Raw genomic sequence first — 113486 nt, 5'->3', positions numbered from 1 at the left:
TCCTCGACGGCTCGTCGAGCCGTCTCGCCGCCGCCGAATGGGCGGCCGAGATGCAGGAAAACATCGAGAGCGAGGATGCCGAGGCGGTCGATCCCCAGATGTGGCATTTGCTGCGCCTGGCCGCGACCCTCGATGTGCAATCCGGCGACAAATATCTCCACAGCGATAACGACATCCGCGAATGGATCGAAGGCCGCAAGTGAGCATTGAATTCGATACCGGCAAGGTCGCCGATCTTCTCCGCCGGATCGCCGAGGTCGAGATCCTGCCGCGCTTCCGCAATCTGAAGGAAGGCGACACACGCCAGAAATCGCCCGGCGATTACGTCACCATCGCCGATGAAACCGCCGAACTGGCGATTACGCCGGAACTGATGAAATTGCTGCCCGGTTCGGTCGTCGTCGGCGAAGAGGCGACGGCCGAGAATCCGAATATCATGCAGGCTCTGGCCGAGCCGGCACCGGTCTGGGTGGTCGACCCGATCGACGGCACCGGCAATTTCGCCAGTGGGCAGGAGGGTTTCGTCTCCATGCTGGCTTTGGTCCTGGCGGACGACATCTTGGCCAGTTGGATCTATCACCCGGTGAGCGGCGAGATGACCATTGCCCGCAAGGGTGCGGGGGTTACCATCAACGGCCAACCTGTCGCCCGCTTCACACCGCCAACCACCGAGGCAAAGGGCATCCTTGCCTATGGCCAACGCGGTGCGCCCGGTATCGCTCAAATGGTGGATCGCCGCCGCGCCTCGGTGACCCAGGTGAAAAGTGCGCGCGCCGCCGGCATTGATTATGTGCGCATGGCCAAGGGCGAGATCGATTTCGCTTTCTTCAGTGGCATCATGCCCTGGGATCACGCACCCGGTGCCATGATCGTGCGCGAGCTCGGCGGCCATATCGGCTATATTCGTGCTGACGAAAGCTATCGTCCCAGCCTGGCTTTGACCAGCACCGGCATCCTCTCTGCCACCAGCCGAAACATCTGGCGCGACATTCATGACCGGCTGTTCCGGGACGAGTAGACTTAAATGCAGCGTCATGCGCGGGCTTGACCCGGGCATCCACTGATAGACGTCAAAGAGTGGATTGCCGGGTCAAGCCCGGCAATGACGAAAAAGGAAATGAAGGGAGACGTGACGATGAAAGTGACATTCCTGGGCCTCGGCGTGATGGGCTTCCCCATGGCGGGCCATCTGAAGCGGGCAGGGCACGACGTCACGGTCTATAACCGCACCTCGTCGCGCGCTGCCAAATGGGTCGAAACCTATGGCGGCACCGCGGCGCTGACACCGGCCACCGCCGCCAAAGGCGCCGAGATCGTCTTTGCCTGCGTCGGCAACGATGACGATCTGCGCTCGGTCGTCTATGGCCCGGACGGCGCGCTCGCCGGGATGAGTGTCGGGGCGCTCTTTGTCGATCACACGACCGCCTCGGCCGAAGTCGCCCGCGAGATCGACGCAGCGGCGCGCGAGGCCGGCCTGGGATTTCTGGATGCACCTGTCTCCGGCGGCCAGGCGGGTGCCGAGAACGGTAAGCTCACCGTGATGGTGGGCGGTGTCGAGAAAGATTTCGACCGCGCCAAGCCCGTGATCGATGCCTATGCCCGCGCCTGCGTCCTGCTGGGTACAGCGGGTTCGGGCCAGCTCGCCAAGATGGTCAACCAGATCTGCATCGCCGGGCTGGTTCAGGCCCTCGCCGAGGGCATGCACTTTGCGCAGCAAGCCGGGCTCGACGGCGCCAAGCTGGTCGAGGTGATCTCAAAGGGCGCCGCGCAATCCTGGCAAATGGAGAACCGCGCCAACACGATGCTCGACGGCAAGTTCGACTTCGGCTTCGCCGTCGATTGGATGCGCAAGGATCTCGGCATCTGCCTCGCCGAAGCCAAGCGCAACGGCGCTCAGCTTCCGGTGACGGCTTTGGTCGATCAGTTTTACGCCCGCGTCCAGAAGCGCGGTGGCGGCCGCTGGGACACCTCGTCCCTCATGCACCCGCTCACCAATCCCTGAACGATCGCATTGGCCGATTACAGCGCGAAGTCTAGGCCGTTGCTCCTATCTCTGGCCGGTTTCGTTTGAATCGGGGCTTGGTGGCCCTATATCTTCACGAGGGGATTCCAAGGGATTCGCCGTTCTTCCTGCAACGTTTGCCGATTGGCTCGACAGACGATGCTTTCGTATTTTTTGGAGCGAGTGATGGCACTGTCTTTCCCGAAATCCCTCCCGAAAGACGCCATTCCCGGTCTGGTGCTGGTGGCCTGCGCGGCGACGGCGCTCATTATTGCCAACTCGCCGCTCGGCCCGGATTACGAATATCTGCTGAAGACCAAGGGAATCGTCGCCTTCGGCGCCGGCAGCATCGAAATGCCGCTCGCCTATTGGGTCAAGAACGCCCTGATGGCGATCTTCTTCTTCTTTGCCGGGCTCGAGCTGAAGCGCGAATTGCTCGAGGGCCAGTTGGCCAATCTCCGCGCCGCTTCCTTGCCCATCGCTGGTGCCGCCGGCGGCATGATCGTGCCGGCCCTGATCTATCTGGCGCTTGCCGGCACAGGCGAATATGTGGCCGGCTGGGCCATTCCCTCGGCCACCGACATCGCCTTTGCTTTGGGGGTTCTCTCGCTCCTCGGCAATCGCGTCCCGGCGCCGCTCAAGGCCTTTCTCCTCGCCGTTGCCGTGGTGGACGATCTCGGTGCCATTCTGATCGTTGCCTTCGTCTATACGAGCGGCCTGCAGGTCGAATGGCTGGGCTGGGCAGCCGGTTGGTTCGCGCTCATGATGGTCCTCAATCGCTTGAAGGTCCGCAATATCGGCGCTTATGCCATGCTGGCCTTGCCGCTCTGGGTCTCGATGCAGAATTCGGGCGTCAATCCGACCATCGCCGGCGTTCTGGCCGCCGCGTCCATTCCCCTTCGCGACAGGGATGGCGGGTCGCCGCTCCATGATGCCGAGCACATGTTGCGACCCTGGGTGCTCTATGGCGTCATGCCGGTCTTCGCCCTCTCGGCCGCGGGCGTCTCTTTCGCGGCCGGCTTCGTCGACGTCCTGTTGCATCCCGTGGCCCTCGGGGCGGGGATCGGGCTTGCGCTGGGCAAACCCATCGGCATCACCCTGATGACCTATATCGCTGCGAAGCTGCTCCGCGCCCGCATCCCGGGCGACCTCCCGGACATGATCGGCCTGGGCTTCGTCGCCGGCATCGGCTTCACCATGAGCCTCTTCATCGGCGCACTCGCCTTCAGCGATCCGGCGCTGGCAGCGCCGGTCCGTGTCGGCGTCTATGCCGGCTCGATCGTGGCCGCGGTGGCCGGCCTCGTGATCCTCGCCAACTCTCTGGGGCGCGCCAGCAGAACCCGGGGCAGGGACCAAACCCACCCCTTCATCGGCCCCGAACCCGAATACGAAAAGCGGGTGGGCCGAAATTCCCCTGGAAGCGCCGATTAGCCTCCTATTTCAGGACCGGGATGCCGGGGCGTAATCTGCCGGTCGTACCGGGCGGGTGACCGGATCGTCACATGACTCTCGAAAGGAGGGCATCATGAGACTTGCATCGGCTGCCTGGCTGCTCGTTTTTGCAGCGGCAATGCTCTTGGAGGCCTGTGCGCCGAAACCGATCGAATGGGCTGACCGGAACGGGTTCAGAGCGCGCGATGGCCGTGTTTCAGAGCAGGTAGACTAGCGCTTTCTTGCTCTGCCACGCTCCGCTTGCGCCCGCATTGGGGTGCGAGCAGAGCGTGGTATTTTCTTCTTCTACTACCTAATTACATTAATAAAACAATATATCTAATTGATAAATATAATTTTACTGGTCATCCAAATCTCTTTTTGACATATGCATGCATCACGCATATAATGTTTGAACTTCGTGGATCAGGGAGTTCAGCATGTCTTCCCCCAAGCCATTCACCCTTATCGGCGCCCCGATTGATTCCGTAGGTGGCGCGGGCGGGACCGAGCTCAGCCCGGGCATCCTGCGCGCCATGGCGGATTGGCGGCGGGTGAGCGGCGAGGATCGCGGCGATGTGCCCGACATGATCCGTGACCGCCGGCGGGACGGTGAAACCGGGATCATCGGCAGCGACGAGGTCATCGCCGTTACCCGGACATTGCGGCGCGAGATCGCCGACCTCTATGGCAAGGGCCGGCGGCCGATCCTGCTGGGCGGCTGCTGCACCCAGGTGGTGGGCGCGCTCGCCGGCATGCGCGACGCCCTGGGTTGCATTGGTGTCGCCTATCTCGATGGCCATCTCGATCTTTATGACGGTGAGACGTCGCCGACGGGCGAGGGGGCGGACATGCCGCTTGCGACCGCGCTCGGCAAGGGCCCGGCGGCCTGGATGGCGGCGGCGGGCGGTGCCAGTTTGCGGCCCGAGGACGTAGCCCTCATCGGCCCGCGCGATCACGACGACGCAGCCAGCCGCGGCTCGGTCCTGCCGGCTGATTTCACCCCGGCGGTGGCGATGTGGACTCACGACGATATTCACGTGGATGGCGGTTCTCATGTTGCGCAACACGTGCGCAGCAAATTCGAGGCGGCGGCGCGGCCCTTCTGGCTGGCGATCGATGTCGACATTCTTGATCCGGAGATCTTTCCAGCCACCGATTACCTGCAGCCGGATGGCCTCTCCTGGGAGAATTTCGCGAATCTGGTCAAAGGCTTGGCAGCATCGCCCCAGCTCATGGGCCTCTCCGTCGCCTGCTACAACCCGGAGAAGGATCCGGGCTATCATGCCGGGCGCCGCCTGGCGGGTTTGCTGATAGATGCCCTGGAGGACAAGACGCGATGAAGAAGGCCGATACCCGTACCGCCAATCTCTTCGGCGCGCTCGCTCTGGTGACCATGGACGCGGTCAATCGCGAGATGGATGCGCTCACCGATATTTGCGAAAGCGATTGCGCGGCGCTGGTGGTGTTGGGGCAGTCGCCGGGCATCACCGTCGACCGCCTGGCCAAGATCCTGCGTCTGTCGCAGCCGGGTACCGTGCGCCTGGTCGATCGGCTGGAGAAGGAAGGGCGGGTCGAGCGTCGGCAAGGCATCGACCGCCGCGCGCGCCCCCTGGCGCTGACGCCGGCCGGCGAGCGGACGGTGAAGGCCGTGCTGCTGGGGCGCGAGAAGGTCCTGCTCCATGCCCTCGGCGCCTTGTCCGAAGCTGAACGCCAGACGTTCTCCGGATTGATGGAAAAGATGCTGCACGGCATCGCCAAAGAGAATGACGAAATCGCCTCCGATACGGCCTGCCGTCTGTGCGACGACCAGGCCTGTCCAGAGGATCGCTGCCCGCTGACACCGGGCTGCAAAAAAGCGGCGTAGAAGACCGCTCTACCCAAAACATCAACGCATGTTCAGCGCAGAGGAGAATCTGCCATGGGTCATCTTGCCTTCGCCACAGCCATCGAGGCCTTGATCAACGCCTTGATTTTGCACCTGTGCCGCCGCCGCGACCAATACTGAGACGTTCTTCCAGCTTGACCGCGTTCCAGGCTTCTTCCATGCGGTCGAGACCGGCTTTCACCGGGTCGAGGTTGTCCGCTTTCAGGATCTCCTCGACCCGGCGGAAGCGGCGCTCGAACTTGGCATTGGCACGCCGAAGCGCGCCCTCGGGTTCGATCTCCAGATGCCGGGCGAGATTGGTGACGGCAAAGAGCAGGTCGCCGATCTCCTCGTCGAGCTTTGCCTTGTCGTTACCGGCGATCTCGGCCCGCACCTCGTCGATCTCTTCCTCGATCTTGGCCACCACCTCGCCGGCATCGCGCCAATCGAAACCGACGCGCGCGGCGCGCTTCTGCAGCTTGTCGGCACGGGTGAGGGCTGGGAGTGCGCTGATGACACCGTCAAGGGCCGAGGGCGCGCGGCCTTCCGATGCCGCCACCTTCGCCCGTTCATGGGCCTTCTGGGTCTCCCAGGCCACGGTTTGGGCGGCGGCAGTGTTGATCTCGGCCGCGCCGAAGACATGGGGATGCCGCTCGATCATCTTGTTGTTGATGGCCTTGAGGACATCCACCATCGCAAAATGCCCGGCCTCCTTGGCCATCTGGGCATAGAAGACGACCTGGAACATGAAATCGCCGAGTTCGCCGACGAGGGCCTGCATGTCGCCGCTCTCGATCGCATCGGCGACCTCATAGGCCTCCTCGATCGTGTGGGGCAGGATCGAGCGGAAATCCTGTTCGAGGTCCCAGGGGCAGCCGCCCTGGGGATCGCGCAGGCGCGCCATGATCTCCAGAAGGCGGTCGAGTTCGGTGGCGGCGTCGGTCATGCGGATGATTCCTGAGAGGCTGGCGCCGCACTATAGCCAAATCGGATCGGCCTATCGAGAAATGGCATTTGTGCCGTTCCGGCGATGGGTTAGCGTGAGCGCATGGGCATTCCGCTGATCGACATTTCCGCCTTGTCCGGACCCGCCGGCAAAGACCGCGATGCGGTCGACGCGGCGATCCTGGAAGCTGCTTCGGGTGTCGGCTTCATGCTGGTGAAGAGCGATCAATTGCGCTTGCCGCTCGATGCGCTCCTCAGGATCTTCACTCTGCCGGCCAAGGTCACGCGCCAGCTCTGGCGGCAGAAATTCAAGCCGGATCAGGCCAATGTCTATCGCGGCTGGTTCCCGCTGCAGAACGGGCATGCGACCTACAAGGAAGGCTTCGATGCCGGACCCGACATCGCCTATGGCCCCGAGCGGGTCGTGCCGGGCGATCCCCTGGGCGAGGCGACGCCTTTGCCGCCGGATCATCTGCTGCCGGGCTGGCGGGCTGAAATGGCCAGCTATTACAAAGAGATGGAACAAACCGGGGAAACCCTGCTGAAGGCCATCGCGCGGGGGCTCGGCCAGCCTGAGGATGTCTTCGTGCCGGCCTTCACCGGTGGTATCTCGACCCTGCGGCTGCTGCATTATCCCATGCGACCGCCGGAGAGCTATGTCGGTGTAAATGCAGGGGAAATCCGGACCGAGCATGAGGGCACGAAGGTCGGCCTGGTGGGCAAGGCGCATGCCGATTCCGGTTTCGTGACCCTCTTGGCCCAGCATGGAATCCCGGGCCTGCAAGCCCTTGACCCCACTGGGAAATGGGTTGACGTGCCACCAATCGAGGGCACCCTCACGGTCAATTTCGGCAAGCTCCTGGAGCGCTGGACCGGCGGGCGCATAAAAGCGACCCAGCATCGGGTGATCGCCAGTGAAAGCGGGCAGGCACGGCATTCGGTGCCGTTCTTTTACGAGCCCCGGATCGATGCCGAGATCGCGCCATTGCAAGGTCTTGGCGGCGAGTTCTCATCCTTTTTCTACGGCGATCATGTCTGGGCGGCGATGATGCGCTTCGTCGAATTCGAAGGCCTCGACCATCTGCGGCCACAGACCTGGAAGGCGGCCAGCTAATCGATTAGCTAATCGATTAGCTAATCGATTACGTGGCGGATTTCCGCCGTTTTTGGCACCTCTCCAACTCACTTTTAGTCGCATAATATATATTATGGAAAATATTGGATATAGACAGGCAAACGGGGTCTGTTGGCAACCGATCTTGCCGCTGGCACTCTCGGCGCCAACTGCATCACGCGAGTCCCAGATCATGAATTTCACCATCCGGCCCTATGAGCCAGCCGATGCCGATTGGCTGCTCCAATGCCAGGTCGCACTCCAGGAACATGAACTGGCGATCCACGATCCGCGCCTGGCACAGACGCGGACGGCGCCGCTGCCGGCCACCCATGACTATATGAAGCTGTTCTGGCAATCGATCGCCGAGAACCAGGGCGTGGCCTTGATCGGCGAGATCGGCGGCCAGCGACGCGGCCTCATCGCCGGCCATGTGGTGCATGCGCCCTGGCCGATGGAGGTCTGGGATTCTTCCCATTACGGCTATGTCTCGGACATCTTCGTCGAGCCCCTGGCGCGCGGCAGCGGCCTCGCCCAGGCTCTCCTCGATGCGCTGGCCGCCCATCTCCACCAGGTCGATCCCAAGCTCACGCGGCTCCGCATCAACGTCCTGGCCGCCAACGAGATCGCGCGCGGCGCTTACGAAAAAGCCGGCTTCGTGCCCTATGAAGTGATGTATGAGCGGCCGCTCTCGGGAGGCGGCAAATGAGCGACATCAAGGCGGCGCATATCAAGGGGGCGCATGCCGAAAGCTTCGCCCTCAACCAGGCGCGCTGGAACGAGGTGGTGGCGATCCATGTCCCCTCGCCCTTCTACCGGGTGAAGGAGTTCCTGGCTGGCGAGGACATCCTCTGCCCGATCGAGGCGCGTGAAATCGGCGATGTCGGCGGGAAATCGCTCATCCATCTGCAATGCCATTTCGGCCTCGACACTCTGGCCCTGGCACGGCGCGGCGCCCGGGTGACCGGGCTGGATTTCGCCGCCAACGCCGTGGCCGCCGCCCGCGACCTCGCGCAACAAGCCGGGATCGCGGCGCGTTTCGTCGAGGGCAATCTCTATGACGCACCCGCGCTCATCGCCGAGCGCTTCGACCTTGCCTACGTGACCTGGGGCGCCATCAACTGGCTGCCCGACATCAAGGGCTGGGCGAAGGTCGTGGCGGCGATGCTGAAACCCGGGGCTGAGCTCTATCTCCTCGAAGGCCACCCCTTCGCCTTCACCCTGGATCAGGTCGGCGCCGGGACAGTACAGGCAGATGGTGCCATCGGTCTCTCCGATCCCGCCGCCCTGCTCCGCCCCGCTTATCCCTATTTCCGGGGTGTCGGCACGCCGCTGGTTTTCGACATGCCGGAAACCTATACCGGCGACGGCCCCAAGCTCGCCAACACGCGCACCCACGAATTCGTGCATGGCATCGGCGACATCCTCACCGCGCTGATCGAGGCGGGGTTGGCGGTGACGATGTTCCGCGAACACGATGCTTGTGCGTGGGCCATGTGGCCGATGCTGGTCGAGGGCGATGACCGCATGTACCGGATGCCGGAGGGGGCACCGAGTTTGCCGCTGAGTTTTTCGCTCAGGGCGAAGAAGGGGTGACCGCATGAGATTGTCCAGCAGGAACCGCGTCGCTTTTGCGATGGCGTTGGGGGCAATGCTTCTTGCAGCAAGCGAGTTGAAGGCTGAGTGCATCTTGAAAGCGGACTATGCCGCATTTGCGTCAACACGCATCGCCATCGTTCGACCACAGGCTCTGGTTCCAGTTACTCAGGTGATTGAGGATGGCCTTGCGGACACACTCTTTGGATCTGTGGCTGACATGCAGAAGCCCAAACTGCTGACGGCTACGTCCATCTCCAACGTGACCTCGATGTATGCAGCGCGAATGGATGAACTCGACTTGTTTATCATTATAGACAAAGAAATGATGATCGACGGACGGCCGAAATATGACGAGATATTGGCAGTGTATCGCGGTGAGCAAATCATGGAGACACAAGTCGTTCTTATTGACGGGTATCCCAAGGAGGAGGCTAGGCCAAGCGTGGTTCTGCTGAATGGAGATGTCGATCAATCACTCATTCCTTGGATCATCGAAGGTGTCTCGCTTATCTTCCTGCAGCCATCTCAAACGTTGACCCCAAAACTGATGAACTATCTTAGCCTCCTCACCTTTTCGCCATTTCAACCCGGCAATCCATCAAAGGCAGCACAAGCGAAACGGCAAGAAATTCTGGCCGATTTGTGTCTCTGATCGGAAACATCCCGTGACGTTCCTTATCCCTTCCCTCGCGCGCTACCTCGGGGGCGAATGGCACATTGTGCGGCGCATCCACAACCGCCTTGCGGGCGAGATCGGCCGCCTGGAAGGTTTGGCACGTTTCGGGCCGGACGCGGACAGGTTGCGCTATTACGAGAGCGGCGAGATGCGCTTCGGCGCCTATCGCGGGGCGGCTGCGCAAAGCTATCTCTTCGGCTTTGACGGCGATGCTGTCGCGGAAGTGCGCTACGCCGATGGTCGGTTCTTCCACCGCCTCGATCTCTCCTCCGGTATCGCCGATGTCGCGCATCAATGCGCCGCGGATCTTTATCGCGGGCGGTATCGCGTGCTGGGCGCGGATCGCTGGGCGCTCTCATGGCAGGTCACGGGACCGCGCAAGGATTATCTCATGTCGACGCGGTATGAGCGGGTGTGACTCCTCCCCCCTTCAGGGGGGAGGTCGGGAGGGGGCTCGCGGACTCATTCTTTGACAGCCATCACTTGCGCCCCCACACCGCCGACGCATGTCGGCATTCGCCGACGGGCCTCCCCCTGAAGGGGGAGGGTTTGAGTTCGTGTCGATACTCATCCTAAAGTCGTCATGCCCGGACTTGATCCGGGCATCAGCCTGCAAGCGAAGGGCCTCACCCAGTCGGACCTGATCCCCGGGTCAAGCCCGGGGATGACGACGGGGGTGGTGGGGAATGTCGGGCGTCGTGGTGTTGACATCCGCACCTCGCCTCGGCCAAATGGCCGCATGAGCGAGAACACTTCCATCCTCACCATCCGACGCCGACGCAGCTTCACGCTGCGGCGGGGTTTTGCGATGGCGGGGCAAGTGGGGTTTGTGGGGGATTAGGTCTCCCTCTTCTTCTCTCCCGATTTTCGGCAACCCTGCCCACCTTCCGGTCGGCGGGGTTTTTCATGTTTGTTTGTGGGGAATGCAGGATGTCTTTTGCGGGTGTGACGGAATGGAAGCTGGCGATGCCTGAGGACGCAATGGCAGTGCGCGATCTGGTGCGGGCGGCTTATGCGAAATGGGTGCCGCTGCTGGGGCGGGAACCCATGCCGATGAAGGCGGATTACAATCGCGCGGTGCGCGAACATCGGATCGATTTGCTCCTGGTCGGGGGCGAGATGCGCGGCCTCATTGAGACCATGCTGCGCGAGGATCATCTGTGGATCGAGAATGTCGCGGTGCTGCCCGAGGCGCAGGGCGCCGGGCTCGGCCGCCTGCTGCTGGCGCAGGCCGAGCGCCTAGCGGCGGATGCGGGCCGGACGGAGCTGCGCCTCCTCACCAGTTCCGCTTTCGCGGCCAATGTGGCGCTTTATGAAAAGATCGGGTACCGCACCGACCGGCTGGAGCCCTTCATGGGCGGGACGACGGTCTATATGAGCAAGCGCGTTGGGTGAGATCCGGTATCGGCCTCGGCATGGGCGTTGCGCGTCGCCTGGACGGCATCGAGCCAGCGGCGGATGCTGTCGCTGTGGTCGATTTCCAACTGTATCAAGCTGTCCGCATCGGTGGCGCAGGCGCAGCGATAGCTGGCCGCGTCCACATCCTGGCGGCAGCGGTCTTCGCGCTGGAAGGCGGCGATCGTCGGATTCTGGCGGTAGGCCATGCCACTATTCCTTGTCTGTGCAGAACGGCATGTGTGGGTGAACGGCCGAAATACAAGCCGCAGGCGGGCCCGGCGCAGGCGCCGCAACCCTCAATACGCGCCAAGGCCCTGTGGCGCCGCCCTAATATGAGGTTGTAGCATTTCTGAATTCGTCCGCCCCGGGAGAAAGACAGCGGCGATCGACACAAAGCGCTCGGTGCCGTTCAGTTGTCGCCCGTCTTCTTGCCCACGAACGGAACGATGGTTTCGATGATGGGGTCGAAGGTCTCGGCCCAATCCTCGATGCCGATGCATTGGCGGATGGCGCCGTCGACCTTCAATGGGAACATGGCGAACTGGACTTCAAGATGTTCGCCGGCCTGGGTCGGCCAGAGATAGGCGCTGAAACTGGGTCGGCCGGTTTCCCAGCATTTCTTGTAATGGATCAGGATATGGTCGCCGCCGCCGGTCGGATCCTGCCGGACGATGTCGTCGAGATAGCGGCCGGTGAGATTGAAGCCGTTCATCTCGTCGACCTTGGAGCCGGACAGGCGGTAGCGGACGCGGAACGGCGCGTCCTCGAAATCGACGATGCAGATATAGGGCAAGAGCGGCTTGATGGCGCCGGGATCGAACATGGCGCGATCCGGCGTTTCGCCATCCGCCAGGCTGTGCCAATAGGATTCCAACTGCCGAATGAGGGAGAAATCGGGAGAATCTGACGTTGCCGGCATAATGCCCGACATCTCCATTTTATTTGCGCGCGCGACAAATATATTCGCACTCGCGGCAAAGGTGCCGTTCTTTTCCACAGCTATCAAGTGATTTCTGGCATCAGGGGAAAACCTGTGCGGCCATGGCGTCCGGGATCATTCCGAGGCCTTGCGGGCGTGGCGGATGGTGAGGTCGAGGAGCGTCGATTGCACGCGGGGCTGCAGCGCCCCGTAATCCTCGATCCCGATGAATTGCGCGACCGCGTCGCCGCCCAGGCTCAACGGGAAGATGCCGAACCAGTAATCGAACGGGTCGCCGTGAAGCGTCGGCACGGTCGCCACGCCATAGACCGGCAGCGCCGTTTCGTAGGCGGTCCGGTAATTGCCGATCCAGTCCTCGCCGGCGTCGGCGGCCAGCATGACGTCGAGATATTCGCCGGTGAAATCGAAGCCCACCACATAGACCACCGCGGTGCCGACCAGGCGGTAGCGCACGCGAAAGGGATTGCCGCCGCCTTCCGCCAGCAGGATATAGGGCAGCAGCGGCTTCCAGTGCGCTGGGTCGAAATCGGCCCGGTCCGGCAGGCCGCGCCCGTTGCGCGCGCCTTGCCACCAGCGCGCGAGCTGCCTGATCTTGTCGGACCCAACCGTCTCGATACTGGCATGGCGTGGCATCGTGCTGCGGCCACCTTACCGTTCATCCACGGCAAGGACCCTAGCACGGGTCATGCACTAGACTAAAGCGCGCAGAATTGAACGAAATGCAATCCTTGGTTCAGGAGCGCTTTTCGCAAGCTGGATACAGCTCAGGCCTTCTTGACGAATTCGGTGCGCAGGACCAGGCCCTTGATCTTGTCGACGCGGCAATCGATCTCGGCCGGGTCGCTGGTCAGGCGGATGCCCTTGACCATCGTGCCGCGCTTCAGCGTGACGTTGGCGCCCTTCACCTTGAGATCCTTGATCAAGGTGACGTTGTCGCCGTCCTTGAGAATATTGCCGTTGCTGTCCTTGACCTCGTCCATGATGGACCCCCGAAATCGTGTTGCGTTGGCGCCTTATAGAGCGCAGGCGGCCGCGCGGATAGATGGGTGCGACGATTGGCGTTAGACGGCAGATTCAGCGCCGTGCCGGCGTTGGCGCTGGGCGAGGTATTTGATGTTGGCGATGCGCAGATCATGCGCCGTTACCTCGACCAGATGGTCGAGAAGCAGGGTCTCTTCCCGAGTGCCCGGCGCGAATTGCCGCGCGCGGATGTCCGCCGCGAGTTTCTTGCGCTGCGCGGCGAGATCGCCCTCGATGGGTTTGCCGTAAAGCCGTGCAAGGCTGGCGCGTTCCTGGGATTGCGCCTCTTCCCTGCCGGCAAGCTCGGCCCTGGCCACCTGGATGGCGCGGGCGATCATCGCCGCCTGGAATTTCGCGCGGCCGGAAAGTTGCGGCAGGAGTTCCTCCTGCAAGGTGGCGAGTGCCGCGTCGAGGAGCGCGTCGGATCCGGGGCGCTGTTTCATGAGGCGGCCTCCGCTTTGGATTTTTTGGGGGCCGGCTTGAAGCCGGGAAGACGCAGATCGATGAGGAGATCGTATTCCGTCTCGAGGGCGACGAGGCCGGTCAGCGCCAGTTCGAGATTGCGCTCGCGCCCCGACAGATGCCGCTCGGCCTGTTCGAGGGCCATGATCGCCCAGCGGAGTGCCGCCATCTGTTCCCAGAAACGGACCTGGGCGTCATCGACCGGCCGGCCGCTCTCCGCCGCATAGCCTTCGTAGAAAGCGTCGCGCGTACCTATGCCACCCGCTTCCGCCCCCGCCATGCCGAAGCGCCAGCAGCGGGCGCAGAACCAGCCCAGATCCTCGTAAGGATCGCTGAGACCCGCGAATTCGACATCGAGCAAGGCGACGAGGCGGTCGTTCTCAACCAGATAATTGCCGGTGCGGAAATCGCGGTGGCAAAGAACGATCGACTCGGCCCCGCGCGCATATTTGGGGGCCTCGTCCTCAAGCCGGTTGATCGCCCATTCGAGCACCGGCTGCGGCTCGGGAAGCGCATCCAGTTGCGCGCGATGATGGGCGAGGCGCGCGGCGATGAGATCGCCGGGCGGCGGCTTGAGGAAGGAGAGTTCGGGGCCGGGCTTGATCGCATGAAACTTCGCCAGCTCGGCGCCGAGTTCGCGGGCGAGGAGCTCGCCCTCTTCTTCCTCGATGGCACGGACGAGCTTCCTTGGATCGGCGGAACCGGACAGGCGCCGCGCGATGTAGAAAGGCGCCCCCGTCACCTTCCCGCTCTCTTCCAGCCAGAGCGGCTCGGGCACCTTGACGCCGGCCTTGTGGATGGCCTTGAGCAAGGCGAATTCCTGCGCCTTGCCCCAGCTCTCGGCGATGCCGCTGGGGGCGTCGGCGCGGAGGACAATGGGATGGGGGACACCGTCCAGGGTGAGGTCGAGCGCCCAGTTGTGCTGGATGGCACCGCCGCCCAACCGACCGATGAGCGTGGCGCTCACCTCGCTGGCGCCCGTTTGCGATTTGATGAAGGCGCAGAGCGCCGGGATTTTATTGGCGAGCAAGTCGATCAATCCCAGTTCCAGAAATCCGCGCCCTCGCTCCCGAGATGCTGGGCGAGGACCATCTTATGCACTTCCGAGGCGCCGTCCACCAGCCGCGCCTGCCGGGCATAGCGATAGATCCATTCGAGGATCGTGTCGCGGGAATAGCCCTTGGCGCCCAGCAATTGGATCGCGGTATCGGCGGCCTTGTGAAGCGCGTCGGCGACCGCGATCTTGGCCATCGAGACTTCCTTGCGGGCGCGGCCGCCCTGGTCGAGCTTGTGGGCGGCATGAAAGGTAAGAAGCCTGCCCATCTGCACCTGCAGGGCCGCCTCGCCCAGCATCCACTGGACGCCCTCATGATCGATCAGCTTTACGCCGAAGGCCTCGCGGGATTGGACGTGGTGCCCGGCGATCTCGAGGGCGCGCTTGGCAAGGCCCGACCAGCGCATGCAATGGGTGAGGCGCGCGATGCCGAGGCGGATCTGCACCGCCTTCATTCCCTCGCCCACTTCCATCAGCCGGTTCTCGTCGGGGATTTCGAGGCCGTCGAAGCTGAGCTCGCAATGGCCGCCATGTTCCTCGGGTCCCATGATCGGGATGCGACGCTCGATCTTCCAGCCCGGCTGCGATTTCTCGAACAGGAAGGCGGTGAGCCCGCGCCTGGGATCGTCCGAGGTGCGGGCCAATAGAATGAAATGCTCGGCCGCCTCGCCGCCGGTGATGAACCATTTGCGGCCGCGGATCACCCAGGTATCGCCGCGCTTCTCGGCCGTGGTCTGCATCATGCCGGCGGGATCGGAGCCGGAACCGGGTGCCGGCTCGGTCATCACGATCGAGGAACGGACCTCGCCATGGACGATCGGCATCAGCCAGCGTTCCTGCTGTGCCGGCGTCGCCACGCGCGCGAGGAGATGGATGTTGCCGTCATCAGGAGCGGCGATGTTGAAACAGGCGGGGCCGAAGATCGAGCGGCCGGCGGCTTCGTAGATCGCGGCGAGCTCGGTGAATTTGAGACCGGGACCGCCGAGGCTTTCCGGCAATTGGAAATTCCACAGACCTTCGGCCAGCGCCCTGGCACGGAGGGATTGCAGGATCTCGTCGCGGATGTTCTCGCCGGCATCGTAATTGGCGCGATCGGCTTCCAGCGGGATGACATGGAGATCGAGAAAATCGCCGATGCGGGCGACGAAATCCCGGGCGCGGGGCGAGAGGCTGAAATCCATGACCGCGTTCTCCTTCAGAGCCCGGAATTGAGATGGCCGCCATCCACGGTGAGGACGGAGCCGGTCATATAGGCGGAGGCGCGCGAGGCGAGCAGCAGGAGCGGACCGGTGAGATCGTCGAGGGTGCCGAGGCGGCGCTGCGGGATGCGTTTCAGCAAGGCGCCACCCGCCTCGGTCGCGAAGAAATCGCGGTTGATGTCGGTCAGCACATAGCCCGGGGCGAGTGCGTTGAGGCGTATGCTGTGCCGCGCCCATTCCAGCGACAGCGCCTGCGTCATCTGGATGAGGCCGGCTTTCGAAACGCTGTAAGGCATGGCCTGTCCGGTGACGCGAAGGCCCAGGATCGAGGCGATGTTGACGATGTTCCCGGGGCGCTTGGCGGCGATCCAGCGCTTGGCCATGGCGCGGCTGGCGAGCCAGGCGCCTTTCAGATTGGTATCCAGGATGTCGTCCCAATCCGCTTCCTCGATCTCGATGGCCGGCAGAGTGAGGGCGCGGCCGGCATTGTTGACCAGGAGCGAGAGCGGGCCGAGTTCGCCCTCGGCCTCGTCGAAGGCGGCGGCGATCGCCAGGGCTTCGGTCACATCGGCGCCGATGCCGATGGCGCGGTAACCGAAGGCGCGCATGCGCTCGGCCTCCTCCGCCACCAGATTGCCGCGCCGGCCGATGAGCGCCACGGCGGCGCCGGCTTCGGCCAGCACCCGCGCGAAATGACGCCCGAGATCGCCGGCGGCGCCGGTGATCACGGCAACCTCGCCATGAAGGTCAAAGATCGCTGACATGCTGGCCCCTGACGTTTCTTGTGGGAAGCACTATGCCCGCGACCGGGGCCGAAAAACAGAGACCCCGCACTGGCCTCGGCCGTGGCGGGGTCTCACTTTTGGTTTTCTGTCGCAAGGATCTAGCTGGGCGATGCCTCGGATCGGCGGAGAACCCGCCTTTCGCCTGTCGCCCTAAGGTCCATAATTCCGATCGATCGGATGAACCCCTCGGAATCCCTGGTTCTCAGAATAAGAGCTGAGTGCTCAATCTGCTGTCTTAGCCAGATTGTGGTTGGATATCGCCGGTGGAGTCATGTTCTTAGGCACCCTCCCTGGTTAGGTTGACGGAACAACCTTCCGCGCTCCTGGCAACCCCCACGTTCTCCTGAGACAGGGGGCGCGGCGCTGGAAGATCCGGTCAAAACCGACCTTCAGAACGTGGCACAGCGCCGGCCTGATTTCAAGGTTTACGCAACAAATATGCGCGTATTGCGCAATATTTGTTCTATTTGTTGCGCTCGGCCTCAATTCCCTTCCGAATCAGATCCATGGCTTCCTCGGGTTCGGCCCAGCGCGCGAACTTGACCCATTTGCCCTTCTCCAGATCCTTGTAATGGCTGAAGAAATGACGGACCTGCTCACGCAGGACCTCAGGCAAATCGCGGTACGAGCCGACATTGGAATAGAAGGGATGCAGCTTGTCGACGGGGACCGCGATGATCTTCTCGTCGCCGCCGGCCTCGTCTTCCATCATCAGGGCGCCCACGGGGCGCGCCCGCACCACGGCGCCCGGCACCACGGGGGTCGGGCCCAGGACGATGATGTCCAGCGGATCGCCATCGCCACCCAGGGTATGCGGGATGAAGCCGTAATTGCCGGGATAGAACATCGCCGTATAGAGGAAGCGGTCGACGAACATCGCGCCCGATTCCTTGTCGAGCTCGTACTTCACCGGCGTGCCGCCGAGCGGGATTTCGATGATCGCGTTGAGGTCGTAGGGCGGGTTCTCGCCGATCTTGATCTTGCTGATGTCCATTGCCGTCTTCCTAGGTGATGAGCAGCGCGTTTTGCGCAACATGCTGCGCTGCACATAAAGACCATCGGACGGTTTTCGCAACAGAAATCGGCGTGATATCGCCCCACGGCAGGCGAGGCGCTTCGTCGCGCGGGCGGATGGAACGTCTGCCGAACGACCGGCAGCTCACATCATCCCCATCGGCCCCATCAGCAATTCGTCGGCGACATGCTTCTGTTCGTCACTCAGCACGCCGTAAAGATCCAGGGTCGGCCCCTTAAGCGCCGACAGCATTTCCAGATGGGCGGCCATGTGCTTTTCGGCCCGATCGAAACGCTCCGGCACGGTCATGAGCGGGCCGGGCCGGCCTTGATTCATCATGCCCTGATTCATCGTACCCTGGCCCATCATACCTTGGCCCATCATGCCCTGATTCATCATCATGCCGCCCGGCATCATGTCGGCCATGAGGTCATTCATGCGCTGCGTATTGGCACGGAACGCATCGGCATAGGTCTTCCATTGCGGCGCCTGGGCGTCGGTGATTTTGAGTTCCGTTTTCAGGAAGGCGAGCCGGCCTTCGACATGCTGGGTGGGGTGCATCATCCCCATCATTCCGTGGCCCATCATTCCGTGACCCATCATGCCCTGGTGCATCATGTACTGGGGCGCTTGCTGGTTGGATTGCTGGGCCAAGGCGGGCGCCGTCATCATCGCCGCGACGGCAAAAGCGAGCATCAAACTGCGCATGGCATCCTCCTTTCGAGGTTGCCTTTAAGGCTAGACGTTTCTGCGCAGCGCGCATTGATGCATGTCAATTTTCCGGCGCATCTGGAAAAAATCCGCATCGGCATGAAGAAAACCCCGTAACCAATTAAGATTACGGGGTTCGCTTCGATGTTATGGAAACCAATCTCCGGCAGATGGCCGGCGATCGAAAATCCGGTTAATTGAGGACGTTGTAGCCGCGGCCGGCCATGCAGCGGCGATAGACGTCGCGCTGGTTCTGGACGCCGGTCACGGCACCGCCGCCAAGGCCCAAAGCACCGCCGGTGGCTGCACCGAAGGCCGCTGCCTCGCCAGCGCCGACACCGCCGACCAGGGCGCCGGTAATGGCACCGAGGGCGGCACCGGCCGCCGCGCCACCCACGGCGCCGACGGCGGCATCGCCGACCGGGCTCACCTGGTTGGCGTATTGCTCGCACTCATAATTGTCCTGGTTATAGCGCGTTGAATCGACACCCTTGGTATCGACCATCGGCTGGCTATAGCTCGAGCAACCGGCCAGCATCGTCAGAGCCAGCCCCATCGCCACAAAACGTTTCATTCTGTCGTTCCTTTCCTGCTTCTCGTCCCGGCCCCGCCCCGTCCCGGCGTCGAGCCGCAGGGTTTGCCGGGTATCCCCGAACTCACACGCATTATATCCCGCATCCCTGTGCCCCGACCCAGTCAAATTTGAGTGATGAGGCGCACAGCCTGGTCAAAATACCGCCCAAACAGCCGGTTAGTAGGTGCTGTAACCGCGGCCGCGCATGCAGTTATTGAGAACGTCCTGCTGGTTCTGGTGCCCGGTATAGGCACCGCCCGCCAGACCCAGAACACCGCCGCCGATGGCCCCCACCGCGGCACCCTCGCCGACGCTCACACCCTTGAAGGCGGCGCCCGTCAGGGCACCCAGACCGGCACCCACCGCCGCTCCACCCAGGGCGCCCACGGCGGCATCCTGCACCGGGCTCACCTGATTGGCATAAGCCTGGCACTCCGAGAGATCCTGCTGGTAGTTGCGGGTCACCCCAGCCTGATAGGGGGCCTGATAGGGCTGGTACGGCTGATAGGTCTGCGCCTGAGCGGCGGCAGCAATCGCGGTCAACAGCGTGACGGCAAGAGCAAGGCGTTTCATGGTTCGATCCCTTTCCCAACCTCTCCGAGATCGGCGGTGCCGCTCGGTATGCCTGGGTAAGTAGCCCAACCCGGGAAAAGGCGCAGTGACCTGGGACACAATCCCAGGGCCGGAGGCGCCCGGAGGCCATGGGAATCCTGGAATCCGTGAGCGGGATCACTCCCAATGCGGCGTCAGGGCGACCAGGAGCATGTCCAGACGCGTACCGTCACGCGAGAGCGGCAGCAGCGCCACTTCGTAGCGGATCAGGCGGCCGGCATAGGGAATTTGCCTTTGATAGAGGCTGGGGCGACCGGTCTCCATGACCTCGGTGAAGCTTTTATAGGCCAGCGCGTAGTAATCCGGCGGGAAGCACTCATCGAGATATTTGTTGGTGCAATCGATGCCGAAAAGCTCGACCTGGCGGGTGCCGTCAAGGCGGCACCAATAGCGGCGCGGATTGTCCTCGACGTCAAAAAGGCTAAGATCCCCCAGGGCGTAGACCATCTCGGCGGGGTCGAAATCGGCGCGCAAAGGGGCCGGGCGCCCAGCCCTCTTCTTTTCCCAAAGTGCGATGATCCGTTTCAGGGTCGGAAGCTCGGCCGCCTGCTCCAGGGCGCTGACATATTCGTGCATCGGTGATCTTTCACTCGCGGAAGCCATGCGCCCAAAGACTCGCAGGCTTCATTAACAAGTATGGCGAAACCGGCATTGCCGCGCCAGATACCCACCTATTGACCGGTTGACACATCCCCCCGGGCGGCTAGACAGGTGATTGGCAACCAATGCGGGGAATCGGCGACCCGATGTCGAAGTCAGCGATCACGAAAGGCGGCTCTAATAATTGGCCGCAAGCGACTGCCAAACGTGCGCAGCCGGGCGTACCGAGCGGACGTGACAAAGGCGTGCGCGACAAAGGCGTACGGGTAAAATCATCCGCCGCCAAATCATCAGCGACGCCGGCACAGGTCTATGACCAATTGCGCCTGCGCATCGCCACCCGCACCTATCCGCCGGGAACGCGCCTCAGCGAGACGGACCTCGCCGCCGAATTCGGATTGAGCCGCACGCCGGTACGCCAGGCTTTGCAATTGCTGGCCGCCGACGGGCTGGTCAGCATCAAGAACGGCGTAGGCGTCACGGTGACGGATCTCGACCGCACCGAGATCGACCAGGCCTATCACCTGCGCTGCGAGTTGGCGGCGATGATCGGCAGCAATTCGCCGCGCCCCCTTGACCCTGCGCAGATGGCCGAGATCGAATCCGTGCGCCGTGGCGTGATGGCGCTGTTGAAGCAAAGCGGCCGGCCGGCCCTCGACGAATTCTCGGAGCTTTGCGAGCGCTTCCACAACGTGGTCAATCACGTGATCGGCTCGCGCATGCTCAGGAACTTCATCGAGATCCTCTATCACCAGACCGACCGCTTCTGGTTCGGCTGGATGGAACGCGCCGACATTCGTGTCGAGGTCACGCATTTCCTCCACGAGATCGAGGAAACGCAGCGTGCGCTGGAGATCGAGGATTACCAGGCCGTGGGTTATATCCGGCGCAACCATATCACCATGATGCTGGCCCGCATGGCCCAGGTGCGCGAAGCGGAAGCGGCGCAAGCCTGATCCCTAATTGCCGATCCAGGCGAGATGATTGTCCCATTGCATGGTCGCGGCTGCGATATCACGCGTCGCCACGATGCCCTGGATGATATCGAGGGTGACGTCGCATTGCCGGCCATGGCCCGAGCTAAGGCGCAGGGTCAAAGGCTCGGCCGTCGCGGCGAGGCCGCAGACATCGGGGAGTTCCACCGCGCCGAGATAACGATGATCGCTGCTGGCCCAGAACAGGGCCGCCCCGCCACGCGGGGCGCTCGCTGCGATGATGGTGCCGGTGCGGTCCACGGCGACACTGCCGATATAGCCGTCGAGCTTGCGGTGAAGCACGGCGGGAATGTCGAGGAAGCTGAGATCGCCTGCCGGATCGGCGATGCCCACGAGAGGCCGGCGGTCTGTGGCGGCATCCTGGTCCTGCATGGCAAAGGCGATGCGCCCCCTTGGCAGCAAGGCCAGATGCCGGATGGAGAGAGTCTCCCATTCATCGTCCAGCACCCAGCGCCGCAACACGCTGCCGTCCTCGGCACTCAGCAAGACCAGCGATGACTCGATCGCATCGGCGGCATGGCGGTCGACGATGCCGCCATTGCCGATCGCGAGCACATCCGGCGCCGCCCAGATCAGCTCATGCGGCTCGATGCCGTGACTGGGAAAATCGACCATGATTGCACCGGTCGCGATCTCATAGACAACGATACAGCCCTCTTGCGTACGATCGGCGCTTTGCGTCGTGAAAAGGCGGGTGCCATCCGCCGAGAAGACGGCATGGCCGTCAAATGTGTGGCCGGGCAAGGGTGCCAGCAGGCGCTGGGGAGTACCCATCGCGAGATCGGAGATCAGGGCGAACCGGCCGGGCTTGCGGCCGATCACCACGCAGCGGCGGCGCACTGGGTCGGCCACGATGTCGTGAGCGCGCGCGTCGAGTTCGCAGCGCCAAAGCGGCGCACCCACGGCATCCAGCGCCATGGCGGCAAAACCGCCCTCCATGCCACAGGCCGCAAGATGCGCCGGCAGGATCATGTCAGGAACCGTCGCCATCGAGTTCATTGAAACCAAGCGTGATGCCGATCACCGGCGGCACATCCTGGCGCAGCAGATCACGGAGGTGATTGACCTTGACCAGAAGTTCGGTCGCGAGATGCCGGCGGCTTTCATCGCTCACATCGGCGGGGAGATCGTCGCCCGCCTTTTCCGCCGCGGCGATCGCATCGGCGAAGGCCTTTTTGAGATTGTCGGCGAGCGCCGATTGTTCCGGCGTCAGCAGCGCAGCAAAGCCGCCTTTGCCGAAGAGGGCATTTTGCGCCGCGGCGAGATTGCGGCGGATGTTGCGCAGGGAACGGCCGGAGCGCCATTGCTCGGCGGATTTCGGCTTGGCGGCGGCGACATCGCCGCCCAGAGGCGCGCCGATCTTCTGGTCGGCGACGATCTGCAGAAGGGTCAGCAGGTTGGTATAGAATTGCGTGGTGGCCTCGGTCGGGTTGGCGGCGAAGGGCGCCGGCTTCGCCGCCGCCTGCTGCCAAGCCTTCTGCGCCTCGGTGGCGATGGCGACGAGATTGCCGGCAATGGCCTGGATCACGGCGCAGCCCGTGGGTGGCAAGGGCTCATCGCGATAGAGCAGGCGTTCAAGTGCCGGAATGCCTTGCACGGCGACACTCGACCCACCCAGTTTTGCGGCATCGAGGGATATCGTGTCGTCGTCGGCGAGCAAGGCCGAGAGCTGCTTGTCGATGATGTTGCGCCGTTCCGGCCAATAGGCGAAGCGCTCGGCGCGCTGGCCATCGGCGAGCGGCCCGAGGCGGAACATCTGCGCATCGGCCCAGGCGTCGGCTGCAATGTGATAGGCCTGTTGCAGGGTGATGAGATCAGGCGCCTTGGGATCGGCACAGCCCGCGCTGGCTGCCGTGGCGAGACTCTCCGATGCAGCGGCGAGCTGGGCGAAGGCCGGCATCACGATATTTTTCGCATAGCCGGGATTGAAGGCGGCGAAATCTGCCGCGGATGCAGACCGCATCCCGGTGCCGACCATGCCGGCCGCCAGCATGGCTGCCAATGTCTGACGACGGGTGAGCTTGTCGAAAGATTTGCCCGAGGGTTTGTCGGTCATCGCATGCCTTCAGAGATTGGAGAGAAAGGTGACGAGCGCCGCGCGCTCATCGGATGAGAGGCCGGCCACGTGATCGCGCGCCGCCTGCGCTTCGCCGCCATGCCAGAGGATGGCTTCCTGAAGCGTGCGGGCGCGGCCGTCATGAAGAAGCGCGCCCTCGCCTTTCGCATCCAATGCCCAGCGCAGGCCCCAGAGCGGCGCGGTGCGCCATTCAACGCCCAATGCAGCACCTTCCGGCAGGAACTCGGCAAGGCCCGGCCCCATGTCGTGGAGCAGCAGATCGCTATAAGGCGAGATGCGGCGAGGCGCTTTCGCCTCGACTGGCCAGGTTACCTCGTAGCTTTCGCGGTGGCAGGCCTGACAGCCGGCGGCGGCGAAGACCTTCTTGCCGCGGGCGACCATTGCCGGATCGGCCGGAGGCTGCGGGCCATGAGCGGGCAAGACTGCCTCGGCCACGAAACGGTCGAGCACAGTCATCAGCAAGGGCGAGACTTCGAGGTTCTCATATTGCGGCGAGGCACCGCTGGGCGCGGCGCGGCAGGCCGCCTGCCCCGTGGTGCATTCGCCCTGAGGATCCGGAAAGAGTTCCGTCGAGAGACCGAGATCGGCCATGAAAGCATGGGCGTTCTGGTTGATCATGTCAGGCTGCACAGCCTTCCAACCGAAGCGGCCGAGTTTGGTCTGCTCCTGGTCGAGCCAGGCCGGGCGGCCGGAGATGCCGTCGCCGTCTTTGTCGTCGGGATCGGCACCGGCCAGAATGTCGTCATTGGCGATGCGGTCGAGCGGACCGATGCCGTGAATGGCCGGGCCGATGCGCAGGCCCGTCTTCGTTTCAGGCGAGAGCGGGCCGTACGCGAGCGCTTCCATCGCCGCCACCGGTTTGCGCAATTCGATGCCGCTGCCGTCGGCGAGCCTGGCTTCATGGGCTTCGAACGCGAGCACCACCCTGCCCTCCGCCGGCACGCCGGCCACGCCTTCGTTCTGCAGTTGCACGCCATAAACCGGATCTGGCCCGCCATCGGCCAAGCCGAGGCGCATGAGAAGCGAGGGCACAACACCCTTCTCGTCGACGAGCGATTGCGGCCGCGCGCCGGCCGGATGGCAGGCAACACAGGAGCGTGCATTGAAGAGCGGACCGAGACCGTCGGCGGCTTCGGTCGAGGACGGCGCCGAGACCCAGATACGCTCGAAGATCGACTGGCCGAGCGTGTATTCCATGCGGCCCATGCCGTCCTGGGGAAGCGATGGGTCGCGGATCACCTTGGCTGGGGCGTGCGTGGGGTGGGTCGTGTCGGCGTGGGCTGTGAATGCGCCGGTGACGGCAAGCGCGAGTGTGGCGAGTGCAATACCTATGACTCCTCCCCCCTTTAGGGGGGAGGTCGGGAGGGGGGCATGGGTTCGCAGAGTCTTCACTTGCGTGCCCCCACCCTGCCCTCCCCCTGAAGGGGGAGGGAAAACAAGTGTGAGAGATTTGATGTCGAGATTCTAAGCAACACGGAAGATTCCCATCATGCCGGTGTCCTGGTGTTCGATGATGTGGCAATGGATCATCCAATCACCGGGATTGTCGGCCTTCAAGGCGATCTTCACGCGTTCCTTCGGGGCGACCAGGGTCGTGTCGGCGAAATGCGGCATGATCTCTTCCTTGTTCGAGGAGAGCACCTTGAAGGTGTGGCCGTGAAGGTGAATGGGGTGCATGTGCGGGGTCTGGTTGATGATCTCGATGATGTAGCTCCTGCCCCGCTGGAAGGTGACCAAGGGCGGCGGCAGGACCTCGTGGGATTGCATCGGCCAGGAGCGGCCGTTGAAGCTCCAGAAGGTGTTGGGGGTGAGGCAGAGCGCATCGGCGTAACGCAGAACCTCGCCGTCGGGTAGGACAAGATCGGGAGGAAGTTCCGATGCATTGCCACCACCGGGTGCCGTCGCCGCGGTAAGGCGCAGCGGAAAGGTCTCGGCCGTGGCGAGGTCGGGCTCGGGAATGTGATGTGGTTTCAGCGCGGCCGGTTCGAAAGGTGGTCGATTGAGGGTCGGACCGGTGGCCTCGATTTCGGCCAGGACGAGTGGCTGCGCTGCGTAATAATTCACGATCTGTACGCGCGTGCCGGGCGTCATCGGTGCGCGCAAGGTAAGATCGGCACGCATGGCCGGACCCATGCGCCAGGATTTCAGTTTCTGCGGCGGCAAGGGATTGCCGTCGGTGGCGATCAGCCAGGCATCGGCACCGACGACACCGAGATCGACGATGCGCGACATGTCGAGATTGAGGAAACGGAGGCGGATGTCGCCCCCCGCCGGCACCTGATAGACCGGCTGCACCTTGTCGTTGACCGTGCGATGGTCGCCGAAGGTACCGGCCTTGGCGGCACCCGCCTCGGTGAAAAGCGGCTTGAACTTTCCCGCTTCGTCGATACGCCAGTCGCGATAGGCCAGTACGAGATCGGCATCGTGAGGGCGCGCCTCATCGCCTTCGACGATAAGGATGCCGGCAAGGCCATGGCCCAGTTGCTCGACCGTGTTGCAATGAGGATGGAAGAAGAAGGTGCCGGTATCGGGCGGCTGGAATTGATAGGTGAAGCTTTCGCCAGGTTCGGTCGGCGGCTGGGTGAGATAGGGGACACCGTCCATCGCATTGGGGAGACGGATGCCGTGCCAATGGATCGAGGTGTGTTCGTGGATCCGGTTGATCATCTTGGCGCGCAACCATTCGCCCTGCCGCATGCGCAGCACGACGGGGCCATCGGCAGCGTAATCGAGAATGTCGCTCGGCGCGTTGGCCAGCAGCCGTTGATGCGGGGCTGCTGTCAGAATGGTCTCGAAGACCTTGGCATCCGCCGGCATGGCCGGTGCCGTGGGATAGGATTGCCCGCCGGCCCAGCCGCGCGCGGCAAGGCCGCCGGCAAGAACGGCGCCGCCGAGCGTAAGAAGCGCTCGGCGGCGGTTGAATGGTCTATCGATCATGACTCGCAAGATTTCATCCTGCGGCCGTCCTTGGAGGCCGGTAAATGGGCCTTATTACTGGCCCACCGCCGACGGATTGTCGAGGCTGTCCGACCCCTCCACCGAGATCGTGAGACCAAGTGCCGCAACGCCCGCTTCCACTGCGCGCGCCTGGGCGACCAGGGTATCGACCACGTTCTCGATGATCTGGTTGCCTTCGGCATTGCCCTCGCCCAGCATCTGGTCGTAGGCCATCTTGCCGCTGTCGGCGGTTTCCTTGAGCACGGTCATGGCGCCGGTCGCATCATTCATGGCGCCGACGATGCGGTCGTTCACGGCCTTGTCCTTGGCGGCGATGAGATCCTTCACGCTGCCGCCCGAGACGATTGTGCCGTCGAGCTTCTTGTAGCTGCCGTTATAGACCGCGACCATGCCAGCCTGGTCGTAGTAATGCGAGTTGTGGGTGTTGTCGCTGAAGCAATCATGCTCCTCTTCCGGATCATGCAGCATCAGGCCGAGCTTGGTGCGCTCGCCGGCGAGTTCGCCGTAGGAGAGGCTGCCGAGACCGGTGAGGATGCCGGCGATGCCGGCCTTTTCGTCAGCAAGGACACGGCTGCGCGCGGCGCCGCCATCGATCCAGACGGCCTCAAGCTGATGCAGATCATCGATGAGGAGACCGGTCGCGGCCTGGAGGTAGGCGGCGCGGCGGTCGCAATTGCCGTTGGTGCAATTGGCGGTATCGAAATCACTGGCGGGACGATTGCCGGCGCCGGGACCGGTGCCATTCAAGTCCTGACCCCAGAGCAGGAATTCGATGGCGTGATAGCCGATCGCCACATTGGCTTCGTTCTCGCCCACTTCCTGGAGCGATTGCAGCAATTCCTTGTTGATGGTGCCGGCATCGACCTTGTCGGCGCCGAGCTGCAATTCCTTGTTGGCGATCACATTGAGCGTATAGAACGGGTTGCTGTCGGAGCTGTCGCCGTAAGAGGCGTCGACGTAATCGATGAGGCCTTCATCGAGCGGCCAGGCATTGACCAGGCCTTCGAGATCGTCGACCTCGGGATTGCCGAAGCGGAAGACTTCGGTCTGCTGGTAGACCGGGCGCGAGGCGAGCCAGGCCGCGCGCGCCGCCTGGAGATTGGAATCGGTTGGCTGGGCCACAAGCTTGTCCACCGCCACCTGCAGATCCTCGGCCTTGGCGATCGCATCGCCATACATGGCGGCGGCGATATTGGCGTAATTGGTCAAAACGTCGGCCTCGCTGGGCGCCTTGGTCCCGGCGCAGCCGGAAACCACCAGTGCCGCGAACATCGCCGATCCTGCCAACATCTTTTGTCGATTGGTCATTTTGCCCCTCTTGAAACCTGTCAAAGAAATTGCGCGGGGCCGCAAGCACGGTCCGTCATGCGCTGGGCACTGTCCTAGCCCAGGCAAGCCGATATTGCAACTCACTCGCATTAACAGAAATCAAGCAGAGAGGGTAAGAAGTTAGGCCGCCAGCATTTCCTTGGCCTGGGCGGCGGTCATGAGTTCGATTTCGGCCCAGGCCTTGCGTACCTTGGAATCGGCCTCGGGGCTGCTTTCCACGCGCATGTAGTCGCGCAGGCCCCGGTGGAATTCGCGGATGTTCCGGTCGACCGCCATCTTGTTGCGCCGAAGGAAATCGCGGCGGAACAGGATGCGCTTGATGAGATCGAGTGACATGTCCTCGTCCGGGACCGAGCTCACGATGGCGAAGGCAGCGCTGACCAAAGCGAAGCGCTGGGCGGATTCGTTCTGCATTTCGTAGAGGGCTTCCAGCTGATAGCCCTGCTGCTTGCGGTCCTTCTCGGCATTGAGCTCGCCTTGCGCCTCGCCGCTCAATCCCTGCATGCGCTCGTTGTATTCGAATTCGAGCGACATGACGGCCTGCTCGGCCCGCTTGACCTCTTCATAGGCGAGGTCAAGCTCAGCCTTGGCCTCCTCGATGAGGTGATGCCGACGGATAGCCAAAGGTCGTTGTTCCACGCTTGCGCCCGCCCGGAAGCGGGCGGTACCGGCGCAAAGCATGGACGACGCCCGTTAAAACCGGGTTAACCCCCTGATATGGGATCAATATCCTTTATCGCGGTCGACCTGGTTTAGGAGGTTCTGCCCAGCCATCGCGCGGCGAAAATTGGCATAGATATCCTCGGCCCCCGTTCCCGCCCGCGTGATCGCAGCGACATGGGGCGAGATCGTGACCTGTGGATGGCGCCAGAACGGGTGCCCTTCCGGCAGCGGCTCGGTGCGGAAGACGTCCAGCACCGCCCGGCCGATGCGGCCCGTCTTTAGAGCGGCCAGCAAATCGTCTTCGTTGAGATGAGCACCGCGCCCGGCATTGATCAGCACCGTGCCATCGCCCAGCAGCGCGAAGAGTTTCGCATCGAGGATGTTTTCAGTCTCGGCCGTCAGCGGCAGCAGACAGACCAGGATGTCCGTGCCGGTGCAGAAGGCCGGGAGGGAATCGGCACCGGCAAAGGATGTGATGCCGGGTCCCGCTTCCTTGGGCGAGCGGCTCCAGCCGCGCACCTTGAAGCCGAGCCCGGCGAGCTTCGCCGCGATGTCGGATCCCAGAGTGCCGAGGCCGAGGATGCCCACGGTGAGGCCGGCTGCCTGGCGCGGGATCGCCATGAGCCAGTTGCGCTCCGCCTGGGCCGCGCGCAAGGCCGGGCCATCGCGCAATTCATCTAGAACATGATAGACGACAAATTCGGCCATGCTGCCGGTGAGGCCGCGATCGACCATGCGCGCAATGGGAACATCCGCCGGCAGGCCATCGGAGCGCAGCAGGTGGTTGACGCCCGCCCAGGTCGACTGGATCGCGCGCAAATTTGGAAAGACGGAAAGATCACCCGGCGATTTGCCACCGACGATCACGAAATCGATTTCCTCGGCCTTGCCCCAATCCGGCCAATGCCGGATTTCGAGCCCGGCATCGAGGGCCAGGAGGGATTGTTGCCAGCCGGCGGCATCTTCCGGTTCCGCCGCGTAGAGAATCGCCATCAACCCGCCCTCTTCCATTGCTTGACTCGGCACCTGGCCATTGGCATGACCGCTGGGCCAGGATCGAACGCATAGCAGCCAAAGGGAGCGACGAATGTCAACCGGGCCCAATCTCGCCAAGAACGCCGCGGCTCAGCAGGGAGCGGATTGGCAACCCGGGGAATTGCCCAAGGTCGATTACGGTGAGGGCTGCTATGTCTTCGACACCAAGGGACGGCGCTATATCGACGGCTCCTCGGGACCGGCGGTCTATTCGCTGGGTCATGCCAACACGGAAGTGAACGAGGCGATCAAGCGCCAGCTCGACCGCATCGCCCATGGCTATCGCTACACCTTCACCAGCGACCCGCTGGAAGAACTGACGGCGATGGTGGCCGCCTCCTGCGGCGGCGGCCTTGCCAACATGACCTTTGTTTCGAGCGGCTCGGAAGCGGTCGAATCCTGCTTGAAGATCGCGCTCCAATACCAGACCTCGATCGGGCAGAAGAGCCGGCGCCTCATCATCTCACGCGAGCGCTCGTGGCATGGCAACACGATGGGGGCCACCTCGATCTCCGGCTTTTATGCAAGGCGCGAGGCCTTCGAGGGCGCGATGATGCCGAGCAATTTCCTCTCACCCGCCAATGTCTATCGCCCGCCAGCCGGATACCTGGCGCAAAGCGGCGGCAAGATCGATCCGGTGGCGGTCGGTGCCTATTGCGCGCAGGAACTGGAGAACAAGATCCTGGAACTGGGCGCCGACAAGGTCGCGGCTTTCATCTTCGAGCCCGTCGTGGGGGCAGCCGGCGGCTGCGTCCCGGCTCCGCCGGGCTATGCCAGACGCGTGCGCGAGATCTGCGATAAATACGGCGTGCTCATGATCGCCGACGAGGTGATGTGCGGCGCCGGGCGGACCGGCACCTGGCGCGCCTTGGAACATGACGGGGTCGAGCCCGACATCATATCGGTGGCGAAGGGCCTTGCCGCCGGCTATGTGCCCCTGGGTGTTGCCATCTATCACAGCCGCCTCAAGGCGCCGATGTTCGAAAAGTATGGCGGGCTGCTCACGGGTCATACCTTCACCGGCCATACTTTGGCCTGCGCCGCCGGGGTCGCGGTGCAGAAGATCATCCAGCGCGACCATCTGGTGGCCAAGGTGCGCGAGGACGGGCTTTATCTGGAGCGGCAGCTCCGGGCGGCGCTCGCCGATCATCCCCATGTCGGCGACATTCGTGGCCGCGGCTTCTTCTGGGCGATCGAGATTGTCCAGGATCGCACAGCCAAGGCGGCGTTCGACCCGAAACTGGCGGTCTATCAGCGTCTGCGCGATACCTGTTTCCGGAACGGCCTGATCTGCTATCCGGTCGGCGGCAATGTGGACGGCCTTGCCGGCGACATCGCCATCATCTCGCCGCCCTTCATCGCCACGCGCGGCGAGATCGACGAAATCGTCGACATCCTCAAGACCAGCCTCAACCAGGTGCTGAAGGAGATCGCGCCATGAGAGCCGTCGAATCCACCATGGAGAAGCTGATCTTCTGGTCGCGCTGGCTGCTGCTGCCCTTCTATCTGGGTCTCTGTCTGGCGCTCATCGCCTATTTCTTCAGCTTTGCCGGCGAGCTGGTCAGCATCTTCACCAATATCGGCGTGTGGTCGAAGAACGACATGCTGCTCGCCGTCCTCAAACTGGTGGATGCCGTGCTGGTGGCGAGCCTCGTCATCATGGTGGTGATCTCCGGCTACGAGAACATGATCTCGCGACTCGATGTCGACGCCGAGCGGCATGGCATCTCCTGGCTGGGGAAGCTGGATACCGGCACGCTCAAGGTGAAAGTGGCGGCCTCGATCGTCGCCATCTCGTCGATTCACCTGCTGCAGGCCTTCCTCAACGTGCAATCGCTCTCCAACGACGATTTGATGTGGCTGGTCATCATCCACCTCACCTTCGTCGTCTCGGCGATGCTCCTCGCTTTCCTCGACAAGATGGCGGCGAAGGACAAATAAATGCTCGCGTAAAGTGATCTATCGGTACTTCTGCACACTATCGTGCAGGGGGATTCATCCTCTTTTGCAGAAGAGCCTGTTATTCTGTTCTTGTCGCTGAGGCCACCCTGTCAGGACCTCGGCGCTGACAATTCCATCTATCATCTCGACCCCCTTGAGATTACCCCCTAGGCCGACATCGTCCCCGCGATGTCGGCCTTTTTCGTGGGTGGTTCTGCTCGGCCGTCGCGCTGCTTAAATTTTGAGCTATGATAGCGGCATGCAGCCGGCGACCGAGTCCGCCCAGCCACTGATCCGCACCGCCAGATCCGGCGATGCCAGTGGGATTGCGCGCGTCCATGTCGAGACCTGGGTCGATGCCTATGCCGGCCTGCTCCCCGAGAAGCATCTCCTCCGCCTGAAGCCGGAATCCCACGAAGTTGCCTGGGACCGGCGCCTGGCCAGCCTGGAAGGCCGCGCCGGGACTCTGGTCGCGGAGGCAGATGGCGAAATCGTCGGCTTCGCGCATTTCGGGATCGCGCGCGACGATACCGGGCGGCAGACCACGATCTCCGAGATTTTCATGCTCTATGTGGCAACCGATTGGCGCGACCAGGGGATCGGTCGCGCCCTGATACTTGCGGCCTTCGACGCCCTCACCTCCGGCGGGTCAAGCGAGGTCAGCGTCTGGTGTCTGGCGGAGAACCGGGCCGCGATCGGTTTCTACCAGCGCCTTGGCGGCAAGCGCCTGCCCAGCGCAAGACTGGAACGGGTGGGCGGTGCCGATTTCCCGGTGATCGGCTTCCATTGGGATCTGCCGCAATAGCAAAATCGGGTTGCTTCCACGATAAGAGACGTTATTCTCTCATCATGGATTTTCCCGATACCCTTTCCGCCCTCATCGCCACCCGTATCGCCGCCCGCCGCGCCGGCCTTGGATTGTCGCTCGAGGAGCTCGCCAGCCGGACCGGCGTCAGCCGCGCCATGATCTCGCGCATCGAACGGGGCGAGGTGCAGGCGAGCGCCGTCATTCTCGACAATCTCTGCGCTGGGCTGGGGCTCAGCCTCTCCGGCCTCTTTGCGCGGGAAAGCCAAAGCCCGCTCCTGCGCCGCGCCGAGCAGCCGGTCTGGCAGGACCCGGCCACCGGCTATCTCAGGCGCGAGGTGGCACCCGCCGGGACGGGATCGCCAGTGCGCATCGTCGAGGTGGATTTCCCGGCCGGCGCCGAGGTGCGTTTCGAGAAGAGCCAACACCGCATCATCGAGCAGCATGTCTGGATGCTGAAGGGCGAGATCGAGATTGCCATGGGGGGCGAAGTGTTCAGCCTGAAGACCGGCGATTGCCTGCATATGCGCCTGGCCGAGGGCAATACGTTCCGCAATGTGAGCGGGAAGCCCGCGCGCTATGCCGTGATCCTGACCTTGGAGCCGGTGCCGTGAGCGACCACGTCATTCGTCTGCTGGCGCCGCGTGAGGTGATGGGAGCGCGCCCTGCCCTGGTCGATCTGCTGGTCGATGCGGTCGAGGGCGGCGCCTCGGTCAATTTCGTCTGGCCGATGACGCGGGAAAAGGCCGAAAAATGGTGGGATGGGGCCTTGTCGGGTGCCCTTTCCGGCGAGCGCCTGATCTTCGTCGCCGAACGAGAGGGTGTCATCGACGGCACCGTGCAGCTCATCATGGCCCCGCAAGAGAACCAGCCGCACCGCGCGGATTTGGGCAAGATGCTGGTGCATCGCCGGGCGCGGCGGAGGGGGTTGGGAGGCGCCCTGCTGCAGGCGGCGGAGGATCACGCGCGCCGGATCGGCCGTTCGCTCCTCACCCTCGACACCGAAACTGACGGCGACGGCGAACGCCTCTATGCGCGCATGGGCTGGGTGAAGTTTGGCGAGGTTCCCGGCTACGCCTTGCGCGCCGATGTGACGGTGCCGGAGGGGGCGAGCTTTTTTTATAAGCGGCTGTGAGGGGGCGTTCGTTCGCACTCACTCGCCCTCATCCTCCGCGAAGGCGGAGGATCCACGAGTTTCTTTCTTCAGGTGCAAACAAACTCGTGGATGGTCGGCCTGCGCCGACCATGACAATTAAAGTCGGATTTCATTGATCGTCATCCCCGGGCGAAGTCCCGGGGATCCACTGCAGCAGTTGAGAGAGTGGATGCCCGGGTCAAGCCCGGGCATGACGGGTTTGGTTACATGCGATTGCCCTGCTGCGAAAGCGGGAGTGACAAGAACAGGGGGAGCGTGGCCCCTTCAATCCTCCGGAATGAGGCCGCCTTCTTCTTCGTTGCGTTTGTCGTAGGCGGCGCCGTCGAATTCGGTGCGGCAGGCTTGGAGCATCTGGCCGATGGTCGGCATCGATTTGCGGTCCACCTGCGCGGCCGGGTCCCAGAGCTTGGAGCGCGAGAGGGATTGCGAGCAATGGACGTAGGCGCTCTCGATGCTGACCACGACGGCCGAGCGCGGGATCTTGCCGTTGACGTCGGCGAAGCTTGCCAGGAGATCGGCATCGACCGAAATGCGGGCGCGGCCGTTGACGCGCATGGTCTCGCCCATGCCCGGTACCAGGAACAACATGGCGATGCGGCCGTCCTCGGCGATGTTGCTCAAGGTGTCGACGCGGTTATTGCCGCTGCGGTCGGGGAGGATCAGGGTCTTCTTGTCGGCGACCCGGACGAAGCCCGGCGGGCCGCCGCGCGGTGAGCAATCGAGGCCGCCGGGACCGGCAGTCGAGATCACCACGAAGGGCGAGGCCTGGATGAACTGGGCATAGGGTTCGGTCAGGAAGGTCACTTCCTTGACCAGGGAGGCCGGGACGGGCTCGCCATAGAGGTCCCGCAGGAAAGCGGGATCGATGATCTTCGACGGTTCGTTCATGGCGCGCCTCTCCCCAAAAGAAACGCCCGATCCTAGAGGACCGGGCGTTTGTTTGACCAGCCGGAATTGCGAGAGGTTCGCAGTCCCAGCCCTATGCGTCGACAGGTTCCACCGTCTCTTCGCGCGGGCTGGATTTCGATTCGACGATGTCGAAGGTGAGCTTCTTGGCATCCGGATCGAAATCGACCCGGACGGTGCCGCCCTTCTCCAACTTGCCGAACAGCAATTCCTCGGCGAGCGGCTTCTTGACATGCTCCTGGATGGTGCGCGAGAGCGGACGGGCACCATAGAGCGGGTCGAAGCCAACTTCGGCGAGATACTTCCGCGCCGCGTCGGTGAGGTCGATCGAGACATGGCGGTCGGCGAGCTGGGCTTCCAGCTGCATGATGAACTTGTCGACCACCTGGGCCACGATCTCGGCCGGCAGGTTCGAGAACGGAATGACCGCGTCGAGACGGTTGCGGAATTCCGGCGCGAACAGGCGTTCGATCTCGGCCGTGTCCTCGCCTTCCCGCTTCTCGCGCAGGAAGCCGATCGCCGCCTTGGCCATCTGCGAGGCGCCGGCATTGGTGGTCATGATCAGGATCACGTTGCGGAAGTCGACCGACTTGCCGTTGTGATCCGTCAGTTTGCCGTGATCCATCACCTGCAACAGGATGTTGAAGAGATCGGGATGCGCCTTCTCGATTTCATCGAGCAGCAGGACCGCATGCGGATGCTGGTCGATGGCGTCGGTCAAGAGACCGCCCTGGTCGAAGCCGACATAGCCCGGAGGCGCGCCGATCAAGCGCGAGACCGTGTGCCGCTCCATGTATTCCGACATGTCGAAGCGCACCATCTCGATACCCATGACGCGCGCCAATTGCTTGGCGACCTCGGTCTTGCCGACGCCGGTCGGGCCGGAGAAGAGATAGGAGCCGATCGGCTTGTCCGGTTCGCGCAAGCCAGCGCGCGCCAGCTTGATCGCGGCACAGAGCGCGTCGATCGCGTTGTCCTGACCGAAGACCATGGTTTTGAGATCGCGCTCGAGGGTCTTCAAGGCGGCCTTGTCGTCCTTGGAGACGGTCTTTGGCGGGATGCGGGCGATGGTGGCGACGGTCGCCTCGACATCCTTCACGGTGATGGTCTTCTTGCGCTTCGATTCCGGGAGCAGCATCTGCGCGGCACCCACCTCGTCGATGATGTCGATCGCCTTGTCGGGCAATTTGCGGTCACCGATATAGCGCGACGAGAGCTCGACCGCGGCACGGATCGCCTCGGCGGTGTAGCGCACGTTGTGATGCTTTTCGTAATAGGGCTTCAAGCCGCGCAGAATCTTGACCGCGTCCTCGAGCGAGGGCTCGTTGACGTCGATCTTCTGGAAGCGGCGGACGAGCGCGCGGTCCTTCTCGAAATGCTGGCGGTATTCCTTGTAGGTCGTGGAGCCGATGCAGCGCAGCGAGCCCGATTGCAAAGCAGGCTTCAGCAGATTGGAGGCATCCATCGAGCCGCCCGACGTGGCGCCGGCACCGATCACGGTGTGGATCTCGTCAATGAAGAGAATGGCGCCGTCGAGATTTTCCATCTCCTTGACGACCGCTTTCAGGCGTTCCTCGAAATCGCCGCGATAGCGCGTGCCAGCGAGGAGCGCGCCCATGTCGAGCGAGAAGATGGTGGCGTTCTTCAAAACGTCCGGCACGTCGCCCTTGACGATGCGACGCGCGAGGCCTTCGGCGATCGCGGTCTTGCCGACGCCGGGATCGCCAACATAAAGCGGATTATTCTTGGTGCGGCGGCACAGCACCTGGATGGTGCGCGAGACTTCGGAATCGCGGCCGATGAGCGGATCGATCTTGCCGTTCTGGGCCTTCTGGTTGAGGTTGACGCAATAGGCTTCGAGCGCCTCGGTGCCGGATTTCACCTGCGCCTCGCTTTCCTCGCCCTTTTCGGCGGCACCGCGCACGCGCTTGGGTTCGGCGCGGCCCGGCACCTTTGCGATGCCGTGGCTGATGTAATTGACGGCGTCGAGGCGCGTCATCTCCTGCTCCTGCAGGAAATAGACGGCATGGCTCTCGCGCTCGGAAAAGAGTGCCACCAGGATATTGGCGCCAGTCACTTCCTCGCGGCCCGACGACTGCACATGGATGGCCGCGCGCTGCACGACACGCTGGAAACCCGCGGTGGGCTTGGCTTCGGCCTGTTGCTTGCTGATGATGTTGGCGAGCTGGTTGTCGACGTAATCGATGAGATCGCGCTTCAACCGTTCGATGTCGACGCTGCAGGCGCGCATCACGGCGATCGCATCCTGATCCTCGGTCAATGCCAGGAGCAGATGCTCGAGGGTTGCGTAATCGTGCCGCCTTTCGCTGGCGAAAGCGAGGGCCCGATGCAGGGTCTGTTCAAGATTGGGCGACAGCATGGGCCGGGACATCCTTCCTTGACTGACGGGTAGTCGTTAACAACATGGGCGCAATTTCCGATTAAGCAAGATGCGCGCCATGCGCATCACCTATTCCTTCTCCATCGTGCATTGCAGCGGATGCTGATGGCGGCGGGCGAAATCAATCACCTGCGAGACCTTGGTCTCGGCAACTTCATAGGTATAGACACCGCACACGCCCACACCGCGATGGTGGACATGGAGCATGATCTCGGTCGCGGCTTCGCGGCTCTTGTTGAAAAAGCGCTCCAGCACATGGACGACGAATTCCATCGGCGTGTAATCGTCGTTGAGCAGCAGGACCCGGTACATCGAGGGTTTCTTGGTCTTGGGGCGCACCTTGACGACGGTGCCGACACCCGGCCGGCCGCCATTGCCGCCGCCATCCTTGCCCTGGTCGTCGTCATCGCCGGCGGCCCGCATTGGAAGGGGGCGGTTGATTGCCCGATTGAGTGTATCGCGTGTCAGCAAGGAGGGAGACTCCCGGTATACCTGTTCATAAGGCCTATCATATTGGATGCTAAACCAAAGTTAAAAGGGGCTGCATGGCGGCCCGGACATTTTGCCTGCTGTCCGAATCTGCCCAGTTAGGCGGCAATTGTGGCATGCGGACGCCTGCGGATTGAGCGTACTCGGCGCAGGGTCTTAAAAGCCGGACATGCCCGCCCGCCCGATTCCGTCTGGACGAACTGTGATGGTGAAGGCGCCGGTATAATCTTTGCCCTGGCCCTTGGTATCACCGTATTTCTCGATATAAGTGACGGGGTGCGGCGGTTTGTAGCCGATGCCGGTCCGGTCGCGCTTCAGCAGGAAGTCGAGGAATTTCACCTTTTCGAGCGGCGTGGCGCTTGAGCGCGCAGCCCAGGCGTTGAAGTGAAATTGGCCCTTCTCGCAACCCGCCACCAGCCAGTAAAAATCCTGTGAGTGCAGCCGCATGCCGTCCTGCACGGTGGTCATATAGCCAGATTGGCGCAGCAGATCATGGAGTTCAGCCCATTCCGCCGCGCTCAGACCAGTCTGCGACTGGCGGAAATTCCACGGTCCGAACAGGCCTTCGAGCGAGTCGAAAGAGAGATTGAGCAGGTTTCCACTGGTCCCACGCGCCCGCGCCGTCATGACCGGCTGAGCACCACCCAGAATATCATAGGCGCGCACATGATCGTAGAACTGGGCGTTGTAGACGAGACGGAGCTGATCCGGACCGCCGGCGGCACAGGAATTGCGAATATCCGCGGCGTCGAGATAACTGAACCAGGTGAATTTGCGTTCCACCGGGTTGTCGATCCCTAAACCGGCGCCTTGGTTGCCCGCGGATTGATAGGCACATCCGCCCATCAGAATCGCCAGGCCAACCATAGCGAGTCCGGCGCCGACCCATTTCGCGGGTTGCGGCAAGAGGGAGCGGGTCAATCTGAGGATCATCGCTGAAGCACCTGATTCATTGGACACATTTTGCAGTTTACCAGAAATTAGCGACCTGCAGGCTATAGACAGGATTCTTCGGTTAACGTAGAATCGGACACGAAATTGCCTAAATCTTTTCACCGGTTAAGGGGGAAAGCTTGATGTTGAGGTCACTGGCCGGCGGGCTGGGGTGGATTTTGCCCCGATTCCGCCTCCCTGTCCGGATTGTTGCCGTTCTCGCCCTGGTCAGCATGGCTGTCCTGGCGCTGGGTTCCCCTGAAGCCTATGCGAAGCCCGTGGCGGCGTCGATCATCGTCGATGCCGAAACCGGCGAGGTTCTGTCGCGTTCCAACGCCGACACCCTCACCTACCCGGCTTCGCTGACCAAGATGATGACGCTTTACATGCTGTTCGACGCGATCGACAGCGGCAAGGTGTCCCTCACCGACAAGATCACCTTCTCGGCCAATGCCGCCGGCGAGCCGGCGACCAATCTCAATGCCAAGCCCGGCTATACGATCCAGGTCGAGACCGCGATTCTGGCCCTCGTCATCCGCTCGGCCAATGACGTTGCCACCGCCGTCGGCGAACATCTGGGCGGTAGCGAGAAAGAATTCGCGCGCATGATGACGGCAAAGGCGCGTGCGCTCGGCATGAAGAATACGACCTTCCGCAATGCCCACGGCCTGCCCAATGCAGATCAGCGCACCACGGCCCGCGATATGGCGGTGCTGGGTGTGGCCCTGTTGCGCGATCATCCCGATTACTACGACTATTTCAGCCGCAGCAAGTTTTCGTATCGCGGCGTTTCCTACGCCACGCATAACCGCGTGCTCCGCAAGTTCACCGGCGCCGACGGCATGAAGACGGGCTATATCCGCGCCTCGGGCTTCAATCTGGTGACCTCGGCGCATCGCGACGGCCGGCGCCTGGTCGGCGTCGTGCTGGGCGGCAGTTCCGCCGCCAGCCGCGACAAGCACATGATCGATCTGATGGCCAAGGCCTTCAAGATCCAGCAAGGCACCGGCGACGTTCTGGTCGCCAAGGCGCCCGGCAGCGCCGGCCCCGCCAAGGCAATCGCCGTGGCGGCAGCAGCGCCGGCAGCACAACCCGCCACCTATGACGACAGCGTCGCGGTGGCCGCCCTCGCCCCGGTGGTGAAGCCGGCGACGCAGGAAGAACTCGACGACCTCGACACGGCAACGACCCTTGCCGCGATGACCAGCGTCTCGCTGGCCTCGGCCCAGGCAAAGCCGGACGATCAGGCGGTCGCCAATGTCTGGGACGGCCAGGACCGTTTCTATGGCGTCCAGGTCGGTGCCTATTCGAAATACAATCCGGCGCAGAAGGCGGCGCAGAAGGCCACCGCGACGGTGCCCAATCTCCTCGCCGATGCGCGTATCGTGATTGATCAGAGCAAGACCGGCAATGGCGGCTCGCTCTACCGCGCCCGTGTCTTCGGTCTCACCAAGGATGCGGCGGAGGATGCCTGCGTCGCTTTGAAGAAGAAGCGCACCGACTGCCTGGTGATCCAGGGCGACAGCAACGTCGCGCAGACCGCGCAGTAATAGCGCTCCTTTCGGCGCGGTAAGAAATGCCGGCCTCGTGCCGGCATTTTACTTGCGCTTACAAAATGATTAGGTCAGGGCCCATTCGTCGAAGGGCATAGTATCCAACATTTTGGCACTTACTTTAAGTAGTAAATTGCCCTTGATGCGGAATGCCTCTAGGGGTAACTATATCTTTATGTGCGAGAAGCACTAGCTAGGGAAGGCCAGTTAACCTTGCACTGAGTCATGCAAAGGCTCTGGCCTTGCAAACGTCCACTGACTACCGCCTTCCCTAGCGCCTTTCGCTGAAGAAGAGTTCGCGAACGCTATGATTTCAGTGATACAGCGTGAAATTGAAAAGGAGGCACGTAAGCGTCTAGCCCGTCTCCGCCGCCAGATCGCTGCGGCAAAATACAAACACCAAAAATTCGAAAAAAGAACTGGAACAATTGCAATCATAAGCGGGAAGAAAGAACCCGCATACTGGTCGGTACATAAGCACTATAATCCTCGCTATTGCATAAGGCACAGCAAGTTCCTAGCCAAAGGCATATGGAACGCAATAAAAAGGGAAGACTATAAACCGACGCCCGCCATAGAAATGAGGTTCAAAAAACCCTCTGGCGGTGAAAGAGCAATTCATATTTTCTCAATACCAGACGCCGCTGTCTCGAACTTATTCACTCGCAATATAATCGACCGTAACGATGGCATTTTCTCATCGTCCAGTTTCGCCTACAGAACAACCAAAACCCCACTCGATGCAATAATTCATCTTCGAAACCTCACGCGCGACGGCAAGTCTTTCATCGTCAGTTTCGATTTCAAATCCTACTTCGACTCAATTCCATCCGAACACTTGCGTTCGCAAATTTTCCCTAAGGCGACCCAGCTTCTTACGACCTTTGCAGAGCGAGAAGTTATTGGTGCCTTTCTATCTCATCGATACGCCGATATATCAGCGTATTCCGCAAGAAAATTTGAACGTAGGCGTAACGGGATTCCTCAGGGAACCAGCATCTCGCTATTCCTCGCCAATGCAGCAGTTCATCAGCTCGATATACAACTAGAGAAAATGAATGGCCGTTTTGTAAGGTTTGCTGACGATATTCTTATAGTGACGAGCTCCTATGAGGACGCTATCAGCGCTCACAATGTTTTTCGCGATTTTTCGACCAGATCAGGCATTCCGATAAATGAGGACAAATCCACCGGCATTCGACTGCTCGCCGAACCTGGGAAAGCAGAGATTCTCTCAACCAAAAACGTCGATTTTCTCGGCTACAGTCTCACCAAGGAAAACATACTAATTTCTGAAAGAGCAATCCGTCACATAAAGCGGCATATTGCGCAAACAATTTACAATCACCTGCTACTTTACCCTCGGAAATTTAGCTTCAACAAAAATCGCGTTGGGCCAGATTTTTATGATTGGGACCTAGTTACCTGCATAAACGACATTCGTAGATACCTTTATGGCGGTCTAGGTGAGCAGGTAACTCGAGACTATTTAGATGCAAGGCTCGCCATCCGTCGTTTCAAAGGAATCGCTGCATACTTTTGCCTTGTTGATGACGTGAAGCAATTCTCTGCATTGGATGGCTGGATGATCAATGCAATTGATCGCGCCCATCGGCTGCGTCGAAAAGTACTTTCGGCACGACATAGAACATTTATGCCACCCCTGGGCAAAGCATCGATCATTGATGGCTCTTGGTATCAGTATACCGCTCTCCCGATGGAGACCCAATGCCCTAGTTTTGTAGTTTCTTGGCGTACAGCCCGAAAGAAGTGGGCGCGCAAGGGCCTTGTTGGACTGTCGTTGCCTAGTGGCATTTATGCATACATGTGATGGTCATGCAGGAAAAATATAAAAAGACCTATAAACAGATGTGGGAAACAAAGTGTGCGCGATTCAACGCTCATGCTCGCCTACATAAACTGGCGACTCGGGCATCTACCGCAGTAATCGTTCTTACCTTCACAGTTGTAGCTCTCTCGGCATTCAAGGCCGGTGCGTTTTTCGACCTTCCTGATAAAACTCAAAGGGCAGGCGACCTCGCTTTAGTCTTGTGCTCCATAGCATTGCTGATCATAGAACTTTACGTCAAAGGACAACGTTACGATGATCTCGCGAAAGAGTTCCATAAGTCAGGAACTGAGATAGCAAGAATCTATGATTTATTTGTATTTGAAGCGTCGCAAGCGACCCCCAACGACGCGGCGATTAAGGATATAATCACTCAATATCATGACAAAATTGACAGCCGAAATATCAATCACACCTATGTTGATGATCAACTAGTAAAAGCCCAACACCCGAAGGATTTTGGTATTCGGTGGTGGTTAACCCCAGCATATCGCGGATACATCGAACTCAAACTATTCATAGTCTCTGGCGGGATATACTCTCTGATCGCTTGGCTCTCACTTCTTGGAACGATCGCAACAATTTTGTTTTTTGGAGCGGGAAGTACGATCTAAGGAGTTAGGCCAAATTCTACGAACTCGATCCTCACCGGCATGAAGTACGTTCCGTAGAATATTTCCCATTTCAGCAGAAAAAAGCAGGCCCTTTTGGGTCTGCCCTTGTTATTGGCTTAGCTTAAGCGCGTCCTCTTTTGCGGCAGCGTATAGGCCATCTTTACCGTCGTGTAGAACTCGGCGGCATAACGGCCCTGTTCGCGCGAGCTCGTCTTGATGGCGCAGAGCCGCAAGCCGGTCACCGCCTGGGACTTGCAGCGCGCGCTCGAGATCTATTTCGACGGCACCGAGATGGCCGCCGGCGGCGAGATCGCAGCAGCGCGCCAGCTCGTGCAGAAATACCAGGGAGAGGCATCATGAGCGACGATATGGGCCTGCTCGACATCCTCATCATCGCCGGCATGTTCGGCGGCGGGTTCTTCCTGACCTGGATGTTCGTCGGCGCAATGAAGGACCGCGACCGGCCGCCGAGCGGCCCAGTCGACCGCAAGCGCGACGATTGACGACGCTGCCTTCGAAATAACCTTTCCGCGTGGCAAGGTTGCCATCATCACATAATCACCAATTCTGACCAGCCCTTGTACTTGACGAGGCTGCGACTATCTCCCATAACGATCCCGTAGCCTTGATCGAAATCGGTGTGCGGTTGGCTTCTCTTCGTTTCATACGTCTCCTGCTGGCTTGCCTGTTTGTCGTCACCGCGTCGGCCGATGCAGTGGCGGCCATATCCAATTTGTGCGGTACAGCGCATGCGCAGACGGGCAGCGAGCATGCACATGCCCATCCCACCTCTCATCAGGACACTGCTGATGATGCAGGCGCGGTCGTCGCATCCACGATCGATGACATCGTGCCATCCAACGACACGAAATCGGACGGCGTGAACCAGGGCCTCGTCAGCACGTGTCATTCGAACGCCGCCGGTTGCCCCGGTTGCATCGCGCCGGCCGACATGGCTCTCGCCACGCCGGGTTCCGACAGCATCGTGTTTCCGCACCTCTCGGTCAGCGGTGATTCCGCCGATCTCCACGGCGACCTGCGCCCACCCAAACTCTCCTGATCGTCACATAGCCGCCACGGCTGCCCTACTGGGCGGACGGAGCCTTCGCGTATTGACGCACCGGTTCTAGCGGCTTGTTCGAGCCAATCATGCACGCCCGTGCATGTGCCCGCTCGCCAATCGTGCGAAACAGGAGATTACCCATATGACTTACAGGCTCGCGGCCCTGGCCGCTCCCGCATTGCTGATTGCCATCACAATGCCCGTATCGGCGGAGAACGCCGCCAATCAACCCGCTCATCCGGCGGACACGTCACAGGCCAGTCCTGCCGCCATCACATTCGACCTCCCTTCATTTGCCGTGCCGCTCGCCGAGCGCGCTGCACCGGTGCCGAGTTATGGCCAACGGTTAGGCGATCTGAACGCGCCGGATCCGGCCGCGTCGACTGATCACGACGTGATGCCGGGCATGGACCATAGCCAGATGCACGGCAGCGGAAACCAGTCAGGTGATTGAGATGACACAGATGACACTGGCCAGACGAACCGAAACAGCGCGCCGCAAGTTCCACCTTGCCGCCGCAATGACAGCCGCATTTGCCATAGGCGGATGCTCGGCAACCAATCTCGACACCTTTCCAGACACAGAGCGCGTGGTGGCGCGGGCCGACTATCTGGACCGGCGGCCCCTGCCCGAGCTCAGCGACTATCAGGAGGCGGTACAGGTGCGGATCAAGGCGCTGCTCGCTGCGCCCCTGTCGCTGCCGGCAGCGATGGAAATCGCCATGCTGAATGCGCCGGAACTGCAGGAGCATTACCAGGACTACCAAATCTGGGATGAGGATCTCGTGGCCGACATCGCCGCGGCCGGCGATCTGGAAGCCGCGGCGCAATCCAGCACGCTTGATTGGACAGCAGCCCGCCTTGCCCTGATGAAATCGGTCAACACGGTTTATCGATATGACTTTCCCGCCGAGTATTTCGCGGTGGCGGAAGACTTCCTGGAAGCCGGCGAGAATGTCCGCAAAGCCTATTTCGACGCGGTGGCCGCGCAACAGCTGCAGCTCATGCTCGAGCAATCTGCCACGGCGACCCAGGCGGCCGCCGAACTGGCCAATGCGCAATATGTAGCCGGCACCGCCAGCAAGCGGGCGCAGGCGCTGCAGCACATGACGCATGCAGAGACCGTCAAGGCGCTGGCGGAGGCCAAGCAGGATGCAATCGCCGCGCGGGAGGCGCTCAATCGCCTGCTCGGATTGTGGGGCGAGGATGCGCAATGGAAGGCACCCGAACGCCTGCCCGACCTGCCGGCATCGCGGCCCCGATATGACGACCTGGAAGCCATTGCGCTGGAAAGACGCCTGGACGCGCTGCATGCACGCAAATCCTGGGGCATGTGGCAGACCGCGATCGAGGTGCGCTCCGAAGTACGCGAGAACTACAGCAACCTCCAGATCCGCTACGACCTTGCCAAGTATCAGCAGGAAACCGTGCTGCCGCTTTCCGAGGCGATCCTTGGGGAAACGCAACTCGAATACAACGGCATGCTGATGGGGATCTACGACCTGATCGACGACACGCGCGGCCAGATCGAGGCCGGACGGGAATATGTCGAGACGCTGCGGGATTTCTGGATCGCCGATGCCGAGCTGGCCCAGTCGGTCGGCGGCACTTTGCCGAATTGAGGAGGATGAGATGAATCGACGGGACTTTTTCAAGGCATCCGGATTGGGCGTCGCCGCCGCTGCAGGTTTGATCTCGCAGGCCACCGCTGAACCCACAGCAGCGGAGATATTCACCGATGCCAGCACGCGCCAGCCGCTCGCCGCAGCGGGTGGCGGCTACAATCCGGTGGTAACGCTGAACGGCGGTTCGCTACCCTGGCGCATGCAGGACGGCGTCAAGGAATTCCATCTGGTGGCCGAGCCGGTGCAACGCGAATTCGCACCGGGCATGATGGTGAATTGCTGGGGCTATAACGGCGCGTCGCCCGGGCCGACGATCGAAGTGGTCGAGGGTGACCGCGTCCGCATCTTCGTCACCAATAAACTGCCCGAGCACACGACGATCCATTGGCATGGAATCCTGCTGCCCAACGGGATGGACGGTGTCGGCGGCTTGACACAGCCGCACATCCCGCGCGGCAAGACTTTCGTCTACGAGTTCACGCTGCGGCAGAGCGGCACCTTCATGTACCACCCTCATTCCGACGAGATGGTACAGATGGCGATGGGCATGATGGGCATGTTCATCGTGCACCCGCGCAACAATGCACGCCGCGTCGATCGGGATTTCTGCTTCCTGCTGGCGAGTTGGGATATCGATCCGGGCACCTTCACGCCGAACACGGCGGAGATGACCGATTTCAACATGTGGACCTTCAACAGCCGGGTCTTTCCCGGCATCGACCCGCTGGTCGTGCGCCAGGGCGACCGCGTGCGGATCCGCATCGGCAATCTGACCATGACCAACCACCCGATCCACCTCCACGGATTCTCGTTCAACGTCACCGGCACCGATGGCGGGTGGATTCCGCCCACCGCGCAATGGCCGGAAGTGACGACAGACGTTCCCGTGGGCGCCATGCGGGTGATCGAGTTCGATGCCGATGTCGAAGGCGACTGGGCGTTTCATTGCCACAAGTCGCACCACACGATGGGCCCGATGGGACATGAGGTGCCCAACATGATCGGCGTCGACCAGAAGGCGGCAACGCCGAAGGTCGCCAAGCTCCTGCCCAACTACATGTACATGCCCATGGGTGAAAACGGCATGGCGGAAATGCAGGACATGGCGGCGATGGGCATGACCCTGCCCGAGAACACCTTGCCCATGATGACCGGCGAAGGCCCGTTCGGGCCGATCGAGATGGGCGGCATGTTCACCGTCCTGAAGGTTCGCAAGGATACGGCAGCTGGAGATTATGCCGACCCCGGTTGGTACGAGCATCCAGAGGGTACCGTCGCCTACGAACTGAAATCCTGAACAACCACTTACTCAAGCTTGATGACAGAAGGAAACATTATGAAAAAGCTGCTGATTGCGTTCGTCGTTACCTTGTCGCTCCATGCCGGGAATGCCCTTGCCGCGGGCACTCATGACGGCGGTCACTACACCTTCGGCGAGCCGGGAACGGTCGAGGAGATCACCCAGATCGTCTTGGTCGATATCGTTGACGCCGAGGGGGAAATGCGATTCGTGCATGAACCGATGACGATCCGGAAGGGTGATGTCGTCAAATTCGTGGTGACCAACAAGGGTGTTCTGGATCACGAATTCTCGGTCGGCGATTCACCCAGCCAGCGCGCCCACGCACTGATGATGGAGAAGATGCCGGACATGAAGCACGAGAACGATGCCGCGGTCATATCCCTGGCCCCCGGGGAAACCAAGGAAGTGATCTGGGCCTTCACCAAGCCCATCAACGGCAGCATCGAGTTCGCCTGCCAGATACCTGGTCACTATCAAGCCGGCATGGTGTCGAAGGTGAAGATGCAGCAATAACAACAGCAATCACCGGGCGCGCCATGCAGAATGGCTGGCGCGCCCCACCACCCGGAGGATCTTGCTGAAAATCGGGCGCCGACCATCCGGCGCCCGATTCGCGGCAGCATCCTGACCGGTCAGGGCAGCGTATAGGCGGTCTTGACCGTCGTGTAGAACTCGGCCGCGTAGCGGCCCTGTTCTCGCGAGCCGTAGCTGGAGCCCTTGCGGCCGCCGAAGGGAACATGGAAATCGACGCCGGCGGTGGGCAGGTTCACCATCACCATGCCGGCTTCGGCATTGCGCTTGAAATGCGTCGCATGCTTGAGGCTGGTGGTGCAGATGCCCGACGAGAGGCCGAAGGGCGTGTCGTTGGCGACGGCGAGTGCCTCCTCGTAATCCTTGACGCGGATGACATTGGCCACTGGGCCGAAGACCTCTTCGCGCGAGATGCGCATCTGGTTGGTGGTCTCGGTGAACAAGGCCGGCTGCAGATAGAAGCCGGGATTGTCGCGGTTCAAGCGCTCGCCGCCGAAGACGAGCTTGCCGCCTTCCTTGCGGCCGATATCGATGTAGCTCTCATCCTGGGCAAGCTGGTTCGCGTCGACCACGGGGCCGATCTGCGTCCCGGCTTTCAAGGCGTCGTCGATCACCAGGGCCTTCAGGCGGTCCGTGAGGGCGCCCACGAATTTGTCGTGGATGCCCGCGGTGACGACGAGACGCGACGAGGCCGTGCAGCGCTGGCCGGTCGAGAAGAAGGCGCCATTGGCACAGGCTTCGACGGCGGTCGTGAGATCGGCGTCGTCGAGCACCACCATCGGGTTCTTGCCGCCCATTTCGAGCTGGAACTTGCGGTTATGCTCGATCGAGGCCGCCGCCACGCGCTTGCCGGTGCCGACCGAGCCCGTGAAGGTAATGGCGTTGATGTCCGGGCTGTCGAGCATCGCCTGCCCCACCACGGAACCCTTGCCCATGACGAGGTTGAGGACGCCTTTGGGGAGACCCGCGCGATGAAGAATGTCGACGATGGCCCAGGAGCAGCCCGGCACCAGATCGGCCGGCTTGAAGACGACCGTGTTGCCGTAGGCCAAAGCCGGGGCGATCTTCCAGGCGGGGATCGCGATCGGGAAATTCCAGGGCGTGATGATTCCGACCACACCCACGGCCTCGCGCGTCACCTCGACGGTGATACCGGGGCGGACGCTGGGCAGGGTCTCGCCAGCAAGACGCAGGACTTCGCCGGCGAAGAAATCGAAAATCTGCGCCGCACGGATGGTCTCGCCGATGCCCTCGGCCAGGACCTTGCCTTCTTCCTGCGACAGCAGGCGGCCAAGCTCGTCCTTGCGCGCGAGGATCTCGTCGGCGGCCTTGCGCAGGATCGCGTGGCGCTCCAGCAGGCCGGAACGCGACCAAGCCGGGAAAGCGGCCTTGGCGGCGGCGATGGCCCGCTTGGCATCCTCGGCGGTGGCGCGGGCGTAATGGCCGACGATGTCATTGGTGTTGGAAGGGTTGATGTTGGGGACAGCCTCGCCCTCAACCCACTCGCCGGCAATCAGATTTTTGTGCAGCTCAGCCATTTTTCGAAATTCTTTCAGTTAGTTGACGATCACGGCAGAAGCGCGATCCACAGGGTCTAAATGGGGCGCAATAGTACGACAAATCAACCCCCTGTCGACCGCCGATAACGCAAGCCAGGGATGACCCTGCCATCAGGCCATTTCGCGTCGTGCAACCCGCTCCAACTCCTGCATCTTCTTGTGGATCCGGCGTTTGGCGTGATGAAAGCCTTCGATGGCCGGATCCGGTTTGGTCACCTCGCCGATCTCCGACATGGCTGCCATGGCAGCAGGAATATCGGCATGGACCTTGGCAGCGACGGCGCCCAGCATGGCGGCCCCCAGCAGAACCGGTTCCGGGCTGGTCGGCAGCGCCATGTCGAGGCCGGTCGCATCCGCCATGATGCGCCGTACGAGACCTGAGCGGCTGGCGCCCCCGCTCATCACCATCATGCTGGGCGAGATGCCCTGCTGGCGGAGGGAATCGATGACGTCGTCGAGGCCGTAAGCGAGACCGCAGAGTCCGGCCACGAAGAGGCGTGCGAGGCTGACGATGTCGTTATCGAGGCCGAGGCCCACCACGGCGGCGCGCGCATCGGGATCGGCGAAGGGTGAGCGGTTACCGAGATATTCAGGGAGCACGTGTATATCCCGAGCCAGCAGAGCCGGGTTGCCTTTGGCCAGGGCCGCCACGCGGCGTTCCAGGAAATCGAGCACCGGGGTGCCGTTGGCGGCGGCTTCAGCCGCGGCGAAACCGGGATGCGAACGCACCAGATGGTCGATCGCCGCGCCCGCCGCCGATTGGCCACCCTCGTTGAGCCAGAAGCCCGGCACCATGGCGGAATAATAAGGCCCCCAGACGCCCGGCACGAAACAGGGTTCGGGCGTCGTCGCCATGATGCAGGCGGAGGTGCCCATGATGTAGCCCAGGCGCTCGGTCACCGAGACCGGGCCATTACCGAGCCGGCCGCCGACGGAACCGATGCCGCCGGCATGGGCATCGATGAGCGCCGCCCCTACGGCGATACCCGGCTTCAGACCCAGTTCGGCGGCGGCGGCTTCGCTGAGGCCGCGGCCCAGTGGCGTGCCAGGCTCGACGATCTCGCCGCCGATCTTCGCTTCACCATCCGCCAGCAATTCGGCCAAGCCGATGCGCTCGAAATAAGGGCGGCTCCACTTCTTCTCATGGGCGAGATAGGTCCATTTGCAGGTGACGGTGCAGACCGAGCGCGCGGTCGAGCCCGAGGCCCGGTAGGTCAAATAGTCGGGAAGATCGAAGAAATAGCCGGCGGCGTTGAAGCTGGCCGGCAGATGCTTCTTCAGCCAGAGGAGCTTCGGCGTTTCCATCTCGGGCGAGATGGTGCCGCCGACATAGCGCAGCACGTCCTCGCCGGTCTCGCTGATCCAGCGTGCCTCGGCGGTGGCGCGGTGATCCATCCAGACGATGATATTGCGTTGCGGATCGCCGCTGGGGCTGACCGTGACCGGATTCCCGGCCTTGTCGATGGCAACCAGCGAGCAGGTGGCATCGAAGCCGATCCCCGCCACGGATTCAGGCTTCACGCCGGATTCGGCCAGAGCGGCGCGGACCGAATTGACGCAAGCGCGCCAGATATCCTCGGAGGATTGTTCCACCACCTCGCCGGCATCGTGCCAGATGGTGATCGCCTGTTTGGCCGAGCCCAGCAGGCGCCCGCGTGCGTCAAACACGCCGGCGCGCGCGCTACCGGTTCCGACATCGATGCCGATGAAAGTCTCGCTCATCTCTCCCCCGCTCCATTTTGGAGCGGGACTTTACCAGCAAGTATAGCCGCCGTCAGCGAGAACGATGCTGCCGGTAAGCAGGCTGGCCGCATCCGAGGCCAGGAACAGGACCACCGAGGCGATCTCCTCGACCTCGCCCAGGCGGGCCATGGGGGTGCCGCCGATCCAGGCGTCATACATGGCCGGGTTCTTTTTCACGAAAGCGTTGAGGGGCGTGTTGATATAGGTCGGCGCCACGGCATTGACGCGGACGCCACGAGCACCCCATTCCGCCGCCAAGGATTTGGTGAGGTGATGGACCCCCGCCTTGGAGGCGTTGTAATAGGCCTGTTCCTGGGGCTTGTTGACGATGAAGCCGGACATGGAGCCGATATTGACGATGGCGCCGGATTTCGCCTTTAGCATGTGATTGCCGAAGGCGCGGCAGCACCAGAAGGTGCCGTTGAGATTGACATCAATGACGTTGAGCCAATGCTCGTCGGTGACCGTCTCAGCCGGCGTCTCGCTGCGGGCGATGCCGGCATTGTTGACGAGGATGTCGATCCTGCCATAGCGGCGCACGACATCGTCGGCGACCGCATTCACCTGTTTGGTATCGGTGACGTCCATCGCCACGACGTCGACGTCGTAACCTTTGGCCTTCATTTCGGCCTGACCCTCGGTTGCGACCTTGAGGTCGTTGTCGGCGATGATGACCTTGGCACCTGCTTCGGCCAGCGCCTCGACACAGGCCAGGCCGATCGCACGGCCACCGCCGGTCACCAGAGCGACGCGATCCTGAAGCTTGAACATATTCAAATACATTTTCTTCTCTCTCAGCTTGAGCCGCTCAGCTCATCCAATTGCCGCCATCGACATTGAGCGTCTGAGCGACGATGTAATCGGCATCGGTAGATGCCAGAAACACGGCGGCACCCGTGTGATCCTCGGGGAGCCCCATGCGGCCGTAAGGGACCGCCTCGCCCACCAGTCTTTTCTTTTCGCCGAGCGGCCGCTTTTCGTATTTCGCGAAAAGGGCGTCGACTTCCTCCCACATCGGCGTGTCGACCACGCCGGGTGCAATGCCGTTGACATTGATTTTGTGCTTGATGAGGTCCAGCCCCGTGGATTGCGTAAGGCTGATGACCGCGGCCTTGGTGGCGCAATAGGTGGCGACCAAGGCCTCACCGCGGCGACCGGCTTGGGACGCCATATTGATGATTTTGCCGCCCTGCCCTTTTGCCACCATTTCCTTCGCTACGGCCTGAAGGGTGAAAAAAAGGCCCTTGGTATTGACGGCGAAGAGGAAGTCCCAGCTCTTTTCCGTGACCTCGAGCACCGGCCCCATGTCGAAGACAGCGGCATTGTTCACCAGGATGTCGATGCGGCCGGCCCTGGTTTTCACCAGATCGACCATGGCCTGGATCGAAGCCAGTTTGGTGACGTCGAGAGAAACCGCGAAGGCCTTGCCGCCGAGACGTTGGGCGAGCGCCTCACCATCGGGCATGGCGAGATCCGCAATGGCGACGGTGGCACCTTCCGCCACATAGCGCTCGACGATGGCCGCACCGATGCCGCGCGCACCGCCCGTCACGATCGCGACCTTGTCCTTCAGCTTCATGATCAGAGCGCCTTGCCGTCCGTCCCGAAGCGATGGATGTGGGCGGGGTCGAGGGCGAGATGCACGCGTTCGCCGGCCGAAATCTTCATCTCGCCGGGGCAGCGCGCGGTGACGAGGCCGACTTCCGGCACCTCGACATAGGCGAAAGTATCGCTGCCGAGATGCTCGGCGACGCTCACAACTCCATCCCAGCCGGCACCGGCGCCGCCGATGGCGATGTGTTCCGGACGAATGCCGATGGTAGCCGCGCCCAATTGCTCGGCGACGGCACCCGTCACCAGATTCATCCGCGGCGAACCGATGAAGCCAGCCACGAAGACATTGGCCGGGCGCTCATAAAGTTCGATCGGCGAGCCGAATTGCTCGATGCGGCCGGCATTCAGGACCACGATGCGATCGGCCATGGTCATGGCTTCGACCTGGTCGTGGGTGACATAGACGGCGGTGGTCGCTAATTGCCGCTGCAGGCGCGTCACTTCCATGCGCATCTGGACGCGCAAAGCGGCATCGAGATTGGAGAGCGGCTCGTCGAACAAGAACGCCTTGGGTTCGCGCACGATGGCACGGCCGATGGCCACGCGCTGGCGCTGGCCGCCGGAAAGTTCGCGCGGCTTGCGGTCGAGATATTGGGTGAGGTTGAGCAGGGCGGCGGCATGATCGACCTTGCGGTCGATTTCTTCCTTGGGCGCATTCGCCATCTTGAGGCCGAAGGCGATATTGCCGCGCACACTCATATGCGGATAGAGCGCGTAGGATTGGAACACCATGGACAATCCGCGCTTGGCCGGCGCCACCTCGGTCACGTCCATGCCGTCGATGAGAATGCGTCCGGCGCTCACATCCTCGAGTCCCGCGATCATGCGGAGAAGCGTGGTCTTGCCGCAGCCGGACGGCCCGACGAAGACGACGAAGGAGCCGTCCTCGATGTCGAGGTTGGCACCGTGGATGATGTCGTGCGGGCCGAACGACTTCTTGACGCCTTCGAGAGTTATGCTGCCCATGACGGATCCGACCTTTCCAAATCTACTTCACGGCGCCAAAGGTGAGACCGCGCACCAATTGCTTCTGGCTGAACCAGCCGATGACCAGGATGGGTGCTATGGCGAGCACTGAGGCCGCCGACAATTTCGCCCAGAACAATCCCTCGGGCGATGAATAGGACGCGATGAAGACCGTGAGCGGTGCCGCTTCCGAGGTGGTGAGATTGAGGGTCCAGAAGGCCTCGTTCCAGGCAAGGATGACGTTGAGGAGCAGGGTCGAGGCAATGCCGGGTACGGCCATCGGCGTCAGCACGTAGACAATCTCCTTGCCGATCGTGGCACCGTCCATGCGCGCGGCTTCGAGAATATCCTTGGGAATTTCCTTGAAATAGGTGAACAGCATCCAGATGACGATCGGCAGATTGCCGAGGCAGAGGATGAAGACCAGGCCGGCGCGGCTGTCGAGCAGGCCGAAATCGCGGAAGATGAGATAGATCGGCACCAGCACGCCGACCGGTGGCAGCATCTTGGTAGAGAGCATCCAGAGGAGAATGTCCTTGGTGCGTTTCGTCGGCGCAAAGGCCATCGACCAGGCGGCCGGAATGGCGATCAGCATGGCGATGAGCGTCGAGCCGCCGGCGAGGATCACCGAGTTCATCGCGTGATGCAGGTAATCGCTGCGGCTCTGCACCGTCTCGTAATTCTCCAGCGTCCAGTCGAAGAACAGGAAAGATGGCGGGATGGTGAAGGCTTCGAGCTCGGTCTTGAAGCTGGCCAGGATCATCCACAGGATCGGAAAGAAGATGACGAAGCCGACGCCCCAGGCGGCGACGGTGTTGACGAGGATCCGCGAGCGCGTGACGTGGCGGGCCATGGCTCAGGCCTCCAAATTCCGGCCGACGATGCGGACCAGGAAAAAAGCGAGGATGTTGGCGATGACCACGGCAATGAGGCCGCCCGCAGACGCCCCACCCACATTGTAGCGGATGAGCGCCTCGGAATAGATCAGGAAGGCGATGTTGGTGGTGGCGAGGCCCGGGCCGCCGCCGGTGGTGACGAAGATCTCGGCAAAGACGGTGAGCAGGAAGATGGTCTCGATCAGGATCACGACCGCGATCGGACGCGCGAGATGCGGCAGCGTCAGATAGAAGAAGATCGAAAGTTCACCGGCGCCATCCATCAGCGCGGCCTCGCGCTGTTCCTCATCGAGGGATTGAAGGGCGGTCAGGAGAATGAGGGCCGCGAAAGGCAGCCATTGCCAGGCGACGATCAGGATCACCGAGAAGAGCGGCATCTGGGAGAACCAGTCGATCGGCGTCAGGCCCAACGAATTTGCAATCCAGGCGAAGAGCCCGGAAACCGGATGCATCAGCAGGTTCTTCCAGACCAGAGCGCTGACGGTCGGCATGATGAAGAAGGGGGCGATCACCATCAGGCGCACGATCGGGCGGCCGATGATCACCTGGTTGAGGAGGAGGGCCACCAGGATGCCGAAGACGATGGTGATGAGAAGGACCGAGCCGACCAGGACCAGCGTGTTGCGGAGCGAGGCCAGGAAAGCCGGGTCGGTCAGGAAATAGTAGTAGTTCTCGAACCAGACGAAGCGCTCATTGCCGGGATCGAGCAGCGAGTAATTGAGCGTCGAGAAATAGATTGTCATGACGAGCGGGACGATCATCCAGATCAGCAGCAAGCCGACCGCCGGCGACAGCAATACCCTGCCGAGAACCTTGGTCTGTTGAGTTGCCATCACTGCCTCCGCATGAAAGCGGGCCCCGGAAGGAAGGGGCCATCCGGTTCCAAGTTTGAAACCGGATGGCCGAGTTGGTTCGGGACAGGAAGAGCGAATTTGCCGGCCGGACTATCCCCTGCCCGACCGGCCTTGGGGAACGCCGTTCGTTACTTAATATATCCCGCGCGGGTCATTTCGCGCACCGTCGCATCCTGGGCGGCGGCGAGCGCATCGTCGATCGTGCTGGCCCCAGAGAGCGCGGCCGAGAATTGCTGGCCGACCGCCGTGCCGATGCCCTGGAATTCCGGGATGGCGGCGTATTGCACGCCGACATAGGGGACCGGCTTTACCGTGGGCTGGTTCGGATCGGCAAGATCGATCGAGGCGATAGTGAGTTTTGCAAAGGGCGCGGCCGCGATGTACTCGGGGTTCTCGTAGAGCGATTTGCGGGTGCCCGGCGGCACGTTGGCCCAACCTTCCTTGGAGGCGACCAATTCAGTGTAGGCCTTGCTGGTCGCCCAGGCGATGAACTTCTCGGCCGCTTCGATCTTCTGCGAGCCCGCAGGGATGGCGAGGCTCCAGGCCCAGAGCCAATTGGCGTTCTTGCCGAGGCCCTTGTTCGGGGCGAGGGCAAAACCGACCTTGTCGGCGACCGATGATTCCTTCGGATTGGTGACGAAGGACGCGGCCACGGTGGCGTCGATCCACATGCCGCATTTGCCGGCGTTGAAGAGCGCCAGATTTTCATTAAAGCCGTTGGAACTTGCGCCCGGAGGGCCAGCTTCGGTCATCAGATTGACGTAGGTGGTGAGCGTGTCCTTCCATTCCGGGCTGTCGAATTGCGGCTGCCAGTTCTCGTCGAACCAGCGCGCGCCGAAGGAATTCGCCATGGCCGAAAGGAAGGCCATGTTCTCGCCCCAGCCGGCCTTGCCGCGCAGGCACACGCCGTAAACGTCGGCGCTCTTGTCGGTCATCTTCTTGGCGGCGTCGATGATGAAATCCCAGGTCGGCTGTTCCGGCATGGTAAGGCCGGCCTTTTCCATGAGATCGGTGCGGTACATCACCATCGAGCTCTCACCGTAGAACGGTGCCGCAAAGAGTTTGCCGTCGACCGAGAGCGCATCGCGGATCTTCGGGATGAGATCGTCGACATCGTAATCGGCGCCGAGATTGTCGAGCGGTACCAGCCAATCCTTCTTCGCCCAGATCGGCACCTCGTAGGTGCCGATGGTCAGCACGTCGAACTGGCCGCCCTTGGTGGCGATGTCAGTGGTGACGCGCTGGCGCAGCACGTTCTCCTCCAGCGTCACCCATTTCACGGTGATGTCCGGATTCTTGGCGGTGAAATCCTCAGTGAGACCCTGCATGCGGATCATGTCGCCGTTATTGACCGTGGCGATGGTCAATTCCTCGGCGAGGGCAGCAGTCGTCATAGCGATGGCGGAAACGGCACCCAAAAGCGTGCCGAGCATCTTATTCATCATGTCCTCCCAGATAAAATGGACTTTTGCTCTTATGATGAGCCGATGCTCACATCATGACGCAGGTGAGTCAATGCGGATTCGATTTTGCGGCGCAGCAAAACCGGCACCTCAGCATGGGAGCGACTTCAATCTAAAGCTGTGATCCGCGTTTTCAGGCGAGCAGCGCGCGGGCGGTCGCTTCGTCGGTGATGAGGCCATTCAACAAACGGCCGATGAGGGCCGCGCGGATCGCGTTCACCTTGGCCGGGCCATGGGCGGCGCCCACGGTCAGCGCTTCGGCCGGAACAGCATGCGGGATCGAGGTGATGCGGGCATTGGTGCCGCCCTCGATGATCTTGCCCACGGCATCGAAAGCCCAGCCGGTGATCTCGCCAATTGCGCCGAGGCGCATCAGTTCGGTCACTTCCTCGCGGCTGATGAACCCGTCGATATGCAATTGCGCCTGACGGTCCACCTGACCCACGCCGACCAGACGGAGATCTGCCTTGGCCGCGATGTCACGCACCCGCGAGACGGCGGTGATGCGCAGCAATTGCGCGCGTTCATCCGGGCTGGAGACGAAGACCGGCAAGGGCATCGGGTAATGCCGCGCCTTGGTGAGGTCGGCAAGGCGCGCCACGGTGTCGAAAAAGCTCGCCGAACCATCCGGCGAGATGGCACCCACCAGCGAGACGACCTGGTGATTCGGACAGTCCATCGGCGGCAATTGTTCGACCGCAGCACGCATGACGCGGCCGGTACCGATGGCGACGATGGCCGGCTTGTCCTTGCGCAAGGTCTGCTCGAGAAGCCAGGCGGCGCGTTCGGCGAGGCCGGTGAGATTGCCGGGCGCACCCGTATCTGTCGGGACCACGTCGCAATGCGTGAGACCGAATGTTTCCTTCAGCCGGTCGGCCAATTCCATGCAGGCGGCGATTGGATGCGCCAGCCGGAAAGTGATCAATCTTTCCGACAAACAAAGGGAAACCATGCGCTGCGCGGTCGCCCGCGAGACATTGAGTTTCTTGGCAATCTCGTCCTGGGTATGGCCCGCAATGTAATAGAGCCAGCCCGCGCGCGCTGCATCGTCAAGACGCGATCTTTCGTTGTCGCTGATGGCCATGGCTCTATGCCAGCCTCTGCCCGAAATCGCTCATGCGATCGAATACCCAATCGGCGCCCGTGGCGCGCAAGGCGGCCCGAGCATCATCACCGTCGGCATCGCGTTCGGCATAATGGCTTCCCCCGACAAATCCCCACACAATCATACCAGCGGCCTTGGCTGCTGTCACACCGCTGATACTGTCCTCGATTACCAGGCAGCGTTCGGGATCCGCACCCATCTGTCTTGCGGCGTGGAGGAAGAGATCCGGTGCCGGCTTTCCGTGCTTGACCATGTCGGCGCTGAAAATGCGCGGGCCGAAATAATCGCGCAGGCCCGCCATGGTAAGGGAGAAGTCGATCCGTTCAAGATCGCTGGACGAGGCGAGACAGAAGGGCTGACGCAGCGTGCCGAGCACCATTTCGATATCGGGAATGGCCCGCAGCGATGCGGCAAAGCTATCGCGCACACGGTGGCGCAGCTTTTCGCGGAAGGCGTCGGGCATGGGATGTCCGAGCACCTCCTGGTAATGCGTCGCCACAGCCTGGAGGCTGCGACCGAGAAAGCGGGTCAGCACCTCGGGGAGATCGATGGCGATCCCCGCCTGGCGCAATTCGTCGACCAGGCAGGTGCAACTCAGCACCTCGCTATCGACCAACACGCCGTCACAATCAAAAATGACAAGATCGATGTCTTGCATGGCGCTGGCAGCGGGCTGGTCCATGGGTTCGGGCAACGCAATCATATGCCCATGATACGGGCATTTCTTCAGTCGGAATAGCCCGAAATTGCCGAAACGTGCCGATCCTCGCGTCAGATTGCGTCGCGCAGCTTTCCGTCCCCGGCGATTCCCGCGCGGCCCAGTTTGCCATGGATATCGGCGACGATCTCGTAGGATCGCAAGCGCGCCCCATGATCGTAGATCTGGCCGGCGATCATCAACTCGTCGATCCCGGTGAGGTCGAGGAAGCGGGCAACCCCCTCCTCCACCCGATCCGGCGATCCCGTCACAGCATAGGCGAGCGCGTGATCGACCATCTGTTTCTCGGCCGGCGACCAGAACGCATCCATATCGGCACGCGGTGGCGGCAGCATACCGGGCGTGCCACGCCGCAGATGGACGAATTGCTGCTGCATGGAGGTGAACAGCAAGGCCGCATCGGCATCCGTGTTGGCGGCGCAGATCGAGATCGCCGCCATGGCATAGGGCTTGGCAAGTACCGCAGAGGGTTTGAACTGCGCGCGATAGAGATCCAGCGCATGCAGCAGATAATCCGGCGCGAAATGTGAGGCAAAAGCGAAGGGCAGTCCCAACTCGGCCGCAAGATGCGCACTGAAGAGGCTGGAACCCAGAAGCCAGATCGGCACATCGAGCCCGGCACCCGGCACGGCCTGGACCGTCTGGCCCGGCTCCGTGGGCTTGAAATAGGCCTGGAGCTCCAGGACATCGGCGGGAAAGGAATCGTCGCTGCCCATGAGATTGCGCCGGAGTGCGCGAGCCGTGCGCTGATCGGTCCCGGGCGCACGGCCAAGGCCGAGATCGATGCGGCCGGGAAAGAGCGATGCCAGCGTCCCGAACTGCTCGGCGATCACGAGGGGCGCATGATTGGGCAGCATGATGCCCCCGGAACCGACGCGGATATGTGTAGTGGCAGCGGCGACATGCTGGATCACCAGCGCGGTGGCGGCACTGGCGATGCCGGGCATGCTGTGATGCTCGGCCAGCCAATAGCGGTGATAGCCCCATCCCTCGACATGCCGCGCGAGATCGCGCGAATTGGCAAAGGCTGTGGCGGGTGTGGCGCCGGCCGGCACCGGCGAGAGATCGAGGACGGAAAAGGGGATCATGCGGAACCTTTCATGCTCCGGGAGGTAGGCACGATAGCAAGGCAAGACAATGACCTGATGCCGCAAATCGCGCGACCTCTCATGTCGAGATTGCAGGGCTGAGGCCTGGAAGACCGACCTATCGGCAGGGGGATCGGCATCGGATATGCTGCCGACGCAGCACTTCTCGTGCCCGAGTCGCGTATCATGGGTCGTGACATCCGGGGCGGGGAAAGAGGAACGATGAAGCAGATCGAGATTCGGTTGGCCGTCGTGCTCTATGGCGGCGTGTCGCTGGCCGTATACATTCATGGCGTCACGCGCGAGCTCCTCAATCTCATTCGCGCCTCGCAGCAATTCCATGCCGGGCGCGCCAACCCGGATAACCGCGATGCGGCATCCGGCGATGAAAGCGAATCCACGGCGGTCTATCGTGACCTCCTGAAAACACTGGCACCGGAGATCGATCTCAGGATCGTAATCGATCTCATTTCGGGGGCCTCGGCCGGCGGCATCAACGGTGTCATGCTGGCCCGCGCCCTCGCCCACGACCTGCCGCTGGAATCGCATCGGGAATTATGGCTGCGCAATGCCGACGTCACGCAATTATCGGCACCGGCAAGCCTCTTGAGCCGCGCGCTCAAGGCACCGCTGGCACCGCTCATGGACCGCTTGCTGGTCCGCCGTTTCGGACCCCAAGTCGCCGATCCGGAGACGCGCGCCAAGATACGCCGCTTCGTGCAGGCGCGCTGGTTCACGCCGCCCTTCTCCGGCGAGCGCTTTGCCGGCTGGATGCTGGATGCCTGCGATTCGATGGATCTGGGAGCTCAACCCGGCCGCACGCTTCTGCCGCCGGGGCATCGCCTGGATCTTTTCGTCACGGTCACGGATTACCGCGGGCACCGGCACCGCATCGAGCTCCACGATCCGCCGGTCGTGGAAGAAACCGAGCATCGGCGCATCATCGCCTTCAGCAGCCGGCGCAATCTGTCGGGCGAACTCACCAGCGAATTCGGTTCGGATTATGTGCCGGCACTGGTGTTCTCGTCGCGCGCCACTTCCTCCTTCCCCGGCGCCTTTCCCCCGGCGACCATCGGCGAGATGGACGACATCCTGGATCTCCGCGACCGCTATTGGCCCTCGCGCCAAGTCTTCATGACCGAGAAGCTGGGCCTCGGCGGCGATCTGGCCGAGGCTGCGCGCAAGCGTTATTACATCGACGGCAGCGTGGTGATGAACAAGCCCTTCTCGCCGGTCATTCACGCCTTGGGCGACCGGCCCGCCGCGCGCGAAGTGGTGCGGCGCATCATCTATGTCGATCCCAATCCGCGGCCCGACGCGCCGCAGCGCACGGGGCAAGGCGCCCCTGGATTCTTCCGCACCATCCTCGCCTCGCTCGCCGTCATTCCGCGGAACGAACCCATCGCCGACGATCTTGGCGCCATCGAGGCCTGGAACAATCACGCGCGGCGGCTGTCGGAAATCCTGGGCGCGGCCGATCCCGAGGTCGAGCGGCTGGTGGACGATATTGTCGATCTCGATCCCGACAATCCGCCGACCATCGCCGATGTGACCCGCTTCCGGAAGCTCGCCAACGAGGCCGCGCATCGCGGCGCCGGCTATGCCTATCTCAGCTATCAGAAACTGAAGATCCGCAGCGTCATCGACCGGCTGTCCAGCTTTGTCGTGGCTTTGGTCAAGCACACCGATCCCAAAGCGGATCCGGCACAGATCGCCATCGCACTCGATCGCTGGCTGCTCAATGCGCCGCCGGTGGAAAGCAACCTCGAGCTGGATGAAGAAGTCGTCGACCCGGTGCTGAAGCGCCGCATCCGTTTCCTGCGCGCCTTCGACGCCGCCTTTCGTTTGCGCCGGACGCATTTCGTCATCCGCCGACTGAACGAGCTCTACCACAATGCAGCCAAGGGCGATGCCGATTTCGAATCCGGCCGCATCGACGCCTTGAAGGCGGCACTCTATGAGGTGGTGGAGAAAACCGCACCGTTGTGGAAGGCCGAGCGATATGGCAGTGCCACGGTGGCAGCCGCCGCGCGCATCGCCGCCGCCGGTCGCGACGGGACCGAGATCGAAACACCGGATCTCCGCGTGCTGGAAAAAGCGCTGGGGCTGCTCGACATCGATGCCGCTCTCGACGAGATCATCTCGGTGGTGGGATTTGCCTTTCTGCCGCCGCAGGCGCGGCGCACCGTTGCCAAGGCCTATGTCGGTTTCGCCTTCTTCGACCTCATCACCTTTCCGATCCTGCAATGGACCGAGATGGATGAGATCAACGAGGTTCTGGTCGACCGCATCAGCCCGGACGATGCCAGGGGATTGCGCGCCGGCGCGGTCACCTTGCGCGGGACATCGCTGATGAGCTTCGGCGCCTTCTTCAACCGCGCCTGGCGCGAGCATGATTTTCTCTGGGGCCGCCTCAACGCCGCCGAGCGGGCACTCGACGTCATCCTCTCCGCGGTGAAACCGCATCTCGCGAACGGCTTCGACCCCGAGCACTTGCGGGGGCGTCTGTTCCTGGCGATCCTCGATTCCGAGGAACCGCATCTCAAAACCGACCCGACACTGATCCCCACCTTGCGGCGCGAAGTGATGGCCCGTTACGGCTTTGGCTGACGCCTGCCTTTTCCAGCAGATTTAGGCGCCGCCTGAGCATCCGCCGGGCGCTCGGCGCACCAGACCGCGACCGTGAGCTCACCCCCGCCCAGATGCTGTTTCGACAGCCACTCGAGGCCGGCCGCGGTACACCAGGTCTTGATCTGATCGTCGTCGAAACCGAGCCAGCGATGGGCCTGCTCCTCACGCAAGCGGTCGAGATGATGGGGCGTGAAATCGACGATCACCAGACGCCCGCCCGGACTGAGCATGCGCGCGGCCTCCAGCACGACGGCATCCGGCCGCTCGGCAAAATGCAGCACCATGTTCATGGTGACAGCCGAGAAGCCGCCATCGGCGAAAGGCAGCGACATCATGTCGGCCTGGCGCACCTGGCAATGGCGCAGTCCGGCGCGGAAAATGTTGGAGCGCGCGACATTGAGCATTTCACGGGAACGGTCGACGCCGATCGCCGATTGCGCGCGCGTACCGGCCAGCAGCAGGACGTGGCCGGCGCCGGTGCCGATATCGAGCAGATTCTCGATCGGGCCTGACGGCAGGGCCGACAGCAGGGCCGCATCGACCGCCGCCTGATCGGCATGGAGCGAGCGCATGCGCTCCCAATCGCCGGCATGCTGACGGAAGAAATCGGCGACGCGCGCGGTCCAGCCTTCGGAGATCGCCTGCAGGCGCTTCAAATCCTGCGCATGCTTGCGATCATCGGGCGGCAACAGATCGACGATAAGGCGGGCAAGCTCGCCGCCCACGCCCTCCTCCGGCAGCCGATACCAGGCCCAGGGGCCTTCCTGATTGCGCACTAGAACGCCCGCCTCGACCAGGAGCTTCAAATGGCGCGAGATACGGGGCTGAGACTGACCGAGGATTTCCACCAGATCGCTGACCGTCAACTCGGCATGGGCGCAAAGACCTATGATGCGCAGACGCGTGGCCTCGGCCGAAGCGCGCAGCCCTTTCAGGATATCTTCCATCCGCCCCCAACTCCCATTGACCGGTGGCATTTCCGGCGCCACATGCCGGTATATTTATATTGGTATGGGTAGCAGGAAGGCGGCGGAGGAACAATACGAGGCGGTCAGGAGACTGCCTGCCGCAAATACGGCGCCAGGGACGACAAGGCACGTCCGAGATGGGCAGAGACCACGGAAAGATGCCCTTCGAGATCGGATCTGGGCACACGGAGTGGACGGTCGCCGGCGGCCAGGGCGAGATTGAAACCATGGAGGCTGTTCAGCAGGTCGACCAGCACGCGCTCGGTTGGTTCGCCCAGAAGATGCCGAATCTCCTCGCGCTCGGCGAAAAACGCCGGGACCGGCAGCCGCGCCGCCGCGGCGTCGACCCCGGCAACCTGGCTGGCGACATGGATAAGCTGGGCGCGCTGCTCGGCCGCGCATCGCAGTTGATCGAGCTCGAAGGCGATCAGCATGGCCAGATTGCCGGCGAGCGCCCGCTGGAGCGAGCGCGTGCCGGCCAAAGCGGCGCGATAGGCCATGAACAAGGCCCCGATCGAGAACAGGCCGGCCAAACCGAAGGCCATCCATTGCCGATCGTTCGGCCAGTCGGCCGTCATGCGAAGGGCCACGACGACACCCGCGATAGCGGCGGCCAGGCACAAGATCGCCACGCACCAGGCCAGCCAGAACGGCCATACGCGCGGCTGGACACGGGGCGGGAAGACCGGCCGCGTCCAGGCGCATGCCACCTCCCACAGAGCCCATCCGCCGAAGAAGACAACCCGCCCCGCCGCCAGAATCGGCACCAAGGGCATCGCGGCGACAAAGGCGAGATAGAACATCACCCGCTTCATCGGCGCGCCTCCCTCGCCGTGGCCAGGCCGCGCATCAGGATATGCAGCAGCAGACAGGAAAGGCCGAAGAGATAAGTCTCAATGAAGATCAGTTCCGAAATGTCGGTCAGCACATTCATCAGGTTGGAGCCGAACAAGGTGATGTCGTAAAGATCGCCATCGCCGAGATCGATCAAGGCCGAGAAACACTGAAAAATGAAGCCCAGCCGCATCGCATTGACCGCGAGGCGGGGCGCGGCTTCAATCATGCAGGCGAGATAAAGGCCGATCGGAGTCAGGCCCAGGACGACCAGATCGATATAATCGTCATCGGCCCAGGCACGGTCCATGCGTTCGCCGATATCGAAGGCTTCCTGGCTTGCCATCACGAGAAGACCGAACGAGACCGCATACCAGAAGAGCCTGGCCCAGGAGCGGGCTGGATGCTGCTGCGAAATGACCAGGGTCAGGAGGGCGCCGGTACCGATCGCGAGGGCATTGGCATATTCGGCAAGATCGTCGCTGCCGCCCATCGCATCGAAATAACGGGTCACGATCCAGCAATCGATCAGGAAGAACACGGCAAGCCCGATGCCGAAGGATCGGTAGATGGTTCTAAGGGCGGACCATTCCAGCAGGCTTCGCATCGATTGCAACCTCGTAACTGATGGCGCGATGGCTATCCGGCTTTTGCGTCAGCCAGCAATGCGGCGGCAGCCGATCCCAGCAACGTAGCGTCGCTGCCGGAAATGATGAAACGATGGCCAAGTGCCGCCATTTCCCGCGCGACCTTGCCATTGGCTGCGGTACTTCCCAGAATCTTCCCGCTTTTCAAGATAGCTGCCTCTGCCCGCTCTATCTCGCCCTTTACGACCGGATCGGTGAATTGATTGAGCTTGCCGAGATTGGCCGACAGATCCCGCGGGCCAATGAACACGACGTCGATACCTGGCACAGCAGCGATTTCAGCGATGTTGTCGATGGCGCCCGGATTTTCCACCTGGACCACGATCAGGGTTTCATCGTCGACCCGCGCATAATATCCCGGATCAAAGCCATAGTGCATGGCACGCATGCCACCGAAAGCACCACGCCGGCCGACCGGCGCATAACGGCAGGCATCGACCACCGCCTTGGCCTGCTCCGCCGTATCGATGTTCGGCACCATGATGCCGCCGACACCCGCATCGAGGGCACGCTTGATATAGATGCGGTCATTGGTCGGCACCCGCAGGACGCCGACACAATCCGAACCCTTCAGAGCGCGCAATTGGCAAACGGCATCGTCGATCGCCCCCTGCCCGTGCTCGTGATCGATCAAGAGAAAATCGAGGCCCGCATAGGCCATGATTTCGGCCATGTCGGGCGAGGTCGTCAGCAGCCAGGAGCCGAGGCAGGGCTGGTTTGCGAGCAGTTTCCGTTTTAATGGATTGCCGATCGGCACGCTTGTCGCTCCGAATCTTGATATCGTTGGCGTCCCCGGACCTCCAACTACCTTACAAGAAGCTGACAAGCAAGACGTTCGCGCGAAATGGCACGAAATAACGCGATTTCAACGAATTACCGGGTCAACGCCACTTGGGCCGGCCCAGACTGTGATAGGTGAACCCCGCCCGGCGCATCTCGCGGGAACGGTAGACGTTGCGCAGGTCGATCACCAAGGGCTGGCGCATCAGCCCGTGCATCCGCCGGATATCCATACCGCGATAGGCATTCCACTCGGTCAGCAGAACCAGGGCATCGGCACCGGCCAGGGTCTCGTAGGCATCCTCGCAATAGATGACATCGGGCATCAGCTTGCGCGCCTCTTCCATGCCGGCGGGATCATGGGCCGTCACCTCGATCCCCGCCGCACGCAGGCGCGGCAGGATGGTAAGGCTGGGCGCTTCGCGCATGTCGTCCGTGTTCGGCTTGAAGGTGAGGCCAAGAATGGCGACGCGCTTGCCCTTGGCATTACCGTCGAGGAGCGCCAGCACACGCTCGGCCATGTCGGATTTGCGCGCCTCGTTATAGCTGACCGTTGCTTCCACGAGGGATAGCGGCGCCCCCACTTCGCGCGCCGTATGCATCAGCGCGTTGGTGTCCTTGGGGAAGCAGGAGCCGCCATAGCCGGGGCCGGGATGCAGAAATTTCGGCCCGATGCGGCCATCGAGGCCAATGCCGCGCGCCACATCATGGACATCGGCGCCGACTTTCTCGCAGAGATCGGATATCTGGTTGATATAGGAGATCTTGAGGGCGAGGAAAGCGTTGGCCGCATATTTGATGAGTTCGGCCGTTTCAAGATCGGCAAAAAGCAAAGGCGTCTCGCGCAGCGAGAGCGGCCGGTAGATGCGGCGCAGAATTTCCTTCGCCCGCTCGCTCTCGGTGCCGATGACGATGCGGTCGGGGCGCATGAAATCGCCGATCGCGGAACCTTCACGCAGGAATTCGGGATTGGACGCCACGTCGAACTCGGCATCCGGACGCGCCGCGTGGATGATGCGTTCGACCTCACGCCCAGTGCCGACCGGCACGGTCGATTTGGTGACGATGACGGCGTAGTTCTTCAGTTGGGCCGAGATGTCGCGCGCCGCCTGATAGACATAGCTGAGATCGGCATGACCGTCGCCGCGGCGGCTGGGTGTGCCGACGGCGATGAAGACCGCCTCGGCCCCGTCCATCGCCACTTTGAGATCGGTGGTAAAGCGCAATCGACCGGCGGCGCGGTTGCGCGCCACCAGCTCGTCGAGGCCCGGCTCATAGATCGGAATTTCACCGCGCTCCAGCCCGGCGATGCGGCCGGCATCGGAATCAATGCAGACCACGTCATGACCGAATTCAGAGAAACACGCGCCGGACACCAGCCCGACATAACCCACCCCGATCATCGCGACGCGCATATCTCACCCCGGAAGACGCCCCCCGCTCAGCCGGGGGAAACGGGCCGGATCATAGCTTAAGTTTGCGGGCGATGTCCGCGACAGTTTCGCGAACGCTGGCGCCGATCAGGGGATGTGCCAGGGCCAGCGAGACATTGGCGGCGATGAAGCCCGCCTTGTCGCCGCAATCGTAGCGAGTTCCCTCGAAACGAAGACCGTGGAAGGGCATGCGGCCGATCATGCGCGCCATCGAATCGGTGAGCTGGATCTCGCCCCCCGCCCCGGGTTCCTGAGCTGCCAGCAACTGGAAAATCTCCGGCTGCAGGATGTAGCGACCAATGACGGCGAGGTCCGACGGCGCCTTGTCGGGGCTCGGCTTTTCGACCAGGCCAGCAACTTCGACCAGCTTGCCCTTGTCGGCGCCGGGCTTCAGGATGCCGTAGCGGCTGGTGTGCTCGTGCGGCACTTCCATGACGGCGATGATGTTGCCGCCGGTCTCGCGATAGACATCCGCCATCTGTTTCAGACAGGCGACATCGCCATGGACGAGATCGTCGGCAAGCAGGACTGCCACGGCCTCGTCGCCGATAAGGTTGCGGGCACACCAGACGGCATGGCCAAGGCCCAGGGGTTCCTGCTGGCGCACATAGGCGATGTTGCCGGCCTTGGGCAGCATCTTTGCCAGCAGATCAAGCTCGGCCTTCTTGCCACGGCGCTCGAGGGTTTGTTCCAGTTCGACCGAATGATCGAAATGATCTTCCATCGCCGACTTGCCGCGCGAGGTCACGAAGATGATTTCCTCGATCCCCGCTGCATAGGCTTCCTCGACCGCATATTGGATCAGTGGCTTGTCGACCACCGTCAGCATTTCCTTCGGCATCGATTTGGTGGCGGGGAGAAAGCGCGTGCCCAGGCCGCCGACCGGGAAAATGGCTTTCTTGAGCGGTTTGATCATCCTGATAAGCCTCGTCTATCGTCCATGTTGCAGTGCAAATTAGTGCCATGCCCGGTTGCGATGCGGCAAGCGCCGGGTGGCGGAAACGCCCATGATTTCATGATCGTCACGGAACGAACACCGATCCCGCCGAATTGTGCCATACCGCGTGTGACTCGGCCGAAAAATGTTGGCTCAATTTCTTCTATTCGGCGCCTCACCGGCCGATTCGGGTGTTGCCGGCAGGAGATTGAGCGCATCGAGGAGATCGCGGACCTCGGCCCGCGCCGCCACATGGGACATGCGCCATTGCACGCCGGCATCCTGGCGTGAAAGGTCGAGCAGCGTGAGGCCACGCGGGAACAATTCTCGGAAGATGACGCGTTCGGTGAAGCCCGGCGCGATACGGAAGCCGATCCTTTTGGCGAGTTGTTCCAGGAGGCGGCCGATATCGCGCTTGTTGCGGGCGTCGAGGCTGGAGAGGCGGTTGCGCATCACCACCCAATCGATCGGCCGCCCGCCGGCCATGGCGCGGCGCTTCCTCTGTTCCCAAACGGTTTCGGCATAGACACTGGGACGGCGGATCGTGGCGCCCTCGTCCTCGATGCGGCCGAAGAGATCGAGATCGAGAAAGGAATCATTGAGCGGCGAGATCAGCGTATCGGCACGGATATGCGCGGCACGTGACAAAGCGCTGTCGCTGCCGGGCGTATCGATGACAATGAAGTCGCAATCCTTCAATTGGTCGAGTGCTGCTACGAGATTGGCTTCGTCCTCGGCCTTCGCGACCTCGCGGCTATCGGCGGCACTCTGGTTAATGCCGATATGCTGCGGCATCGGTAGGGGTGTCAGCATGCCTTCCGCCGATTTGCGCCGGTTCTCGACATAGCGAGAGAGGGAGCCCTGGCGCGCATCGAGATCAATCGACCCCACGCGCTTCCCGGCCGCCAGCAACGCCACGATGAGATGCATCGCCGTTGTCGACTTGCCGGAGCCGCCCTTTTCATTCCCCAATACGATGATGTGTGGACCGGATCTGGCCATCACTTAAGCCATGGTCGCTGCGCTTGCCGGGCGCACCCACACCGCCGTGTCGTGGAACACCGCGCCACCATCGGGCTTGCCGGGCTCGTCGCTGACCAAAGCGTTGACGCCGAGGCCGCCGGGGAAATCGGCATTGCCCCAGAGACTTTCGATCACCACCACCCCCGGCAGCAGGCCGTCGAAATATTTGGCATGGAGCTGGATTGCACCAAGCTTGTTGCCGATCTCGACAGCCCCGCCATCGTCGATTCCATAGCGCGTCGCATCCTGGGGATGGATGAGGATGGTCGGCCGCTCTTCGCGCTGGCGCGAGGTCGGCGTCATCGTGAAGGTGGAATTGAGGAATTGCCGCGCCGGCGCCGTCACCAGGCGCAAGGGATGCTCGGGCGTGGCGGCGTCAATGAGCGGCGTGTAATCGGGAAGTGGCGGCAGGCCCTGGATATCCGGGCCGATCGCCTGCCAATCCGGCTTGAAGCGGAACTTGCCGTCGGCATGGCCGAAGCCATTGAGGAAATGCGTGGTCTCGAAATCGAGGGCGCAATCCTCCCAATGGGCATCGTACAGGGTCTGGGCATCGCGATGGCCGGAGATCTTGAGCGTCTCGTCGATGATCTCCCATTCGGTCATTGCGAAACCTTTGTGGCGGCAGCCGAGACGTTTGGCCAGCTCCGAGATCACATAGTGATTGGGCCGCGCTTCGGCGAAGGGCTCGATCACTTTCCGCGTCACCTGGAGGTGGGTGTGGCCACTTGCCCGGTAAATGTCGTCATGTTCCAGGAAAGTCGTGGCCGGGAGAACGATATCCGCCATCGCCGCGGTCTCGGTCATGAATTGCTCATGGACAGCAACGAAGAGATCGTCGCGCGCGAAGCCCTGGCGCACGAGCGCCGAATTCGGACAGACATTCATGGGATTGGTGTTCTGGATGATCATCGCCGTGACCGGTGGACCCTCGCCGAGATCACGCTTGTCGCCGGTCAGGACGGCGCCAAGGCGCGACTGATCAAGCTCGCGCACCGATTTGTCCTGCAGATCGAGGCCCATGATCAGCCGGTTGTCGATGTGGTAGATGGTGCGGTTGGAATAATGGGCACCACCGCCCTTCTCCGCCCAGGCCCCGGTGATGCTGGGCAGGCAGGAAACGGCGTGAAGACTGACGGCGCCGTTGCGCGTGCGCGAGAACCCATAACCCACGCGGATGAAGCTTTTCTTCGTGCGGCCATAGAGGCGCGCGAAATCACGGATGGTTTGCGCCGGCACGCCGGTGACGGCCTCCGCCCATTCCGGCGAGCGCGCCGCCACATGGCGCTCAAGTTCCTCGGGCGCATCGGTATGACGCGCGAGATAAGCGCGGTCGGCATAGCCTTCGGCAAAGAGCACATGCATGACAGCCACGGCCAATGCGGCATCGGTGCCTGGACGCAGCATGAGATGGATGTCCGCCACCTCGGCGGTACCGGTACGGTAGGGATCGATCACCACCAGTTTGGCGCCGCGCGCCTTCCGGGCGCGGGCGACATGGGTCATCACATTGACCTGGGTCGCGACCGGATTGCCGCCCCAGATCACGATGAGATCGCTCTCGGCCATCTCGCGCGTATCGACGCCGCGCATGATTCCAACGCCCGCCTGCCAGCCCGCATCTGAAAGCGAGACGCAGATGGTGCTTTTCATCCGCGAGTATTTCTTCTCGTTGGTCAGGCGGCAGATGCCGTCGCGCTGCACCAGGCCCATGGTGCCGGCATAGAAATAGGGAAAGACCGCCTCGGCGCCATGGCGCTGTTCGGCGCGCATGAATTGATCGGCAATCTCGTCGAGCGCCGCCTCCCAGGTCATGGGCTGATAGGCGGCACGGCCGACACCCTTTTCGCCGATCCGGCGCAAAGGCACGTCGAGCCGGTCAGGATGATGCTGGCGCTCGGCATAGCGCGCGACCTTGGCGCAGATGACACCGGCCGTGTAGCTGTTCGCCTTCGCCCCATGGATACGACCGATGCGGGTCGGCGACAGGCGCTCGACCTCCAGCGCACAGGTCGAGGGACAATCATGCGGACAGGCCGAGTGGAAAATATCGAAAGGCGCCATTCTTCAATGCCATAGCCATTTTGCGGGGAACCCGCCATAATCGGCGGCAATCTACCCCCTCGCGAACTTTCCGGCAACGTGACTCACCCATCCCCCGCAGAGAACGGCCTACGCAACCGGCCACCCTTGGCTGCCGCCTATATGGTGGCCTCGGCCTTTTTGCTGATCGCCATGGATGGGTTGGTCAAATGGCTGGCGGACGACCGGGGCTATCACGTCACCCAGATCGCCTTCCTGCGCTATTTCATCTGCCTGTTCATGGCGCTGGCCATGGCGAAGATCTCGTCCGGCGGCATGGGAAGCCTAAAGACACGGCGCCTCAAGGGGCATCTGTGGCGTTCGGTCTGCAATCTGGTCACGATGCTGACCTTCTATGTGGCGCTGATGTTGATCCCCCTGCCGAACGCGGTGGCGATCGGCCTTGCCGCCCCCATCTTCATGACCATCCTCTCGATCCCGATGCTGGGCGAGAAAGTGAGTTTCGGACGCTGGATCGCCGTTGCCGGCGGCTTCGTCGGTATACTCCTCATCGTGCGGCCGGAAGGCGGCATCATCGAATGGGGCTCGCTCTCGGCGCTGGTTTCAGCGGTGTTCTGGGCGTTTACGCTGGTCTCGTCGCGGCAATTGTCGTCCTCGGAACAGACCCACACGATCCTGTTCTATTACGCGCTCACCGTCGTCTTCGTGCTGGGCATTGCCATGTTCTGGTTCTGGCGCACGCCGCCGCTCGAGGACGCGCTGCTCTTCATCGCCATCGGCATCGCCGGCACGTTCGGCCAGTTCTGCCTCAACCAGGCTTTCCGCTATGGCCAGGTATCGATGCTGGCCCCGCTGGATTACACCGGCCTCGTCTGGGCGGTCGCGATCGGCTATGTGGTCTGGGGCGATTTCCCGACGCCGATCATGCTGGCCGGTTCCGGCATCGTCGTCGCCTGCTGCATCTACATCATGCGGAGCGGGAAGAAAGAATGACGGGTTATGAAGCGTGCTACTTCCGGTCGCCCATATCGCCGGGAACACCGTAGGACGGTGCCGAATCGGGGTTGAGGGCGCGGGTGATGTAGGCGTCCATTTGCGGCTGGAAATCCTGCCACAGGCGCTTCAAGGCGCCGATCGGATTCTCGTCATGCCAGTCGACACGGAGATCGACCAGCGGCCAGGGCTGTTCGTGCACCACGAGCAATCCCGCCGAATGCACCGGGCCCATTTCGCCGCCGGCGACGATGCCGGCTTCAAGACCGATCAGCAGGCGTTCGGCAAGATGTCCCTTGGCGGCACCAAAGGCGCGCGCCATGGCCGTGGGTACGGCTGTATTTTGCAGGAGATTGCCGGCGGCGACACAATTCTCGCCTTCGGCCACATTGTTGGTGCCGAGCGTCTTGGCACCGGACCAATGCGCCGTGCGGCCCGTGGCATCGATCATGGTGACCTGGCGATGCTCGGCATGAGGTGCCTGCGCCATCAAGGCCTTCATCGCCTCGGGTGCGCTGACACCGCGCGCCAGAAGATCCAGCCCCTGATTGCCGAGGCGCGGATCGGTCACATTCTGTGTCGCGACCGCGCCCACCTTGGCGCGCGCCCAGGGACAGCGCGAAGCAACCGCGATCGAGGAGGTCGTGATCGCGACGCCGAACATACCTGTTTCGGCGCATCGGCCGACGAGCGAGAACGTCATGGTGGCCCTACCCCTATTTGGTTTTGCGGGCCGCCTTCCTCTTCTTCGCAGTTGCCTTGGCGCGGTCCGCCTTGTCGGCGGTATCCTTCCAGTGCAAAGCAGCCGGCGGCTCCGGCAGGTTCTTCATACGGGATTCCGGGATGACCGCATAGACGTCGATTTCCATCACCCATTCCGGCCGTGCGAGGCCCTGAACGACGAGGCCCGTCGAGACCGGATAGACACCCTTGAGGTGCTTGCCGACCACCCGATAGACGTCCTCGCGGTAGCGCGGATCGGTGATGTAGACGACGATCTTGCAGATGTCGGCGAGCTTGCCGCCCTGCTCTTCCAGCAATTGCCTGACATTGCGCATGGCCTGTTCGGATTGGGCCGCGGCATCGCCGACACCGACCATCGAGCCATCAAGCGCCTGGCCGACCTGGCCGCGCAGGAAGATCTGGTTGCCGGCACGAACCGACATGGAGAGGTCGTTGTCGAGGCTTTGTTCGGGATAGGTCTTCTTGGTGTTGAACTTGCGCAAACGCAAATGGCTGTAGGTCATCGTCTTATTTCTTCTTCCACTGGTCCATGACGCGGTCCGACAATCCGGCGCAATCCTTGACGTAGGAAAGCGCATTGGACATGTCGAAATTCATGTAGATCGAATTGAGATGGGCAAAGGGTGGCGATTGGGCGAAGAGTTCGAAGGTCACCATATGCCCGGCGCGGTCGGAATTGAGAAGATCGCGGGCAAAGGCCAGCAGCTTGCGGCGATCCTCGGCCTGCCAGAACTCGTTCACCGAATAATATTTCTGCATCCATTCCTTGATTTCGGGATGCTCGAAAGTGGCCTTGTCCGGCGTGACGCAAATCTGGCCGCCGCAAAGCTCGCGGGCCAGATGCATCATCGCCGGGAGCTGGTTGATGGCGGCATAGCGGCCGGTATAGAGCAACGATTGATTGGGCATCAGCAACCCGCCGGGGCTGGGCTGCGCCATGGCGATGGCGGCGGTGAGATGCGCATTGATGCTTTCGCGGTACTGCATCAAGAGCGCCAGCTTCTCGCGCACCGCCTGCTGGGCATCGAGGCCGGTCTGCTTGGCATTGAAGGCCGCCGCTCCCAGCATCAAATCGGCGATGTAAAGGAGGCGCAGGGTGAAGGGATAGGCGCTGTAGCGATGGAGCGTGCCGCGGATGAAGGCGGCGGCCCGGGTGTGGCGGTAGAAGAGCACGTTCTCCCAGGGGATCAGCACGTCGTCGAAGACCAGAAGGGTATCGACCTCGTCGCAGCGATTGGAGAGCGGGTAATCGTCGGCCGAAGCGCGGCCGGTGAAGCCGGTGCGGCAGATATGCTTCAAACCCGGCGAACCCATGTCGCAGATGAAGCCGAGTGCATAATCGGACAGTTTGTCGTCGCCCCAATTGGCGATGGTGGGCTTCACGAAAGCCTGATTGGCATAGGCTGCGGCGGTTTCGTATTTGGCGCCGCGGACGATGATGCCCTTGTCCGTCTCCTTGACCAGATGGAGGAGCATGTCCGGGTCCTGATCCTGCGGGCGTTTGGAGCGATCGCCCTTGGGATCGGTATTGGCCGAGACGTGAAAGGTGTCGGAATCCAGCACGTGCTGGATGTGATGGGTGATGTTCTTGGAAAACTGCGGATCAACCTCGTTGAGGATGTCGCGGCCGTCATAGAGCGACCACATCTCGCCCACCGTCTCATCGCCGACGCGGACCGCATAGCCCTTGATTTCGCGCATTACCGCGTCGATCGAGCGGCGCTTGGCGTGCCAGTCCTCCTGGGTATGCGGCAGCTTGTAGCCGATGCAGTTCTCCTGCCCCGTCGCGGCGTCGCGATAGGACATGGTTTCCTTGTGCTTGGCCTCATGGGCCATGTCGTAGATGCGGGCGCGGATATCGACGATCGGTTTGAAGGCGGCATGGGTGGTGACATCCTTCACACGCTCGCCATTGATCCAGACCTGCCGGCCGTCCTTGAGACTGTCCCGATATTGTGCGCCCGTCCGCAGCATTGCCTACTCCCGCAGCGTTGTTTTGCAGCTTCGTTATGACAGCGATCTTGACTTGCAGCTCAGGAACAGGAAAATCTTTTTATCTTTGGAATTGAATTGGATTAGTTAATGCCGTTTACCCTGAAGCAATTGCGCTATTTCGTGGCGACGGCGGAAACCGGCTCGGTGACGCTGGCGGCGCAGCGGGTGAATATCTCGCAGCCTTCGGTCTCGGCCGCCATTGCCGAGCTGGAAGCGCGGTTCGGGGTCGACCTCTTCGTCCGCCACCACGCCCAGGGATTGAGCCTCACCCCCGCCGGACGCGAATTGCTGACCGACGCCAAGAGCCTGCTCGACCATGCCGATGATGTGCGCATGGGCGCCATGGGATTGGGCCAGGAATTGGAAGGCGAGCTTCATATCGGCTGTTTCCAGACCGTGGCGCCGCTGATCCTGCCGCATCTGATGGGCATCTTTGCCAAGCAGCACCCGGAAATCAGCGTGAAACTGCATGAGAATCACGTCCAGGGCGTGCTCGACGGTTTGCGCGCGGGAGAATTCGAATTCGCGCTGACCTATGATCTGGGCCTGGACGAGGACATCGAGTTCGACACGCTGGCAGAGGTGCCGCTGCATTGCATTCTCGCCAAGGACCATCCGCTCGCCAAGCAGAAAGCCGCGGCCATCGCCGACCTCATCAACTATCCGATGGTATTACTGGCCCTGCCACACAGCCGCGACTATTTCCTCTCCATCATTTATGGCCTGGGATTGCAGCCGAGGGTCGCCCATGAAACGCCGAATTTCGAGATGGTGCGCGGCCTGGTCGCGCATTCCGACGCTTTCTCGATCATGCATTCCAGGCCGCTGAGCGAATGGTCGTTGGATGGCCGGCGACTTGCCTTCCTGCCTGTGAAGGAAAAACTGCGTCCGACCCGGCTGGGCCTTGCCCGGCTCAAGAAGCTGCGCCCCACCAAACGCTCGCTCGCTTTCGCCGAGCTCTGCCACAAACACTATGCTGAGCACTAAACCGGAAACAGGTGTGCGCCGCATATGTTGAACAGCGGGCAAGATTATTTCCTGGCACTATCGTTAAGCACTTGTTTTGAGGCAGCAAATCGGTCCAACATTGACTTGGGGACCACCGCGCATAAAACCTGACCGAATGAATGGACTTGTTTCGGAAACGGATAACAGCGTAGTCATTGCTCGCGTCACGGTGCACCAGGATTCCCGTTCGAAGGAGTTCGGACCGTGTCGCAGGCAGGTTGAGGCAATTTTCTTGGGGGAATTTCCTTGTGTCGAAAATGCGCGGTTTGATCGCGGATTATGTGCGGTTTACTGACCGCATTTCCGATTATGTCGGCTATCTCGCAGCCGCATTGATCTTCTTCATGGGCGCCACGCTGATGTTCGATGCGTTCACGCGCAACGTCATCAACATGCCGGTGCATTGGGCGGTCGAACTGACGCAATTCACGCTGGCCGCCTATTACTTCATGGGCGGTGCGTTCACGCTCAAGAACGAATCGCATGTCCGCATGGATCTCATCTATTCGTCGCTCTCCGAGCGTAGCAAGGCGAAGATGGATCTGGCGACATCCGTCTGCCTCATCTTCTATCTGGTGGTGACGCTGATCGGCGGCATTTCCAGCCTGATTTACGCCATTGAGACGAACGAAAAACGCTTTTCGATCTGGAATCCGTCGGTGATTCCCATCAAGGCGCTGTTGGTGGCCTGCCTGGTCCTCATGCTGATGCAAGCGCTCTCCCTGGTCTTCAAACATATTGCGACGATCCGCGGGGAGAAGCTGTCATGACGTATGAAATGATCGCGCTGCTCATGTTTGGCGCGATGCTGGTTCTCCTGGTGACGGGTCAGCGGGTTTTCGCAGCGATCGGTTTCGTCGCCATGGCGGCGGCCTTGTTGCTATATGGCAATGGCGCCATCGAGCTGTCGTTCAACCAGGTGTTCAAGCTGTTCAACTGGTACGCCATGCTGACCCTGCCCATGTTCATCTACATGGGCTACATCCTGGCGGAGTCCGGGATCGCCGAAGACCTCTACAAGATGATGCATGTCTGGTTCGGAAGGGTCAGCGGCGGCCTTGCCATCGGCACGATCCTGGTCATGGTCATCATCTCGGCGATGAACGGCCTGTCCGTTGCCGGCATGGCAATTGGCGCCACCATCGCGCTGCCCGAAATGCTGCGGCGGGGCTACGACAAGGTGCTGATCTCGGGTGTCGTCCAGGGTGGTTCCTCGCTGGGCATCCTTATTCCGCCATCAGTCGTGATGGTGCTCTACGGCATGATCGCCCGCCAGCCAGTGTCGAAATTGTGGTTCGCGGGGCTGGTTCCGGGCCTCATCATGGCGGCCCTGTTCGTTCTCTATGTGATGATCCGGGCGCGCATGAATCCGAAGCTCGCGCCGACCGTGCCGGAGGAAGAACTCAACATGCCGCTGCGCGAGAAATTGGCACTCGCGCGGGCCGGCATCATTCCCTTCGCCATTTTCTTTTTCATGACCGGCCTGTTTGTTTTCGGCGTCACAAGCCTGGTCGAAAGTTCGGCCGTGGGGGCGACCTGCGCCACGCTGGCGGCGGTCATCAAGGGCCGGTTCACCTGGAAACTCATTCGCGAGACCTCGGTCAAGACGCTCAACGTCTCGTGCATGTTCATGTGGCTGATCCTGGCGGCCCTGGCCTTCGGCACGGTGTTCGACGGCCTGGGTGCCGTGAAGGCGCTGGAATATCTGTTCCTGGACAAGCTCGACCTCGATCCCTGGATGGTGATCATCGTCATGATGGCGAGCTTCATCGTCATGGGCATGTTCCTGGACGACACGGCCATGCTGGTGATCGTGGCGCCGCTTTACATTCCGCTGGTAAAGGTGCTGGATCTTGGCTTCGATAACCAGCTGATCTGGTTCGGCGTGCTTTATACGATCACCTGTCAGATCGCCTATATCACGCCACCCTTCGGCTACAATCTATTCCTAATGCGCTCGTTGGCGCCGAAGGAAATCACGCTGGTGGATATCTATCGCTCGATCTGGCCATTTGCGCTGATCATGGCGATCACCATCGTCCTGCTGATGCTGTTCCCGCAGTTGGCTCTATGGCTGCCCGAACATATGTCGGTGAAGGGTTAGAACGAATCTCAACGGGGCAGGTTCAAGCCCTATAACAACCGCAGGAGGTTTTGATGACTGAAGAGACGAAACCGCAGAGCCCGTCGGAGAAAATCCTTTCGACGCGCCGCAACGTGTTGCGGAAGGCTGGTCTCGGGATTGGTGGTCTTGCCGCCGCTTCGACCCTGGGCGCGCCCCGCGTGATCGCGCAGACCGGTCCGATCAAATGGCGCCTGCAGACCTATTCCGGCGCCCCCCTCGGCGCCCATGTGATCAAGCCGCAGATCGATGCCTTCAACAAGGCGGCCAATGGCGAAATGGAGATCGAGCTCTATTACGCAGATCAGTTGGTGCCGACAGCCGATCTGTTCCGCGCCTTGCAGAGCGGCACGCTGGATGCCGTGCAATCCGACGAGGCGACCATGGCCTCGCCGGTCGATATTGCCGTGTTCGGCGGCTACTTCCCGTTTGCCACCCGCTACAGCCTCGATGTGCCGGCGCTGTTCAACTACTACGGCCTCAACGAGATCTGGGCGGAAGCCTATGCCGGGGTCGAGAACGTGACCTGGCTGTCGACCGGCGCCTGGGATCCGCTGCACATCTTCACCGTCGACAAGCCGATCCGGAGCCTGGCCGACATGAACGGCTTGCGCGTCTTCGGCGTGCCGACGGCGGGCAAGTTCCTGTCGAAATACGGCCTCGTTCCCGTGACCATTCCCTGGGACAACGTCGAAGTCGCCATGCAGACCGGCGAGCTCGACGGTGTTGCCTGGTGCGGCTTCACCGAGGCCTATGAAGTGGGCTGGGCGGATGTCTGCAAATATGCGCTCAGCAATTCGGTCACCGGCGCCTGGTTCGGCAGCTATTTCGCCAACACGCCGAGCTGGCAGAAGGTGCCGCCGCATCTGCAGGAACTGTTCAAGATCACCATCGACCAGTCGCATTACTATCGCGACGTCTGGTATTGGGGCGGCGAGGCGAAGCTTCGCGTCGAAGGCGAGAAGATGGAACTGACGCAGCTTCCGGCCGAGGAATGGGCTCAGGTCGTCAAGGATTCCTCCGGTTTCTGGGACGAAGTGGCGAGCTCCAGCCCGCGCGCCGGGAAGGTCGTCGAGATTCTGAAGAAATACGCGGCCAACATGGAAAAGGCAGGGTATCCCTACCGCTAAACCCGATCGATCCGGCTGCCGCCCACAAGGCGGCAGCCATCTTCGGGCTTGACGTTTCAGGAGCGCAAAACGACACTTTGCGCACCAATCTCCGATCGTGGGAGAGACTGCAATCGGGCCGGAATTCCAGCCCGAAAGCGGCGCCGAAGGAGCAACCGCCCCCGGAAACTCTCAGGCAAAAGGACCCGGTCGGAAACACCATCTCTGGAAAGCAGGCGGCGGACGTCGTCGCCTCACCGACGGAGCGAACCGGCATCCTCTCAGCCCATGGCGGGCGCGGCCGGGAAATCTCTCAGGTTCAAGGACAGAGGGGGGCGGGCCGGATTGCCGGCCGATGCAACCCGACGTCGGAGAGATACCGATTCCATGCGCTCGTTTTTGGTGACCACCTTGCGTGGCAGCACCTTGTACCAGCGCCCGTCACCACACATGACCAGCGATCCATTGCCGGACAGCCCGATCCGGGCCTAATGTCCGTTGCATCTCAATAGGGGGTACCCGAATGCCGTTGAAGCCGGAACAAGTCAAAACCGCCGCGCAAGCCAAGAAGATCGTCGAGGAACGCGGCCTGACCCACGTCAAGGTCGGGGTCTTCGACGGCGACGGAATCCTGCGCGGCAAGTATATGTCGGCGGCGAAGTTCTTCTCCGCCCTCGAAGGCGGCTTCGGTTTCTGCGACGTCATCCTGGGCTGGGACAACCAGGATCAGTTGATCGACGGACTCAACTATACAGGCTGGCATACGGCCTATCCCGATGCCTGGGCGCGCATCATCCCCGAGACCTGCCGTGACTTGCCGATGGAAGATAACGGCCTGTTGTTCCTCTCGGAATTCGTCAACAAGGCGGAAGAGATCTGCGCCCGCGGCACCTTGCGACGCATCCTCGCCCGTGCTGCCAAGATGGGCTTCGACGTCTATTCGGCACTGGAATTCGAGTTCTTCATGTTCGACGAGACGCCGGAGAGTATCCGCGAGAAGAACTACAAGAATTTGACACCGATGACGCCGGGTTGGTTCGGCTATTCGGTGATCCGCAATTCGGTCTGGTCGGAGCTTTACCGGGACATTCTCGACCTGTCCGAGAAAATGCGCATGCCGATCGAGGGCCTTCACACGGAAACCGGCCCCGGCGTGCTGGAAGCGGCGCTCGGTGTCACCAGCGCCCTCGAAGCCGCCGATCGCGGGGCCCTGTTCAAGACCTTCATGAAGGTGCTGGCGCAGCGCCGCGGCCTGATGGCGACCTTCATGGCAAAATGGTCGAATTCCTATCCCGGCCAGTCCGGCCACATCCATATCTCGCTGAAGGGCAAGGACGGCAAGGCGGTCTTCCATGACCCGAAGAAGCCGCACAACATGTCCGACAAGATGCGCTGGTTTGTCGGTGGCCAGCAGGCCCTGATGCCGGAAGTCCTTGGCATGGTCTCGCCTACGGTCAATTCCTATTCGCGCCTCATTCCCGGTTTCTGGGCGCCAACCAATGCCACCTGGGGCGTCGAGAACCGCACCTGCGCCTTGCGTGTCATTCCGGGTTCGGAGAAATCGCAGCGGGTGGAATACCGTATCGCCGCCGCCGATTGTAACCCCTATCTGGCGCTCGCGGCTGCCATCGGTTCCGGTCTGTATGGCATCGAGCACAAGATCGAGCCCACCGCGGCGATCGTCGGCAATTCCTACGAGATCAAGCATCCGGCCAAACTCGATCTGCCGCAGACCTTGTGGGAAGCGGCGCAGCGCTTGCGCAAGTCGAAAGCCGCCCGCGATCTTTTCGGCGACGCCTTTGTCGAACATCATGCCGGCACCCGCGAGCACGAGGAACGCGAGTTCCGCAAACACATCACCGATTGGGAACTCGCCCGTTATTTCGAGATCATCTAAGCATCCGTCCAGAGGTTCATCATGTCCGCCGTCCAGAAGACCATCTCGCCGATCGACAATTCCGTCTATGTCGAGCGGCCCTATGCCACACCAGCGGAAATCGCCGCGACCTTGCAGCGCGCAGCGGCCGCCCAGAAGGAATGGCGTCGCGTACCGATTGCCGAGCGGGCCAAGATACTGACCCGCTTCGTCGAGGAGTTCCTGAAAGGCAAGGACAAGCACGCCGAGGACATCACGCGGCAGATGGGACGGCCGATCTCGCAAAGCCCCGGCGAGATGCGCGGCTTCGAGGAGCGCGCGCGCTTCATGATCAATCTGGCGCCGGAAGCCCTGGCCGATGTCAGCTATACCGACAAGCCGGGCTTCACCCGCGTGCTGCACCGGGAACCCCTGGGCGTCGTCTTCATCGTGGCGCCTTGGAACTATCCATATCTGACATCCGTCAATGGCGTCGTGCCGGCGCTGATGGCAGGGAATGCGGTGGTCTTCAAGCATTCCGCCCAGACCCCGCTTTGCGCCGAGGATTTCCAGCAGGCTTTCGATGCGGCCGGCCTGCCCAAGGGCCTGTTCCAGACGCTGGTCCTCACCCATGACGACACCGCCAAGGTGATCGCGGCACCCGAAGTCGCCTATGTCAATTTCACCGGCTCGGTGGCCGGCGGCCATGCCGTGCAGCAGGCCGCACTCGGCAAATTCATGGGCTTGGGGCTGGAGCTTGGCGGCAAGGACCCGGCCTATGTGCGGGCCGATGCCAACCTAGCCCACGCGGTCGAGAATTTGGTCGACGGTGCGATGTTCAATTCCGGCCAATGCTGCTGCGCCATCGAGCGCATCTATGTGCATGAGAGCCTCTACGACAAATTCGTCGACGGCTTTGTCGATCTGACCAAAAAGTACAAGCTCGGCAACCCGCTCGACACCGCGACCAATATCGGGCCGATGGTGCGAACCTCGGCCGCGGAATTCGTGCGCGGGCAGATCGACGCCGCGGTAAAGCAAGGCGCCAAGGCGCTGGTCGACCCCGCTCTCTTCCCCGCCAACAAGCCCGGCACACCCTATCTGGCACCGCAGGTGCTTGTGAATGTCGATCACTCGATGTCGGTGATGTCGGAAGAGAGCTTCGGCCCCGTCATCGGCATCATGAAGGTGAAGAATGATGACGAGGCCGTGAAGCTGATGAATGACAGCAAATACGGCCTCACCGCGGCTCTCTGGACCATGGACGAAAAGGCGGCCCGGAAGATCGGCGACGAGATCGAGACCGGCACGGTCTACATGAATCGATGCGATTACCTGGACCCGGCCTTGGCCTGGGTCGGGGTGAAGGATTCAGGGCGTGGTGCCACGCTGTCGCGGGTCGGCTACGAAATGCTGACGCGCCCCAAATCCTTCCACTTCCGCACGCAGCTTTAGCCGCTACTTAACCAACGACCATTCCGCGCTGAGGGTGCCGGTGGCACCCTTCATCTGCGTGCTGCCGGCACCGATGCCGGGAACCGGCCCAATTTTGGCAGGAAGCTCGGCGCTGGCAAGGAACGGAATTTCCTGCGCATGCGGTCCCTGATGCGAACTCTGCACCTGGATCGTGACCGGCGGCGGCGGCCTCATGCTGTAGGTCGTGGTACCCGCGACCAGATCCGTCTCCATCGCCATCACCCATTCGGGCGGCAGCGGTACGGTGCCGGAAGCGGTGACATTGTCGGTATAGGCGCCGTAACCGCCCTCGCCGCCCGAATCGCTGTGGACATAGCTGTCATCGATGGTGACCGTGCCGGAGCAGCTTTCCGGATGCCACATCTGGTAGCGTACTGGCCCCATGTCGGGCGTGAGACCAGCCATGGCCGCTTTGGCTTCCGGCGCCTTCTGTGCCATCGCCTGCATCTCGGCGGTCTGCGACAGCTTCATGGCCATGGCCGTGAGACAAGCCTCGTCATCGCCGCAGGCCGCAGCACCCGCTTCGATCTGCGCCATCATGTCCTCGCTCGGCCCATAATCCTGGGCGAATGCCTCGACATCCGCCTGCGCCTGGGCTTGCGCGGCTTCCTGCTCGGCGCTCATGCCCTCGCTGCCGACCTGACTGGCCGGCGCAGCACGCATGACGCATTGGGCCGTCATGACACGGTGCACGTTGGCGCTGTGCCAGTCGCCCTTTGACTGGTCCCTGACCGTCAACTTGACGGCAATTGTCGCGGCTGTCCCTTCCGGCGAAGGATCAATGGCAAAGGCAGAAGTGATGGGTAATCCGAAAATCGCGATGGCTGTCAAAAGTTTGAGCCGCATCGGTCGCTCCCTTACATTTTGTCCCGAGATGGCCGGAGGTTAACCGCGCCTTATTAAGGCCTCAAGTCATCGCAATGCTCCAAAGCGTGCGGGTCGTCACAATATGGCAAGTTCCCGTACCGCCATGGCTATCGACCGCCGTCATGGCTTCCCCGTAGAATGCGGCCGGACAACAAGACGGAGCCTTTACAATGCAAGGTAGAAGCTGGCTGGTCTGGGCATTGATCGTCGTCGGGGGGATCGCCGTCATATCCCTGATCGGCAGCCAATTGGGTGGCGCGCTCGACGACGAGCACACGCGGATGCGTTTCGTCTATCTGATTGCTCTCCTCGTTGTAATGGGTGGCGGTTTCTTCGTGCGCCTGCGCTACGATACGAGCCGTACCTTGGGACAACTCGCGATCTGGGTCGCGATCTTCGCGGGCTTCGTCCTGCTCTATTCCTTCCGCGGCGAATTCGGCATGCTGGGCGCGCGGCTCAGCGGCGAATTGATGCCGCTCGACGGGCGGGTCGAAAGCGATCACAGCATCAGTTTTCCGATGGCGGAGAACGGCCATTACCGGGTGCGCGCGATGGCCGACGGCGTGCCGCTCGATTTCACCATCGATACCGGTGCGACCGACGTGGTTCTGTCGCCACGCGATGCGGAGCGGCTGGGTTTCGATCTCGATCAACTGCAATTCACGAAGATCGCCGAGACGGCCAATGGTCTGGTCCGCGGCGCGCCGGTGGAGATTCTCAATTTTGCGATTGGGCCGATCGTGATCAACAACCTGCCAGCAACGGTGAACGAAGCCGATATGTCGGATTCGCTCCTCGGCATGGAATTCCTGCGCCGTCTGAGGTCCTGGCGCGTTGAGAACGAGCGGCTGACTTTGGAGCAGTAATCAGCGCTGCAGCACCTGGCGGCAGCGGGATTCGCGGGCTTGCCAGCCGCGGCGCTGGAGCTCCGGTTCGATGTGGTCGTCCTGCGGGAATCCCAGGCAGAGATAGGCGACGAAGGACCAATCGGCGGGCACGTCGAGGCTGGCCTTGGCGGCAGCAGGATCGATGATCGAAACCCAGCCGAGGCCGAGGCCTTGAGTGCGTGCGGCCAGCCAGAGGGTGTGGATGGCGAGGACCGCCGAATAGCGCAGGGTCTCCGGCATGGTCATGCGGCCGAGCCCGGCCCCCTGCTCGGTCATCTCATCACAGAAGACGGCGAAATGGCGCGGCGCCTGGCGAAGCCCTGCCAGTTTCAGCTGGGCGTAAAGCTGCGCCTTCTCGCCTTCGTAATTCGAGAGGGCGGCCGTATTGGCCTCTTCGAAATTGGCAATGATCGCGGCACGGCGAGCGGGATCGTCGACGCTGACGAAGCGCCAGGGCTGGGCATTGCCGACGGACGGCGCCAAAGTGGTGAGGTCAAGCAGATGCTCGACCAGATCCGCCGGAATCGGATCGGTGCGGAAATGGCGCACATCGCGGCGCCAGGCGAGAAGCTGTTCGAAATCCTGTTCGAAGCCTGCGCCGAATTGGGGTCCGTTCATGCCGCCTGTTTTTGCTGGTCGATCAAGGCCACGATCCCGGCCATGATGGCGTTGAGATCGTAATCCTTGGGCGTATAGACCCGCGCCACGCCGAATTCCAGCAGCCTTTTTTCGTCCTCGGGCGGGATGATGCCGCCCACCACCACGGGAACGTCAGTCAAGCCCAGTCCCCGCATTCGCTCCATCACCTCGCCCACCAGAGCGATATGCGAGCCAGAGAGGATCGAGAGGCCGACCACATGCACCCCCTCCTCCAGCGCCGCATTGACGATCTGGGCGGGGGTGAGGCGGATGCCCTCATAGACCACTTCCATGCCGGCGTCGCGGGCGCGGACGGCGATCTGTTCGGCGCCGTTGGAATGGCCGTCGAGGCCGGGCTTGCCGACCAGGATCTTCAAACGCCGGCCGAGCCGGCGGCTGGCTGCCTCGACCTTCTCCCGCACCGCTTCGACGCGGGTGGAGCTCTGGTCGATGCTGGCCCGGGCGACGCCCGTGGGTGCCCGGTATTCGCCAAAGACGCGGCGCAGCGTTTCGCCCCATTCGCCGGTGGTGCAGCCGGCATGAGCACAGGCGATCGAAGCCTCCATCACGTTCCGGCCGGAACGGGCATCGGCTTCGAGTTTCCGCAGCGCCGCTTCCGCCGCTGCATTGTCGCGGGCAGCGCGCCAGGCCTTCAATGCTGCGACCTGATCGATCTCAGCCTGATCGTCGATGGTGAGGAAGCCACCATCGCCGCCGGCAAGCAAAGGCGACGGTGCACTCTCGGTGTATTTGTTGACGCCGACGACGGTCTGGGTGCCGCTTTCGATCGCGGCCAGACGCCGGGCATTGGATTCGACCAGACGCTGCTTCATGTAACTCGCCTCAACGGCGGCCACGGCGCCGCCCATCTCGGCGATGCGGGCAAGCTCATCGCGCGCTTCCGTTTTCAATTCCTCGACCTTGCGGGTGATCTCGGTGGAGCCGTCGAAGATGTCGCCGAAATCAAGGAGGTCGGTTTCGAAGGCGACGATCTGTTGCAGTCGCAACGACCATTGCTGATCCCAGGGGCGCGGCAGGCCTAAGGCCTCGTTCCAGGCCGGCAATTGCACGGCGCGGGCGCGGGCGTTCTTGGAGAGAGTCACTGCCAGCATCTCAAGCAGGATGCGGTAGACATTGTTTTCCGGCTGTTGCTCGGTCAAGCCGAGGCTGTTGACCTGCACGCCGTAGCGGAAGCGGCGCAGCTTTTCATCCTCGACCCCGTAGCGCTCGCGGCAGATCTCGTCCCACAATTCGGTGAAGGCGCGCATCTTGCAGATTTCGGTGATGAAGCGCAGGCCGGCATTGACGAAGAAGCTGATGCGCCCCACGACCTGCGGGAAATCTTCTGCCGGCACCTGGCCTGACGCCTTCACATGGTCGAGCACGGCGATCGCGGTCGCCAGAGCATAAGCGAGTTCCTGGACCGGCGTCGCCCCCGCTTCCTGCAGATGATAGGAGCAGACATTGGTCGGGTTCCATTTCGGCACCTCGCGATAGGTGAAGCTGATCACGTCGGTGATCAGCCTGAGCGAGGGTTCCGGCGGGAAGATGTAGGTGCCGCGCGAGAGGTATTCCTTGATGATGTCGTTCTGCACCGTGCCCTGTAGCGCGGCGCGGGGTGCCCCCTGCTTCTCGGCCGCGGCGATATAGAGCGCCAGCAACCAGGGTGCCGTCGCATTGATGGTCATCGAGGTGTTCATCTGGTCGAGCGGCAGCCCGTCGAACAGCGCCGTCATGTCGCCGAGATGGCTGATGGGGACACCCACTTTGCCGACCTCGCCCTTGGCCAGGACATGATCGGAATCATAGCCGGTCTGGGTGGGGAGATCGAAGGCAACGCTGAGACCCGTCTGGCCGCGCGCGAGATTGGTGCGGTAGAGCGCGTTCGAGGCCTTGGCCGAGGAATGACCGGAATAGGTCCGGAACAGCCAGGGCTGGTCTCTTTTGGGTGTCGGTTGGCTCATCGGCTTGATCTCCCGGCGGCGTTTATTGCTTTTGTGCAGCGCAATATAGAGGGATTTCCACCCGCCACGCAAGATCAGGCCGAATGAGGCTATGTATTTATAATATTATTAGCGATCATGGGGTGCATCTTCCGGCCAGCATGGCAGATCGTCATCGATTTTCAGCCAGGAAACCCGATCGGAGGTCCAGCCATGGCCACCTGGCACCAGCGACGAGGGATCGTCTACCGTCCCCAGCATGATGCCGATGGTCTCGCCGCCGCTCATATAGACCGGCGAGCCGCAATCGTCGCAGAAATGCCGCTGGTAGAGCGGCGAAGACTGAAAGGCCTTCGGCGTGCCGGCCAGAATCTCGAACTGCCCCACCGGAACCTGCGCCCAGGCCGTCACCGGCGCCCCGCTCCAGCGCTGGCACTTCTTGCAATGGCAGTAATCGGCAATGGCGCCGGCGGGATCGAAGCGGTAGCGCAAGGCACCGCACATGCAGCGGCCGGTGAGTGACGTCATATCAAGCTCCTGGCAGTGGATGCCCGGGTCAAGCCCGGGCATGACGAACTACAAAATATGCGTCATGGCCGGGCGAAGACCCGGCCATCCACTTTATCAGAAGGCACCTCAAACCGCCTTCAACGCGTTCAAGACATCCTCGGTGAGATCGCCGGCATCCTCAAGGCCCACGGAGAGGCGAATGAGGCCGTCACCGATGCCTTGGACCGCGCGCTGTTCGGCGGTGAGGCGCTGATGCGTCGTGGTCATGGGATGCGTCGCCAGCGACTTTGAATCGCCGAGGTTGTTCGAAATCAGCACCAGTTCGAGCGCATTGAGGAACTTGAAGGCCGCCGGCTTGCCGCCCGCGACGCTGAGCGAGAGCATGGTGCCGCCACCGCTCATCTGCTTTTGCGCCAGCGCATATTGCGGGAAATCCTTGAGGCCGGGATAGAGCACCGCCTGGAGCTTGTTGTGGCCCTGCAGGGCCGTGGCGATCTTGAGGGCACTCTCACATTGCTTGGAAACACGCAGATCCAGCGTTTCCAGGCCCTTGAGCAGCGTCCAGGCATTGATCGGGCTGAGGCTGGGGCCGGTATGGCGGATGAAAGGCTGCAGGGTCTCGTTGATGAACTTCTCGGAACCGAGGATGACGCCGCCCAGACACCGACCCTGGCCGTCGATATGCTTGGTCGCAGAATAGACCACGACGTCCGCACCCAATTGCAGCGGCTGCTGCAGCAAGGGTGTAGCAAAGACGTTGTCGACCACGACGTTGGCCCCCGCCTGATGGGCGAGGTCGCAGACCGCCTTCAGATCCACGAGGCGCAGGCTGGGATTGCTGGGCGTTTCCAGGAACACGGCCTTGGTCGGCTTGGCGAGTGCGGTCTTCCACTGATCGAGATCGCGGCCATCGACGAAGACCGTCTCGATTCCCCATTTCGGCAGGATCTCGGCCAGGATGAACTGGCAGGAACCGAAGAGCGCATCCGAGGCAACCACGCGGTCGCCGGCCTTCACCTGACAGGCCAAAGCGGCAAAGACAGCCGCCATGCCGGATGAGGTCGCGCGCGCGGCCTCGGCGCCCTCGATCGTGGCCATGCGTTGCTCGAACATGGCGACGGTCGGGTTGCCGAAGCGCGAATAGACGAAACGGGGCTGGGAATTGTCGAAGGCGGCCTCGGCCTCCTCGGCGCTTTCATAGACGTAACCCGAGGTCATGTAGATGGTCTCGGACGTCTCTTTGAATTGGCTGCGGGTCTGGCCGGCATGGACCAGCTTGGTCGCCGCTTTCCAGCTCTTCTTGATATCGCGTGTCACCGTCATGTTCGCCTCGCTCAGCCCGACATCCGGGCACAAAAAAACCCCGACCGACAAGGCCGAGGCTTGGGCGACATGGATCGCTTACCTGGACCTTTTAGCGTTTCGTTTAACGTGGCCGCAATCCGGCACAAATCACCACGGAGCACCGAACGAGCCGGCGCGTCGGCGGTCTTTAAGCCATGGCTGGGGGCGGATTGTCAAGACCGACCGGTCGCTTGAGCCAACAGGACAGTCTTGCTATCTTTCGCTGTACTGCCGGAAACGGCGCTGTTTTCAAGGGGGTCGCGTGACACCGGATCATTCGCTTCGCATTCAGCCGACCAGAACCAACGCGCCCAGTTCCGATACCCTGTCACCCCCACCCCCCCCACCCACCGTTCCGTCACCCTCGCCCATTCTTGCCGCCGGCGGGCCGCATACCGGCTTCGTCTATGACGGCAAGCTTGGCGAGCTTTACGGCATCTTCCTGCCGAACCTGTTGTGGACGATCCTGACCCTTACCGTCTTTCGCTTCTGGGCGAAGACAAGGATGCGGCGCTATCTGTGGTCACGCACCAGCCTCAATGGCGACCGCTTCGAATATACCGGTACCGGCGGCGAGATGTTTCTCGGTTTTCTGATCGTGATGCCGGTTTACGTCTTATTCTTCCTAGGTCTGCAGGCTGTGCACTATGGCTTCGATATCAATCCCGCTGCATTGTTCGTCGTTCAGATCGTGGCTGGCTTCCTCGTCTTCTATCTGACTTTCGTCGCGCAATATGCCGCGCAGCGCTACCGCCTGACCCGCACGCTCTGGCGCGGCATTCGTGGCGGCATGACGGGATCAGCCTGGAGTTGGGGTTCGAAGGGAATGCTCTTCGCATTCCTTTCGGGACTCACCTTGAGCCTCGCCTGGCCCTGGACACAGATGCAACTACTCAGCGACCGCATCAACAATTCATACTTTGGCGACGCCAAGGCGCAGGCAGATCTGAAGTCCGGCCCGGTCTACGTAACTTATTTTGTCGCAATTCTTTGTGTCGTCGGCGGCCTAGTGATCATGACGATGGCCTTTGGTGCTTTATTTGCTGCAATCTACAAATGGTTCGAGTTTGATTTCTCAGATCCAATTGCCCTTCAGCAATCCACCGAGTTTATGATTGTCTCCACTGTATCCGTCGTAATCGGCTATTTGTGTTTCGCGCTGCTTGTTGTCGTTGCCTTCAGCTTCTATCAAGTCGCGGTCGCACGCGAGGTAGCTGCCAAACTTCACCTGGGCGGGTTGCGCTTCGCCACGCCGGTCACCGCAGGCCGCATTATGGGTCGCTATGTCGGCAACATTCTGATCATCGTCTTCACGCTCGGCTTTGGCTTGCCGATCGCCATTCATCGCACCATGTTGTTCCTGGCCGCGAATATCGAGGTCGTCGGCGAGATCGAGGGATCGGACATCACCCATGCCAATCTGCCGCGCCCGAAAGCCGGCGAAGGTTTGCTGGAGGCATTCGATCCGGGGATTTTGTGACACGCCCAAGGCACTTTGAAACGTCATGCCCGGGCTTGACCCGGGCATCAGTCAGTCGGCGATAGTCATAGCCCAGTCGCTCCCGATCCCCGGGTCAAGCCCGGGGATGACGATTGTTCATTAGTTTTACGAGGACCCACCATTGGCCGAAGATCGCTATTACGACGGCAAGACGGCGAAGGCGCATCGGCCGCTCATTCACATCTTGGGCGAAGAATTGGTGATCGGTTCGGCGGAAGCACCGGAACTGGATCGCTGGCCCTTTGCCGATATCCGCGTGATCGATGTCAACAAGGTGACGGGCGGCATGAATTTCGGCCGCCTCAGCGATCCGGCGCCGCGGCTGCTGCTGCTGGATTCGCCGCAGCGGCAGGAATTACTCGCCGCCCAACCGCAGCTTGCCAGTTGGAAGATGCGGGAAGCCAAACGCGGCTTCGTGGTCGGCGCCAGCTGGACCGTTGTCGGCCTTACGATCGCCGCTGTCTTCTTCTTCGGCTGGCGGCATGGCGCTGCCGCCCTGGCGCAATTCGTGCCGAAGGAATGGGAAGAACGCGTCGGCAAAAAGATCCACACCGCCCTTACCGAGAATTTCGAGACCTGTACTGGGCAGGACGGCAGCGAGGCCTTGCGCGCCTTGGCCGACAAATTGCTGCCCGAGGGCTTGGAGATCAGCCTCGATGTCATCGATCTCAAACTGCCCAATGCCGTCGCCATTCCCGGCGATCACGTGATCGTCAGCAGCGGCCTCATCGAAATGGCGGATTCGCCCGACATGGTGGCCGGCGTTCTCGCCCATGAGATCGCGCATCTTGAGCTCCGGCATCCGACGCAGAGTGTCATCAGCAATCTGGGTCTTGCAGCAACGTTCAGCATCATCCTGGGCGGATCGGGTGCCGGCGATGTCGCCTATCTTGCGACCATGCTCTCCTATTCGCGCGACATGGAGACCGAGGCCGATCTTCGGGGCATCGAATTGCTGCGTGAAGCCGGACTCAAGGCAAATGGCCTCGCCGCTTTCTTCAAGGCCTTGGCCGAGGAAACTAAGGATGACGGTGACGACCTGATGCCGGATTGGCTCTCAACCCATCCCGGCCTCAGCGACCGTGCCGAATATTCGGCGGTGGATGACAGCGGCGCCACGGCGATGAGCGATGCGGAATGGCAGGCGCTGCGGAAGATTTGCGGCGCGAAGTGAGGCCCGAAAGGCTTCCTGAGGATGGGTTACGACCAAAGTATGGTGCGCCGCCGCGATGAATAAATAATATTATTTCCGTTATATAGCCGTATCCAGTTACATCCGTACGAAAATTTCCTCGTTAACGTATTTTTGTATCCCGTCACCCTTGACGATGCTGCATCCGCGAAGGCAGGATGGTGGCGATGCTGCATTGGCTAACGCCCGCTAAGAGGCGAATCAGGCCCGCAAATTGGCAAGGATGGGAATACGACATGAGCGAGAGTGCGAAGGTTGTGGCGATTGAGACGAAAGCCGGCGACGGCCAGCAGGCTGCCCCGAAGGCGGCGCCGCTGACCGGCAAGAACATCTATGAGATCGGCGAGATCCCGCCCTTGGGCTATCTGCCGCCGCAGATGTATGCCTGGGCGATCCGGCGTGATCGCCACGGCCCGCCCGAGCAGGCCATGCTGGTCGAAGCCGTGGAGACGCCACAGCCGGACCAGGACGAGGTCATCGTCATGGTGATGGCCGCGGGCGTCAATTACAACGGCGTCTGGGCGGGCCTCGGCAAGCCGATCTCGCCCTTCGACGTGCACAAGGCCGAGTATCACATCGCCGGTTCCGATGCCGCGGGCATCGTCTGGGCGGTTGGTTCCAAGGTAAAGCGCTGGAAGGTCGGCGATGAAGTCGTCGTGCATTGCAATCAGGACGATGGCGATGACGAGGAATGCAATGGCGGCGACCCGATGTTCTCGCCCAGCCAGCGCATCTGGGGCTACGAGACGCCGGACGGCTCCTTCGCCCAGTTCTGCAAGGTGCAAGGCCGGCAGTTGATGCCACGCGCCAAGCATCTGACCTGGGAAGAGAGCGCCTGCTACACGCTGACGCTGGCCACCGCCTATCGCATGCTGTTCGGGCACCGGCCGCATATCCTGCGCCCGGGCCACAATGTGCTGATCTGGGGTGCCTCCGGCGGCCTCGGCTCGATGGCGGTGCAGCTTTGCGCCACCGCCGGTGCCAATGCGATCGGCATCATCTCGGATGAATCGAAGCGTGAATTCGTGATGTCGCTGGGCGCCAAGGGCGTCATCAACCGCAACGATTTCGATTGCTGGGGCCAGCTTCCCGATGTCGACGACACCGCTGGCTATAACGAATACATGAAAAAGTGCCGCGCCTTCGGCAAGGCGATCTGGGACGTGACCGGCAAGGGCAACGACGTCGATTTCGTGTTCGAGCATCCGGGCGAGCAGACCTTTCCGGTTTCGTGCTTCGTGGTGAAGCGCGGCGGCATGGTCGTGTTCTGCGCCGGCACCACCGGCTACAACCTCACCTTCGACGCGCGCTTCGTCTGGATGCGGCAGAAGCGCATCCAGGGCAGCCATTTCGCCAATCTGCTGCAGGCGAGTCAGGCCAACAATTTGGTGATTGAGCGCCGCATCGATCCCTGCATGTCGGAAGTCTTCTCGTGGGAAGACATCCCGGCCGCCCATACCAAGATGTGGAAGAACCAGCACAAGCCCGGCAACATGGCCGTACTGGTCCAGGCCAAGCGCCCCGGCCGCCGCACCCTCGAAGACTGCACCGAGGAATAAGTCATGCCGGTGGCTTTGAATACAGGAGGTGCAGCACCCTCGCCGCGCCTTCCGGATCTCCTTGCCCGCTGTCAGCGCGGCCTCAACGCTGCTGAGGCGGTTCTCCAGGACGTGCGCGGCCGCCTGATCGGCAGTATCACCGCCGGCGGCCGCGTCGATGCCAAGGCACTCGATGCCCAGCAATTCGTGGCCCATGGCTATGCCTGGCTCGCCACCTATGTGACGGGCCTGGAGCAGATGCTGGCCTGGGCGAAGCGGCTCGATGCGAGCGGGCGTTCCCAGGAGCGCGAGCAACTCATCCTGCAGATCGCCTTCGGTGAGTACCTGTCGCAGATCAAGGGCGGCTTCCCGATGGCGCAGGGCGAGATCGTGCGTCTGGCAGATTTCGGCCTCGACGGATTCGCGTTCGAGGATGACCTCCTCGCCCACGGCAACTCCCCGGCGGCACGCGCGCGTTTGGCCGAGCTCATTGCCGAAGGCGATTTCGGTGAAGCCGCCCTCGACGATGAATCGCTCGGCATCATCCGCGACCAGTTCCATGCCTTTGCCGAGGACCATGTCGAAGCGGCGCATCAGTGGCATCTCAAGGACGAGCTGATTCCGCTTGAGGTGATCGGCGCGCTCGCCGAGATGGGCGTCTTCGGCCTGACCGTGCCGGAGGAATTCGGCGGGTCCGGCATGGGCAAGCTCGCCATGTGCGTGGTGACCGAAGAGCTTTCGCGCGGTTATATCGGCCTCGGCTCGCTCGGCACGCGCTCGGAGATCGCTGCGGAACTCATCCGCCTGGGCGGCACCGAGGCGCAAAAGCAATATTGGCTGCCGAAGATCGCGAGCGGCGAGATCCTGCCGACCGCCGTCTTCACCGAACCAAATACCGGTTCCGACCTGGGAAGCTTGCGCACCCGCGCGGTGAAACAGGGCGAGGTCTATCGCATCACCGGCAACAAGACCTGGATCACCCATGCCAGCCGCACCGATGTGATGACGCTGCTGGCGCGGACCGATCCCAACAGCAGCGATTACCGTGGCCTTTCGATGTTCCTGGCCGAGAAGCCGCGTGGTACGGCCAGCGATCCCTTCCCCGCCACCGGCATGACCGGCGGCGAGATCGGCGTCCTCGGCTATCGCGGCATGAAGGAGTACGAGCTCGGCTTCGACGGGTTCGAGGTGAAGGCCGAGAATCTTCTGGGCGGCCAGGAAGGCGAAGGCTTCAAGCAATTGATGGCGACCTTCGAGAGCGCCCGTATCCAGACCGCAGCCCGCGCCGTCGGCGTCGCGCAATGCGCACTGGAACTCGGCCTCAAATACGCCCGCGAGCGCGTGCAATTCGGGCAACCGATCTATGCCTTCCCGCGCATTCACGGCAAGCTGGCCTGGATGGCGGTCGAGACCATGATCGCGCGCCAGCTCACCTATTTCGCCGCGCGCGAGAAGGACAGCGACCGGCGCTGCGACATTCCTGCCGGCATGGCGAAACTGCTGGGCGCGCGTGTCGCCTGGTCCAACGCCGACAACGCCCTGCAGATCCATGGCGGCAATGGCTATGCCCAGGAATACAAGATCAGCCGCGTGCTGTGCGATGCGCGCATCCTCAACATCTTCGAGGGTGCCGCGGAGATCCAGGCGCAGGTCGTCGCGCGGGGTTTGCTGAGCGGCCGGAACTGATCCAGCCAGTCACGTCATTCAGATGGAATCGCCGCTGAGCCCGTGATGCGCGAATTCCGGCGCGTGGCGACGGCGGTTGGTGACCATGCGCTCATGCAGGGAGCGGATGGCATTGCTGCCGGTCCGGACACAGAGGCCGGGGACCAAGGCATGAAGGAAGCAGGCAAGGCTCGCGATGAACAGTTGGGTGCCGAAGCTCAAGGCAACGCCCATATGCTCGAAATAGCCTTCATCGACCGACCGGGGGTGTTCCAGGAACATCTTGTCGATCATCGGCCGGCTCTCCCGCGGGTTTCGTGTTTCCTCTACGGGCGAATAGTACAAACCATTCCGACGAAATTTTTCCCAAATAATTGCTCATAACTTGCCATATACGAGATTTTATCCCATACTATAGACAATTATGGAGAAAAAATCCTCACCTGAGCTTGATCGCCAGGATTCCCGCATCCTGGCAGCTCTCCAGGCCGATTCGAGTCAGGCGATTGCGGAGCTCGCGGAAACCGTGGGGCTTTCCACCAATGCCTGCTGGCGCCGGATCAAGCGGCTGGAGGAACTGGGGGTGATCCGGGGACGCGTCGCTTTGCTCGATCCCGAGAAACTCAGGCTCGGCGTCACCGTCTTCGTCTCGGTCCGTACCAACGAACACAATGATGCCTGGCTGCAGCAATTCGATGCCGCGGTCGCCCAGATTCCCGAAGTGGTCGAGCTCTATCGCATGAGCGGCGACATCGATTACCTGATGAAGATCGTCGTCGCCGACATCGCCCATTACGACCGCGTCTACAAGCGGCTGATCAAAGCGGTGCGGTTAACGGATGTCAGTTCCAGCTTCGCCATGGAGCAGATGAAGTATACGACCGCTTTGCCCGTGCTGGATTCGACGCTGCGCGATTGACGGCAATCAGCCGCTGCGCGGAAGGTCGTCCTTCGTCTCGAACCAGGAGAGGTGGCTGCCGTACCAGACATGCTGGCGCGGCGGAAAGAGGCCGGGATCGTCGAGGGTCGGCGTATTGAAGGAGATGTCATGGGGCGCCTGCCGGCCGCGATAGAGAAGCTGGCTGCCGCAGGCCTGGCAGAACTCCCGCTGGCCCCATTCGCTGGAAAGATAGATGGCAGGCTCTCCCTTGATATAGGCGAATTGCTCGGCCTGTATCCGTGCAAAAGCCTGCAACGGCGCGCCGCTGGTCCTTTGGCAGATGCGGCAATGGCAATATCCACTGTCATAAGCCTCGCCCGTCACCCGGTAGCGCAAAGCGCCGCAATCGCATCCACCTTCGGCCATATTTAACACCCTCCCCTGCAGAGTTCCCGGCGGGCCTCGACAAACGGCACCGCCGCGGTCCATCTTAGGTGGCTTGAATGTCCGGGGGAAGAATCGTCTCATGGTTGCGCGGGATTCCGCTACGAACACGCGCCCCCATCAGGCGGTGACGGCTCCGGTCGAGAACATTCAGCTAGGTGTCCTGCTGGCGATCGGTGGATATGGCATCTTTTCCGGCCAGGACGCGATTGTGAAATGGCTGGTGACGGATCATTCGATCTGGCAGATCCTGTTCGTGCGCAGCCTGACCGTCTGCCTGATCATCCTCGCTTTCGGCCGCCGCACCGCCATCGCCGGCGTCAAGCGCAGCCCCAACAAGACGAGCCTCTGTGTCCGTGCCGGCCTCATCCTGATGGCCTGGCTCTGCTACTACACCGCGGCGCGGCGCCTCGCCTTGCCCGATCTGGTGACGCTCTATTACGCTGCACCCATCTTCATCACGGTGATGTCGATCCTGTTCCTGAAGGAAAACGTAACGGCCGCGCGCTGGCTCTCGGTGATCGTGGGTTTCGCCGGTGTCCTCGTTGCCGCCAATCCGAGCGGCCGGCCGGAATTGTGGCCCGCCTTGCTGGTGCTGGTGGCCGCCATTCTCTGGGGCGGTGCCGTCATCCTGATGCGCAAGTCCATGCACAACGAAAGCTCGCTCACCCAGATGCTGTTCAGCAACGGCCTCTTCGTGCTGGTTTGCGGAGCGACGCTCTTCTGGACCTGGCAGCCAGCGGATTGGTTTTCCCTCCTCCTCATGGTGACGCTCGGCATCGGCAGTGGCATCGGCCAGTACATGCTCTATGAGAGCTTCCGCCGTGCGCCGGCTTCCGTGATCGCACCCACGGAATACACCGCCCTCGTCTGGGCGGTGATCCTGGGCTACATTGTCTGGCAGGATTTGCCGACCATCCCGGGTGTCATCGGCGCGGTACTTATCGTGCTTGCCAGCGTGATTGTGCTGGTAGCCGAACGGAAGAAGAAGCAATCATGACAACATTCGACTGGCATAGCGGTACGATCACACGGGCGACGACCATCACGAAATCCTACCGCAACACCCAGAACGTGCGGCGTTTCTTCAAGGGGCAATGCGGTGAGGATTTCAAGTTCGACCGCCCTTTCATGGCCTGGCTGAAAGACGGCAAGCCGAAGACCATGGGAGACGCCGCCGATGAATGGAAGCGGCGCGCCGCACGGTAAGCCGGCGTCACGCCTTCTCCGACACGAACCAGACATTCATCGGGTCATGGGCCAGACGCTGCATGGCGACCCGCACAAAGCCCGCATCCTTCAGCATTCTTTCCGCCGTTTCCCAGCCCCACATCGTGCCGAGACCGGCGCCGCCCTGACCCAGCGAGATCGGCGTGCAATGCGCACAGGACATGGCATAGAGCAGGCTCGCCATCGGGAAATCGAGATTGTTCTCAAGCCGGGCCGAGCCGCCGATATCCTGCATCAGATAGATTCCGCCGGGCTTCAACGCATCGTGCAAGCTTTTGATGAAGGCGGCTGGATCTTTCTGGTCATGGACCGCGTCGAAGGACGTAACGAAATCGAAGCGCGCCTTGTCGTCAAAGCCGGTGAGATCGCGCTGTTCGAAGCAGATATTGGCGAGGCCCATCTCCCGCGCGAAGCGCGTGGCAAAATCAATCGCATCGCCCCCCAGATCGTAGCCAACGAAGCGGCTTGCCGGATATCGCGCAGCCATGGCGATCAAGGCGGCACCGCGGCCGCAGCCGGCATCGAGCACGTCGATACCGGCTGCGAGACGAGCATCGATCCCCTTCGCCAGCGGCAGCACATGATCGAAGAGCGGCGCGATCACCGATTGGCCACTATCCTCGGCCATGATCTGGTGGAAGCAGGGATAATCGGCATAGCTCGTGCCGCCACCCTGGCGGAAGAGAGCTATGAGGCGCTCCTGCACCTCACCCAACAATGCCACGTGCTGGCCATAGACAGCGAGATTGCCGAGCGATCCTGCCGGCGTCAGGCAGGCGGCGTGTTCGGCGGGGAGCAGATAGGTGCCACGCTTCGGCTCGTAATGAACGACCCCGGAGGTCACCATCACCGCCAACCATTCGCGGACATAGCGTTCGGCAAGACCGGCCGCAGCGGCGATCTCGGCACTGCTTGCCGGACGCATGCCGGCCAAGGTGGCGAAGAGCCCGAGGCGATGGCCGATGGAGATCATGGCCGCGGCGGAGCCCTTGTTGATGACATCCATCACCTGCTCGGCGAAGGCACCGGCGCGGTCGGAATCAAAAGCGGGTTTGTTGGGCGAGGCGTTAAGCATGATCGGTTTCCTTCTTGGGGCGGGTGGAATGGCGCGGAACCTAGGCGCCGATCCGATCGGCCGTAAGTGCCGGATTGGACAAAAGAGAGAGTTTTCGGCCAAAGTGGGGTCATGAAAGAGCGACCCGATACAAAACCACTGCAGGTGCGCCTGCTGGCCCTGCCGGAAACCACCCCCTCAGCCCTCTATGGGCTCCTGGAGGTCCTTTCCTCCGTGGGCACGATCTGGCCGGAAATGACCGGCGAGCCGCCAGCGGGGCGGATTTTCGAGGTGGCCATCATCGCCGAGAGGCGAGCGCCCATTACCTGCGCCCTCGGCGTGCCGGTGCAACCAGGTGCCAGCTTCAGCGACAATGAAACGGTCGATATCGCTATCGTCACGGACCTCGCCATCGATCCCGAAAGCGATGCGCGGGGACGCTGGCCATTGGCGCGGGAATGGCTGCGGCGGCAATTCGACGAGGGCGCCACGATCTGCTCGGTCTGCACAGGATCGTTGCTGCTGGCAGATGCGGGCCTGCTGGAGGGGATCGAGGCGACCACCCATTGGAGTGCCGCCGGCCAGTTCGCCCGTTGCTTTCCCGCGACATTGCTGCGGCCCGAGCGAATCCTGGTCCCGGCGGGCGCGGAGCACCGCATCGTCACGAGCGGTGGCGCCGCATCCTGGGAAGAGCTGGCGCTCTACCTCATCACCCGCTTCAGCAGCCCGGTGGAGGCGATCCGGGCGGCCAAGCTGTTCGTGCTCGGCGACCGCAGCGAGGGGCAATTGCCTTTCGCTGCCCTGGGCCGACCGAAATCCCATGAAGACGCCGTCATCGCCGCCGCCCAGGATTGGCTCGGTTCGCATTACGACCAGCCGCATCCGGTGGCAGCCATGGTGGCGCGATCCGGCCTTCCCGAACGAACTTTCACCCGGCGTTTCAAGGCAGCGACCGGTTATGCGCCCGTCGATTATGTCCAGGCGCTTCGCATCGAAGAAGCCAAGCAGATGCTGGAAATCAGCAACACCGCAACGGAAGCCGTGGGAACCGCGGTGGGCTATGACGATCCGGCCCATTTCCGGCGCCTGTTCAAGCGCCGTACCGGGACCACGCCAGCCCGCTACCGACAGCGCTTTCAGGGCCTCGTGCAGGGCCCTTTTCAGGGGCCGGGCCGCGCTTAAAATCCGCCCTTCCCGCCGCCAAATTCGCCGCTAGAATGCCGGCCGACGAATACCAACACCTTAAGCCCAAGGACCATGCTCATGAGCCAGGATGCCGCCGCCCTGAAAGGCAATTGGAACTATCCCACCTCGGTCAAATTCGGTTGCGGCCGCATCAAGGAACTGCCCGATCATTGCAAGGCCCTGGGGCTGAAGCGCCCGCTGCTGGTGACCGATCCAGGCCTCGCCGGGCTTCCCATGATCAAGGACGCGATCGCGCGCAACGAGGCCGCCGGCATTCCGACCGGCCTCTTTTCCGAAGTGCAGGGCAACCCGGTCGGCAAGAATGTCGAGGACGGCCTCAAGGTCTATCGCGACGGCAAGCATGACGGCGTCATCGCCTTCGGCGGCGGCTCAGCCCTCGATGCCGCCAAGGCCATCGCCCTGATGACCGGCCAGACCCGCCCGATCTGGGATTTCGAGGATATCGGCGATTGGTGGACCCGCGTCGATCCTAACGGCATCGCGCCGATCATCGCCGTGCCGACCACGTCGGGCACCGGGTCGGAAGTAGGCCGCGCCAGCGTCATCACCGACGAGAGCACACATACCAAGAAGATCATCTTCCACCCGAAGATGCTGCCCTCGATCGTGATCGACGATCCGGAATTGACCGTGGGCCTGCCCGCCCATGTGACCGCGGCGACCGGCATGGATGCGCTTTCCCATTGCCTCGAGGCCTATTGCGCGCCGGGCTTCCACCCGATGGCGGACGGCATCGCCCTGGAAGGCATGCGCCTCGTGCAGGAGAACCTGCCGAAGGCGGTAAAGGACGGCAAGGATCTGGTGGCCCGCGCCAACATGATGATCGCCGCCACCATGGGTGCAACCGCCTTCCAGAAGGGCCTGGGCGGCATGCATGCGATCGCGCATCCGCTGGGTGCCCTCTACAACACCCATCATGGCCTCACCAATGCGGTCATCATGCCCTATGTGCTGGCCTTCAACCGCAAGGCTATCGACGAGCGCATGACGCGCCTCGCCCGCTTCATGGGCCTTGCCAATCCGGGCTTCGATGCCGTGCAGAAATGGATTCTCGATCTGCGCACCGAGATCAAGATTCCCCACACGCTGAAAGAGATCGGCGTTGACGACAAGCGCATCGACGAAGTAGCCAAGATGGCCGAAGCCGATCCGTCGGCCGGCGGCAACCCGATCAAGGTCGGCGCCAAGGAATTGGGCGAGATCTTCGTCAACGGACTTACGGGCAAGCTGGCGGCGTAACCATTCTTAACATCCAGCCCGACGATGACGATGTAGAGACAAAGCAAAACGGCCAGGAAGTTTCCTGGCCGTTTTCTTCATTTTTGGCAATTTCTGACCGATAGAGCCGCACGTTTCTTACGGTGCCGGAACGCCGTTGAGCAGTTCCGTCACCATGACGCCTGCCGCAACGCCCTGAGGATAGGTGAAACGATACTTGAGGTGCCAGTACGTCCCGGCCTGGCAGAAAAGATAGAGTTCCGAGGTCAGCGGCCCATCAGACTCTCTCAGCGCACTGGGATAACCCGGCGCCGCGATTCGATGATCGGCATCAAAGACAAGGCGATGGCCGGCGTAGTCAGGTCGTGACGGCAAGCTGAATGGACCTTCCTCGCGGACGACGCTGTTCTGATATTGCCTCAGCGCCAAATCCTTCGCCCCGTCGAAGAACTCGGCGCATTTTCTGTCACTCTCCGTTTTGGTGACAGAATAATCCGACGGGATCGAGGCGATGGGGCCGACAATCGGATAGAGATAGACCGTCGCAAAGGTCTTACCGTCTGGCGTCTGATAATTGGCACCGACATCCGCTGATTCAGCATCGAATTGGAGGACATTCGAACGAGTGAAGGGCCCAACGGTTTCGGGAAAGCTCAGCCCCAAATATTTGTGCCGGTAGGGACCCGAAACCGAGATCTCTTTTGGTTTGAACTGGGCCGAATTGGCTGTGCTTGGACTTTGGCGCGCCCCCGTTGCAGAGCAAGCGGTTAGCAGCAAAGCCAATAGAACGACACCGACGCGCATTAAAATCTCCGGTCAACATTCCTTACAATTTCTGCGATTAGATCAAGTGCTGCAACACTTATTTACATCGGCTCAAAAAAGAAAAACGGCCAGGCGATTGCCTGGCCGTTTTTATTGCTGCGACTGGTGGGCGATGACGGACTCGAACCGCCGACATTCTCGGTGTAAACGAGACGCTCTACCAACTGAGCTAATCGCCCCTCCAGCGGCTACGCCGCGCGAGCGCGGCGCAATGGAATCCTACCTCAATTGATCGCGTCCTTGAGGCCCTTGCCGGCCTTGAACTTCGGCTGCTTCGAAGCCGGGATCTGAATCTCTTCGCCGGTGCGCGGATTGCGGCCGACCGAGGCCTCGCGCTTGGCGACGTGGAAGTTGCCAAAGCCCACCAGACGGACTTCCTGCTCCGATTTCAGCGAGCGGGTGATGGCGTCGAACACGGCGTCCACCGCCTTGGCGGCGTCGGCTTTGGGAAGGCCGGTGTCCTGGGCGACTTCGGCAATAAGATCGTTCTTGTTCACGGATAACCCCTATTCATTTTCTTTTGGATTGCGGAGGCCCAATCGCCCATCCCCGTGCGAAGGCGCGCGGATATTAGAACCGGCCGGCCACAAAAAGCAATCGCGACGCCCAGGGTTTTTCCCTGAACGTCGCGATTTTATTGAGATAAATCAGAGGCGATCAGTGGGTAACGATACCCCGGTCGTCCTCTTCGCCGTCTTTTCCGACGCGATGCTCGACCTCGGGGGGCTCGACCCACTCGATCGGCGTCAACGGCGAGACCAAGGCATTCTTCAGCACTTGGTCGACAGCCTGGACCGGAATGATCTCCAGCCCCTTCTTCACATTCTCTGGAATCTCCGCGAGATCCTTTTCATTCTCGGAGGGGATCAGCACGGTCTTGATGCCGGCCCGCAATGCGGCCAGCAGCTTTTCCTTCAAGCCGCCGATGGGGAGCACGCGGCCACGCAAGGTGACCTCGCCCGTCATGGCGACATCGCGCCGCACCGGAATGCCGGTCAGCACCGAGACGATGGTGGTGACCATGGCGATACCGGCCGAGGGACCATCCTTGGGCGTCGCACCTTCCGGCACGTGCACGTGGATGTCCTTCCTGTTGAACAGGGTCGGCTTGATTCCGAATTCGATGGCACGGGACTTCACGAAGGATTCGGCGGCCTGCACCGATTCCTTCATCACGTCGCCGAGCTTGCCGGTCGCGATCACGCGGCCCTTGCCGGGCACGGTCACCGCTTCGATCGTCAGAATCTCGCCACCCACCTCGGTCCAGGCAAGGCCGGTGGTGACGCCGACCATGTCGGTCGTCTCCGCCTCGCCGTAGCGGAACTTGCGCACACCGGCATACTTGCCGAGGTTGCGGCGGTTGATGGTGACCTTCTTGAGATTCTTCATCAGAATCTCTTTGATCGACTTCCGGGCCAGATTGGCGATTTCGCGCTCCAGGCTACGCACACCAGCCTCGCGCGTGTAGTAGCGCACGAGATCGCGGATGGCGTCTTCCGACAGCACCCATTCGCCCTTCTTCAGGCCGTGGTCCTTGATCTGCTTGGGCAGCAGATGGCGCATGGCGATCTCGACCTTCTCATCCTCGGTGTAGCCGGGAATGCGGATGATCTCCATGCGGTCAAGCAAGGGCTGCGCCATGCGCAGACTATTGGCCGTGGTGATGAACATGACATCCGAGAGGTCGTAATCGACCTCCAGATAGTGGTCGTTGAAGTTCACGTTCTGCTCGGGATCCAGGACCTCCAGCAGTGCCGATGACGGATCGCCACGATAATCCGAGCCCAGCTTGTCGATCTCGTCGAGCAGGAACAGCGGATTGGACGATTTCGCCTTCTTCATCGCCTGGATGACCTTGCCGGGCATCGAGCCGATATAGGTACGGCGGTGACCGCGAATCTCGGCCTCGTCACGCACGCCGCCAAGGCTGATGCGCGAGAAGTTGCGGCCGGTGGCACGTGCGATCGACTTGCCGAGCGAGGTCTTGCCGACACCGGGCGGGCCGACGAGGCACAGGATCGGCCCCTTGATCTTCTTCTGGCGCTGCTGCACGGCCAAATATTCAAGGATACGCTCCTTGACCTTCTCCAGGCCGTAATGGTCTTCGTTCAGCACCTTCTCGGCGAGCTTGATGTCGCGCTTCACCTTCGTGGGCTTGTTCCACGGAATCGACAGGATCCAGTCGAGATAGTTGCGCACGACCGTGGCTTCGGCCGACATCGGACTCATCGAGCGCAGCTTCTTGACTTCGGCCTGGGCCTTCTCGGCGGCTTCCTTCGAGAGCTTGGTCTTCTTGATGCGCTCTTCGATCTCGGCCACCTCGTCGCGGCCTTCCTCGCCTTCGCCGAGTTCCTTCTGAATGGCCTTCATCTGCTCATTCAGATAGTACTCGCGCTGGGTCTTCTCCATCTGCCGTTTAACACGGCTGCGGATGCGCTTTTCAACCTGCAAGACGCCGATCTCGCCTTCCATGAAGGCATAGACCTTTTCCAGCCGCTCGGCGACCGAGGGGCATTCCAGGATTTCCTGCTTCTCGGGAATCTTGAGAGCGAGGTGCGAGGCCACTGTATCGGCAAGCTTCGCCGGGTCCTCGATCTGGTTGATCGAAACCAGGACCTCCGGCGGGATCTTCTTGTTGAGCTTGATGTATTGCTCGAACTGGGAGACGACCGAGCGCGCGAGCGCCTCGATCTCTTTCCCTTCATTCGGCGCATCCGGCATCACAGCCGCTTCGGCGACGAAGAACTGATCGTTCTCGACGAATTTCGTGATGCGCGCGCGCTCGCCGCCCTCGACCAGCACCTTCACGGTGCCATCAGGCAGCTTGAGCAATTGCAGGACGGTGCCGACCGTACCGACTTCGTAGATGTCGCCGGGTCCCGGATCGTCCTGCGCCGCGTTCTTCTGCGTCGCCAGGAGAATCTGCTTGTCGTCCTTCATGACGTCTTCGAGGGCGCGCACGGACTTCTCGCGGCCGACGAAGAGCGGAACGATCATGTGCGGGAAAACCACGATGTCGCGGAGCGGCAGGACGGGATAATTCTGGGTCTTTTCCGATGTGTCAGACATGTCGATTCATGCGCCTTTCTTTATGGCGGCAGACTATCCCTGGGACCTACTGGCGGCAACCTTGCGCCGTTAGCCTCGCTCGTCCTCGCTGCGGCATCTCGCTCGCCGTCGCGCATTGGACTCTCGGGTAGTAGCACTCTTGCGTTAACAATTTGGGGGGTCGCGCGAAGGCATTCAAGGGCGCTGGAATCGCAGGTCCAGGCCATTGAAAGTGCAAGATAATTTTCGGGGCATTTTCGATCGCCAACGGGATCGGGTGGAAAATTTCTCCCTTTTTCGCTTCGGAACGGAGACAAGACGAGTCGGGCAACACTGCAGGTATCTAGGCCTAATCGCGTGCTGAGCGCGAAATTTCGACCCCAAGGTCTCGACAAAGCGCGCGTGCGCTGTGCCATGATGGCGCATGGCTCGAAGCGAGGGCTCAGGGGGAAACCATGATCACATCGCTGGGACGCGCTGCCTTTCACACCACCGCTCTTTTCGTCTGCATGCTTGCACTCGCCGCCTGCGGCACGATCTTGCGCCAGGCCGCACCCGTGGCGCTGGCCGAGAAAGCGTCGATGGTCGGATTCTCCGAAATCCGTTTCTATCCCCTCACCGATCCGGCACCAGCTCGCAAGATGCTGGAAACGGCCTTCTTCACGGAGACCCCCGAGAGTTACGAAGAGCTGCCGGACGGAAGCCGCGTCTATAGCTATCTCTCCGTCTCGGGCGGCGGTTCCGACGGCGCCTTCGGTGCGGGCCTGATCAATGGCTGGACGGAAGCCGGTAGCCGGCCGCATTTCAAGGTCGTCACCGGCGTGAGCACCGGCGCACTTATTGCGCCCTTCGCCTTCCTAGGTCCGGAATACGACGCGGTGTTGAAGAAATCCTATACCACGGTTGATGCCAGCGCGATTTTCATCGTGCGATCCCTGCTTTCCATCTTGTGGGCGGAATCGCTCACCGACACGGCGCCGCTGAAATCGATGGTCGCGTCCTATATCGACGAAAAGGTCCTGGACGCCATCGCCAAGGAACATGCCAAGGGCCGGCGCCTGCTGGTGGCGACCAGCAATCTCGACGCCGAGCAGCCGGTGATCTGGGACATGGGTGCCATCGCCAGCAGCAAGGACAAGAAGCGCCTGGATCTCTTCCGCACGATCATGGTGGCTTCGGCTTCGATCCCCATGGTGTTTCCACCGGCCATGATCAACGTCGACATCGACGGCAATCCCTACGACGAAATGCATGTGGATGGCGGCGTCTTCCTGCAATCCTTTTCCATCGCTTCGGTGCTCGACCTCGACCGCGCCATCGCAGAGGCACATCCGGATTTCAAGGGCAAGGTCGTGCAGCGCCTCTATGTCATCCGAAACGGCCGCGTGACGCCGGAGCCGAGAGCGGTCGATCGCTCGCTCGGCAGCATCACAATGCGGGCGATCGGCACCATGCTGAAGATGTCCGGCGTCAACGACCTCTACCGCCTTTACCTCAGCAGCCTCCACGACAATGTCGAGTTCCGCTTCATTGCCATCCCGCCGGAATTTGAAACGAAAACCAGCGAGCAATTCGTCGAGGAAGAGATGATCCGGCAGTATGATTTCGGTCGCGAGATGGCCTTGTCGGGCATTCCCTGGAGGACCACACCGCCCGGCTATACGCCCGAATGATGGGTGACAATCGTTGGCACAAGGCCGTCCGCATTCTTGGACTGGCGTTCCTATGGCTAATAGCGATCGCCCTAACCTTCTGGGCGGTGTTGGCCCTGGTGATCGATCTTCCCGTCGCCGCATTGCGCATTCCGGCCGGCATCGCCTATGTCCTGGTGATTCTTGGCCTGATGTTCTGGCTGCGCGGACAATACAAAGTGCTGGTGCCGCTCATCGGCTTCGGTCTCGTTCTTGCCTGGTGGCTGACGCTTTCGCCCAGCAACGACCGCGCGTGGCAGAAAGATGTCGACCGCACGGCCTGGGCCGAGATCGAGGGCGACAAAATCACGATCCATAACCTCCGCAACTTCGACTACCGCAGCGAGACCGATTACACCCCGCATTGGGAAACGCGCGTGGTCGATGCCAGCCAGATCAGCGCCGCCGATATCTTCATCACCTTCTGGGGTTCACCCTGGATCGCGCATCCGATCATCAGCTTCCAGTTTTCGGACGGACAGCATGTTGCCTTCTCGATCGAGACGCGTAAGGAAACAGGTGAGGTCTACTCCGCCCTGCTGGGTTTCTTCCGCCAGTATGAGCTGATCTACACAATTGCCGACGAACGCGATGTCATCCGCCTGCGCACCAATTACCGGATCGGCGAGGAGGTCTATCTCTATCGAACGACCGCTACGCCGGTCGAGGCGAAAGCCATCTTCCTCGATTATATCGCCAGCATGAACGCTCTTCATGAGCGCCCGGCCTTCTACAATGCAATCACCAGCAATTGCACGACCAATATCCGTATCCATACGGCGGCGGTGGAACATTCGGTCCTGCCCGCCTGGGATTGGAGGCTGCTCCTGAACGGCAAGGGCGACGAATATGCCTATCAGCATGGGCGTCTTGCCGGCGGCCTCCCCTTCGCCGAACTGAAGACGCAGGCACATATCAACGACGCCGCCCATGCCGCCGACCAGGCGGCGGATTTCTCAACGCAGATCCGCCGCAACCGGGCCGGATTCTAAGTTAGACCACCAGATAGCGGCGGATATCGGCTTCCACCATGTCGGTCTTGTCGCCGGCGAGGACGACTTCGCCCCGTTCCAGCACGGCAAAGCGATCGGCAAGATCGCGGGCGAATTCGAAATATTGCTCGACCAGCAGGATCGCCATGTCGCCGCGCTCGCGCAGGAAGGTGATGGCGCGGCCGATATCCTTGATGATCGAAGGCTGAATTCCTTCCGTCGGCTCATCGAGCACAAGCAGACGGGGCCGCATGACAAGGGCGCGGGCAATCGCCAATTGCTGTTGCTGACCACCGGAAAGGTCGCCACCGCGCCGCCGCTGCATGTCCTTGAGGATGGGGAAGAGCTCGTAGAGATAATCGGGCACGTTGCGCTCGGCCCGCTTCAATCCGGCATAGCCGGTCTCCAGATTCTCGCGCACGGTCAATTGCGGAAAGATCTCGCGACCCTGCGGCACATAACCGATCCCCAGTCGCGCCCGTTCCGCCGCCTTCATGGCAGAGATGTCGCGGCCGTCCCAGGTGATGGTACCCGCGGCGATCGGCTGATGGCCGACAATGGCGCGCAGCAAGCTCGACTTCCCGACACCGTTGCGACCCATCAGGCAGGTGACCTGTCCCGGCACGGCCGTCACCGAGACGCGCCGCAACGCCTGGGCGGCGCCATAGAAGAGATCGACATTGGCGACATCGAGCATGTTCAGCGTCCCAGATATACTTCGACCACGCGGGGATCCGCGCTGACATGATCGAGGCTGCCTTCCGCCAGGACCGATCCTTCATGCAAGACCGTTACCTTGACGTCGAGATCGCGCACGAAGGCCATGTCGTGCTCAACCACCACAACGGAACGAGTCAACGCGATGTTGCGCAGCAATTCCGCGGTCTGTGCCGTTTCGGTATCGGTCATGCCGGCGACCGGCTCGTCGACCAGCAGCAATTTCGGGTCCTGCGCCAGCAGCATGCCGATTTCCAGCCATTGCTTCTGGCCGTGGGAGAGCGCACCGGCCGGCACATCGCGGCGATGACCAAGGCGAATGGTTTCAAGGATTTCCTCAATTTGTTGAGCACCACGGCCCGGCGTCATGAAAAGGACCGGAAATGGATCGCGGCTGCCAGCCAGCGCCAGATCGAGATTGTCCCAGACCGTGTGGTTCTCGAACACGGTCGGCTTCTGGAACTTACGACCGATGCCGAGTTGCGCGATCTCGGCCTCGTTCAACAAGGCAAGATCGATACGACCGTCATAAAGCGCCGTGCCGGTATCGGCCTTGGTTTTGCCCGTGATGACATCCATCATGGTGGTCTTGCCGGCACCATTGGGACCGATGATCGCCCGCATCTCGCCACGCCGGACCAGGAGGGAAAGGTTGTTGAGCGCCTTGAAGCCGTCGAAGCTGACGCTGATGCCATCGAGGTAAAGCAGGGTATCGGTGAGTTCTTCGCGCATTTTACCCGCCTATTCCGCCGATTTCGGGTCGGCGACCGGTAGGCTTTCCGGTATCGCCGCGGGAAGCTTGGGCCTCTTCAGCTTGGCCAGGAGGCCGATTACGCCCTTGGGCATGAACAGGGTTACCGCGACGAACAAGCCGCCCAATGCGAAAAGCCAGATATCCGGCAGCACAGCGGTGAAATAGGTCTTCGCGAAATTGACCAGAACGGCGCCAATGATCGGCCCGACCAGCGTGCCGCGGCCGCCGACGGCGACCCAGATCACGGTTTCGATCGAATTCGCCGGGTCGAATTCGCCGGGATTGATGATACCGATCTGCGGCACGTAGAGTGCCCCCGCGACCCCGGCCATCGCTGCCGAAATGACGAAGACAAAGAGCTTGTAGCGCTCGACCGGATAGCCCAGGAACCGCGTGCGGCTCTCGGCATCGCGGATCGCCACGAGGACCTTGCCGAGTTTGGATCGAATGATGAAACGGCAGAGCAGAAAACCGAGGCCCACGGCAAGCGCGGTCAGCGCAAAGAGCGTTGCGCGCACGCCATCGGATTGCAGCGAGGCCCCGAGGATATCCTTGAAATCGCTGAAACCGTTATTGCCACCGAACCCCATATCGTTGCGGAAGAAGGCCAGCATCAGGGCAAAGGTCATGGCCTGGGTGATGATCGATAGATAGACGCCGGTGACACGGGAGCGGAACGCGAACCAGCCGAGCACGAAGGCGAGCGCTGCCGGGGTCACCAGAACCATCAGGGCGGCAAACCAGAACTGGTCGAAGCCGTACCAGTACCAGGGCAGTTCCTGCCAGTTGAGGAAGACCATGAAATCGGGAAGCTCGGCGTTGCCATAGACGCCGCGACTGCCGATCTGGCGCATCAGATGCATGCCCATGGCGTAACCACCCAGCGCAAAGAAGGCGCCGTGACCGAGCGAGAGAATGCCGCAATAACCCCAAATGAGGTCGACCGAGAGAGCAAGCAATGCATAGCAAAGATACTTGCCGAGCAACGTCACTGCATAGGTCGGTATATGGAGCGCATGATCGGCCGGCACCAGCAGGTTGAGACCGAGCACAATGGCGGTCACCAGGGCGAGAACACCAAGGACGACGGGACTGAGGCGGTCGGCGATCATGATTCCACCGCCCTGCCCTTCAGTGCGAACATGCCCCGCGGCCGGATCTGGATGAAGAGAATGATGAAGGCGAGGACCAGGATCTTGCCCAGTACCGCGCCGGCATAGGGTTCCAGGAATTTGTTGACGATGCCCAGAGTGAAGGCACCCACGAGGGTGCCCCAGAGATTGCCGACGCCACCGAAGATCACGATCATGAAGCTATCGATGATATAGCCCTGGCCGAGATTGGGGCTGACATTGTCGATTTGCGAGAGGGCCACACCGGCAAGACCGGCAACGCCGGAGCCGAGTGCAAAGGTGAGCGAATCCACCCGGCCGGTACGGATACCCATGGAGGCCGCCATCTGCCGGTTCTGGGTGACGGCGCGCATCTGCAGACCGATCGGCGTGCGTTTCAGCAAGGTCAGCAGCGCCACGAAGACGGTGAGGCCGAAGATGACGATCCAGAAGCGGCCATAGGTGAGCGCCAGGCCGCCCAGCTCGATCTGTCCGGACATCCAGGCGGGGCTCGCCACCTCGCGATTGGTGGGGCCGAAAATCGAGCGCACCAATTGCTGCAGGATGAGAGAGAGACCCCAAGTCGCCAGCAGTGTTTCCAGCGGGCGTCCGTAAAGAAAGCGGATCACTGTCCGCTCGATCGCAAAGCCGAAGGAACCAGCAACCAGGAATGCCAGAGGCGTCGCAAAAACCAGCGTGAATTCAGAGAGCCCCGGCGCGTAACTGCGCACCAGGGTTTGAGTGACGAAGGTCGTATAGGCGCCCAGCATGACCATTTCGCCATGGGCCATGTTGATGATGCCCATGACGCCGAAGGTGATGGCAAGGCCGATCGCCGCCAGCAGGAGGACCGAGCCCAGCGACACGCCATAGACGATGTTCTGCAGGGCCGCCCACCAGGCGAGATCGGATTCGATCTTGGCAAGGCGTGCCGCCGCGGCGTCGCCCAGCGAACCACCGCGTGCCGCGACATTGTTGAGGAGTGCGAGCGAATCCTGCCCGCCCCGCGCCGCGACGATGTCGAGGGCCATCAACTGCGCCTCGGGAGTTACACCCTCGCTGTTGATCAGGATCGCGGCGCGCGCCTGTTCGAAGGCGAGCTTGATGGCTGGATCTTCTTCGGCGGTGAGCGCCGCCTCGACCGCCGACAAGGCGGTAGAATCGCCGCTGTTGAAGATAGTTTCGGCGGCCGCGCGGCGCGCCTGCGGGTCGGGGCTCATCAAGGTAAGCCCGCCCAGAGTATCGCGGATCGCGCGACGAATCTTGTTGTTGACCTTGATCTTCTCGATTTCGCCGCCGGCGGCCATGCCGAGATCGGCACCGTCGCGCGGATTGAGGAGCTTGTAATCGCTGCCAGTCTTCTCTCCCTTCACGACCTTCCCGTCGCTCTTGCGGGTGTAGAGGTCGCCTTCGGCGAGCGCTTCCAGCACGGATGTGACGCCGGGATCGCCGGTGGCGGCGAGGGTCGATATGGTAACTTCCAATTCCTTGAAGCCACCGACACCCAGGGCATCCACCAATTGGTCGATGTCATCCGCGCGCGCCGGGGCAAGCAGACAAAAGCACAGGAAAATGCCAACGAGAGCCGTTCTGAAGTGCAAATTCAAACGCATGTGCGACCTGGATCAGAGGGAAAGACCGGGGCGAATGGCGGGGGTAACACCATTCGTCCCGGTATCAGTCGCGCGAGGTTAGTTCGTGGCCTGCCCGCTGCATTTACCCGACCCCACGTTGAAATTGCCGCAGGACAAAGGTGCCCGCCAATCGGCGATCAAATCCTTGCTATCCGGCAGGAAGTCCGACCATTCGTCGCCAGCCACGAGGCCCGGGGTCTGCGAAACGATTTCGAATTGGCCGTCTGCCTGGATTTCACCAATCAGCACCGGCTTGGTGATGTGGTGGTTGGGCAGCATGGCCGAATAGCCGCCGGTGAGGTTCGGCACGGCCACACCGACCAGCGCATCGACAACGGCATCGGTATCGGTCGTGCCTGCTTTCTCGACCGCCTTCACCCACATGTTGAAGCCGATGTAGTGAGCTTCCATCGGGTCGTTGGTGACGCGTTTGTCGCTCTTGATGAAGGTTTGCCACGCCTTGATGAACTCTTCGTTCTCAGGCGATTCAACGCTCATGAAATAGTTCCAGGCGGCCAGATGCCCGACCAGCGGCGTCGTATCGATGCCGGCCAGTTCTTCTTCGCCGACCGAGAAGGCGACGACCGGGATGTCCTCGGCCTTGATGCCCTGATTGCCGAGCTCCTTGTAGAACGGCACGTTGGCGTCACCGTTCACGGTCGAGACGACGGCGGTCTTCTTGCCAGCGCTGCCGAACTTCTTGATCGCGGCTACTTCAGTCTGCCAATCGGCAAAGCCGAACGGCGTGTAATTGACCATGATGTCTTCGGGCTTCACACCCTTGGCCTGAAGATAGGCTTCGAGGATCTTGTTGGTGGTGCGCGGATAGACGTAATCGGTGCCTTCCAGCACCCAGCGCTCGACGCCTTCCTGCTCCATCAGATAATCGACGGCGGGAATAGCCTGCTGGTTGGGGGCGGCGCCGGTATAGAAGATGTTCTTGGAGGATTCCTCGCCCTCGTATTGCACCGGATAGAACAGGACGCTGTTCAGCTCTTCGAAAACCGGCAGGACGGATTTCCGCGAGACGCTGGTCCAGCAGCCAAAGACCGCCGCCACCTTCTGCGCGCTGATCAGTTCGCGCGCCTTTTCCGCAAAGAGCGGCCAATCCGAGGCGGGATCGACCACCACCGCTTCCAGCTTCTTGCCGAGCAAGCCGCCTTTCTTGTTCTGCTCCTCGATCAGCATCAGCATGACGTCCTTCAGCGTGGTTTCGCTGATCGCCATGGTGCCAGAGAGCGAGTGGAGAATGCCGACCTTGATGGTCTCTTCCGCCTTGGCTGGAATGGCCGAGAGCGCGAGACACACTAATCCAGTACCGATCGCGGCCCTCGCCGCCCGGAACGTTGCCATGCCCTGTTCTCCTGTTTTTATGTCGTCGTTTTTATGGGGGTCGATGCCATGAGGCTGGATCGACCCTGATTGCTGCATAGCAATATCAATGCCATCAGGAATTGTACCGATGGGCAAAGCGCCACACGCTGAATTGCGATTTTGTTACAGCCGGATAAAGAAGCGACTCAGCAAAACGGTCAAGAATTACGCTGGACCGATCTGCATGCAATTTGTGCAGTTGCGAGCGCTTGCATCAGATTTGGGCAAAATGCAAAAGGCCGCACCCGGAGGCGCGGCCTTTTGTTCCAGACGATGAGGAAGCGTCAGGCGCCGGTCGATACGTCGCCGCGGCGATCCGTGTAGATGTAAAGCGGCTTCGCTTTGCCCTCGACCACTTCGCGGCTGATGACGATGGCTTCGACGCCATCGAGGCCGGGGAGTTCGAACATCGGCTCAAGGAGGATCGATTCCATGATCGAGCGCAGGCCGCGGGCGCCGGTCTTGCGCGCGATTGCCCGGCGGGCGATCGCCCCCAGAGCATCCTCGGCGAATTCGAGACGCACGTCTTCCATCTCGAAGAGGCGCTGATACTGCTTCACCAGCGCGTTCTTGGGCTCGGTCAGGATCTTCACCAAAGCCGGCTCATCGAGATCCTCGAGCGTCGCCACGACCGGGAGACGGCCCACGAATTCGGGAATGAGACCAAACTTCAGCAGATCCTCGGGCTCGACTTCCTTCAAGATCTCACCGGTCCCGCGCTCATCCGGGCCACGCACGTCGGCACCGAAGCCGATCGCCGAACCCGAACGGCCGCGCTGGCCGATGATGCGGTCGAGGCCGGCAAAGGCGCCGCCGCAGATGAACAGAATGTTGGTGGTGTCGACCTGCAGGAATTCCTGCTGCGGATGCTTGCGGCCGCCCTGCGGCGGCACGGAGGCAACGGTGCCTTCCATGATCTTCAGGAGCGCCTGCTGCACACCCTCGCCCGACACGTCGCGGGTGATCGAGGGATTGTCCGACTTGCGGCTGATCTTGTCGACTTCGTCGATATAGACGATGCCGCGCTGCGCGCGCTCGACATTATAATCGGCTGCCTGGAGCAGCTTCAGAATGATGTTCTCGACATCCTCGCCGACATAACCGGCTTCGGTGAGGGTCGTGGCATCGGCCATGGTGAAGGGCACGTCGATAATGCGTGCCAGCGTCTGCGCCAGCAACGTCTTGCCGCAGCCCGTGGGGCCAACCAGCAGGATGTTCGACTTCGCCAATTCGACGTCGTTGTTCTTACCGAGATGGGCAAGGCGCTTGTAATGATTGTGCACCGCCACGCTGAGGATGCGCTTGGCATGCATCTGGCCGATCACGTAATCGTCCAGCACCTTGCAAATGTCCTTGGGGCTCGGCACACCGTCGCGGGACTTGACCAGGGTGGTCTTGTGCTCCTCGCGGATGATGTCCATGCAAAGCTCGACGCATTCGTCGCAGATGAACACCGTCGGGCCGGCGATGAGCTTGCGCACCTCATGCTGCGACTTGCCGCAGAAGGAGCAATAGAGGGTATTTTTGGAGTCACCGCTGGCGGATTTATTCATTTCCGATCCATTCGAGCTTCGGGCGTCCTTGATTCAATTCACTGAATCGCCCCGTCAAGGGTCAATTTAGCCCCCCGCTTTCCGATAGCACAACGACATTCTGCGCCATTCTGCGGTCGGGACGGGGCTTTCTGCATCGACGGGTGGTACCGGCGCCCTGCCGGCAACCACCATTCGCTGCTTATTCTAGATGGGTTTCATCCACAAAAGGTTAAGGCCCGGCCCGCCAGAAAAGGCGAACCGGGCCATACCCTTAGCAGCGATATGGACTAGCCCATCAGTACCGGAAGGCGGCACTCAGCGCTTGTCCTTGGTGTCTTCGCCCACTTCGCGCTGGGTCACGACCTGGTCAATGAGGCCGAATTCCTTGGCTTCGTCCGGGGTCATGTAGCGGTCGCGTTCCATCGCCTGTTCGATCGTGGCGAGGTCCTGGCCGGTATGCTTCACATAGATCCGGTTGAGGCGATCGCGCGTGCGCAGGATTTCCTTGGCGTGGATTTCGATATCCGTCGCCTGGCCCTGATACCCGCCCGAGGGCTGGTGGATCATGATGTTCGAATGCGGCAGGCTGAAACGCTTGTCCTTCGAACCCGCGGTCAGCAGGAGCGAGCCGGCCGAAGCTGCAAGGCCGATGCAGACCGTCGAGATTTCCGGCTTGATGTATTGCATGGTGTCGTACATCGCGAGGCCCGACGACACGACGCCGCCCGGCGAGTTGATGTAGATCGAGATCTCCTTGCTGGGATTCTCGGATTCCAAGAACAGGAGCTGCGCGCAGACGACGCTGGCCATGCCGTCATTGACGGGACCGACGAGGAAAATGATGCGCTCCTT

Annotated in this window: 111 protein-coding genes, 1 tRNA gene, 2 pseudogenes and 2 riboswitches (1 of these 116 running past the window's edge); of the genes and pseudogenes, 48 read left to right on the top strand and 66 right to left on the bottom strand. The window is 61.8% G+C overall.

Annotated features, from left to right (window positions below; all coding sequences use genetic code 11):
- The 6 genes from ACE3PR_RS16805 to ACE3PR_RS16780 all read left to right on the top strand — a co-directional run.
- A protein-coding gene (locus tag ACE3PR_RS16805; RefSeq protein WP_374374285.1) for a hypothetical protein crosses the window boundary here: on the top strand, positions 1-203 show its 3' portion. 55 nt of this gene lie to the left of the window's left edge; 203 of the gene's 258 nt are visible here — the last part of the coding sequence; its start codon lies off the left edge, out of view; the stop codon is at positions 201-203.
- Complete coding sequence (locus ACE3PR_RS16800) at positions 200-1018, top strand: inositol monophosphatase (protein ID WP_374374282.1); 819 nt, start codon at positions 200-202, stop codon at positions 1016-1018. Before ACE3PR_RS16805 ends, ACE3PR_RS16800 begins: the two co-directional genes overlap by 4 nt.
- Positions 1019-1135: 117 nt before the next feature.
- Positions 1136-2002, top strand: coding sequence for an NAD(P)-dependent oxidoreductase (locus ACE3PR_RS16795; RefSeq protein WP_374374279.1), 867 nt, complete (start codon positions 1136-1138; stop codon positions 2000-2002).
- A gap of 186 nt (positions 2003-2188) precedes the next feature.
- Complete coding sequence (gene nhaA, locus ACE3PR_RS16790) at positions 2189-3433, top strand: Na+/H+ antiporter NhaA (protein WP_374374276.1); 1245 nt, start codon at positions 2189-2191, stop codon at positions 3431-3433.
- A gap of 440 nt (positions 3434-3873) precedes the next feature.
- Complete coding sequence (locus tag ACE3PR_RS16785) at positions 3874-4776, top strand: arginase family protein (protein WP_374374273.1); 903 nt, start codon at positions 3874-3876, stop codon at positions 4774-4776.
- The gene (locus ACE3PR_RS16780; protein WP_374374270.1) at positions 4773-5300 is read left to right on the top strand and encodes a MarR family winged helix-turn-helix transcriptional regulator; all 528 of its coding nucleotides are present in this window, start codon (positions 4773-4775) and stop codon (positions 5298-5300) included. The genes ACE3PR_RS16785 and ACE3PR_RS16780 overlap by 4 nt, the downstream gene beginning before the upstream one ends.
- Before the next feature lie 94 nt (positions 5301-5394).
- Here ACE3PR_RS16780 and mazG read toward each other — a convergent pair whose 3' ends face one another.
- Entirely contained in the window at positions 5395-6246 is an 852-nt protein-coding gene (mazG, locus tag ACE3PR_RS16775; RefSeq protein WP_374374267.1) for a nucleoside triphosphate pyrophosphohydrolase, read from the bottom strand.
- Between the two features lie 102 nt (positions 6247-6348).
- Between mazG and ACE3PR_RS16770 the strand changes: the two genes are divergently transcribed.
- The 6 genes from ACE3PR_RS16770 to ACE3PR_RS16745 all read left to right on the top strand — a co-directional run bounded on the left by ACE3PR_RS16770 (position 6349) and on the right by ACE3PR_RS16745 (position 11029).
- The gene (locus ACE3PR_RS16770) at positions 6349-7359 is read left to right on the top strand and encodes an isopenicillin N synthase family dioxygenase (protein WP_374374263.1); all 1011 of its coding nucleotides are present in this window, start codon (positions 6349-6351) and stop codon (positions 7357-7359) included.
- Between the two features lie 193 nt (positions 7360-7552).
- The gene (locus tag ACE3PR_RS16765; RefSeq protein ID WP_374374260.1) at positions 7553-8068 is read left to right on the top strand and encodes a GNAT family N-acetyltransferase; all 516 of its coding nucleotides are present in this window, start codon (positions 7553-7555) and stop codon (positions 8066-8068) included.
- Entirely contained in the window at positions 8065-8955 is an 891-nt protein-coding gene (locus tag ACE3PR_RS16760) for a class I SAM-dependent methyltransferase (RefSeq protein WP_374374257.1), read from the top strand. Before ACE3PR_RS16765 ends, ACE3PR_RS16760 begins: the two co-directional genes overlap by 4 nt.
- 4 nt (positions 8956-8959) lie before the next feature.
- Positions 8960-9610 carry a hypothetical protein gene (locus tag ACE3PR_RS16755; RefSeq protein ID WP_374374254.1) on the top strand — a complete coding sequence of 217 codons (651 nt, stop codon included), beginning with the start codon at positions 8960-8962 and terminating at the stop codon, positions 9608-9610.
- Positions 9611-9623: 13 nt separating this feature from the next.
- Positions 9624-10052 carry a DUF6314 family protein gene (locus tag ACE3PR_RS16750; protein WP_374374252.1) on the top strand — a complete coding sequence of 143 codons (429 nt, stop codon included), beginning with the start codon at positions 9624-9626 and terminating at the stop codon, positions 10050-10052.
- A gap of 512 nt (positions 10053-10564) precedes the next feature.
- A complete protein-coding gene (locus tag ACE3PR_RS16745; RefSeq protein ID WP_374374250.1) occupies positions 10565-11029 on the top strand; it encodes a GNAT family N-acetyltransferase in 465 nt (154 codons plus the stop codon).
- On the opposite strand, the gene ACE3PR_RS16740 is transcribed toward ACE3PR_RS16745, so the two are convergent.
- The 13 genes and pseudogenes from ACE3PR_RS16740 to ACE3PR_RS16680 form a co-directional block, all read right to left on the bottom strand.
- Positions 11005-11238, bottom strand: coding sequence for a hypothetical protein (locus tag ACE3PR_RS16740; RefSeq protein WP_374374248.1), 234 nt, complete (start codon positions 11236-11238; stop codon positions 11005-11007). The genes ACE3PR_RS16745 and ACE3PR_RS16740 overlap by 25 nt on opposite strands.
- A gap of 203 nt (positions 11239-11441) precedes the next feature.
- Positions 11442-11951 carry a PAS domain-containing protein gene (locus ACE3PR_RS16735; RefSeq protein WP_374374245.1) on the bottom strand — a complete coding sequence of 170 codons (510 nt, stop codon included), beginning with the start codon at positions 11949-11951 and terminating at the stop codon, positions 11442-11444.
- A gap of 135 nt (positions 11952-12086) precedes the next feature.
- On the bottom strand, positions 12087-12605 hold the full coding sequence (locus ACE3PR_RS16730; protein WP_374374243.1) for a PAS domain-containing protein: 519 nt from the start codon (positions 12603-12605) through the stop codon (positions 12087-12089).
- A 131-nt stretch (positions 12606-12736) separates the two neighbouring features.
- Positions 12737-12943, bottom strand: a pseudogene (locus ACE3PR_RS16725) (alkylphosphonate utilization protein); the annotation flags it as partial.
- A 90-nt stretch (positions 12944-13033) separates the two neighbouring features.
- A complete protein-coding gene (locus tag ACE3PR_RS16720; protein WP_374374241.1) occupies positions 13034-13435 on the bottom strand; it encodes a DUF6285 domain-containing protein in 402 nt (133 codons plus the stop codon).
- Entirely contained in the window at positions 13432-14493 is a 1062-nt protein-coding gene (locus ACE3PR_RS16715; protein WP_374374239.1) for a phosphotransferase family protein, read from the bottom strand. Before ACE3PR_RS16715 ends, ACE3PR_RS16720 begins: the two co-directional genes overlap by 4 nt.
- The gene (locus tag ACE3PR_RS16710) at positions 14490-15689 is read right to left on the bottom strand and encodes an acyl-CoA dehydrogenase family protein (protein ID WP_374374236.1); all 1200 of its coding nucleotides are present in this window, start codon (positions 15687-15689) and stop codon (positions 14490-14492) included. The genes ACE3PR_RS16715 and ACE3PR_RS16710 overlap by 4 nt, the downstream gene beginning before the upstream one ends.
- Positions 15690-15703: 14 nt before the next feature.
- The gene (locus tag ACE3PR_RS16705) at positions 15704-16471 is read right to left on the bottom strand and encodes an SDR family NAD(P)-dependent oxidoreductase (protein ID WP_374374234.1); all 768 of its coding nucleotides are present in this window, start codon (positions 16469-16471) and stop codon (positions 15704-15706) included.
- Positions 16472-16955: 484 nt separating this feature from the next.
- Positions 16956-17486: an inorganic diphosphatase gene (ppa, locus tag ACE3PR_RS16700; protein WP_374374232.1), complete on the bottom strand. Its 531-nt coding sequence runs from the start codon at positions 17484-17486 to the stop codon at positions 16956-16958.
- Positions 17487-17651: 165 nt separating this feature from the next.
- Positions 17652-18215 (bottom strand): Spy/CpxP family protein refolding chaperone, encoded by a 564-nt coding sequence (locus tag ACE3PR_RS16695; RefSeq protein ID WP_374374229.1) that lies wholly within the window; start codon positions 18213-18215, stop codon positions 17652-17654.
- Positions 18216-18411: 196 nt separating this feature from the next.
- Entirely contained in the window at positions 18412-18792 is a 381-nt protein-coding gene (locus ACE3PR_RS16690) for a hypothetical protein (RefSeq protein WP_374374227.1), read from the bottom strand.
- A 177-nt stretch (positions 18793-18969) separates the two neighbouring features.
- Positions 18970-19365 (bottom strand): hypothetical protein, encoded by a 396-nt coding sequence (locus ACE3PR_RS16685; RefSeq protein ID WP_374374225.1) that lies wholly within the window; start codon positions 19363-19365, stop codon positions 18970-18972.
- 156 nt (positions 19366-19521) lie between these two features.
- Positions 19522-19980, bottom strand: coding sequence for a PAS domain-containing protein (locus ACE3PR_RS16680; RefSeq protein WP_374374223.1), 459 nt, complete (start codon positions 19978-19980; stop codon positions 19522-19524).
- A 170-nt stretch (positions 19981-20150) separates the two neighbouring features.
- Here ACE3PR_RS16680 and ACE3PR_RS16675 point away from each other — a divergent pair, with 170 nt between their 5' ends.
- Positions 20151-20960: a GntR family transcriptional regulator gene (locus ACE3PR_RS16675; RefSeq protein WP_374374221.1), complete on the top strand. Its 810-nt coding sequence runs from the start codon at positions 20151-20153 to the stop codon at positions 20958-20960.
- 3 nt (positions 20961-20963) lie between these two features.
- On the opposite strand, the gene ACE3PR_RS16670 is transcribed toward ACE3PR_RS16675, so the two are convergent.
- From ACE3PR_RS16670 to ACE3PR_RS16640, 7 genes are all read right to left on the bottom strand, one after another.
- Positions 20964-21989, bottom strand: coding sequence for a DUF1513 domain-containing protein (locus tag ACE3PR_RS16670; RefSeq protein WP_374374218.1), 1026 nt, complete (start codon positions 21987-21989; stop codon positions 20964-20966).
- Positions 21973-23055 carry an imelysin family protein gene (locus ACE3PR_RS16665; RefSeq protein WP_374374216.1) on the bottom strand — a complete coding sequence of 361 codons (1083 nt, stop codon included), beginning with the start codon at positions 23053-23055 and terminating at the stop codon, positions 21973-21975. The genes ACE3PR_RS16670 and ACE3PR_RS16665 overlap by 17 nt, the downstream gene beginning before the upstream one ends.
- Before the next feature lie 9 nt (positions 23056-23064).
- On the bottom strand, positions 23065-24273 hold the full coding sequence (locus tag ACE3PR_RS16660; protein ID WP_374374214.1) for a di-heme oxidoredictase family protein: 1209 nt from the start codon (positions 24271-24273) through the stop codon (positions 23065-23067).
- Positions 24274-24540: 267 nt separating this feature from the next.
- Positions 24541-26013 carry a multicopper oxidase family protein gene (locus tag ACE3PR_RS16655; protein WP_374374211.1) on the bottom strand — a complete coding sequence of 491 codons (1473 nt, stop codon included), beginning with the start codon at positions 26011-26013 and terminating at the stop codon, positions 24541-24543.
- Positions 26014-26067: 54 nt separating this feature from the next.
- On the bottom strand, positions 26068-27342 hold the full coding sequence (locus ACE3PR_RS16650) for an imelysin family protein (protein WP_374374209.1): 1275 nt from the start codon (positions 27340-27342) through the stop codon (positions 26068-26070).
- Between the two features lie 141 nt (positions 27343-27483).
- Complete coding sequence (locus ACE3PR_RS16645) at positions 27484-27987, bottom strand: hypothetical protein (RefSeq protein WP_374374207.1); 504 nt, start codon at positions 27985-27987, stop codon at positions 27484-27486.
- Between the two features lie 99 nt (positions 27988-28086).
- Positions 28087-29019: a 2-hydroxyacid dehydrogenase gene (locus tag ACE3PR_RS16640; protein WP_374374205.1), complete on the bottom strand. Its 933-nt coding sequence runs from the start codon at positions 29017-29019 to the stop codon at positions 28087-28089.
- 94 nt (positions 29020-29113) lie between these two features.
- On the opposite strand from ACE3PR_RS16640, the gene ACE3PR_RS16635 reads away from it, so the two are divergent.
- The 5 genes from ACE3PR_RS16635 (at position 29114) to ACE3PR_RS16615 (ending at position 32942) form a co-directional block, all read left to right on the top strand.
- Positions 29114-30502: an aspartate aminotransferase family protein gene (locus tag ACE3PR_RS16635; RefSeq protein WP_374374202.1), complete on the top strand. Its 1389-nt coding sequence runs from the start codon at positions 29114-29116 to the stop codon at positions 30500-30502.
- Positions 30499-31002 carry a TIGR00645 family protein gene (locus ACE3PR_RS16630; protein WP_374374200.1) on the top strand — a complete coding sequence of 168 codons (504 nt, stop codon included), beginning with the start codon at positions 30499-30501 and terminating at the stop codon, positions 31000-31002. Before ACE3PR_RS16635 ends, ACE3PR_RS16630 begins: the two co-directional genes overlap by 4 nt.
- Positions 31003-31261: 259 nt before the next feature.
- The gene (locus tag ACE3PR_RS16625) at positions 31262-31807 is read left to right on the top strand and encodes an N-acetyltransferase family protein (protein WP_374374198.1); all 546 of its coding nucleotides are present in this window, start codon (positions 31262-31264) and stop codon (positions 31805-31807) included.
- Positions 31808-31851: 44 nt separating this feature from the next.
- Positions 31852-32421: a helix-turn-helix domain-containing protein gene (locus ACE3PR_RS16620; RefSeq protein ID WP_374374195.1), complete on the top strand. Its 570-nt coding sequence runs from the start codon at positions 31852-31854 to the stop codon at positions 32419-32421.
- Complete coding sequence (locus tag ACE3PR_RS16615) at positions 32418-32942, top strand: GNAT family N-acetyltransferase (RefSeq protein WP_374374193.1); 525 nt, start codon at positions 32418-32420, stop codon at positions 32940-32942. Before ACE3PR_RS16620 ends, ACE3PR_RS16615 begins: the two co-directional genes overlap by 4 nt.
- A gap of 285 nt (positions 32943-33227) precedes the next feature.
- Here the strand turns inward: ACE3PR_RS16615 and ACE3PR_RS16610 are convergent, their stop codons facing one another.
- From ACE3PR_RS16610 to ACE3PR_RS16595, 4 genes are all read right to left on the bottom strand, one after another.
- Positions 33228-33851 carry a pyridoxamine 5'-phosphate oxidase family protein gene (locus ACE3PR_RS16610; RefSeq protein ID WP_374374191.1) on the bottom strand — a complete coding sequence of 208 codons (624 nt, stop codon included), beginning with the start codon at positions 33849-33851 and terminating at the stop codon, positions 33228-33230.
- A 91-nt stretch (positions 33852-33942) separates the two neighbouring features.
- Complete coding sequence (gene clpA, locus ACE3PR_RS16605; protein ID WP_374374188.1) at positions 33943-36249, bottom strand: ATP-dependent Clp protease ATP-binding subunit ClpA; 2307 nt, start codon at positions 36247-36249, stop codon at positions 33943-33945.
- A 90-nt stretch (positions 36250-36339) separates the two neighbouring features.
- Positions 36340-36693, bottom strand: a complete 354-nt coding sequence (gene clpS, locus ACE3PR_RS16600) for an ATP-dependent Clp protease adapter ClpS (RefSeq protein WP_374374361.1) — start codon at positions 36691-36693, stop codon at positions 36340-36342.
- Between the two features lie 222 nt (positions 36694-36915).
- Positions 36916-37680: a hypothetical protein gene (locus ACE3PR_RS16595; protein ID WP_374374185.1), complete on the bottom strand. Its 765-nt coding sequence runs from the start codon at positions 37678-37680 to the stop codon at positions 36916-36918.
- Between the two features lie 155 nt (positions 37681-37835).
- On the opposite strand from ACE3PR_RS16595, the gene ACE3PR_RS16590 reads away from it, so the two are divergent.
- The 10 genes from ACE3PR_RS16590 to ACE3PR_RS16545 all read left to right on the top strand — a co-directional run bounded on the left by ACE3PR_RS16590 (position 37836) and on the right by ACE3PR_RS16545 (position 46212).
- Complete coding sequence (locus ACE3PR_RS16590; protein ID WP_374374182.1) at positions 37836-39242, top strand: D-alanyl-D-alanine carboxypeptidase family protein; 1407 nt, start codon at positions 37836-37838, stop codon at positions 39240-39242.
- A gap of 310 nt (positions 39243-39552) precedes the next feature.
- On the top strand, positions 39553-41076 hold the full coding sequence (locus ACE3PR_RS16585) for a reverse transcriptase domain-containing protein (protein WP_374374180.1): 1524 nt from the start codon (positions 39553-39555) through the stop codon (positions 41074-41076).
- A complete protein-coding gene (locus ACE3PR_RS16580) occupies positions 41076-41708 on the top strand; it encodes an SLATT domain-containing protein (RefSeq protein ID WP_374374178.1) in 633 nt (210 codons plus the stop codon). The genes ACE3PR_RS16585 and ACE3PR_RS16580 overlap by 1 nt, the downstream gene beginning before the upstream one ends.
- Before the next feature lie 216 nt (positions 41709-41924).
- Positions 41925-42068, top strand: coding sequence for a hypothetical protein (locus ACE3PR_RS16575; RefSeq protein WP_374374176.1), 144 nt, complete (start codon positions 41925-41927; stop codon positions 42066-42068).
- Positions 42065-42211 carry a hypothetical protein gene (locus ACE3PR_RS16570; RefSeq protein ID WP_374374173.1) on the top strand — a complete coding sequence of 49 codons (147 nt, stop codon included), beginning with the start codon at positions 42065-42067 and terminating at the stop codon, positions 42209-42211. The genes ACE3PR_RS16575 and ACE3PR_RS16570 overlap by 4 nt, the downstream gene beginning before the upstream one ends.
- A gap of 122 nt (positions 42212-42333) precedes the next feature.
- Positions 42334-42768 (top strand): hypothetical protein, encoded by a 435-nt coding sequence (locus tag ACE3PR_RS16565; RefSeq protein WP_374374170.1) that lies wholly within the window; start codon positions 42334-42336, stop codon positions 42766-42768.
- Between the two features lie 145 nt (positions 42769-42913).
- A complete protein-coding gene (locus ACE3PR_RS16560) occupies positions 42914-43225 on the top strand; it encodes a hypothetical protein (protein ID WP_374374168.1) in 312 nt (103 codons plus the stop codon).
- A 1-nt stretch (position 43226) separates the two neighbouring features.
- Complete coding sequence (locus tag ACE3PR_RS16555) at positions 43227-44393, top strand: TolC family protein (protein ID WP_374374166.1); 1167 nt, start codon at positions 43227-43229, stop codon at positions 44391-44393.
- A gap of 10 nt (positions 44394-44403) precedes the next feature.
- Positions 44404-45693 carry a multicopper oxidase domain-containing protein gene (locus ACE3PR_RS16550; protein ID WP_374374164.1) on the top strand — a complete coding sequence of 430 codons (1290 nt, stop codon included), beginning with the start codon at positions 44404-44406 and terminating at the stop codon, positions 45691-45693.
- Positions 45694-45732: 39 nt separating this feature from the next.
- Positions 45733-46212, top strand: a complete 480-nt coding sequence (locus ACE3PR_RS16545) for a plastocyanin/azurin family copper-binding protein (protein ID WP_374374161.1) — start codon at positions 45733-45735, stop codon at positions 46210-46212.
- Positions 46213-46331: 119 nt separating this feature from the next.
- On the opposite strand, the gene ACE3PR_RS16540 is transcribed toward ACE3PR_RS16545, so the two are convergent.
- From ACE3PR_RS16540 to ACE3PR_RS16490, 11 genes are all read right to left on the bottom strand, one after another.
- Positions 46332-47768: an aldehyde dehydrogenase family protein gene (locus tag ACE3PR_RS16540; protein WP_374374159.1), complete on the bottom strand. Its 1437-nt coding sequence runs from the start codon at positions 47766-47768 to the stop codon at positions 46332-46334.
- Between the two features lie 132 nt (positions 47769-47900).
- Positions 47901-49511, bottom strand: coding sequence for an FGGY-family carbohydrate kinase (locus ACE3PR_RS16535; RefSeq protein WP_374374156.1), 1611 nt, complete (start codon positions 49509-49511; stop codon positions 47901-47903).
- A gap of 30 nt (positions 49512-49541) precedes the next feature.
- Positions 49542-50315, bottom strand: a complete 774-nt coding sequence (locus ACE3PR_RS16530) for an SDR family NAD(P)-dependent oxidoreductase (protein WP_374374154.1) — start codon at positions 50313-50315, stop codon at positions 49542-49544.
- Between the two features lie 25 nt (positions 50316-50340).
- Positions 50341-51111 (bottom strand): L-iditol 2-dehydrogenase, encoded by a 771-nt coding sequence (locus tag ACE3PR_RS16525; protein ID WP_374374151.1) that lies wholly within the window; start codon positions 51109-51111, stop codon positions 50341-50343.
- Positions 51112-51113: 2 nt separating this feature from the next.
- On the bottom strand, positions 51114-52112 hold the full coding sequence (locus tag ACE3PR_RS16520; RefSeq protein WP_374374148.1) for an ABC transporter ATP-binding protein: 999 nt from the start codon (positions 52110-52112) through the stop codon (positions 51114-51116).
- Positions 52113-52134: 22 nt separating this feature from the next.
- On the bottom strand, positions 52135-52965 hold the full coding sequence (locus tag ACE3PR_RS16515) for a carbohydrate ABC transporter permease (protein ID WP_374374145.1): 831 nt from the start codon (positions 52963-52965) through the stop codon (positions 52135-52137).
- Positions 52966-52968: 3 nt separating this feature from the next.
- Entirely contained in the window at positions 52969-53841 is an 873-nt protein-coding gene (locus ACE3PR_RS16510) for a carbohydrate ABC transporter permease (protein ID WP_374374142.1), read from the bottom strand.
- 149 nt (positions 53842-53990) lie between these two features.
- Complete coding sequence (locus tag ACE3PR_RS16505; protein ID WP_374374359.1) at positions 53991-55304, bottom strand: sugar ABC transporter substrate-binding protein; 1314 nt, start codon at positions 55302-55304, stop codon at positions 53991-53993.
- A 154-nt stretch (positions 55305-55458) separates the two neighbouring features.
- Positions 55459-56409 (bottom strand): sugar-binding transcriptional regulator, encoded by a 951-nt coding sequence (locus tag ACE3PR_RS16500; protein ID WP_374374140.1) that lies wholly within the window; start codon positions 56407-56409, stop codon positions 55459-55461.
- A gap of 4 nt (positions 56410-56413) precedes the next feature.
- On the bottom strand, positions 56414-57133 hold the full coding sequence (locus ACE3PR_RS16495; RefSeq protein WP_374374138.1) for an HAD family hydrolase: 720 nt from the start codon (positions 57131-57133) through the stop codon (positions 56414-56416).
- 68 nt (positions 57134-57201) lie between these two features.
- Positions 57202-58236, bottom strand: coding sequence for an LLM class flavin-dependent oxidoreductase (locus tag ACE3PR_RS16490; RefSeq protein WP_374374135.1), 1035 nt, complete (start codon positions 58234-58236; stop codon positions 57202-57204).
- 222 nt (positions 58237-58458) lie between these two features.
- Here ACE3PR_RS16490 and ACE3PR_RS16485 point away from each other — a divergent pair, with 222 nt between their 5' ends.
- Entirely contained in the window at positions 58459-60846 is a 2388-nt protein-coding gene (locus ACE3PR_RS16485) for a patatin-like protein (protein ID WP_374374133.1), read from the top strand.
- On the opposite strand, the gene ACE3PR_RS16480 is transcribed toward ACE3PR_RS16485, so the two are convergent.
- From ACE3PR_RS16480 to ACE3PR_RS16445, 8 genes are all read right to left on the bottom strand, one after another.
- Complete coding sequence (locus ACE3PR_RS16480) at positions 60831-61814, bottom strand: ArsR/SmtB family transcription factor (RefSeq protein ID WP_374374131.1); 984 nt, start codon at positions 61812-61814, stop codon at positions 60831-60833. The two genes, ACE3PR_RS16485 and ACE3PR_RS16480, sit on opposite strands and share 16 nt — an antisense overlap.
- Before the next feature lie 104 nt (positions 61815-61918).
- Positions 61919-62650: a hypothetical protein gene (locus tag ACE3PR_RS16475; protein WP_374374128.1), complete on the bottom strand. Its 732-nt coding sequence runs from the start codon at positions 62648-62650 to the stop codon at positions 61919-61921.
- The gene (locus tag ACE3PR_RS16470) at positions 62647-63276 is read right to left on the bottom strand and encodes a hypothetical protein (RefSeq protein ID WP_374374125.1); all 630 of its coding nucleotides are present in this window, start codon (positions 63274-63276) and stop codon (positions 62647-62649) included. The genes ACE3PR_RS16475 and ACE3PR_RS16470 overlap by 4 nt, the downstream gene beginning before the upstream one ends.
- Before the next feature lie 32 nt (positions 63277-63308).
- A complete protein-coding gene (locus ACE3PR_RS16465) occupies positions 63309-64073 on the bottom strand; it encodes an HpcH/HpaI aldolase/citrate lyase family protein (protein WP_374374123.1) in 765 nt (254 codons plus the stop codon).
- A 124-nt stretch (positions 64074-64197) separates the two neighbouring features.
- Positions 64198-65511: a UDP-glucose/GDP-mannose dehydrogenase family protein gene (locus ACE3PR_RS16460; RefSeq protein WP_374374121.1), complete on the bottom strand. Its 1314-nt coding sequence runs from the start codon at positions 65509-65511 to the stop codon at positions 64198-64200.
- A gap of 49 nt (positions 65512-65560) precedes the next feature.
- Positions 65561-66445 (bottom strand): UTP--glucose-1-phosphate uridylyltransferase GalU, encoded by an 885-nt coding sequence (galU, locus tag ACE3PR_RS16455; protein ID WP_374374118.1) that lies wholly within the window; start codon positions 66443-66445, stop codon positions 65561-65563.
- Between the two features lie 174 nt (positions 66446-66619).
- Entirely contained in the window at positions 66620-67468 is an 849-nt protein-coding gene (locus ACE3PR_RS16450; RefSeq protein WP_374374115.1) for a division plane positioning ATPase MipZ, read from the bottom strand.
- Positions 67469-67471: 3 nt separating this feature from the next.
- The gene (locus ACE3PR_RS16445; protein ID WP_374374113.1) at positions 67472-69553 is read right to left on the bottom strand and encodes a molybdopterin oxidoreductase family protein; all 2082 of its coding nucleotides are present in this window, start codon (positions 69551-69553) and stop codon (positions 67472-67474) included.
- Between the two features lie 78 nt (positions 69554-69631).
- On the opposite strand from ACE3PR_RS16445, the gene ACE3PR_RS16440 reads away from it, so the two are divergent.
- Positions 69632-70525 (top strand): DMT family transporter, encoded by an 894-nt coding sequence (locus ACE3PR_RS16440; protein ID WP_374374111.1) that lies wholly within the window; start codon positions 69632-69634, stop codon positions 70523-70525.
- Between the two features lie 16 nt (positions 70526-70541).
- Here the strand turns inward: ACE3PR_RS16440 and ACE3PR_RS16435 are convergent, their stop codons facing one another.
- From ACE3PR_RS16435 to ACE3PR_RS16425, 3 genes and pseudogenes are all read right to left on the bottom strand, one after another.
- The gene (locus tag ACE3PR_RS16435) at positions 70542-71228 is read right to left on the bottom strand and encodes a DUF1028 domain-containing protein (RefSeq protein ID WP_374374109.1); all 687 of its coding nucleotides are present in this window, start codon (positions 71226-71228) and stop codon (positions 70542-70544) included.
- A 145-nt stretch (positions 71229-71373) separates the two neighbouring features.
- Positions 71374-71772 (bottom strand): annotated as a pseudogene (locus tag ACE3PR_RS16430) (Rid family hydrolase); the annotation flags it as partial.
- A 4-nt stretch (positions 71773-71776) separates the two neighbouring features.
- Entirely contained in the window at positions 71777-73243 is a 1467-nt protein-coding gene (locus ACE3PR_RS16425) for a 4-hydroxyphenylacetate 3-hydroxylase family protein (protein ID WP_374374107.1), read from the bottom strand.
- 108 nt (positions 73244-73351) lie between these two features.
- Between ACE3PR_RS16425 and ACE3PR_RS16420 the strand changes: the two genes are divergently transcribed.
- The 6 genes from ACE3PR_RS16420 (at position 73352) to ACE3PR_RS16395 (ending at position 80813) form a co-directional block, all read left to right on the top strand.
- The gene (locus ACE3PR_RS16420; protein WP_374374104.1) at positions 73352-74251 is read left to right on the top strand and encodes a LysR family transcriptional regulator; all 900 of its coding nucleotides are present in this window, start codon (positions 73352-73354) and stop codon (positions 74249-74251) included.
- Positions 74252-74529: 278 nt separating this feature from the next.
- On the top strand, positions 74530-75042 hold the full coding sequence (locus tag ACE3PR_RS16415; protein ID WP_374374357.1) for a TRAP transporter small permease subunit: 513 nt from the start codon (positions 74530-74532) through the stop codon (positions 75040-75042).
- Positions 75039-76376 (top strand): TRAP transporter large permease subunit, encoded by a 1338-nt coding sequence (locus ACE3PR_RS16410; protein ID WP_374374101.1) that lies wholly within the window; start codon positions 75039-75041, stop codon positions 76374-76376. The genes ACE3PR_RS16415 and ACE3PR_RS16410 overlap by 4 nt, the downstream gene beginning before the upstream one ends.
- 53 nt (positions 76377-76429) lie before the next feature.
- On the top strand, positions 76430-77524 hold the full coding sequence (locus ACE3PR_RS16405) for a C4-dicarboxylate ABC transporter (protein WP_374374099.1): 1095 nt from the start codon (positions 76430-76432) through the stop codon (positions 77522-77524).
- An 88-nt stretch (positions 77525-77612) separates the two neighbouring features.
- Positions 77613-77720, top strand: a riboswitch (glycine riboswitch).
- Between the two features lie 306 nt (positions 77721-78026).
- Positions 78027-79400, top strand: coding sequence for a glutamine synthetase family protein (locus ACE3PR_RS16400; protein ID WP_374374097.1), 1374 nt, complete (start codon positions 78027-78029; stop codon positions 79398-79400).
- A gap of 21 nt (positions 79401-79421) precedes the next feature.
- The gene (locus ACE3PR_RS16395; RefSeq protein ID WP_374374095.1) at positions 79422-80813 is read left to right on the top strand and encodes an aldehyde dehydrogenase family protein; all 1392 of its coding nucleotides are present in this window, start codon (positions 79422-79424) and stop codon (positions 80811-80813) included.
- A 3-nt stretch (positions 80814-80816) separates the two neighbouring features.
- Here ACE3PR_RS16395 and ACE3PR_RS16390 read toward each other — a convergent pair whose 3' ends face one another.
- Positions 80817-81680 carry a hypothetical protein gene (locus ACE3PR_RS16390; RefSeq protein WP_374374092.1) on the bottom strand — a complete coding sequence of 288 codons (864 nt, stop codon included), beginning with the start codon at positions 81678-81680 and terminating at the stop codon, positions 80817-80819.
- A 191-nt stretch (positions 81681-81871) separates the two neighbouring features.
- Here ACE3PR_RS16390 and ACE3PR_RS16385 point away from each other — a divergent pair, with 191 nt between their 5' ends.
- Positions 81872-82567, top strand: a complete 696-nt coding sequence (locus ACE3PR_RS16385; protein ID WP_374374090.1) for a TIGR02281 family clan AA aspartic protease — start codon at positions 81872-81874, stop codon at positions 82565-82567.
- Here ACE3PR_RS16385 and bluB read toward each other — a convergent pair whose 3' ends face one another.
- The 4 genes from bluB to metZ form a co-directional block, all read right to left on the bottom strand.
- Positions 82568-83206: a 5,6-dimethylbenzimidazole synthase gene (gene bluB / locus ACE3PR_RS16380; protein WP_374374088.1), complete on the bottom strand. Its 639-nt coding sequence runs from the start codon at positions 83204-83206 to the stop codon at positions 82568-82570.
- A complete protein-coding gene (locus ACE3PR_RS16375; RefSeq protein WP_374374086.1) occupies positions 83203-85191 on the bottom strand; it encodes a methylmalonyl-CoA mutase family protein in 1989 nt (662 codons plus the stop codon). The genes bluB and ACE3PR_RS16375 overlap by 4 nt, the downstream gene beginning before the upstream one ends.
- 108 nt (positions 85192-85299) lie before the next feature.
- The gene (locus ACE3PR_RS16370) at positions 85300-85698 is read right to left on the bottom strand and encodes a GFA family protein (protein ID WP_374374084.1); all 399 of its coding nucleotides are present in this window, start codon (positions 85696-85698) and stop codon (positions 85300-85302) included.
- 108 nt (positions 85699-85806) lie between these two features.
- On the bottom strand, positions 85807-87003 hold the full coding sequence (gene metZ, locus ACE3PR_RS16365) for an O-succinylhomoserine sulfhydrylase (RefSeq protein ID WP_374374082.1): 1197 nt from the start codon (positions 87001-87003) through the stop codon (positions 85807-85809).
- A gap of 71 nt (positions 87004-87074) precedes the next feature.
- Positions 87075-87149: riboswitch (SAM riboswitch) on the bottom strand.
- Positions 87150-87286: 137 nt separating this feature from the next.
- Here metZ and ACE3PR_RS16360 point away from each other — a divergent pair.
- The 4 genes from ACE3PR_RS16360 (at position 87287) to ACE3PR_RS16345 (ending at position 92941) form a co-directional block, all read left to right on the top strand.
- Positions 87287-88504, top strand: a complete 1218-nt coding sequence (locus ACE3PR_RS16360; protein ID WP_374374080.1) for a YjgN family protein — start codon at positions 87287-87289, stop codon at positions 88502-88504.
- A gap of 142 nt (positions 88505-88646) precedes the next feature.
- Positions 88647-89699 carry a M48 family metallopeptidase gene (locus ACE3PR_RS16355; protein WP_374374078.1) on the top strand — a complete coding sequence of 351 codons (1053 nt, stop codon included), beginning with the start codon at positions 88647-88649 and terminating at the stop codon, positions 89697-89699.
- A gap of 254 nt (positions 89700-89953) precedes the next feature.
- Entirely contained in the window at positions 89954-91276 is a 1323-nt protein-coding gene (gene ccrA, locus ACE3PR_RS16350) for a crotonyl-CoA carboxylase/reductase (protein ID WP_374374075.1), read from the top strand.
- A 3-nt stretch (positions 91277-91279) separates the two neighbouring features.
- Positions 91280-92941 carry an acyl-CoA dehydrogenase family protein gene (locus ACE3PR_RS16345; protein WP_374374073.1) on the top strand — a complete coding sequence of 554 codons (1662 nt, stop codon included), beginning with the start codon at positions 91280-91282 and terminating at the stop codon, positions 92939-92941.
- Positions 92942-92959: 18 nt separating this feature from the next.
- On the opposite strand, the gene ACE3PR_RS16340 is transcribed toward ACE3PR_RS16345, so the two are convergent.
- Positions 92960-93214, bottom strand: coding sequence for a DUF6356 family protein (locus tag ACE3PR_RS16340; RefSeq protein WP_374374071.1), 255 nt, complete (start codon positions 93212-93214; stop codon positions 92960-92962).
- A 130-nt stretch (positions 93215-93344) separates the two neighbouring features.
- On the opposite strand from ACE3PR_RS16340, the gene ACE3PR_RS16335 reads away from it, so the two are divergent.
- Positions 93345-93839: an Lrp/AsnC family transcriptional regulator gene (locus ACE3PR_RS16335; RefSeq protein ID WP_374374069.1), complete on the top strand. Its 495-nt coding sequence runs from the start codon at positions 93345-93347 to the stop codon at positions 93837-93839.
- A gap of 6 nt (positions 93840-93845) precedes the next feature.
- Here ACE3PR_RS16335 and ACE3PR_RS16330 read toward each other — a convergent pair whose 3' ends face one another.
- Positions 93846-94226, bottom strand: coding sequence for a GFA family protein (locus ACE3PR_RS16330; protein WP_374374067.1), 381 nt, complete (start codon positions 94224-94226; stop codon positions 93846-93848).
- Between the two features lie 100 nt (positions 94227-94326).
- On the opposite strand from ACE3PR_RS16330, the gene ACE3PR_RS16325 reads away from it, so the two are divergent.
- Together ACE3PR_RS16325 and ACE3PR_RS16320 are read left to right on the top strand one after the other, a co-directional pair.
- The gene (locus ACE3PR_RS16325; protein ID WP_374374065.1) at positions 94327-95244 is read left to right on the top strand and encodes a DMT family transporter; all 918 of its coding nucleotides are present in this window, start codon (positions 94327-94329) and stop codon (positions 95242-95244) included.
- The gene (locus ACE3PR_RS16320) at positions 95241-95453 is read left to right on the top strand and encodes a DUF6434 domain-containing protein (protein ID WP_374374063.1); all 213 of its coding nucleotides are present in this window, start codon (positions 95241-95243) and stop codon (positions 95451-95453) included. The genes ACE3PR_RS16325 and ACE3PR_RS16320 overlap by 4 nt, the downstream gene beginning before the upstream one ends.
- Positions 95454-95460: 7 nt before the next feature.
- On the opposite strand, the gene ACE3PR_RS16315 is transcribed toward ACE3PR_RS16320, so the two are convergent.
- A complete protein-coding gene (locus ACE3PR_RS16315) occupies positions 95461-96549 on the bottom strand; it encodes a class I SAM-dependent methyltransferase (protein WP_374374061.1) in 1089 nt (362 codons plus the stop codon).
- A gap of 111 nt (positions 96550-96660) precedes the next feature.
- Here ACE3PR_RS16315 and ACE3PR_RS16310 point away from each other — a divergent pair, with 111 nt between their 5' ends.
- On the top strand, positions 96661-97710 hold the full coding sequence (locus ACE3PR_RS16310) for a GlxA family transcriptional regulator (RefSeq protein WP_374374059.1): 1050 nt from the start codon (positions 96661-96663) through the stop codon (positions 97708-97710).
- Positions 97711-97791: 81 nt separating this feature from the next.
- Complete coding sequence (locus ACE3PR_RS16305; protein ID WP_374374057.1) at positions 97792-98973, top strand: iron-containing alcohol dehydrogenase; 1182 nt, start codon at positions 97792-97794, stop codon at positions 98971-98973.
- Between the two features lie 117 nt (positions 98974-99090).
- Here ACE3PR_RS16305 and ACE3PR_RS16300 read toward each other — a convergent pair whose 3' ends face one another.
- The 4 genes from ACE3PR_RS16300 to lon form a co-directional block, all read right to left on the bottom strand.
- Positions 99091-99756 carry a hypothetical protein gene (locus ACE3PR_RS16300; RefSeq protein ID WP_374374055.1) on the bottom strand — a complete coding sequence of 222 codons (666 nt, stop codon included), beginning with the start codon at positions 99754-99756 and terminating at the stop codon, positions 99091-99093.
- Positions 99757-99880: 124 nt separating this feature from the next.
- Positions 99881-99956, bottom strand: a tRNA-Val gene (locus ACE3PR_RS16295).
- A 45-nt stretch (positions 99957-100001) separates the two neighbouring features.
- Positions 100002-100274: an HU family DNA-binding protein gene (locus ACE3PR_RS16290; RefSeq protein ID WP_374374054.1), complete on the bottom strand. Its 273-nt coding sequence runs from the start codon at positions 100272-100274 to the stop codon at positions 100002-100004.
- 160 nt (positions 100275-100434) lie between these two features.
- Positions 100435-102846 carry an endopeptidase La gene (gene lon / locus ACE3PR_RS16285; RefSeq protein ID WP_374374051.1) on the bottom strand — a complete coding sequence of 804 codons (2412 nt, stop codon included), beginning with the start codon at positions 102844-102846 and terminating at the stop codon, positions 100435-100437.
- Between the two features lie 434 nt (positions 102847-103280).
- On the opposite strand from lon, the gene ACE3PR_RS16280 reads away from it, so the two are divergent.
- Positions 103281-104498 carry a patatin-like phospholipase family protein gene (locus ACE3PR_RS16280; protein WP_374374048.1) on the top strand — a complete coding sequence of 406 codons (1218 nt, stop codon included), beginning with the start codon at positions 103281-103283 and terminating at the stop codon, positions 104496-104498.
- Between the two features lie 98 nt (positions 104499-104596).
- Positions 104597-105508 carry a DUF4105 domain-containing protein gene (locus ACE3PR_RS16275; protein WP_374374046.1) on the top strand — a complete coding sequence of 304 codons (912 nt, stop codon included), beginning with the start codon at positions 104597-104599 and terminating at the stop codon, positions 105506-105508.
- Between the two features lies 1 nt (position 105509).
- Here ACE3PR_RS16275 and urtE read toward each other — a convergent pair whose 3' ends face one another.
- The 7 genes from urtE to ACE3PR_RS16240 form a co-directional block, all read right to left on the bottom strand.
- A complete protein-coding gene (urtE, locus tag ACE3PR_RS16270; RefSeq protein WP_374374044.1) occupies positions 105510-106205 on the bottom strand; it encodes an urea ABC transporter ATP-binding subunit UrtE in 696 nt (231 codons plus the stop codon).
- Between the two features lie 2 nt (positions 106206-106207).
- Positions 106208-106957: an urea ABC transporter ATP-binding protein UrtD gene (gene urtD / locus ACE3PR_RS16265; RefSeq protein WP_374374042.1), complete on the bottom strand. Its 750-nt coding sequence runs from the start codon at positions 106955-106957 to the stop codon at positions 106208-106210.
- A gap of 9 nt (positions 106958-106966) precedes the next feature.
- Positions 106967-108091: an urea ABC transporter permease subunit UrtC gene (gene urtC, locus ACE3PR_RS16260; protein WP_374374039.1), complete on the bottom strand. Its 1125-nt coding sequence runs from the start codon at positions 108089-108091 to the stop codon at positions 106967-106969.
- Positions 108088-109704: an urea ABC transporter permease subunit UrtB gene (urtB, locus tag ACE3PR_RS16255; protein WP_374374037.1), complete on the bottom strand. Its 1617-nt coding sequence runs from the start codon at positions 109702-109704 to the stop codon at positions 108088-108090. Before urtB ends, urtC begins: the two co-directional genes overlap by 4 nt.
- A gap of 78 nt (positions 109705-109782) precedes the next feature.
- Positions 109783-111078, bottom strand: coding sequence for an urea ABC transporter substrate-binding protein (gene urtA, locus ACE3PR_RS16250; protein ID WP_374374035.1), 1296 nt, complete (start codon positions 111076-111078; stop codon positions 109783-109785).
- A gap of 305 nt (positions 111079-111383) precedes the next feature.
- Positions 111384-112652, bottom strand: a complete 1269-nt coding sequence (gene clpX / locus ACE3PR_RS16245) for an ATP-dependent Clp protease ATP-binding subunit ClpX (RefSeq protein WP_374374033.1) — start codon at positions 112650-112652, stop codon at positions 111384-111386.
- Positions 112653-112949: 297 nt separating this feature from the next.
- Positions 112950-113486 (bottom strand): ATP-dependent Clp protease proteolytic subunit (locus ACE3PR_RS16240; RefSeq protein WP_374374031.1); only part of this gene is annotated, 537 nt, incomplete at its 5' end.

The organism is Dongia sp. (assembly GCF_041909655.1).
Taxonomy (GTDB): Bacteria; Pseudomonadota; Alphaproteobacteria; order Dongiales; family Dongiaceae; genus Dongia.
The sequence above is the reverse complement of the archived record's forward strand: the minus strand, read 5'-3'. Positions and strand labels throughout refer to the sequence as shown.

Coding starts and splice junctions, on each gene's coding strand:
- ACE3PR_RS16795 (WP_374374279.1), top strand. CDS start 1,136: ATGAAAGTGACATTCCTGGGCCTCGGCGTGATGGGCTTCCCCATGGCG.
- nhaA (WP_374374276.1), top strand. CDS start 2,189: ATGGCACTGTCTTTCCCGAAATCCCTCCCGAAAGACGCCATTCCCGGT.
- ACE3PR_RS16785 (WP_374374273.1), top strand. CDS start 3,874: ATGTCTTCCCCCAAGCCATTCACCCTTATCGGCGCCCCGATTGATTCC.
- ACE3PR_RS16780 (WP_374374270.1), top strand. CDS start 4,773: ATGAAGAAGGCCGATACCCGTACCGCCAATCTCTTCGGCGCGCTCGCT.
- mazG (WP_374374267.1), bottom strand. CDS start 6,246: ATGACCGACGCCGCCACCGAACTCGACCGCCTTCTGGAGATCATGGCG.
- ACE3PR_RS16770 (WP_374374263.1), top strand. CDS start 6,349: ATGGGCATTCCGCTGATCGACATTTCCGCCTTGTCCGGACCCGCCGGC.
- ACE3PR_RS16765 (WP_374374260.1), top strand. CDS start 7,553: ATGAATTTCACCATCCGGCCCTATGAGCCAGCCGATGCCGATTGGCTG.
- ACE3PR_RS16760 (WP_374374257.1), top strand. CDS start 8,065: ATGAGCGACATCAAGGCGGCGCATATCAAGGGGGCGCATGCCGAAAGC.
- ACE3PR_RS16755 (WP_374374254.1), top strand. CDS start 8,960: ATGAGATTGTCCAGCAGGAACCGCGTCGCTTTTGCGATGGCGTTGGGG.
- ACE3PR_RS16745 (WP_374374250.1), top strand. CDS start 10,565: ATGTCTTTTGCGGGTGTGACGGAATGGAAGCTGGCGATGCCTGAGGAC.
- ACE3PR_RS16740 (WP_374374248.1), bottom strand. CDS start 11,238: ATGGCCTACCGCCAGAATCCGACGATCGCCGCCTTCCAGCGCGAAGAC.
- ACE3PR_RS16735 (WP_374374245.1), bottom strand. CDS start 11,951: ATGCCGGCAACGTCAGATTCTCCCGATTTCTCCCTCATTCGGCAGTTG.
- ACE3PR_RS16730 (WP_374374243.1), bottom strand. CDS start 12,605: ATGCCACGCCATGCCAGTATCGAGACGGTTGGGTCCGACAAGATCAGG.
- ACE3PR_RS16720 (WP_374374241.1), bottom strand. CDS start 13,435: ATGAAACAGCGCCCCGGATCCGACGCGCTCCTCGACGCGGCACTCGCC.
- ACE3PR_RS16710 (WP_374374236.1), bottom strand. CDS start 15,689: ATGGATTTCAGCCTCTCGCCCCGCGCCCGGGATTTCGTCGCCCGCATC.
- ACE3PR_RS16705 (WP_374374234.1), bottom strand. CDS start 16,471: ATGTCAGCGATCTTTGACCTTCATGGCGAGGTTGCCGTGATCACCGGC.
- ppa (WP_374374232.1), bottom strand. CDS start 17,486: ATGGACATCAGCAAGATCAAGATCGGCGAGAACCCGCCCTACGACCTC.
- ACE3PR_RS16695 (WP_374374229.1), bottom strand. CDS start 18,215: ATGCGCAGTTTGATGCTCGCTTTTGCCGTCGCGGCGATGATGACGGCG.
- ACE3PR_RS16690 (WP_374374227.1), bottom strand. CDS start 18,792: ATGAAACGTTTTGTGGCGATGGGGCTGGCTCTGACGATGCTGGCCGGT.
- ACE3PR_RS16685 (WP_374374225.1), bottom strand. CDS start 19,365: ATGAAACGCCTTGCTCTTGCCGTCACGCTGTTGACCGCGATTGCTGCC.
- ACE3PR_RS16680 (WP_374374223.1), bottom strand. CDS start 19,980: ATGCACGAATATGTCAGCGCCCTGGAGCAGGCGGCCGAGCTTCCGACC.
- ACE3PR_RS16675 (WP_374374221.1), top strand. CDS start 20,151: ATGTCGAAGTCAGCGATCACGAAAGGCGGCTCTAATAATTGGCCGCAA.
- ACE3PR_RS16670 (WP_374374218.1), bottom strand. CDS start 21,989: ATGGCGACGGTTCCTGACATGATCCTGCCGGCGCATCTTGCGGCCTGT.
- ACE3PR_RS16665 (WP_374374216.1), bottom strand. CDS start 23,055: ATGACCGACAAACCCTCGGGCAAATCTTTCGACAAGCTCACCCGTCGT.
- ACE3PR_RS16660 (WP_374374214.1), bottom strand. CDS start 24,273: ATGGAATACACGCTCGGCCAGTCGATCTTCGAGCGTATCTGGGTCTCG.
- ACE3PR_RS16655 (WP_374374211.1), bottom strand. CDS start 26,013: ATGATCGATAGACCATTCAACCGCCGCCGAGCGCTTCTTACGCTCGGC.
- ACE3PR_RS16650 (WP_374374209.1), bottom strand. CDS start 27,342: ATGACCAATCGACAAAAGATGTTGGCAGGATCGGCGATGTTCGCGGCA.
- ACE3PR_RS16640 (WP_374374205.1), bottom strand. CDS start 29,019: ATGGCGATTCTCTACGCGGCGGAACCGGAAGATGCCGCCGGCTGGCAA.
- ACE3PR_RS16635 (WP_374374202.1), top strand. CDS start 29,114: ATGTCAACCGGGCCCAATCTCGCCAAGAACGCCGCGGCTCAGCAGGGA.
- ACE3PR_RS16630 (WP_374374200.1), top strand. CDS start 30,499: ATGAGAGCCGTCGAATCCACCATGGAGAAGCTGATCTTCTGGTCGCGC.
- ACE3PR_RS16625 (WP_374374198.1), top strand. CDS start 31,262: ATGCAGCCGGCGACCGAGTCCGCCCAGCCACTGATCCGCACCGCCAGA.
- ACE3PR_RS16620 (WP_374374195.1), top strand. CDS start 31,852: ATGGATTTTCCCGATACCCTTTCCGCCCTCATCGCCACCCGTATCGCC.
- ACE3PR_RS16610 (WP_374374191.1), bottom strand. CDS start 33,851: ATGAACGAACCGTCGAAGATCATCGATCCCGCTTTCCTGCGGGACCTC.
- clpA (WP_374374188.1), bottom strand. CDS start 36,249: ATGCTGTCGCCCAATCTTGAACAGACCCTGCATCGGGCCCTCGCTTTC.
- clpS (WP_374374361.1), bottom strand. CDS start 36,693: ATGCGGGCCGCCGGCGATGACGACGACCAGGGCAAGGATGGCGGCGGC.
- ACE3PR_RS16590 (WP_374374182.1), top strand. CDS start 37,836: ATGTTGAGGTCACTGGCCGGCGGGCTGGGGTGGATTTTGCCCCGATTC.
- ACE3PR_RS16585 (WP_374374180.1), top strand. CDS start 39,553: ATGATTTCAGTGATACAGCGTGAAATTGAAAAGGAGGCACGTAAGCGT.
- ACE3PR_RS16580 (WP_374374178.1), top strand. CDS start 41,076: ATGGTCATGCAGGAAAAATATAAAAAGACCTATAAACAGATGTGGGAA.
- ACE3PR_RS16575 (WP_374374176.1), top strand. CDS start 41,925: ATGGCGCAGAGCCGCAAGCCGGTCACCGCCTGGGACTTGCAGCGCGCG.
- ACE3PR_RS16570 (WP_374374173.1), top strand. CDS start 42,065: ATGAGCGACGATATGGGCCTGCTCGACATCCTCATCATCGCCGGCATG.
- ACE3PR_RS16560 (WP_374374168.1), top strand. CDS start 42,914: ATGACTTACAGGCTCGCGGCCCTGGCCGCTCCCGCATTGCTGATTGCC.
- ACE3PR_RS16555 (WP_374374166.1), top strand. CDS start 43,227: ATGACACAGATGACACTGGCCAGACGAACCGAAACAGCGCGCCGCAAG.
- ACE3PR_RS16550 (WP_374374164.1), top strand. CDS start 44,404: ATGAATCGACGGGACTTTTTCAAGGCATCCGGATTGGGCGTCGCCGCC.
- ACE3PR_RS16545 (WP_374374161.1), top strand. CDS start 45,733: ATGAAAAAGCTGCTGATTGCGTTCGTCGTTACCTTGTCGCTCCATGCC.
- ACE3PR_RS16540 (WP_374374159.1), bottom strand. CDS start 47,768: ATGGCTGAGCTGCACAAAAATCTGATTGCCGGCGAGTGGGTTGAGGGC.
- ACE3PR_RS16535 (WP_374374156.1), bottom strand. CDS start 49,511: ATGAGCGAGACTTTCATCGGCATCGATGTCGGAACCGGTAGCGCGCGC.
- ACE3PR_RS16530 (WP_374374154.1), bottom strand. CDS start 50,315: ATGTATTTGAATATGTTCAAGCTTCAGGATCGCGTCGCTCTGGTGACC.
- ACE3PR_RS16525 (WP_374374151.1), bottom strand. CDS start 51,111: ATGAAGCTGAAGGACAAGGTCGCGATCGTGACGGGCGGTGCGCGCGGC.
- ACE3PR_RS16520 (WP_374374148.1), bottom strand. CDS start 52,112: ATGGGCAGCATAACTCTCGAAGGCGTCAAGAAGTCGTTCGGCCCGCAC.
- ACE3PR_RS16515 (WP_374374145.1), bottom strand. CDS start 52,965: ATGGCCCGCCACGTCACGCGCTCGCGGATCCTCGTCAACACCGTCGCC.
- ACE3PR_RS16510 (WP_374374142.1), bottom strand. CDS start 53,841: ATGGCAACTCAACAGACCAAGGTTCTCGGCAGGGTATTGCTGTCGCCG.
- ACE3PR_RS16505 (WP_374374359.1), bottom strand. CDS start 55,304: ATGAATAAGATGCTCGGCACGCTTTTGGGTGCCGTTTCCGCCATCGCT.
- ACE3PR_RS16500 (WP_374374140.1), bottom strand. CDS start 56,409: ATGGCCATCAGCGACAACGAAAGATCGCGTCTTGACGATGCAGCGCGC.
- ACE3PR_RS16495 (WP_374374138.1), bottom strand. CDS start 57,133: ATGATTGCGTTGCCCGAACCCATGGACCAGCCCGCTGCCAGCGCCATG.
- ACE3PR_RS16490 (WP_374374135.1), bottom strand. CDS start 58,236: ATGATCCCCTTTTCCGTCCTCGATCTCTCGCCGGTGCCGGCCGGCGCC.
- ACE3PR_RS16485 (WP_374374133.1), top strand. CDS start 58,459: ATGAAGCAGATCGAGATTCGGTTGGCCGTCGTGCTCTATGGCGGCGTG.
- ACE3PR_RS16480 (WP_374374131.1), bottom strand. CDS start 61,814: ATGGAAGATATCCTGAAAGGGCTGCGCGCTTCGGCCGAGGCCACGCGT.
- ACE3PR_RS16475 (WP_374374128.1), bottom strand. CDS start 62,650: ATGAAGCGGGTGATGTTCTATCTCGCCTTTGTCGCCGCGATGCCCTTG.
- ACE3PR_RS16470 (WP_374374125.1), bottom strand. CDS start 63,276: ATGCGAAGCCTGCTGGAATGGTCCGCCCTTAGAACCATCTACCGATCC.
- ACE3PR_RS16460 (WP_374374121.1), bottom strand. CDS start 65,511: ATGCGCGTCGCGATGATCGGGGTGGGTTATGTCGGGCTGGTGTCCGGC.
- galU (WP_374374118.1), bottom strand. CDS start 66,445: ATGATCAAACCGCTCAAGAAAGCCATTTTCCCGGTCGGCGGCCTGGGC.
- ACE3PR_RS16450 (WP_374374115.1), bottom strand. CDS start 67,468: ATGGCCAGATCCGGTCCACACATCATCGTATTGGGGAATGAAAAGGGC.
- ACE3PR_RS16445 (WP_374374113.1), bottom strand. CDS start 69,553: ATGGCGCCTTTCGATATTTTCCACTCGGCCTGTCCGCATGATTGTCCC.
- ACE3PR_RS16435 (WP_374374109.1), bottom strand. CDS start 71,228: ATGACGTTCTCGCTCGTCGGCCGATGCGCCGAAACAGGTATGTTCGGC.
- ACE3PR_RS16425 (WP_374374107.1), bottom strand. CDS start 73,243: ATGCTGCGGACGGGCGCACAATATCGGGACAGTCTCAAGGACGGCCGG.
- ACE3PR_RS16420 (WP_374374104.1), top strand. CDS start 73,352: ATGCCGTTTACCCTGAAGCAATTGCGCTATTTCGTGGCGACGGCGGAA.
- ACE3PR_RS16415 (WP_374374357.1), top strand. CDS start 74,530: ATGCGCGGTTTGATCGCGGATTATGTGCGGTTTACTGACCGCATTTCC.
- ACE3PR_RS16410 (WP_374374101.1), top strand. CDS start 75,039: ATGACGTATGAAATGATCGCGCTGCTCATGTTTGGCGCGATGCTGGTT.
- ACE3PR_RS16405 (WP_374374099.1), top strand. CDS start 76,430: ATGACTGAAGAGACGAAACCGCAGAGCCCGTCGGAGAAAATCCTTTCG.
- ACE3PR_RS16400 (WP_374374097.1), top strand. CDS start 78,027: ATGCCGTTGAAGCCGGAACAAGTCAAAACCGCCGCGCAAGCCAAGAAG.
- ACE3PR_RS16395 (WP_374374095.1), top strand. CDS start 79,422: ATGTCCGCCGTCCAGAAGACCATCTCGCCGATCGACAATTCCGTCTAT.
- ACE3PR_RS16390 (WP_374374092.1), bottom strand. CDS start 81,680: ATGCGGCTCAAACTTTTGACAGCCATCGCGATTTTCGGATTACCCATC.
- ACE3PR_RS16385 (WP_374374090.1), top strand. CDS start 81,872: ATGCAAGGTAGAAGCTGGCTGGTCTGGGCATTGATCGTCGTCGGGGGG.
- bluB (WP_374374088.1), bottom strand. CDS start 83,206: ATGAACGGACCCCAATTCGGCGCAGGCTTCGAACAGGATTTCGAACAG.
- ACE3PR_RS16375 (WP_374374086.1), bottom strand. CDS start 85,191: ATGAGCCAACCGACACCCAAAAGAGACCAGCCCTGGCTGTTCCGGACC.
- ACE3PR_RS16370 (WP_374374084.1), bottom strand. CDS start 85,698: ATGACGTCACTCACCGGCCGCTGCATGTGCGGTGCCTTGCGCTACCGC.
- metZ (WP_374374082.1), bottom strand. CDS start 87,003: ATGACGGTGACACGCGATATCAAGAAGAGCTGGAAAGCGGCGACCAAG.
- ccrA (WP_374374075.1), top strand. CDS start 89,954: ATGAGCGAGAGTGCGAAGGTTGTGGCGATTGAGACGAAAGCCGGCGAC.
- ACE3PR_RS16345 (WP_374374073.1), top strand. CDS start 91,280: ATGCCGGTGGCTTTGAATACAGGAGGTGCAGCACCCTCGCCGCGCCTT.
- ACE3PR_RS16340 (WP_374374071.1), bottom strand. CDS start 93,214: ATGATCGACAAGATGTTCCTGGAACACCCCCGGTCGGTCGATGAAGGC.
- ACE3PR_RS16335 (WP_374374069.1), top strand. CDS start 93,345: ATGGAGAAAAAATCCTCACCTGAGCTTGATCGCCAGGATTCCCGCATC.
- ACE3PR_RS16330 (WP_374374067.1), bottom strand. CDS start 94,226: ATGGCCGAAGGTGGATGCGATTGCGGCGCTTTGCGCTACCGGGTGACG.
- ACE3PR_RS16325 (WP_374374065.1), top strand. CDS start 94,327: ATGGTTGCGCGGGATTCCGCTACGAACACGCGCCCCCATCAGGCGGTG.
- ACE3PR_RS16320 (WP_374374063.1), top strand. CDS start 95,241: ATGACAACATTCGACTGGCATAGCGGTACGATCACACGGGCGACGACC.
- ACE3PR_RS16315 (WP_374374061.1), bottom strand. CDS start 96,549: ATGCTTAACGCCTCGCCCAACAAACCCGCTTTTGATTCCGACCGCGCC.
- ACE3PR_RS16310 (WP_374374059.1), top strand. CDS start 96,661: ATGAAAGAGCGACCCGATACAAAACCACTGCAGGTGCGCCTGCTGGCC.
- ACE3PR_RS16305 (WP_374374057.1), top strand. CDS start 97,792: ATGAGCCAGGATGCCGCCGCCCTGAAAGGCAATTGGAACTATCCCACC.
- ACE3PR_RS16300 (WP_374374055.1), bottom strand. CDS start 99,756: ATGCGCGTCGGTGTCGTTCTATTGGCTTTGCTGCTAACCGCTTGCTCT.
- lon (WP_374374051.1), bottom strand. CDS start 102,846: ATGTCTGACACATCGGAAAAGACCCAGAATTATCCCGTCCTGCCGCTC.
- ACE3PR_RS16280 (WP_374374048.1), top strand. CDS start 103,281: ATGATCACATCGCTGGGACGCGCTGCCTTTCACACCACCGCTCTTTTC.
- urtE (WP_374374044.1), bottom strand. CDS start 106,205: ATGCTCGATGTCGCCAATGTCGATCTCTTCTATGGCGCCGCCCAGGCG.
- urtD (WP_374374042.1), bottom strand. CDS start 106,957: ATGCGCGAAGAACTCACCGATACCCTGCTTTACCTCGATGGCATCAGC.
- urtC (WP_374374039.1), bottom strand. CDS start 108,091: ATGATCGCCGACCGCCTCAGTCCCGTCGTCCTTGGTGTTCTCGCCCTG.
- urtB (WP_374374037.1), bottom strand. CDS start 109,704: ATGCGTTTGAATTTGCACTTCAGAACGGCTCTCGTTGGCATTTTCCTG.
- urtA (WP_374374035.1), bottom strand. CDS start 111,078: ATGGCAACGTTCCGGGCGGCGAGGGCCGCGATCGGTACTGGATTAGTG.
- clpX (WP_374374033.1), bottom strand. CDS start 112,652: ATGAATAAATCCGCCAGCGGTGACTCCAAAAATACCCTCTATTGCTCC.